The organism is Amycolatopsis sp. NPDC000009 (assembly GCF_055563465.1).
Window position 1 is genome coordinate 391289 of sequence record NZ_JBVHDI010000002.1, and the last position, 109992, is coordinate 501280.

The window sequence follows — 109992 nt, forward strand, 5'->3', positions numbered from 1 at the left end:
CTGGCGATCTGGGGCGTATCCGGAGACTAGGCCGCCAGGTCACCCGACGTGCTCGCGAGCGCTGAAGTGTCACCGAGGGTGAGGGGTGTGTGGAAATAGGGACGTTGAATGTCCCTGTTTCCACACACCCTGTCGTGACCGGACCGGTCATGCGGGACTGTGGAAATCGGGTCATCTAACGCCCCAAATCCACACAGTCGCCGTCCTGGGGGTGTTACTCGTGACCTGCTAGCGCCGGGTCGCGAGCCCGTCGAGAATCACCTCGACACCCAGCTCGAACAGCTCTTCGCCGCTCTGCGCCGCGAAAGCCGGACCCAGCCTGCCGACGTGCGGATACGCCTCAAGCCGCGCGAGGAACCCTTCGTCCGGCTTCCGCGCGGGGAGCGTTTCGACCGACGCCAGAACATGCGCCGTGAGCAGTCGCGAAATCCCCGCGGTGTCCTCTTCGGAGAAGCCCGCCTCCAGCAGGATCCGCGCGGTGGTCTCGATGTGACCGAGCCGGTGCGGTCCGGTCGGCGGCCGCTCACGCAGCAGTGCGGCCGCGTCCCGATGGCGTAGCAGCAGAGCGCGGAACTGGCGGAGCCCGCTCGCGAGCTGATCGCGCCACGGCAGTGATCGATCGATCTCGAAGGCGTCGGCACAGATCGCTTCGGCGACGAGGTCCAGTAGTTCCGCCTTGTCCCTCACGTGCCAGTACAGCGTCGGCGAGCTGACGCCGAGCTTCGCCGCCAGCCGCCGGGTGCTCAGTTCCGCGAGGCCTGCCTCGTCGAGCAGTTCGACGGCGGCCTGGGTGATCTTGGCGAGGTCGAGCGAGCCTTTGCGTGCCACCTGATGACTCTATCAGTGATAGATTTGTCTCTATCACTGATAGAGAATGGGGGAAGTGATGCGTTGGACACCGAAGATCCGCCTGATCACGGTGCTGTGCTCGATCGTTTTCGTCCTCGGGACGGCGCTGCAGAACTACGTGATCATCGATCTCGACTTGATCGAAGCGAGTATGCGGCTCAAGGGGGCGGACACCGCCGAAGCACCCACCTACTTGAGCGCGTTGCGGCTGGTGGGGAACGTCTTCATCGTTGGCAACGCCTTGGGGCTGCTGGTGTGGTTCGGGTGGCGTCGGCTGTTCTGGCCGGTGCTCGCGGTCAACGTCGCCCAAGCCTTCGGCGTGTACGTCGTGCCGTTCGAGGTGCACGGGGCGGCGATCGCCGAACACGGCTGGCCGGGCGTGCTGCCGTCGCTGGTCACCGACGGTGGCGCGGTGATCCTGTCGATCGTGCTGATCACCGCTTATGTACGGTCGCTCAGGCGGATAGGCGGCCCAGTTCGGCCTTGACGGCCTCGACGGCGGCCTTGGTCTCGGCGACCGGGTCGGCCCCGTCGCGGGCGATCCGGCCAGCCGCGTCGACGAGCGCCTTATTCGCCGCCGGTGTCCACAGTGGACCGGCGGCGCGGCCGTTCTCCTTGACCAGCTTCGCGGCGTCGGCCGCCACGGCGACCTTGTCGAGAACGCTGAGCCGTGCGGGCAGGTGGAACCCGAACCTGGTGGCGAACTCCTGCTGGAAGTCGACGCGCTCCAGCCACAGCCATTTCACGAAATCCTTGGCGGCGTTGGGGTTCAGGCTCTTGGAATGCACCATCGAGCTCAACCCGCTGACCGGGACGGACGGCGTGCCCGCCGCGTCGAAGCGAGGGAAGGGCAGAACGCCGAAGTCGTCCTTCACCGTGTCCTGGATCTTCGGCAGGTTCCACAGCCAGGTCCACTGCATGGCGGTGAGCCCGTCGATGAACGGGAGCGGATCCGCCCAGTCCGTCGAAGCGCCGAGCAGCAGCGAACCGTTGAGCTCGTGGAGTTTCGCGAACACCGTGGCGGCACGCGGATCGTCGAAGCCGGCGGTTTTCCCGTCCTTGACGTAGTCGAGCCCGGCCGACCACAGCAACGGCCCGGCGAGTGCCGCCGCGCCCGCGTCGTTCCCGGCGAACAGTCCTTTGACGCCGTCCTTGGACAGTTTCTTCGCCGCGTCGACGAGTTCGTCCAGCGTCTGCGGCGGCTGGACACCGGCCTCCTGGAGAAAACTCTTACGGTAGAAGAGGACCTGTGTGTCGAGTGCCTGCGGGATGCCGTAGATCTTGCCGTCGACCGTCTGCGCCGCCAGTACCGAGGGGTTGAAATCCCCGCGCACGGGCCCGACGAGGTCGTCCAGCGGGACGAGGAGGTTCTGCCGGACGCGGTCGACGGTGACCTGGCCTTCGAAGATGTCGGGGACCGGGCCCGCCTGCAGCGCGGCGTTCAGTTTCGGCTCGTAGTCGTCGGGATTCCACTGCACCGCGACCTTGGACTTCTGGTACGCGGCCGCGTAGCGCGTGACGGCTTCCTGGACACCGGCTTCGGGATATGGGTGGTACCACTGCGCGAGGTCGACCGGTTTCGGCTTCGGCCTGGTCACCCCGGCGGAGTAGGCCGTCGACGGAGGCGGATTTCCTCTTTGGACGGTGTTCGACCCACAGGCAGCAAGCGCGGCCGTCCCCGCCAGTGCCAGGAACGCGCGCCTGTTTGTCTTACGCACCAACAAAACCCTTCGCCGAACGCAGTGAAGGCCATCTTCAGGGACCAGCGTCCCTCAAGATGGCCTTCACGGAAGGGCAGGCGCGCGGGAGATTAACCCGTTAGAGCTGACTGATGTCGAGTTTGCCTTCGGAGTGGAACGCGCGCAGCCGCTTCTTGTCGAACTTGCCGACACTGGTCTTCGGGACTTCGTCCACAAAGGTCCAATTCTCCGGGAGCTGCCACTTCGCGACCTTGTCGGACAAGAACTCGCGCAGTTCCTCGGCCGTGGCGCTCTGGCCCTCCTTGAGCACGACGGCGACCAGCGGGCGCTCGTCCCATTTCTCGTCGGGGATGCCGACCACGGCCGCTTCGGCCACCGCGGGATGCGCCATCACCTGGTTCTCCAGATCCACCGAGGAGATCCACTCGCCGCCGGACTTGATGACGTCCTTCGCGCGGTCGGTCAGCGTCAGGTAGCCGTCCGGGCTGATCTTGCCGACGTCGCCGGTGCGCAGCCAGCCGTCGTGGAACTTCTCCGGGTCGGGCTCGTCACCGGTCGTGCCGCCGTAGTACGACGCCGCGATCCACGGGCCCTGCACCTCGAGCTCGCCGACGCTTTCGTTGTCCCACGGCAGTTCCTCGCCGTTGTCGCCGATCAGCCTCGCGCTGACGGACGCCGGGAACCGGCCCTGGGTGTAGCGGTACTCCCACGCCTTCTCGCCGGTCGCGGAGGCGGGCGGACGCGCGACGCTGCCCAGCGGCGAGGTCTCGGTCATGCCCCAGGCGTGCAGGATCGGCACGTCGTAGCGGTCCTCGAAGGCGTGCATCAGTGACGGCGGCGCCGCCGATCCGCCGACGACGACCTCGCGCAGATGCGAGATGTCCTGCGGGTTCGCGTCGAGGTGGGAGAGCAGCCCCTGCCAGATCGTCGGGACGGCACCGGCGAAGGTCGGCTTCTCCGCGGCGAGCATCTGGGCGATCGGCGCGGGCTGGAGGAAGCGGTCCGGCATCAGCAGCGAGGCGCCGACCATCATCGCCGCGTACGGCATGCCCCACGCCATCGCGTGGAACATCGGGACGATCGCGAGGGCCTTGTCGTGCTGGGCCAGCCGCATGCTGTCGGTCATCGTGACCTGCATCGAGTGCAGCCAGATCGACCGGTGGGAGTACGCGACGCCCTTCGGGTCGCCCGTGGTACCCGACGTGTAACACATCGCGGCCGCCGAGCGCTCGTCCACCTCGGGCCAGTCGAAGGTGTCCGGCTGGCCGGACAGCAGTTCGTCGTAGGAGTGCACCTGGACGCCGTCCGGCGCGGGAAGGGAGGAGGCGTCACCGTTGGCCACGATGACGTGACGCACGGTCTTCAGCTCGGGCAGCTGCTTGGCCAGCAGCGGGACCAGCGTGCCGTCGACGATGACGACCTGGTCCTCGGCGTGGTTGGCGACGAAGACGAGCTGCTCCGGGAACAGCCGGATGTTCAGCGTGTGCAGCACCGCGCCCATGGCCGGGATGGCCAGGTACGCGGCCATGTGCTCGGCGTTGTTCCACATGAAGGTGCCGACGCGCTGGTCGCCGGTGACACCGAGGCTCCGGAGGGCGTTGGCCAGGCGGGCGGCGTGCTTGCCGAGTACGCCGAAGGTCTCGCGGCGGGCTTCTGAACCGGTCCAGGTGATGACTTCGCTCTCGGAGTGCACCTTGGTGCCGTGGCGGAGCAGCCTGCCCAGTGACAGCTGTCCGTCCTGCATCGTGCTCAACATCGCGTACTCCCGTGGTGCTCGTTCTCCGGTGAACTTGGGTTGCGCCGACTCTAATCCGGGAGGGGTGAACCGGTCAGTAACCTCGCGGGCAACCGTTCGGTCACAGTGTCGCGCTAACGGGTGGCCGCCGCTTCGGGTCAAGATCATCAATAATTCGTATTTTTCGCGCCATGAAACGAAAAATGGCTGACTGTGCGAAGTGATGACATCGCTCATAAGGGTGATGAACACAGGCGAATCACGCCCCGGACGGGGTGTTTCCGCAGGCTGGGGCGGGTTGCCCACGGCGTGGTCGAGGGGTAATAAGTGCGTGTCGGTTTCACGGCCGGGGAACGGGTGGCGTTTACTGGAGCCGTGGTACAGAGACGGCTGGCCAGCGCTTGCTCTCGCAAGCATGGTTTAAAGGCCGTCGGCCGCGAAAGCGGAGACCTGAGATGAAAGGACTACTACGTTGGCTCTGCCCACGTTGACTCCGGAGCAGCGCGCCGATGCCCTCGCCAAGGCGGCTGAGGCTCGCAAAGCGCGCTCCGAGCTGCTTGCGTCGATCAAGTCCGGCAAGGAGAGCATCGACAAGGTGCTCAAGCAGGCCAAGGAGAACAAGACCATCGGCAAGACGAAGGTCACGCAGCTGCTGAAGGCCGTGCCCGGCCTGGGCGCGGTCAAGGTCGCCGCCCTGCTGGAGCAGGCCGGGATCGACCCGGACCGGCGTGCCGCCGGCCTGGGCGAGCGGCAGCGCGAGGCCCTTCTCGAGGCGCTGAAGTAACGCCGGGCGCGTCTCTCTTGGCCGGAGGCCTCGGATTTGCGGAGGCGGGCCGCCGACATGGCTGGGCGAGTGACAGCCGTTGCCACGGCCCGGCTACGGAAATCCGGCAGCGCGCTTTTGAGAGACACCGCCCAGGTCACGGGCTGTCCGGGGGAAGGTGTTGCCTGAGAGGCTGTTGCCCGGGCAACACTTTCCCCTGGTCTCAGCCGGAGCCTGGGACGCTGGTGGGGTGACGACCAGTACCGCACCGGCGACCCCGGCAGACCTGGCCGCCCGCTACGAGCGGGGCGACTTCCTCCTGGCCACGGCACGGCAAGCGCTCCTCGCGAGCGGGGCCGTGGCCACCGCGACCGACACCGAGCCGTCGCGGCTGTCCGGGATGCTCCCCGGGCTGTTCACCGACTCGGGTGCTTCGATCGCGGTCGGTGTGCTGCCCTTCGACACCAGCGAGGGCACCACGACACCGGGGCATCTGGTGCTCCCGCGCGCGGTCCACCGCGCGTCGTCCGACCACGCGGCCGTCCCGCCGCGGACCGCGCTCCCGCAGCCGGTCAAGGTCACTCCCGTGCCCGAGCCGGAGGCACATCTGGCCGCCGTCCGCGCGGCCGTCGCGGCGCTGAGCGACCGTGACCTGCGCAAGGTCGTCCTGGCCCGCGCGCTCGATCTCGACTTCGACGTGGCCGTCCCGGCCGCCGCGGTGGTCCGGAACCTGGCGAACGGCAACCCCCGGCACACCACCTACGCCGCGCAGCTGCCCGGTGGGCGCACGCTCGTCGGCGCCACCCCCGAACTCCTGCTCTCCCGCACCGGCGGCGCGGTCGTGTCCCGGCCGCATGCCGGGTCGATGCCCCGGTCGGCGGACCCGGCGATCGACAAGGCGAACGGTGAGGCGCTGCTGGCGTCCGAAAAGGACCACGTCGAACACGCCGTCGTGGTGGAGTCCGTCGTCGAGATCCTGCGGCCGTTCTGCCGCACCCTCGACGTCCGCGGCCCGGAGCTCGTCTCGACCCCGGCGATCTGGCACCTCTCGACCACCGTCAAGGGTGAGCTGATCGACGAGGACGTCACCGCGCTGGACCTCGCCGCCGCCCTGCATCCCACGCCCGCGATCTGCGGCACGCCGACCGGCGCCGCGCGGTCGCTGGTCCATGAGCTGGAGCCGTTCGACCGCGAGTACTACGCGGGCGCCGTCGGCTGGGTCGACGCGGCCGGGGACGGCGAATGGGCCGTCGGGATCCGGTGCGCGGAGATCGCCGACACCTCCATGCGGCTGTACGCCGGCGGCGGCATCGTGCCCGCCTCCGACCCCCGGACCGAACTCGACGAGACCTCGGCGAAGTTCCGCACCCTGCTCGCCGCGATGGGCCTGGAGATCTGACGCAATTCGTCCTCTGAATGCGGTCCTTGCACGCGCAACTACCGCATTCAGAGGACGAAACGCGGGGCGTCAGAGGGGTGTGAAGTCTTCGGTGACCGAGATGTCGTCCGAGGTCAGCAGCGCGACGGCGGCCCGGTAACCCTCGGCCGCCTTCAGGTCCGCGAGCCGGGTGCGGTCCGGGTCGAGGGCCTGGTGGCTCGACCGCACCAGCCGCGCCTGCTCGTCGTAGCCGGAGAACGTGATGCTCTGCAGCGGGATCTTGAGGCCCTTCCCGGTCGCCTTCATGACCGCTTCCTTGCGCGTCCAGTAGGTGAAGAACGCCGTCGTGCGCTCGTCGTCGGACAGCCCGGCGATCGCGGCCAGCTCGGCGGGGGTCAGCGCGTACTCCATGAGCGAGTCCTCGGCCCGCCTGGTGGCCGTCTCGACGTCGAGGCCGACCGCAGTCCCCCCGGTGGCCGCGACGCCGATCAGGTCGCCGGAATGCGAGATCGACAGCATCAGCGGCGCGCCGGGGACCCGGGGCCGCCCGTGCGGTTTGCCGCAGTCGTCACAGGTCGCGTCGAAGCTCACGTCCTCGACGGCCATCCCGAGCCGCTCGGCGGCGACCGTCTTCGCCAGGACCCGGCCGGTCAGGAACCGGCGTTTGTCGATGTCCTGGCGGTAGTTTCCGTACCGGCCCTGCTCCAGCTCATCGAGCAGGGCCAGGAACCGGGGTTCGGCGGGAAGGGGCTCCGACCAGCGGACCGCGCATTCGATCACGTCTCCTTTGTACCCGATCCGACACTGGCATCACTCGCGTTTTCGTCGAGCAGCGTCGCCTCGTCGAACGGCGATCGGCCGTCCAGCGTCCGGTCCAGCTGCTCCCGGTCGATCTCGTTGGTCCAGGTGCCGATCAGCACGGTCGCGACGGCGTTGCCCGCGAAGTTCGTCAGCGCGCGTGCCTCGGACATGAACCGGTCGATGCCGACGATGAACCCGACGCCGTCCACCAGCTCCGGCCGGTGCGAGGACAGCCCGCCCGCCAGCGTCGCCAGTCCCGCGCCGGTGACCCCGGCCGCGCCCTTCGACGCGATGATCATGAACACCAGCAAGGAGATCTGCTCGCCGATGGTCAGCGGTTTGTCGAGCGCGTCCGCGATGAAGATGGACGCCATCGTCAGGTAGATGGCCGTGCCGTCGAGGTTGAACGAGTACCCGGTCGGCACGGTGATGCCGACGACCGGTTTGGAGACGCCGGCGTGCTCCATCTTCGCGATCAGCCGCGGCAGCGCCGACTCCGACGACGACGTCGAAAGGATCAGCAGGAACTCGCGGCCGAGGTATTTCAGCAGCTTGAAGATGTTGACCCTGGCGAGCAGGCCGAGGATCAGCCCGAGCACCACGAACACGAACAACGCACAGGTGATGTAGAAGCCGAGCATGATCACCGCGAGGCTCTGCAGTGCCTTCCAGCCGGTCTCGCCGACGACGGCGGCGATCGCGCCGAACGCGCCGACCGGGGCCGCCCACATGATCATCGCCAGGATCCGGAACACGAGCCGCTGGATGTGTTCGATGCCGCGGCGGATCGGCTCGCCCTTCGAGCCCAGTTTCTGCAGCGCGAACCCGGCGAGCAGCGCGACCAGCAGCGTCTGCAGCACCTCGCCCTCGGTGAACGCCGAGACCAGCGTCTTCGGGATGATCCCGAGGAGGAAGTCGACGGTGCCCTCGCTCTTGGCGATCTGGTCCTGACCCTTTTCGGCGATCTCGGGGGTCAGGTGCAGCCCGGTGCCGGGCTGGAGGATGTTGCCGACGACCAGGCCGATGACCAGCGCGACCGTCGACATGATCAGGAAGTAGCCGATCGCGAGCCCGCCGACGCGGCCGACCTTCGCCGCCTTCGCCACCGAACCGACGCCGAGCGCGATCGTGCAGAAGATGATCGGCGAGATCATCATCTTGATCAGGTTCACGAACCCGGTCCCAAGCGGCTTCAGTTCCTTGCCGATGGCGGGGAACAGGATGCCGACCGCGATGCCGAGCGCCACCGCCGCGATGACGGCGATGTAGAGGTAATGGGTGCGGTCCCGCTTCGCCGCGGGTGCTTCCGTGCTCATGGGTGCCCTTCGACGAAGTGGGGACAGGTTGCGAAAACTTATGACATCTCCTCGGCGAACGACAACCGAAGCGGTACGCTGGGCTAAGCGAGCGCTTAGTCAGCGCTAGGTCACTGTCGAACAGGAGCGGGCTGACCATGGATTTCTCTCTGAGCGTCGAGGAACGCGAGGTGCGCGACTGGGTCCGCACGTTCGTCCAGCGCGACCTCATGCCGCGTGAGCAGGAGGTGCTGCGCCGCGAACGCGCCGGTCAGCCCGGCCTGACCGCCGACGAGCTGCGCGAACTCCAGCTGAAGGCCAAGGAATCCGGCTTCTGGGGTGTGCAGACGCCCGAGGAGTACGGCGGCATGGGCCTGTCCGCGGTGATGACCGCGCTGCTGGAGGCCGAACTCGGCCGCACGTTCGTGCCGTTCCGGTTCGGCGGCGCCGCGGACAACATCCTCTACTACGCCAACGACGAGCAGAAGGAGCGCTACCTGCTCCCGACGATCTCCGGCGAACGCAAGTCGTGCTTCGCGATCACCGAACCCGGCGCGGGCTCGGACGCCAAGGCCATCCGGACCTCCGCCCGCAAGGACGGCACGGACTGGGTCATCAACGGCGAGAAGACCTTCATCACCGGCGGCAACGAGGCCGACTTCGTGATGGTCTTCGCGATCACCGACCCGGAGAAGGGCGCGAACGGCGGCGTCACCTGCTTCCTCGTCGACCGGGACGCCGGCTGGAAGTCCGAATACATCGACACCATGGGCGAATGGGGCCCGGCCGCGCTGGTCTTCGAGGACGTCCGCGTGCCGGAGACGCAGATCCTCGGCGAGCTCGGCCACGGTTTCGACCTGGCCATGCAGTGGATCGGCGCCGGCCGCTACCTGCTGCCCGCCCGCGCGATCGGCTCCTGCGAGCGGCTGATCTCCATGGCCATCGAGCACGCGAACACACGGGAGACGTTCGGGCAGAAGATCGCCGAGCGCCAGGCCATCCAGTGGATGATCGCGGATTCCGGCACCGAACTGGAGGCCCTGCGCTGGCTGGTGCTGCACGCCGCCTGGCAGGTCGACCAGAAGCTGGACTCACGGCACGCGCAGTCGATGGCAAAGCTGTACGGCGGCGTGAAGGCGAACGAGATCGTCGACCGGGTCCTGCAGATCCACGGCGGGATGGGCTACACGCGGGAACTGCCGGTCGAGCGGTGGTACCGCGAACTGCGGCTGCTGCGGATCTACGAGGGCACCGACGAGATCCAGCGCCGGACCATCGCGCGCAACCTGCTCAAGGGGCACGTCAAGGTCGGCGGCACCCTGGGCTGACCCTGCCGGACATGCCGTGAAGGCCTCCTTCCCTACTCTCAAGGTAGGGAAGGAGGCCTTCACGGACTTCTCTAGTCTTCCTTCTGGTTCCGCATCGCGATCGGGACCCCGGCCAGGTCCTCCTCGTTGCAGAGAAGTTTCACGTCGTAATACGGCGAACCCTTGCGGTCGTCGTAGTCCAGATGGACGGCCAGCACATCGACCGGTTCCCCGAGCCACTCCTGAGCCTGGCGTAGCCATGTCGCGCACCGTTCGAGCGCCGTGGGCAGGTCGTCGTCCCGGAATCCCACCGGGCGGTAGGGGACGTCCTGCACCTGATCACGGGGGTTCGAAGGCACCGGCAACGCCGGCGAGAGACCCGAGTCGTCCAGTTCGAGTTGGATCGTTTGCTCAGTCACCCTTCGAGCGTCCCCCAGAGAAGCCGTCTGAGCAAGGCGTACCGGCCTAAAGGCGCCGCTAAACGGGCACTCGCCACACTCCCGAGACCACTTCACGGCAGTTTTGCAACGCCGTGACGTCCAGCCTGCCTTCACAGGCGAGCGCCCGCAGCGCCAGTTCCGCGTAATGCGCGGCCAGCTGATCCAGGGTGAGCGGCCCCGACGGCGAATACCAGCGCGCGACCCCGCTGCACATCTCCACCAGTGCGAGCCGGGTGACCGAAGGCTGGTCGGTGTGGAAGACACCCGCCGCGACACCGTCCTCGATGGCGTCCGCCCACAGCCTTTCGTAGGCGTCGCGCAGCCCCACCACCTCGGCCCTGGCGGCGGGGGTGAGCGCGTGGACCTCGTTGTCCACCACGCGGGTGTCATCCGGTTGGATGGCGTGCGCGAGCACGTGCAGCGCCACCAGGGAGCCGAGCCGCGACACGGGATCGGAGAGCCCGGCGGTCGCCCGCTCGGCCGCGTCGAGCAGGCGCCGCAGCGACTCGTTCATGATGGCGACCAGCAGATCCTCTTTGGTGCCCATGTAGTGGTACAGGCTGGCGGACGACAGTTCCGCCTCCTGCGCCAGATCCCGGATGCCGGTGCCGTGGAACCCCTTGGCGGCGAACAGTTTCACCGCCGCCTGGCGGACTCGCTCGCGGGTGTTCACGACCCGAGGTTCTTTTTCCCGCCGAGGGTCCATGTTCAGAGCCATGAGTCGGTGGTCCTGTCCCAGGAACCGGCGCGGAGGTCGCGCGCCTTCTTGAGCTCACCCTTCGCGACCCGTTCCGACGGTGTCATCGGCAGTTCCGGCACGACGACCCAGAACCGGGGAACCTTGAAGTAGGCCAGTTTCGCCGAGCAGAACTCCGCCAGTTCGGCCGGTTCGCACCGGTGGCCCTCGTTCTCGTCGAGGACGATGTACGCCTTGACCTCCTCGCCGCGGATGTCGTCCGGCACCGCGATGACAGCGGCGAGCTTCACCGCCGGATGCAGTTGCAGCGCCCGTTCGACTTCGTCCGCGGAGATGTTCTCGCCGCTGCGGCGGATCATGTCCTTCGTGCGGCCCACGTAGTACACGCGGCCTTCGCCGTCCATTGTGGCCAGGTCGCCGGTGTGGAACCAGCCGCCGTCGAACGCGCGCCTGGTCGCTTCGGGATCGTCGTGGTAGCCGTGCATCAGGCCGACCCCGCGGATCAGCAGCTCACCGGTTTCCCCGCGCGGCAGGGGTTTCCCGTCCTCGCCGGCGATCATCACCTCACGGGCCGGCGTCGGCCTGCCGAGGCAGCCGGTGCCGACGGTCTCCTCGTGGTCCGCCGGGTGCATCCGGATGTCGCCGCCGGTCTCGGTCATGCCGAAGGCCTCGTACCACGGTGTGTCCCAGCGCGCTTCGAGCGCGGCGTGCAGGTCGCGCGGGATGGCCGAAGCGCAGATCGCGCGGACCTGGTGTGCCTTGTCCAGCTCGCTTTCCGGCTGGCGCAGCAGAAGGGTGGGCATCAGGCCGAGGCAGTAGAACCAGGTGACGCCGTGTTCGCGGACCTTGTCCCAGAACGTCGACGGGTGGAAGCGGTCGAGCACCACCAGGGTCGCGCCGCCCGCGAGCCCCAGCGCGACGTTCCACTGTGGATCGATGTAGTGGAACGGTTGCGCGGTCAGGATGACGTCGTCCGCGCCGACCGACGGGTAGTCCGTGGCCAGGCCGACGGCGAGGGTCGTCCAATACCGGTTCGGCAGTACGCAACCCTTGGGCGCGCCCGTCGTTCCCGAGGTGTACTGGATGTTGACCGGGCGCTCGGCTTCGCTCGTGAAGGCCGGGGCGGCACCGGAGCCGGTGAGTTCGCCGGGCGTGAGCACGTGCTCCAGCGACGTCTCGGGCGCGATCTTGTTCAGCAGCTCCAGGAATTCCTCGGCGGCCACGGCGAACCTGGCGCCCGAATGCCGCAGGACGTGGGCGCCGTCGAACTCGCGGTACCCGGTGTTGACCGGGACGAGCACGCCGCCGATCTTGGCCAAGGCCAGCCACAGCAACGGGAACTCCGGCTGGTTGCGCAGCATCACCGCGACCCGGTCACCCGGTTCCACGCCCAGTTCCAGCAGCGCGCGGGCGAACTCGGTGCTGCGCGCGTCGACGTCGGCGAACGTGAAGTTCTCTCCGGTGGAGTCGAAGATCCACGCCGTCTTGTCCGGCCAGAGCGCGGCGGCCCTGGTGGTCAGGCCGAGGAGGGTGTCGATTCCGGCGAGCGAGGTCATGCCCGGCTCCGGAACGCCTCGGCCGAGGCGGCGACCTCGGCGGAGTGCTCGGTGATCAGCGCGTGACTGACTTCGAGTTCGAGAGCGGCGTCGAGGGAACTGTCGATACCGGAATCTAGGGCGCGTTTGGCCATCGTGGCCGCGGCCGCCGGATGCGCGGCGATCTTGGCCGCCCAGGCGAGGGCGGTGCCCATCAGGTCGTCGACGGGCAGGGCGGCGTTGACCAGGCCGAGTCCGGCCGCCTCGGCGCCGCTCACGCGTTCGCCCAGCAGCAGGAGCTCCTTGGCCTTCAGCGGGCCGACCAGCAGCGGCAGCAACCGCGACGCCGCGCCCGTGACGCTCAGGCCGAGGGAGACCTCCGGGAAGGCGAACACCGCGTCTTCGGCGGCGAGGATCAGGTCGCAGCCCATCGCGAACTCGGCGCCCGCGCCGATCGCGTAGCCGTGGACCGCGGCGATGACGGGCTGGCGCAGTCCGCGCAGACGGCGCGTCACGTCCTGTAGCCGGTCGAGCCGATGGCGTGAATCACCCGGCGGGGTGGGCTCCTTGAGGTCGTGACCGGCGCAGAACGCGCGTCCCCGCCCGGCCAGCACGACGGCGCGCGCGTCCGACCGCGCGGCCGCGTCGAGTGCCTCCAGCAGGTTGTCGACCAGTTCGGCGACCACCGCGTTGAGCCGTTCGGGGCGGTTCAGCCAGATGACCGCGATTCCGTCGTCGAGTGCGTAGTCCACGGTGCTCATGACGCCGAGCCTAGACGACCGATCGATCGATCGATAGAGTCAGATCCATGCGGGTCGACACGGTCTACGAGAACGCCCGGTTCCTCACCGGAGCGGAGGAATCCGTAGCGATTGCGGTGCTGAACGGACGAATCGTCGCGTTAGGCGACGACGCGGCCACGCTTTCCGCGAAGCAGCGCGTGGACCTCGGCGGTTCCGTGGTGGTGCCCGGCTTCCACGACGCGCACAACCACATGGCCTGGTTCGGCATGGCGCTCGACGACGTCGCCCTCTCGGATTGCCGCAGTGTCGACGAGGTGTACGACGCCGTCGCGCGGCGCGCGGCCGAAACCCCTCCGGGCGGCTGGATCGTCGGGAGCGGCTACGACCAGAACAAGCTCGCCGGCGGCCACCCGACGAGGCAGGGGCTCGATCGCGCCGCTCCCGGGCACCTCGTGCGGCTCAAGCACACTTCCGGGCATATGACCGTGGTCAACTCCGCGGTCCTGGAGCGGCTGGACCTGGCGAACGTGCCGGTGGGCGGCGACGTCGTCCGCGACGAGGACGGTTCGCCGACCGGTCTGCTGCGCGAGCAGGCCCAGCTCCTGCTGCGGCCGCTGACCTACCCGACGCCGGTGGACCGGGTCGTCCGCGGGCTGGACAGGGCGAGCGAGCGGTACCTGGCCGAGGGCATCACGAGTGTCCAGGAGGCCGGGATCGGCGGGGGCCTCGTGGGGGAGACCCCCGCCGAACTCGCCGCGTACCAGCTGGCTCGCGAGCGCGGGGTACTGCGGGTGCGGAGCACGGTGATGGTCGCCGCGAGCGTGCTGCACGAGCTGGACGCGGGCGCGGGCTTCGGGCTCGACCTCGGAATGCGCACCGGGTTCGGGGACGAATGGCTGCGGATCGGCGCGATGAAGCTGTTCGCCGACGGATCGCTGATCGGCCGCACCTGCGCGATGCACGAGCCGTTCGCGGGCGAGCCGGACAACGTCGGCTACTTCCAGGTGCCCGAGGACGAGATCGCCAGGACGATCGCCGCCGCGCACGAGGCGGGCTGGCAGATCGCGACGCACGCCATCGGCGACCGCGCGATCACGGTCGTCCTCGACGCCTACGAGGCCGCGCTCAAGGCCGGCCCTCGGCCCGATCACCGGCACCGCATCGAGCACTGCGCGGTGCTGCGCCCCGAGGAACTGAAGCGGCTGGCGTCGCTGGGGCTGATCGCCTCGCCGCAGGGCCGGTTCGTCAACGAGATCGGCGACGGCATGCGGGCCGCGCTGGGCCCCGGACGCGAGCCGTGGTGCTACCGGCTCAAGAGCCTGCTCGACGCGGGATGCGTGCTCCCGGCCAGCTCGGACCGCCCGGTCGTCGAGGGGGCGCCGCTGCTCGCGCTGGCCGACATGGTGCGCCGGAAGACCGCCTCCGGGGTCGTTCTGGGCCCCGATGAGCGGCTCACCCCCGCCGAAGCCCTGCGTGCGTACACGTACGGATCCGCGTACGCCGCTTTCGCCGAGAAGGACCTGGGCACGCTGGAGATCGGCAAGCTCGCCGACTTCGCCGTCCTCTCGGCCGACCCGACCGACGAGTCCACATTGGATTCCATCCACGTCGTCGCCACCGCCGTCGGCGGCGACATCGTCTACGAACGGAGCTGAGACCCATGCCGGTACGGGACGCGGTCGCGGACGACATCGAGGAGATCTGCGCGCTCATCGAGGAGCACGCGGTCTACGAGGACAAACACGATCTGAAACTCGACAGGCAGGAGATGGCCGGGTTCCTCTTCGGGCCCGACCCGAAGGCCTGGGTGCTGCTGGCCACCCCTCCGGGGGAACCGGGCAAGATCGCGGGCTTCGCCTTCTGCAGCTGGAACTTCTCCACCTGGGAGGCCAGGCCGGGGATCTGGCTCGACGACCTCTTCGTGCGCCCGGAACACCGCCGCTTCGGGCTCGGGCGGGAGCTGCTCGACGAGCTGAGCGCGCGGACACCCGGCCGGGTCGAATGGGACATGCAAGAGGGCAACGAGAAGGGCGAGGCGTTCTACGCCCAGCTCGGCGCCGACCCCGTCCCCGGCTGGATCCGGTACCGCTGGCGACCGCACGCTGGGTGAGCCGCAGGTGAACGGCAAGCCGTAAACTCGCACGCATGGGTGAAGGGGCAAGCCGCAGGTCGTCGTCCGTGGAGGACTACGTCCGGGTGATCTACGGGCTGGTGGAACGCGGTGAGGCCGTCACCAACACGTCGCTGGCCGGACGGCTGGAGGTCAGCCCGTCGTCGGCGTCCGGCATGGTCACCAAACTCTCCCAGCTCGGGCTGGTCGCGCACGTCCCGTACCGGGGGATCGAGCTGACCACCGAGGGCAGGCTGCTGGCCCGCTCCGTGCTCCGCCGCCACCGGCTGATCGAGACCTACCTGGTGTCCGAACTCGGCTACACCTGGGACGAGGTCCACGCCGAGGCCGACGCGCTCGAACACGCGGTGTCGGACAGGCTCGTCGAACGGATCGCCGCGAAGCTCGGCAACCCGGTGCGCGACCCGCACGGCGACCCCATCCCGGCCCCCGACGGCAGCGTCGAGGAGATGCCGATGCGCATCCTCGACGACCTCCCGCCCGGCGCGGTCGGCGAAATCGTCCGCGTCTGGGACACCGATCCGGAGCTCCTGCGCTACCTCACCGAGCACTCCATCGGCCTCGGCGAGCGGATCGAGGTGGTCGAGCGCCAGCCGTTCGGCGGCCCGATGGTGGTCAAGGTCGGCTCGCCGCCGGACGCGGCGACGCACGCCATCGGCAAGGAGATCGCGCAGGCGCTGTCGGTCGCGCTCCGCTGAACCCGTGTCCACTGTGGACGTGGATCGGCCGCGGTGGGAATTTTCCCTACGTCTCTGCATAATTACGTCACCCGCCTGCCGCGCCGATAGGTGATCGAAGACCCTTCCGATCATGTGATCCCGCGCCTAGGCTGCGCTATTCCGGGTGGCTAGCGAGCGTACGAAGGCGATGAAGATGACCGGTCAGCGGACACACACCATCGACCGGGGGGTGGCGGAAGGACGTGAACTCAGGCGGCTGCTGGAGACGGGGCCGTTCGCGGACGCCCTCAGGGCGGCGATCAGGGCGCGGGGCCTCGGACTCGATCGGATCCGGTACCGGCTCAGGGGGCGGGGGTGCTCGGTCAGTCTCGCGACGCTGAGCCACTGGCAGTCCGGCCGCTGCCGTCCGGAACGGCCGGAATCCCTGCTGGTGCTCAAGAATCTCGAGGACGTCCTCGGGGTTCCGCCGGAGTCCCTGTCGCGGCTTCTGGGACCGCCGCGAGGGCGGTCGGCCCGGTGTACGGTGCCCGGCGAGGGCATCGTGATGCCGAGAAGCCGGGACACGTAGGGAGCACGAGTGCGGGCGGTCGTCTTCGAGGAGTTCGGGGTGCTGCCCGAGGTACGCGAGGTGCCGGATCCCGTCGCGCCGCCGGGCGGGGTGGTGATCGTCGTCGAGGCGACCGGGGTGTGCCGTAGCGACTGGCACTCCTGGCAGGGGCACGACACGTCGGTGAAGCTGCCGCACGTCGCCGGGCACGAACTCGCCGGCCGGATCGCGTCGCTCGGCGAGGGCGTGCGCGGCTGGTCGGTGGGCGACCGGGTGACCGTGCCGTTCGTCTGCGCCTGCGGCACCTGCGCCCAGTGCGCGGCCGGTGACCAGCAGATCTGCGACCGCGAGTTCCAGCCGGGCGCGACCCACTGGGGCTCGTTCGCCGAGTACGTCGCCATCGAGAACGCCGAGGTCAACCTCGTGGCCCTGCCGGACTCGCTGTCGGCGGCCGAAGCGGCGGCGCTGGGCTGCCGCTTCGGGACGGCGTTCCGGGCCGTGCTGCGCCAGGGCGGGGTGCGGCCGGGGCAGCACGTCGCGGTCTACGGCTGCGGTGGTGTCGGTGTCTCGGCGATCCTGCTGGCCGTCGCGGCCGGTGCGACGGTCGTCGCCGTCGACCCGTCCCCGCGGGCCAGGGCGCTGGCTGTGCGGATGGGGGCTTCTTCGGCCGTCGATCCGTCCGCGTTCGAAGGCCATGAAGCCGTCGCGGCGCACGTCCGCGATCTGACCGGCGGCGGCGCGCACGTGTCGCTCGACTGCCTCGGCTCACCGACCACCTGCGCCGCCTCGGTCGGCAGCCTCCGGAAGCGGGGGCGACACGTCCAAGCCGGGCTGATGCCGCCCGCGCAGGGCGTGGCGCCGATCCCGATGCACCGGGTGATCGGCGGGGAGCTGGAGATCGTCGGCATCCACGGGCTGCAAGCACACGAGTACCCCGAGATGCTGCGGGTGGTGGAGACGGCCGGAATCGACCTCGAAGGCATGATCGGCAACCGGGTCGGCCTCGACGACGTCCCCGCGGTCCTCGCGGAGATGAACGACCCGGTTCCCGCGCGGGCCGGGGTGACGGTGGTCGAATTCGCACCGTGACCGGGTGAACGCACTGCGGTCAACCGGCCGATCGGAGTAGTCCGAAAGGTGGCTTCCCCCGGCGTTTTGTGGCAGCTTCGTCGGCCGTGACAGTCATGGACGCTCCGTCCCGGCCGCGGTTCGGCCGGTCCGTGCTGCTCTGGTTCGCCGCGGCGGGTGTCCTGGTACGGGGCCACCGGATCGTCGGCGCGCGTCCTGGCAGACTCGACGCGTGGACGCGCTGATCCCTCGCCCGCGGACCGAAGTCGCGCCCGGTGCGGTGCATGTTCCCGACTGGCTCGACCTCGGCGGACAACGCCGTCTGGTCGAAGCTTGCCGGGGCTGGCGTGGCTACCGGCGGACGCGGTTGCCGAACGGCGGCGTCATGTCGGTGCGGACGGTCTGCCTCGGCTGGCACTGGCACCCGTACCGGTACTCGAAGGTGACCGCGGACGGCTCCCCGGTCCTGCCGTTTCCTTCGTGGCTGGGTGACCTGGGACGGCGGGCCGTCGCCGCCGCTTACGGCTCGTCGTCGTACGAGCCGGACATCGCGCTGGTGAACTTCTACGACTCCGCCGCGAAGATGGGGCTGCATCAGGACAAGGACGAGGCTTCGCTGGAGCCCGTCGTGTCGCTGAGCCTGGGGGACGCCTGCGTCTTCCGGTTCGGGAACACGGTCGATCGTGGACGGCCGTATACGGATGTGGATCTCCGGTCGGGGGATCTGTTCGTGTTCGGCGGGGAGTCGCGGCTGGCCTTCCACGGCGTGCCCCGGATCTTGCCGGGGACGGCCGATCCGGCGCTGGGGCTGGTGGGGCGGTTGAACATCACTTTGCGGGTTTCGGGACTTGGGAGCGACACGGACAGCTCTGGCCTGGCGCGGCCACGGCCGGCGTTGGGGGGGGCGCCCGAAGAACACATCGAAGTGAGTGAAGTGGGGTTGCTAACACACCGCGCCCACCGCCCCCCCACCCGCCACCCCGCGGGGGGCGACGACCCCCCCGGGGGGGGGGGGCGCCGCCCGCGGCGGTTTATTAAAACCAAAACAAAAACATAATTCTTGTTTAATTCTGCCCCCCCCCCAACCCCCGGTCGAGCCCAGCACCCAACGGGACCCGGCGAGTACGTGAAGAACCCCTTCATGGCCTCGGGGGCAACAAACACCAGGGTCTCGTGTGGGGTTCGGGTCGTTAGAACGCACTCAAGTCAGGCGGAACCGCACCCGCTGCCCCGGCCGCACCTGCGCGGCCAGATCCAGATCCGCCTCGTCCGCCACCGCGATCACCGGGTAGCCCCCGGTCACCGGATGGTCCGCCAGGAACAGGATCGGTTGCCCCGAAGGAGGGACCTGCACCGCGCCCGGAACGGCGGCCTCGGGTGGCAGTTCGCCACCACGTGCCCGCGACAACACGGGACCGTCGAGCCGCACGCCCACCCGATCGACGTCGGCGGTGGCGACGTAACCGGAAGAGACCAAAGTGGACAGTGCGCCGGGAACGAACCACGGCACCCGGGGCCCTGGGGTGACTCGCAGAACCGGTTCGTCGGGCAAAGAAGCAAGAGGAGCGAGATCCACCCCGGGGTGGGCCAACACCTCCTGCCCCACCGGCAAGGTCATCCCGGCCGAAAGCGCGGGCGGGCCGAGTTTGCCCAGCGTGTCGGTCGCCCGCGCGCCCAGCACCGGAGGGACGTCGATGCCGCCGCGCACGGCGACGTAACAACGCAAGCCGTGGGAAGCCATCCCGAGGGCGAGTTCTTCGCCCGCCCGCACGAAAATCGGCGAGCCGGGGCCGAAAGCCCGCCCGCCGGCGATGATCGGGCAGGGCGCGCCGGTGACGGCGACGGTCGCCGGAGCGGAGAACCGCAGGACGAGGCCGCCCAGAACGGATTCCAGGGCCGAGTGGCTCTCGGGGTTCCCGACCAGCCGGTTCGCCAGCCGCAGCGAACCGCGGTCGGCGGCGCCGGACCGGCCGACGCCGATCGCGGCCAGCCCGGGCCGCCCGAGATCCTGCACGGTGGCGAAGACCCCGGGCCGGACCACTTCGATCTTCGCGGTCATGAAGTGAACCGGATCCGGGTGCCGGGTGCCAGCAGGTTCGGCGGCTCCCGCTCGACGTCCCACACCGGCAGCGAGGTCCGCCCGATCAGCTGCCAGCCGCCGGGGGAGGCGTTCGGGTACACCGCCGTGTATTCGCCCGCGATCGCGACCGAGCCGGCGGGGACCCGCGTGCGCGGGCTCGTCCGGCGCGGCAGGTGCAGCGCCGGGTCGAGTCCGGTCAGGTAGGCGAACCCGGGAGCGAAACCGCAGAACGCCGAGACGTAGGTGCCGTCCTCGTGCCGCCGGACGACCGCTTCCGCCGACATGCCGGCGGCGGCCGCGACGTCGGCGAGGTCCGGGCCGTCGTAGCGCACCGGCACGACGATCTCGGCGGCCTCGCGCGGTTTGACGTCCACCGTGGACCGGTCGAGGACGTCGCCGGCGAGCCGGTCGTGGTGGGTCCGGCCGGGATCGAACCGGATGAGCAGGGTCCGCGCGGCGGGGACCAGTTCGACGACGCCGTCCGGCGGGTCCTGCTCCAGTGACGCGTGCAGCCCGAGTACCTCCGACGGATCGTCGAAGTCGACCATGGCCGCACGCGCCCCATAGGGCAGCACTCGCATCACGCGGCCTCGATGAAGGGTCCGATGTGGACACCGGCGGCGTCGAGTCCCGCGCGGATCCGCCGCGCCAGTTCGACGGCGCCGGGGGTGTCGCCGTGCACGCACAGCGAATGCGGCTGAAGTGCCAGTTCGGTCCCGTCGGCGGCGACGACCTTGCCGGTGGTCGCCATCGTGACCGCCCGCGCGGCCACCTCTTCGGCGTCGTGGAGCACGGCGCCCGGCAGCTTCCGGGAGACAAGAAGACCTTCGGGCGTGTACGCGCGGTCCGCGAACGCCTCGGCGTACGCGGGGAACCCGGCCTTTTCGGCCTGCTTGGCCATTTCCGACCCCGGCGGGCACAGCAGCGCGAGCCCGGGGTGGAATCGCCGGATCCCTTCCACCACCGCGGCCGCCTGCTCCGGATCCACCGCGGCCGTGTTGTACAACGCCCCGTGCGGTTTGACGTACCGCACCCGCGAGCCCGCCGCGCGGGCGAACGCGTCCAGCGCGCCGATCTGGTAGAGCACGTCGTCGGCCAGATCGGCGGGGGCGACGTCCATCGCCCGCCGCCCGAAGCCGGCCAGATCGCGGTAGGCGACGTGGGCGCCGATGACGACACCGCGCTCCGCCGCGCGCTCGCAGACACGACGCATCACCGACGGGTCGCCGGCGTGGAAGCCGCAGGCGACGTTCGCGCTGGTGACGATGTCGAGCATGGCGTCGTCGTCGCCCATCTTCCAGGCGCCGAAACCTTCGCCGAGGTCACTGTTGAGATCCATCAGGCCACCCTGAACTCACTGTCGAGTTTGTCGGTCACGAACATGTAGCCCGGCGCGTGCGTGATCGCGAACGGCGGACGCGAAGCCATCAGCGCCGCCTGCGGGGTCACTCCGCACGCCCAGAACACCGGCACGTCACCGGGTTCCGCGTCGACCGGGTCACCGAAATCGGGTTTGCCGAGATCGGTGATGCCCAGCGCGGCCGGGTCGCCGATGTGCACCGGCGCACCGTGCACGGCGGGCATCCCGCGGGTGATGCGCACGGCGTCGTCGACGCGGTCTTCGGGGATCTGCCGCATCGAGACCACCATCGGCCCGTGCAGTCGCCCGGCCGGGACGCACTCGCGGTTCGTCACGTACATCGCCACGTTGCGGCCCTGGTCGACGTGCCGCAACGGGATGCCCTCCGCGGCCAGCGCCGATTCGAAGGTGAAACTGCACCCGATCGAGAACGCGACCATGTCGCTGCGCCACAGCCCGCTCGCGTCCGTGAGCTCGCCGGAGAGCGCGCCGTTCTGCCAGACGCGGTACCGCGGCAGGTCGGTGCGCAGATCCGCGCCGGGCGCCAGCCGGGTGGACGGGTCGCCGGGGTCGCTGACGTCGAGCACCGGACAGGGCTGCGGGTTCCGCTGGCAGAACAACAGGACGTCGTACGCCCAGTCCTCGGGGACGGCGATCAGATTGGTCTGGGTGAACCCGTTCGCCCAGCCGGTGGTCGGGCGGGCGGTGCCCGCGCGGAACAGGGCACGGGCCTCGCCGGGGGACAACGTCGCCGGTTCGTCGAAGGTGGTCATCGCGGTGCCTCCTCTTCCGATTGTGGTCACAGAAGTTCGCGGCCGCGAGTCTCGGGCAGCCCGAGCAGCGCCAGCACGGCGATGCCGTAGCCGACCGCGCCGAACACCATCGCCCCGCCCGCGCCGAGGAAACCGACCACGGCGGGGAACGTGGCGCCGATGGCCCGGCCGAGGTTGTAGGTGAAGCCCTGCCCGGTCCCGCGCAGTGCCGACGGGTACAGCTCGGCGAGGAAGGCGCCGAACCCGCTGAAGATCGCGGACATCGAGAACCCGAGCGGGAAGCCGAGGAACAGCACGAGCGTGTTCGCGCCCGCCGGGATCTGCGTGTAGGCGACGATGAGCCCCGCCGACAGCACCGAGAACAGCAGGAACGTCTTTTTGCGGCCCAGGAGGTCCGTCAGATAGCCGCCGGTGACGTATCCGATGAAGGCGCCGGAGATCAGGAACGCGAGATAACCGCCGGTCCCGATGACGGTGAGGCCGCGGGTGGTCTTCAGGTAGCTCGGCAGCCAGGTCGCGAGCGTGTAGTAGCCGCCCTGGACACCGGTGGCGAGGAGCGCCGCGAAGAACGTCGTGCGCAGCAGGTCCGGCTTGAAGATGCCCGCCAGCGAACCGCGTTCCTTCTTCGTGGCGCGGGCCGCTTCGGCGACCGGCGCGTCCTGGACGTTGCGGCGGACCCACAGCACGAGCAGCGCCGGGATGACGCCGGTCCAGAACATGACTCGCCACGCGATGTCCGGGCTCCAGATACTGAAGACGACGGTGTAGACGACGACCGAGAGCGCCCAGCCGACAGCCCACGCACTCTGCACGAAGGCGACCGTGCGGCCGCGATACTTCGCCTGGGAGTACTCCGCCACGAGCGCGGCGCCGGCGGCCCATTCGCCACCGAAGCCCAGGCCCTGCAGGGCGCGGAAGACCAGGAGCGTCTCGAAGTTCGGCGCGAACCCGCAGAGCACGGTGAAGATCGTGTACATCGCGATGGTGATCTGAAGCGTGCGGACCCGGCCGATGCGGTCGGCCAGGATGCCCGCGCCGATCCCGCCGATCGCCGAAACCACCAGCGTGGTGGTGCCGAGCAGGCCCGCCTCGCCGCCGGAGAGGCCGTAGTAGGCGGTGATCGCGGCCAGGCCCAGCGGCAGGGTCTGGTAGTCGAACGAATCGAGCCCGTATCCGCCGAACGCGCCGACGAAGGCCCGGCGGCCTCGCGAACCGAGCGTGCGGAACCAGGCGAAGGGGCGGGTGTCTTCGGTAGTGGCTGTCGCGTTCATCGGCACCTCCAGAGGGTGAATCTCAGGGTGGCACGGGTCACATGGGTAGCCACTGTAGGTATTGTTCAACAATTCCACAAGAGGATCCTTGGCTGAGCCTCTTGTGCCTAGGTAGGATCGGTCACGTGACGATCGCGGAGGGTGGTCCTGCTTCGGTGGAAGGACTCGAGGCGGATCGCGGCATGATCAGCCGCACCAGCACGGCCGAACGGGTCGCGAGCGTCCTCCGGACGCGTATCGCGGAAGGCTTCTTCCTGCCCGGCGTCCGGCTGTCGGAGCAGGACATCGGCTCGGCGCTCGGCGTCTCCCGCAACACGTTGCGCGAGGCGTTCCGCCTGCTCACGCACGAACGGCTGCTGACCCACGAGCTCAACCGCGGTGTCTTCGTGCGGGTGCTGCCCGTCGAGGACGTCGTCGACCTCTACAAGGTGCGCAAGGTCGTCGAGTGTTCCGCGGTACGGGCGGTGACGGAGAAGCCGCCGACGTTCGGGAAGCTCGCGCGCCTGGTCGAGGACGGCAGGCTGGCCGAGCGGAGTGAGCGCTGGCAGGACCTCGGCACCGCGAACATCCGGTTCCATTCGGCGATCGCGGAGCTGAGCGGCAGCGAACGGATCGACGAGCTGATGCGCGGCATCCTCGCCGAGCTGCGGCTGGTGTTCCACATGATGGCCGACCCGCGACGCTTCCACGAGCCGTACCTCAAGCGCAACGCGGAGATCCTCGAGCGCATCGAAGCCGGCGACGGCCTCGGCGCCGAAAAGCTCCTCGCGCAATACCTCACCGACGCCGAAAACCAGCTCGTCGAGGCCTACGCCGAGCGCACCCCCTGACGCGTTTCGTCCTCTGAACGCGGTAGTCCGTATCGCGAACTACCGCATTCAGAGGACGAAACGCGAGGGGGTTAGGGAGTGACCCACTTCTGGTTCGCGGCGCCGGTACAGGACCAGATCTGGAGGCGGGTGCCGTTGGCCGAGGAGTTTCCCGTGGCGTCCAGGCATTTACCCGAACCGGAGTTCACGAGGTCGCGGGCGGCGTTGGCCGCCCAGCGCTGATTCGGTCCGCCCGCGCAGTCCCACAGTTGCACCTGCGCGCCGTCCGCCGTGGACATCCCGGTGACGTCGAGACATTTGCCCAGCGCCCGCACCGTTCCGTCCGCCTGGAACGACCACTGCTGCGCGCCGGAGCCGTTGCAGTCGTAGAGCTGCACCGCCGTCCCGTTGGCACTGTTCGCCCCGGCGACGTCGACGCATTTACCGCCGAGCCCGGTGATCGCGCCGGTGCGGACGCCGCCGCCCGACTGCGTCCCCGACCACGTGAACGTCGCCGACGTCGACGCGGGCAGCGTGTACGCGAAGGACTGCCCGCCCCAATTGACGCGCAAGTTCTGGCTCGCGCCACTGGTGTTGTACGCGATCAGCGCCTTCGACCCGTCCGGGTTCTTCCATGCGACGTTTCGCACCGCGGAGTTGTCGTTGGACGAGATCCGGTACGCGCCCGGCTTCACGAACTTCGTCAGGTGACCCATCGTGTAGTACTCGACGGTGTAATCGACCTGGCCGTGCCGTGCGTCTCCATTGTGGACGGTGATGAGGCCAGTACACGTGCCACAGCCGCCGTTGTGCGGCCCCATGTTCTGGTCCACCGCGAGGCTCCACTTGATGAAGCTCTTGCTCCAGTTCCTGGTGTAGTCGACGATGTTCGCCATGTCCTCGGCCTGCTGATGGCTCACCCACGTCCCGCCGGAATGCTCCGTGCTGTACGCGGGCACGTCCGGGTACTGGTTGTGCACCGCGGTCTGCTGGGCGACGTCGCCGCCGTAGCCGTGCCAGGCCATCCCGCCGAAGTTCGGATCGGTGCGGATCGCCGCGTCGTCCATTGTCGGCGCGCCGAATTCCGTGTACTTGTCCCAGTTCCAGTCCAGTGCGAGGACCTTTGTGGACAGACCAGCGCCGCGAAGGGCGGGAAGCAGGTTGGTCTTCGTGAAGTACTGGAGACCGGCGCCGTTCCAGTTCATCGACGGATAGCTCGCGCAGCAGGTCGGCTCGTTCTGCACCGACACGTAATGGATCGGCACGCCCTGCGCCTGGTACGCCTGGATGTACTTGACGAAGTACTGCGCATAGACCGGGTAGTACTCGGCCTTCAGCCAGCCCAGCTTGAAGTCGCCGTTGTCCTTCATCCACGGCGGCGCGCTCCACGGCGAAGCCATCACCTTGGTCGCCGGATTGATCTCCCGGGCCTGCTTGGTCAGCGGCAGGATGCTGTCGAGATCGTGGCCGATCGAGAACTTCGCCAGGCTCGGATCGGTCTGCCCGGCGGGGAGGTCGTCGAACGAGTAGCTGAACCGCGCCAGATCCGAGGAGCCGAGCGGGTTGCGGATGAAGTTGACGCCGATCCCCGAAACGGGATCGAACAGCTTCCGCATCGTCTCGTCGCGGGTCGCCTGCGACAACGCGCCGCTGCCCTTCATCAGCCACGCCGCGGTGTCGGTGAACGACGCGCCCGCGCCCTCGAACTGCTGGTAGGTGGTGTTCTCGTCGACGGTGATGGTCTGCTGGCCGGTTCCAGTGCCCGTGCCGAAATTGACCGGTGACTGCCGCTGGAGCCCGCGCGTGACGTTCACCCCGCGCGAGTCGTTCGTGGTGGTGAGCCAGATGTTCACGGTCTCACCGGCGGCCTGTGCCGGGGTCGCGACGAGCGTGGCCGCCGCGATCACCGCGGCGCCGAGCAACGGCAGCCGCTTCACGGCGTCGTCCACTTCTGGTTCGCGCCACCGCCGCAGGTCCAGATCTGGAGTCTCGTCCCGTTCGCGGAGCTGTTCCCCGTCGCGTCCAGGCATTTGTTCGCCTGCGGGTTCACGATGTCGCGCGCGCCGCTGATCGCCCATTTCTGCGCGCCGGTTCCGTTGCAGTCCCACAGCTGCACGGCTGTGCCGTCCGCGGTCCCGCCGCCGGAGACGTCCATGCACTTGCCGAGCGCGCGGATCGTCCCGTCGCCGCCGACGGTCCAGTTCTGCGCGGCGTTGCCGTTGCAGTCGGTGATCTGGATCGGGGTGCCGTTGGCGGTGTTCGCGCCCGCGACGTCGACGCATTTCCCGCCGATCCCGGTGATCCGGCCGGTCCTCCCGGCCGTGTCGCTGGAATTCACGTGCACGTAGTCGACGACGAGACGCTGCGGGAAGACCGTGCTGGAGTTCGGGTCACCCGGCCAATAGCCGCCGACGGCGAGGTTCAGGATCAGGTAGAAGGGGTGGTCGAAGACCCAGCGATTGCCGTTGAGGTCGGCGGGAGTGCGCGTCTGGTAAAGGTTCCCGTCCACGTACCACTTGATCTGGTTCGGCGCCCAGTCGACGGCGTAGGTGTGGAAGTCGTCGGAGAAGTTCGGCCCGTGGTAGGCCGCGCCGATACCGCCCGCGCCGGAGTAGCCGGGGCCGTGGAGGGTGCCGTGCACCGTGTTCGGCTCGAAGCCGACGTTCTCCATGATGTCGATCTCGCCGCTGTTGGGCCAGCCGACGTTGCCGATGTCGGCGCCGAGCATCCAGAACGCGGGCCACATCCCCTGCCCGCGCGGCAGTTTCATGCGCGCTTCGAACCGGCCGTAGGTCTGGGTGAACTGACCCTGCGTCGACAGTCGCGCCGAGGTGTATTCGCAGCGCCCGTACCAGCAGTTGTAGTTGCCCGGGTTCTCCTTCTTCGCGGTGATGACGAGGTTGCCCTGTCCGTCGAGCGCCGCGTTGTTCGTCCCGGACGTGTACCACTGCCGCTCGTGGTTGTTGACGTTGTCGCCGGTCTCGAAATGCCACTTCGAGGTGTCGATACCCGCGCCGGCGGGCCCGTTGAAGTCGTCGGTGAAGGTCGCGGCCATGACTGCGGCCTCGGAGGCCGGGGCTTGTGCGGTGGCGGGGAGCGAGCCGAGGAGGACGCCGGCGGCGATGAGCGCCGTCCAGCGGAACCGAGCTGAGATGGACATCGTTGTCGCCTCTCTGACCGTGGGGAACCCGAGGAGAAGGCATGCGGCGGAACCACTTTGTTGCGCCTGACAACAAAGTATGCATGGTCTCTACCACTGCGACAAGATGTATTTTTCGAGCTCGAATTAAGGTCAGGCGGCCGTGCCCCGCTTCGACCCGGCCGTCCGCGGGTCCGCGCCCTGCTCCAGAAGGGCGGCGACCGGGAGGGTGGCGGCTCCTATGGCGACGGCGTCCGGGCCGAGCTGTCCGAGCTCGATCTCGGTCTGGTCGAACACGTGCGCCAGCGCGTGCTCGCCCGCCACCCGGCGGATCTCGGGCAGGTACTTCTCGCCGAGCGCCAGCCCGGCCCACCCGCCCAGCACGATCCGTTCCGGGTCGAACAGGTTGATCAGATTGCCGATCCCGGCGCCGAGATAGCCCGCGGTCTCTTCCAGCACCTTGGCCGCGGCTTTGGACTTGCCCGCCGACTCCAGCAGGGCGGCGAACTGGGTCTGCTCGTCCTCGTCCGAAGTCTTTCCGCCGCGCGCCTTCCGATAGCGGGCGAGGACGCCCTCCGCGCCGACGTAGGACTCCAGGCAGCCGCGCGATCCGCAGCGGCATTCCTGCCCGCCGTAGACGATCGTCGTGTGGCCCCATTCGCCGGCGCTGCTGGTGGAGCCCCGGTAGGTGGCGCCGTCGGCGACCACGGCCGCGCCGACGCCGGACCCGATCAGGGCGATCACCGCGTGCCGTGCGCCGCGCCCGGCGCCGAACCACATTTCGCCCTGGCCCTGGGTTTTCGCGCCGTTGTCCACGAACAGCGGCAGCTCGACGCCTTCCGCGCGCAGGAGGCCGGTGAGCGGGACCTCCTTCCAGCCGATGGTGGGCGCGTGCACGCGCAGCGCCTCACCCTGCTGGACGGTGCCGGGGACGCCGACGCCGACACCGAGCACGGTCGCTTCGTCGATACCCGATTCCGTGATCACCTCCCGGAGCCCGGAGGCCACCTGGGTGACCGCCGCGGCCGCGTCCGGCCGGGGCGAGGCGAGGGGATGCTCGACGGTGGCGAGCCGGTTCATGGTGAGGTCGAACAGCTCGACCTTCACCCCCGTCTCGCCGATGTCGACGCCCGCGACATGCCCGTACGCCGGGTCGACGCGGAGCAGGACGCGCGGCCTGCCGCCGTCGGACTCGACCAGCCCGGCCTCGGTGATGAGGCGTTCTTCGCCGAGCTCGGCGGTCACGTTGCTGACGGTCGCGGCGCTCAATCCGGTCAGACCGCTCAATTCGTGGCGGCTGAGCGGGCCGTCGAAGTAGAGTTTCGACAACAGGAGGGAACGGTTGTGCCGCCGCAGGTCACGGACGGTGGTGCGCTTGGCAGGCATGCGGATACCCATCTTGTGGCGGCGGACCTTTCCAGGATGCCCCACGACCTTATCCTCCGCCATGTATCAACTGGTGAAATAAGGCGGGAAGAGGGGCCATGACGGGGGACGACGAGCTCATCGGCACCTTGCCGCCGGACTTCCGGTGGGGTGTCGGCAGTTCGGCGTACCAGGTCGAAGGCGCGGTCGCCGAAGACGGAAGAACACCGTCCATTTGGGACACCTGGGCCCGGTCCCCGTGGTCGGTCGACAACGGGGACACCGGCGAGGTCGCCTGCGACCACTACCACCGCATGCCCGCGGACGTCGCGCTGCTCAAGGAACTCGGCGTCGACACCTACCGCTTCTCCGTTTCCTGGCCCCGCGTGCAGCCGCGTGGACGCGGCGGCGTGAACCCGGCAGGCATCGCCTTCTACGACCGGCTGGCCGACGAACTGCTCAACAACGGCATCGATCCCTGGCTGACGCTGTACCACTGGGATCTGCCGCAGCACCTCGAAGACGCGGGCGGCTGGCCCGCGCGCGACACCGCCGTCCGGTTCGCCGACTACGCGATGCTCGTGTTCGAGCGGTTGAGCGACCGGGTCCGCCACTGGACCACGCTGAGCGAACCGTGGTGCACGGCCATGCACGGTTACGTCCACGGGGTGATGGCGCCCGGCCGCCGGGACCCGGAGGCGGGGATGGCCGCGGCGCATCACCTGCTGCTCGGCCACGGCCTCGCCGTGCGGCGGATGCGGGAGCTCGCGCCGCCCGGGACCGAGTTCGGCATCACGCTCAACCTGAGCACCGCCGACCCGGCCACGCCGAGCGAGGCCGACCGGGCCGCCGCCCGCTTCGAGGACGGGCTCGGGACGAGGTTCTACCTCGACGCGCTCGTCCACGGCCGGTACCCGGAAGACGTGCTGGAGACCCTCGCGCGCCACGGCATCCGCCTGCCGTCGGAGCCCTGGGATCCGTCGATCATCGCGGCCCCGCTCGATTTCCTCGGCGTCGACTACTACTTCGGGACGCGGTACTCCGGAGTGGAGGAGAACGGGAACGCCGTGGAGCACTTCGGGATGCCCGCGTTCCGCAAGGTCCCGTTCGGGGCGCCGTCGACGGTGCTGGGCTGGGAGATCCTGCCGCACAAGCTCACCGAACTGCTCGTCCGGATCAGCCGCGACTATCCGGGGCTGCCGCTTTACGTCACCGAGAACGGCGCCGCGTTCGCCGACGTCCCCGACGAGAACGGCTTCGTCCGCGACGAAGACCGTGCCGGATACCTGTCCGCGCACATCGCCGCCACGGCCGCCGCGCGGCGGGCGGGTGCGGACGTCCGCGGCTATTTCGCCTGGTCCTTTTTGGACAGTTTCGAATGGGCGTACGGCTACGCGAAACGGCTCGGTCTCGTGCGGGTCGACCGGGAGACGCAGGCACGGACGATCAAACAGAGCGGGCTGGTGTACCGCGACATCGTCGAGCGGGTGCGCGGCGGACGGCGGTAGGGCCTGCTCCACCATCGAACCGGCGGTCCGCTCCATTCTTCCCGGTGGTCCCGCGTCCTAGGTTCGGCAGCGGAAAGTTGTTGCCGCTACCGGAAACGCGGGGGATTGTGATGACCGTCAGGCTCGAACGACGTGACCGGCCGGAGTCGGCGCCACGAAAAACGTGGTGGCGAAGGCCGTGGGTCGGCCCGATGGCGGCCGTCGTCGTGGTGTTCCTGGCCTTTTCGATGCCGCCGTATCTGTCGTTGGACCCGTCGCAGTCGAGGGTGCCGCAGCCGCCGGGGTTCACCTCGCACTACTGGTTCCTCTCGGCGCACGTGCTGTTCGGCTCGATCGCGATGGTCGGCGCGCTGTTGCAGATCTGGCCGTGGTTCCGCGCGAAGTATCCGGCGGTGCACCGGAAGATCGGCCGGGTGTACGTCTTCGCCGGGGTGCTCCCGGCCGGTCTGCTGGCGCTGACCGTCGGCGCGATGAGCCCGTTCGGCCCGGCGACGCGGGTGGCCAACGTCGTGGCCGGCGTGCTGTGGCTGGCGTGCACGTTCGCCGGCTGGCGCGCGGCGAGGCAGCGCCGGTTCGGCGATCACCGCCGCTGGATGATCCGCAGTTTCGCGCTGACCATGTCGATCATCGTCAGCCGGGTGGTCGGGCCGATCGCGCTGATCACGCTGCAACCGCAGCTGGAGACCACCTTCGGCGGCAGCGAGATCGCCTTGACCCAATCGGTCGCCGCGATCACGGCGTGGCTGAGCCCGACGCTGGTCATCCTCGCGACGCAGTGGTACCTCGACCGCCGCCCGGTCAAGAAGAAGTCAGCGATCGCGCGATGATCGTCCGCTGCACTTCGGACGCGCCTTCGTAGATCCGCGGCGCGCGGACCTCGCGGTAGAGGTGTTCGAGCAGATGCCCTCGCCGCAGCGCCCGCGCGCCGTGGATCTGCACGGCCGAGTCGACGACGTACTGCGCGGTCTCGGTGGCGAACAGTTTCGCCATCGCGGCGCGGCCCGCGAGGTTCCGCTCGCCCGCGTCGTACGCGGCCGCGGCGGCGTAGACGAGCAGGCGCGACGCCTCGGTGCGGGTCGCCATTTCGGCCAGGGTGTGCGCGACGGTCTGCTGCTTCAGCAACGGCCCGCCGAAAGCGACACGGCTCTGGGCGTGGGCGACGGCGGCGTCGAGCGCGGCCTGCGCCATCCCGACGGCGAACGCGCCGACACTCGGCCGGAACAGGTCCAGGGTCCGCATCGCCACGCCGAAGCCGCGGTCCTGTTCACCGAGCAGCTCGTCCCGTTCCACGCGGACGCCGTCGAAGACCAGGGTGCCGATGGGATGCGGGCTGACGAGGTCGAGGTGCTCGCCCGACAACCCGGCGCGGTCGGCGGGAACGACGAACGCGGACACCCCACGCGAGCCCGCTTTCGGGGTGGTGCGGGCGAAAACGCTGTAGAAATCGGCCTCGGGGGCGTTGGAGATCCACATCTTCTCGCCGGTGAGACGCCAGCCGTCGCCGTCGGGTTCGGCGGCGAGCTCCAGTGCCGCCGCGTCCGAGCCCGCGTTCGGCTCGGTGAGCGCGAAAGCGGCGACGGCGTCACCCGCGGCCACGGCGGGCACCCATTTCGAGACTTGCGAATCTTGCCCGGACTGCAACACCGGATAAGTGCCCAAACCCTGGAGCGCCAACGCCGTCTCGGCTTCGGTGCTCTGGCTGGACAGGGATTCCCGCAGGATGCAGAGATCCGTCGCGGCGGCTTCCCGGCTCGGGCTGCCGCCGTCGACGCCGGGGAAGAGCCGGGCGAGCAGGCCGAGCGCGCCCATTTCCTTGAGCAGGGGCCGGTTCACCGCGCCTTCGGTGCCGGATTCGGCCAGTGGGCGGAGCTTCTCGGCACCCAGCCGCCGGACCTCGTCGGCGAAGGCCTGCTGTTCGGGGCTCAGTGCGAAGGCGGTCATCGGTCGCTCCCAGGTCGCCAGCGGGCGTGCGCGGTGCCGGTTTCGCCGGAACGCAGCAGTTCCAGCCGTGGTTTCGGCCCGTCGGTGCGGCCGCCCTGCGGTTTCCGGCTGCCCGCCGCGAACTGCTTCGGCCACGGCATCGGATAACCCTGGTCGGCGGCGGCGTGCAGTGTCCACTGTGGATCGTAAAGGTGGGTCCTGCCGAGCGCGCACAGATCGGCGCGGCCCGCCAGGATCAGCGAGTTGACGTCGTCGTAGGAGGAGATCGCGCCGACGGCGATCACCGCGATGTCGTACTCGCGCCCGATCTCGTTGCGGATGCGGTCCGCGTACGGCGTCTGGTAACTGCGGCCGTACGCGGGCTTCTCCTCGCTGACGACCTGACCGGTCGACACGTCGATGCCGTCCACGCCGTGCTCGGCGAACGCGCGGGCGATCTCGACGGCGTCGTCGACGTCGATCCCACCGTCGTACCAGTCGGTCGCGGAGATGCGGACCGTCATCGGCCGCTCGGCGGGCCAGGCCGCGCGGACGGCGTCGAAGACTTCGAGGGGGAACCGCAGCCTGTTCTCCAGCGAGCCGCCGTACTCGTCGGTGCGCCGGTTGGTCAGCGGGGACAGGAACGACGACAGCAGGTAGCCGTGCGCGCAGTGGAGTTCGAGGAGGTCGAACCCTGCCCGCGCGGCGGCTCGGGCGGACTGGGCGAACTGGTCGCGGATCTCTTGTAGTTCAGTGATCGTGAGTTCGCGCGGGGTCTGATTCGCTTCGCTGTACGGTATCGCGGACGGGGCGCAGATCTCCCAGTTGCCTTCGGGGAGCGGCTGGTCGATGCCGTCCCACATCAGTTTCGTGGAGCCCTTGCGTCCCGAATGCCCCAGCTGGACACCGATGCGCGCGGGGGTGTGGCCGTGGACGAAGTCGGCGACCCGTTTCCACGCTTGCTCTTGTTCTTCGGTGTAGAGGCCGCCGCAGCCCGGGGTGATCCGGCCGGTCTCGGAGACGCAAACCATCTCCGTCATGACCAGCCCGGCGCCGCCGAGCGCTTTGCTTCCCAGGTGCACCAAGTGGAAATCGGTCGGGACGCCGTCTTCGGAGGAGTACATGTCCATCGGCGAGACGACGACACGGTTCGGCAGGTCGAGGCTCCCGATGCGGAACGGCTGGAACATCGGTGGCCGGACGTCGGAGTCCAAAGTGGACGCGAACCAGGTGTCCAGTTCCGCGGCGAACTCGGGATCGCGCAGCCGGAGGTTGTCGTAGGTGACGCGACGGCTGCGGGTGAGGATGTTGAACGCGAACTGCGCCGGATCCTGGTGGGTGTACTGGCCCATGTTCTCGAACCACTCCAGGCTCGCCTGTGCGGCACGCTGAGTGGAGTTGACGACCGGGCGGCGCTCGGCTTCGTAGGCTTCGAGTGCACTGTAGAGATCGGCCTGTTCGTGCAGGCAGGCGGCGAGTGCGAGCGCGTCCTCCATGGCGAGTTTCGTGCCGGAGCCGATGGAGAAATGTGCCGTGTGCGCGGCGTCACCGAGGAGGACGACGTTCTCGTGCCGCCAGCTCGCGCAGCGCACGGTGGCGAACGCGGTCCACTTCGAGTTGTTGGCGAACACCTGGTGGTCGCCGAGGACGTCCGCGCACAGGTCACGGATGACCTCGATGGACTTCTCGTCGCTCTCGCCCGGCGCCAGCGAGGTCGCGGCGATCTCACCGAACGCGCGCTCCCAGACGTCCTCGTGCAGTTCGAGGATGAACGTGCTCGCGGTGTCGCTGTACGGATAGCCGTGGATCTGCATGATCCCGTGCGGGGTTTCCAGCACGTAGAACTTGAAGGCGTCGAACACGAGATCCGTGCCGAGCCAGATGTACTTGCAGCGCCGGGTCTGGAGGCTCGGCCGGAAGCTCTCGGCGAGCGCGTTGCGGGTCGGGGAGTTGACGCCGTCCGCCGCGACGACGAGGTCGTACTCGGCGCTCGCCGCGGCCGCGCTCGGCGCCTCGGTGCGGAAACGGACGTCGACGCCGAGTTCCGCGCAGCGTTCCTGCAGGATGCCGAGCAGCCGTTTGCGGCTCATCGCGGCGAACCCGTGCCCGCCGGAGGTGTGCACCGTGCCGCGGAAGTGGACGTCGATGTCGTCCCAGCGCGCGAACTCGCGGCGCATGGCGGCGTGGATCACCGGATCGGCGTGTTCGATCCCGCCGAGCGTCTCGTCGGAGAACACCACCCCGAACCCGAAGGTGTCGTCGGGCGCGTTGCGCTCCCAGACGGTGATCTCGTGATCGGGATGGAGCTGTTTCGCCAGCGTGGCGAAGTAGAGCCCCGCCGGGCCGCCGCCTAACACCGCGATACGCACGTCGCCCAGGGTATGTCGCGGTATGTACGACCGTCAACGATACGGGATATGGTGACCCGTATGGAGCGCATCAACCCGCCCGAGCTCGGTCGCCCTTCCGGCTTCTCGCACGCGGTCGCCGCGACCGGGAGATTCGTCTTCCTCGCCGGTCAGACGGCGTTGGACGAGGAGAACCGCATCGTCGGGGACGGGGTGGTCGAGCAGTTCGAACGCGCGCTGTCCAACCTGCTCACCGCGTTGCGCGCGGCGGGCGGACAACCGTCGGACCTGTGCAGCGTGACCATCTACATCGTCGACATGGACGACTACCGCGCCCACGCGCGCGAGATCGGCGCGGTGTGGAAACGGCTGGCCGGGAGCGAGTACCCCGCGATGGCGGGGATCGGCGTCAGCCGTCTTTGGGACGTCGAGGCGCTGGTGGAGGTGCAGGGCTTCGCGGTGGTCTAGGGCAGTGTGCGTGAGACGTGCGCGGCCGCGGCTTCGCCCAGCCGCGCGTGCAGCGTGAAGAACAGGTCCGCCGCCCGGATCCCCGCCCAGCCCGATGGCAGCAGTTCGGCGGGCAGACCGGGGTCGAGGTAGGGCAGCCGCCGCCAGTCGGTCAGCACCCGGACGTAGTCGGCGAACGCTTCGGCCTCGTCCGTGGTCTTGCGCCGCTGCCACCGCCGGAGCGCGGCCGCGTGCTCGTCGAGGAAGGCGGTGTACAGCGACTCGAGCTGATCGAGGTCCCACCAGTCGCGGATCTTCTCCCGCACGTCGCCGAACGCGAGGTGCTCGGCGTGGAAGAGATCGGCGTAACCCTCGAGTTCGAGCCGCCGGAGCATGTCGGACGTCGCGTCCCGCAGATGCGCGGGCGCGATCCAGACCCCGGACGACGCCGTCCCGAAACCGAGCCGGGCGAGCTGCGTGCGAAGAACATGCCTTTTGTGCCGTTCGGCTTCCGGGACGGAGAACACCGCGAGCAGCCAGCCGTCGCCGGGGGTGGCGCGTTCGCGGCGGAAGATCCGCTCGTCGCCCTCCCGCAGGATCGCCAGCGCGGTTTCGGAAAGTTCGTAACCCGCGGCCCCGCCCCGGCGTACCGCGGAAAGGATCCCGCGCCGCTTCAGCCGGGAGATCGACGACCGGACGGCCGGTTCCTCGACGTCCACGCCTGCCAGCAGGTCGATCAGGGAGCGGACGGAGAGCCAGCCGCCCTCACCTCGTGAGTAGAGGCCGTACACGGTCACGATGAGCTGGCGCGGTTGCGCCGTCCGCCCCGCGCCGTCGACTTCGGTTGCCTCCGACACGGCCGTCACCCGGTCACCATAACAACGACGCTGTGCTCATGTTTCGGCCGTGACCGAAGCGTTCCGCACTTAGCGTCACGGTATGGACGATCCACTGATCGAAGCCCCCGTCCCGCCGGTGCCCCAGGACGTCGAACCGGGAGGCGTCCGGTGGCTCCGGGCGAACGTCGCCCGGTTCAGCCGCCCGGAGGACCACCCGCGACGGCGGGCGCTGGTGCTCGCCGAGCTCGCGCCGATGGGATCGCTGCGGGACAAGGCTTTCGCGCTCGCCAGGGAAACGCGGGACGAGCCGGTGGAGCGGACCTTGTGGACGGTGCCGGTGGCCGTGCTGGCCGCGGACCTCGGGCTGCCGGACGTTTCCCGCGACATCGTGGAGGTTTCCGGCGCTTACCATCCGCACACGGAGATCGGGGCCGGCGCCGAGGAGGCCATGCGGCGGCTGGTCGAAACCTGCGGTGACGCCGACGAGCGGACGGCCGCGCGGATCGGGCTCTTGGTGCAGGCCTGTGACGCGACGGCCAGGCTGCTCGGCAAGGCGCTGGCCGCCCGCCTGCCCGGCGAGGACGTCGAGGATCTGCTCGACCGGATCCTGCGTGAGGATCCGCCGGTCCGCGTCACCCGGCGGTGGGTCGGCGGCGAAGTGGTCGAGGTGGACCTGGCGACACGTCCGTTCGGAGCAGGACCCAAGCGGTGCCCCGGGGAAGCGCAGGCGCGGCGAGTGGCCGCGGGAATTCTCGACGCCCTCCTGTGCTAATACTTACCCCGGTCATCTGGAACTGGGGAGTCTTTCGATGCTGTATTTCAATGGTTTGTTCGGCGTTCTCACGCTCGGTCTGTGGATCTTCTGCATCGTCGACGTGATCACCACGGACGAGGGATCGTGCCGGAACATGCCCAAGGGGATGTGGCTGCTGCTGGTGCTGCTCGTCCCGCTGATCGGCTCGATCGTCTGGCTGGTCGCCGGTCGCCCGCAGCACGCCGCCCGCGCCCCGCGCGGCCGCTACGAACGGGAGACGCCGTCGTTCCCGGAGTACGACCGGCCGGGCCGCTTCGCCGCGACGAGCGCCGCGGACGACGAAGAATTCCTGCGCAAGTGCCGGGAGCGCGCCGAAGAACAGCGTCGCAAGGCCCGTGAAGGCTGAGTAGCCTCGGTATCGAGAAGATCGATACTGGAGGAAAAGTTGTCCGAAGCGCTCGACTGGAACAAGAACATCATCAAGGAGTTCCGCGAGAACGAGGGGAAGGTGGGCGGCCCGTTCGAGGGTGGCTCGCTGTTGCTCCTCACCACCACCGGGGCGAAGAGCGGCGAGCCTCGCACGTCGCCGCTCGCGTACGCGGAGGAAGACGGCAAGTACGTCGTCGCCGCGTCGTACGCCGGGTCGGACAAGAACCCGGCCTGGTACCACAACATCGTCGCGAACCCGAAGGTCACCATCGAGGTCGGCACGGAGAAGTTCGACGCGACCGCGACCGTCGTGCTCGAAGACCGCGCCGAGCGTGACCGGCTGTACGCGAAGATGGTCAGCTTGATGCCGGGCTTCGCCGACTACGAGAAGAAGACCGATCGGGTGATCCCGATCGTCACCATCTCGCGCTGACGCACCCGCATCCAGTCCTCTGGATGCGGTAGTTGCACGCGCAAGGACCGCATCCAGAGGACGAAACGCGGAAGGGTCAGCGCGCGCCGCTGGGGGCTTCGACGGCTTCCGGGCGCTTGAGTTCGGCTTCGGCCGCACGCAGTGCCTTGTTCTCCTGGCGGCGCGCGATCAGCTTCTTGCCGGTGAGGATCATCGGCTGCTCGACCCAGCGGTGGATCAGGTCCGCGATCGCGAGCCCGACCGCGAACACGGCCAGCGCGCTGATCATCCGGTGCTGGCCCAGCGGCGGGATCGCCTGCACCACCACGAAGTGCACCGGGCCCTGCAGCAGGTAGAGCGAGTACGACCGCTCACCGACGAACCGCATCACCTTCGTGGCCAGCAGCCACCGCAGCGGTCCCGGAGACACGAGCACGACCAGCAACAGCGCGGAAAGAACGCCGTAGGCGATCAGGAGCCCGAGGTTGCTGCCGGACTCCCGCCACAGGCTTTCCATGTTGACGTGCAGCACGGCGAACGCGCCGAACACCGGGATCGCCGCGAGCGGATGGGTCAGCGGTTTGACCACCGCGTAGGACCGGCGGTAGTGCATCGCGACCGCCAGCACGCAGCCGATCAGCAGGATCGCGTAGTGCACGGTCGACTCGTAGATCGGCGCGTTCGGCCCGGGGACCCAGCCGCCGGTGACTCCCACCAGCCCGGCCATCAGGGCGAACGCGGCGAAAGCCAGCGCGAGCTTGCGCCACGCCGCGGCCAGCCCGACCGCGCCCGCGACCACCAGCAGGAACGGCCAGACCAGGTAGAACTTCTCCTCGATGCCCAGCGTCCAGGAGCCGCTGAAGAAGTTGTCCTGGCCGCCCGTGGGGGAGTCGCTGCCGGGCAGGAATTCGTTGAAGAAGGTCAGGTAGTACTTCAGCGCGTGCGGGAAGTCACGGCTGTAGAACTCCCCGCGTAGCCACACGAACACGATGATCCCGCCGAGGATCGCCAGGTACGGCGGCAGGATCCGGAACACGCGCCGCAGGTAGAAGGCCGAAAGCGAGATCCGGCCGGTCCGGTCCTGTTCACGCAGCAGCAGCGTCGTGATCAGGAACCCGGACAGCACGAAGAAGATGTAGACACCGACCCAGCCGGACAGCCAGTTCCACTTCGGACCCGCGAAGTGGAAGAAGATCACGATGGTCGCCGCGATCGCCCGCAGGCCGTCGAGGGCGGGGAACCGGCGCATGGCGAGGAACTCGTCATGGTCCAAAGTGCGCACAGTGCCCCCTAATGGCGTGTCGGCCCGGAAGTATACGGGTGCCGTTCTCCGCGCCTTCGCCCCGTGCCGAGGCCTCCTACCTGCGATTTCCCAGGATCACCCAGCGTCACGCGCGGGTTCGACGTTATGCGTCAGCCGGAACCGGTTCGCCGGGTCGACGGCCGCCTTGACCGCGGCGAGCCGCCGCAGATCGGCCGGGGAGTACACCTTGGACGCTTCCTCGCCCGCGCCGCTCTCGCCGTAGACGAAGGTCAGCAGTTTGCCGGTCGACCAGGGCTTCAGCGCGTCGAACAGCTTCGCGTGCGCGCTCCGGATCTCGGCGATCGAAGCGTCGTCCACCACGGACAGCGCCCGGACGGTGAAGCTCGCTTCACGGTCCCAGCCGACGCCGGGGTGCTCGGGCGCGTCGGACAGCGCGCCGCCGAGGAGGTCCAGCAGGACGACGGTCGGCACCGGGGTGCCCGGGCCGGCGTGTTCGAGGATCGCGTCGAGCATCGTGTCGTTGAGTTCGGACACGGTGGCGTTGTCGGCGCGGTAGCCGTGCGGGAAGGGCGGCTCGTTCGCGATCTTGCCCGATTCGGTGAACGGGAGCTCGGCGAGCGTGTCACCCAGGACGGGCGCGGCGGCGCGCAGCGGGGCGACGAGGCGCTCGCCCTCGGCGGCGTCACCGAGATAGGCGACCCGGATCTGCGCGACGTGTTGCCCGCGCAGTGGTTCGGGCACCATCGGCAGATCCGGCATCGGGACCATGCCCAGCGACGACGTCATCTCGCGCGGCATCTCCGCGGCCCAGTCGCGCCAGGCGCGGAGCACCGCGGACAGCGATTCGGTGCCGAACTGCAGGCTGCCGCCGTACAGCCGGGTGACCGGGACCAGGCGGAACTCCAGCGCGGTGACGATCCCGAAGTTGTCCCGGCCGCCGCGCAGCGCCCAGAACAGGTCGCTTTCGGTGTCCGGGGTGGCGCGGCGGAGTTCACCGTCGGCGGTCACGACCTCGATCGCGGTCACCTGGTCGGCGGCCAGGCCGTACTTGCGGCCGAGCAGGCTGAACCCGCCGCCGAGGGTGTAGCCGACGACGCCGACGCCGGGGAAGGAGCCGCTCAGCGGCGCGAGCCCGTGTTCCGCGGCCGCTTCGATGACCGCACCCCAGCGCACGCCCGCTTCGACGCGTGCGACGCCGTCTTCGATCCGGATCCCGGTCATCCGGTGGGTGGTGACGAGGACGCCGCCCACGAAGGGGACGCCCACGCCGTGCCCCGTCGAGTGGACGGCGATGGGGAGGTCGTGCTCGGCGGCGTGACGGACGGCCTCGACGACGTCGGCGGCCGACGCGGCGGGCACGATGACGTCGGGACGGCGGGGCACTGCGGTCTGGAAACCGGCGAGTTCGTTGTCGTAATCCGGGTCGCCGGAGCGGAGCATCGTGGTCATGTCACCAGCGTGAGCCCGATTCGACCAGAAGTCCAAGATCTGGTTTGTCTGGCAACTAGAATCATCGGTTATGGAACTGCGTCAGCTCGAATACTTCGTCGCGGTGGCCGAGGAAGCGAACTTCACCCGCGCCGCCGAGCGGCTGCACGTCGCGCAGCCCGGCGTCAGCGCCCAGATCCGCCGCCTCGAACGCGAACTCGGGCAGCCGTTGCTCGACCGGTCGGCCAGGGCGGTCCGGCTGACCGAGGTCGGCGCCGCCGCGCTCCCGCACGCGAGGGCCGCGCTCGCCGCCGTCGCCGGGGTGCGGCAGGCGGTCGACGATCTCACCGGGCTGGTCCGCGGCCAGGTCGCGATGGGCATGGTGTCCTCGCGTGGCCCGGTCAACCTGCCGGATCTGCTCGCGCGTTTCCACGAACGGCACCCGGCGGTCGACATCACGCTCGCCGAGGCGACCTCCGACGTCCTGCTCGCGGGCGTCGCCGACGGCCGGTTCGACGTCGCGCTGATCGGGGTCTCCGGCGAACCGCCGCCGGGGATCGGCCTGGAGGTCGTCCTCGACGAGCCGCTCGTCGCCGTCTCCGGGCCGGAGGATCCGCTCGCCGGCCAGGCCACGATCACGCTGACGGAGCTGGAAAGCCGGTCTCTGGTGAGCCTGCCGAAGGGCACCGGCATGCGCGCGATCGTCGACGCGGCGTTCCTCGCCGACGGTGCCCAGCCGAGGGTGACCCTGGAGGCGGGCGATCCGAACGTCGTCGCCGAACTGGTCGGTCGCGGGCTCGGCGTCGCCGTGGTGCCGATGTCGCTGGCGACGCACTACACGGAACTGCACGCCATGGAGATCACGCGGCCCGCCGGGCTGCGGGCGAAACTGGCGCTGGCCTGGCGGACGGAGGGGCCGGTCAGCCCCGCCGCCCGCGTGTTCATCAGTCAGGCACGGGTGTTGCTCGGGTTGTGAGTTGCCACAGCGTCGTGATCTCCTGCGCGTTGGCTCGCGGATGCCTCGGCCGGATGTCCTCCCGGCTCCGGACTTCGAGGCCGGACCGCTCGAACATGTCGAGGAGTTCGTCGCGTGTGCGCAGGCCCAGCAGCTCGGCGAGGTCGGACAGGATCAGCCACGCCTCCCCGCCGGGTTCGAGGTGCCGGGGCAGCCGGTCGAGGAACGCCTTGAGCATCCGGCTTCCCGGGTCGTAGACGGCGCGTTCGAGCGGGGTGTGCGCGCGGGCGGGCAGCCACGGCGGATTGCAGACGACCAGCGGCGCGCGGCCCGGCGGGAACACGTCCGCCTCAAGGGTTTCGATCCCGCCGAGACCGAGACGCGCGAAGTTGTCCCGCGCGCAGGCGAGCGCGAGCGGCTCGTTGTCCGTCGCCACCACGCGCTCGACCCCTCGATACGCGAGGACCGCGGCGAGAACGCCGGTGCCAGTGCCGATGTCGAACGCCAATTCCTTGGCAGGCAAGGGAGTTCTCGCCACCAGGTCGACGTACTCGCCGCGGACCGGGGAGAAGACCCCGTGATGCGGATGGATTTTCGCGCCGAGCGCTGGGATTTCGACGCCCTTCACCCGCCATTCGTGGGCGCCGACGACGCCGAGCAGCTCGCGCAAGGACACCAGTGAGGCGACGTCGGAAGGTCCGAAGACCTCGGTGCAGGCCGCACGCACGTCCGGCCCGCGGCGCAGCGGCAGGACGTGGCCGGGGTCCAGCGGGATCAGGAGCCTGCCGAGGATCCGCGCCCGGCGCGCCCGATGGTTCCGCTGCTCCGGAAAGGGTTTCCCGGCCGCGGTGCCGCAGCGACGGGACATCGCGGCGAGAAGGTTCCGCGCGCCGGGGAAGTCGCCGTGCCAGGCGAGACCGGTGCCGGACACGGCGAGCCGGAACGCCTCGCCGGCGGTGACGCGATCGTCGATCGCGACGACGGTTCGGGGCATGTTCGTGCCGACGGTGGTCAGCCAGCGCCGACCACCGTCCTTTGTGGACAGGGGGTTCATGATTTCCGTTCCTGGATCCGCCCGCGGCGAAGAGACCCCGCGGGCGTGGCTCGTCGGGGGACAAGGTCGGGAACGGCGGCTAGTGGACCACCGCGGCATGAACCGGTGTCGACACGAACCCGAGCTTACCGGAACGCGGCGGCGTGTTCGGCCGCCCAGACCTCGAAGTCCAGCCCCGGCCTGCCGGTGACGTCCTGGACGGTGGAGGTGACTTCGCCCGGTTTCGTCACCAGACCGCGGAAGCCGCCCAGCATCGTGTCCACGACGAAGTCCGGCATCTTGGTGAGCAGGTCGGCTCGTGCTTCGTCGAGCGGGATCTCCTCCCAGCGCGCCGGACGTCCGGCGGCCTCGCCGATGATCCGGACCTGCTCTGCCTGTGTCATCGGGCGTGTGCCGGTGAGCACGTACTTCGCTCCAGCGTGTCCGTCACCGGTCAGCGCCTCGACGGCCACCGCGGCGATGTCCTTCTCGTGGATCAGCGGCATCGACGCCTCGCCGTACGCGCCGCGGACGACGCCGTCCGCGCGGATCGACGGCGCCCAGCCGAGGGTGTTGGTCGCGAATCCGTGCGGGCGCAGGAAAGTCCATTCCAGGCCGGCGGCTTCGATCGCCTCCTCGACGGTGCGATGCCAGGCGCCGATGGCGTTGTCCTGCTCCGCCAGTGAATCGTCGACGGCGCCCGAGGAAAGGAACACCACGCGCTTCACCCGTTCTCCGAGCAGCGACACCGTGGGCATCAGCGCCTCGGCGGGACCGCCGAGCATCAGGAACACCGTGTCGACGCCGTCGAGCGCCGGCGCGATGGTTTCCGGTTTCGACAGGTCGCCGCGGACGCCGTCCGTCGGCGGATTACGGCTCAGCGGCCGGACCGGGACCTCTCGCGCTCGCAACTGGGCGACCACTTGCGAGCCGACGTTGCCCGTGGCGCCCGCGACCAGGATCGGCTTCATGCCGCCACCGCCGAGAAGACCGGGCGGTACCGTTTGACCGACCCGCCCGACATCCCCGGGTAGGTCTGCACCTTCTTCCACGCGTCCGTCGTCCCGATTCCGTCGGCGCCGGGTGCCGCGAGCGCGGCGAGGTGGGCTTCGGCGCTGGTCCATTCGGCGTAGTTCAGCACGCGGGTCCCGTCGGTGCTCACGTGGAAGAACCCCGAGATCCCGCCTTGGGGTCGCGCGGGTTCGGATGCCAGCGCTTCGAAGACGAGGTCGATCCAGTCACGTTGCCGCCGCTCGTCGGGTCCTTCGAACTCGACCGAGACGATCACGAGGCAGCCTGGCGTTCCTTCGCCGCGGTGGCCTCGGTAGAGGTGGAACACGGGCGCGCCGTCCAGGCCCTGGATGGCGTCTTCGCTGGTCCACTGCTCGTAGGTGAAGGCGCCGTCGTGATCGATGCCCTCGTACGCGGTGAAGGAAACGAGTCCTTCGTGGCTCTTGAACGCCGCCCGTGCCGCGTCGGCGTCCGGCCATTCCCGTGCCACCACGACCGTCTCCCCGTCCGGGGTCGGCCAATGTCCCTTGTGGATGGTCATTTCGGAGGTCCCCTGTGCTGTCATGACTCCAGCATGAAACTTAAACAAGGGTTGAAGTCAAGCTAGGATCGTGACCATGTCCGAACCGCCGTCCGAACTCACCATCGGCGAGCTGTCCCGGCGCAGCGGCGTCGCCACCTCCGCCCTGCGCTTCTACGAACGCCAAGGCCTCATCAGCAGCAGGCGGACCAGCGGGAACCAGCGCCGCTACCCCCGCAGCACGCTCCGCCTGGTCGCGTTCATCCGCGCGTCGCACCACCTCGGCATCCCGCTGGAGGTGATCGGCGGAGTGCTCGATTTCCTGCCGGAGGGCGCCGCGCCGGACCAGGCGTTCTGGCAGCGGGCTTCCCAATGCTGGAGCGACGAACTGAACAAGCGCATCGAGCAGCTGGAATGCATGCGGGACCGGTTCACCGAATGCATCGGCTGCGGCTGTCTGTCCTTCGAGCAGTGCGTGCTGGTGAACCCCGGTGACGTCCTCGCCGCCAAGGGACCCGGCCCGGCACGGCTGATCACGGACTGACCGCGGCCAGCTTCCGTTCCAGCAGCCGCCGTTCGGCGCTGTTCTCCGCCCGTCGGATCGCCGCTTCGTAGGCCCGCGCCGACTCCTCCGGCCTGCCGAGGCGATGCAGCAGATCCGCGCGGATGGCGTGGTACAGGTGGTATTCGTCCAGTCCGAGGTCGTCGATCACGGCGAGGGCCGTATCGGGGCCGTCCACTTCGGCGACCGCGACGGCCCGGTTGAGCGCGACGATCGGCGTCGGATTCGCCGCCAGCAGCAGGTCGTACAGCTGGACGATCTGCGACCAGTCCGTGCTCGCCGCGTCGGCGGCGTCGCTGTGGACGGCGTTGATCGCCGCCTGGATCTGGTACGGCCCCGGCTGGTTCCGCCGCAGGCAGGCACGGACCAGCGCCTGCCCTTCGGAGATCAGCTCGCGGTCCCACCGTGAGCGGTCCTGCTCCGCCAGCAGCACGACTTCGCCGTCCGCCCCGGTGCGGGCCGCGCGGCGCGACTCGGTGAGCAGCATCAGCGCCAGCAGCCCGGTGGCCTCCGGTTCGTCGGGCATGAGCGCGGTCAGCAGCCTGCCGAGCCGGATCGCCTCCGCGCACAGGTCCTCCCGGACCAGCCGGTCGCCCGAAGTGGCCGTGTACCCCTCGTTGAACACGAGGTAGATCACGGCGAGCACCGACCTCAGCCGGTCCGGCAGATCGGCGTCGTCCGGGACGCGGTACGGGATCTTCGCGGCGCGGATCTTCCCCTTCGCCCGGACCAGCCGTTGCGCCATCGTCGTTTCGGGGACGAAGAACGCGTGCGCGATCTCGCCGGTGGTCAGCCCGCCCAGCAGTTTGAGTGTCAGCGCGACCTGCGCGGTGACGGCCAGCGCGGGGTGGCAGCAGGTGAAGATCAGCCGTAACCGGTCGTCACGCACGGGACCCTCCTCCACCGGCTCGTCGGCCGCGCTGATCAGCGCGGCCTGGGCGTGTTTGTCGTCGCGCGCGGCTTCCCGGCGCAACCGGTCGATGGCCTTGTTGCGGGCGGTCGTGATGATCCAGCCCGCGGGGCTCGGCGGTGGACCGCTGGACGGCCAGCGGTCCACCGCCTCGGCGAAAGCGTCCTGGACGGCTTCCTCGGCGATGTCGATGCTGCCGAAGACCCGGACCAGTACGGCCACGGCGCGGCCGTACTCCTCGGTGAAGACGCGTCCGATTTCCTCGGTGGTCACACGCACGAAGGACCTTCGTCGCCCTGGAACGGCCGGACCTCGACCGGGAGGTAGGTGATCTCGGTGACCCGCCGGGCCCATTCGAGCGCGGCGTCCAGATCCGGCGCTTCGAGGATGGTGAAGCCGCCGAGATGCTCCTTGCCCTCGACGTACGGGCCGTCGGTCATCGCGATCTCGCCGTTCTCCTTGGCCCGCAGCACGGTCGCGGTGGTCGGCGGGTGGAGACCGCCGGCGAAGACCCAGACCCCCGCGGCCTTCATCTCGTCGTCGAGCGCCTGGATCTTGCGCGCGATCGGCTCCAGGAACTCCGGCGGCGGGACGGGGCCGTCGGGCTGGTAGAGGCTGATCAGGTACTGGGTCATGGCGTCCTCCCGAAGTCGAAGCGGCTTGTCACCACCTACACGAAGAGCGTCCCGCCGATTCGACAGCCGGTGGGAATTATTTTTCGTGGGCACATCGTCGCAGGTCGAGCCGGGATCCCTGGGTCAGACAGGCCGCGATCCGATGGACCTGCTGGCCGTAGCTGCGGCCCTTCAGCGCCTTCACGGTCCCGTTCCGGCCGACCTCGCACGGGTTGCCTTCGGTGCAGCGCTCGCCGTCACGGTTGTGGGTGTTGTTGATGCCCATGACCGTGTTCCCGTCGCGGGAGAGCAGCACGGAACCGGAGTAGCCGGGTCCGCTCACACAGGTGTCGCTCGGCGCGTAGCGAACCGCGTCGTCCTGCTGATAGCCGGCCTCGCGCAGATGCGGCACCACGGCCTCCACCGTGCAGCTCGGCCGGCTGCTGGAGTAGGCCATGAGGAGCCGGTCTCCGGCGCGCATCGGGGTGGTGGTCAGCCGGAAGACCTTCGCACCCTCCCTGGCCAGCTGGGCGTAGGTCTTGTCCAAGCGGTACAGCGCGATGTCGGTGCCGGTCATCGTCGCGTAGACCAGCCGGGTGGCGCGGGCGCTGGTCTTCGGATAGCCCTCCCGGTCGGCGATGGTGACCGGACGCGGCAGGTCGGCTGGCCGGTCGACCAGAGCCTTCCCCGGTGCGGGCCGCCCGCTCGGCACGCAATGGCCGTTGGTCAGCGCCAGCGCCGGGTCTTCGGGACGCGCGCCGGCGGCACGCACCACCGCGCCCTTGCAGTCGCCCACCTCGGCCGTGCCCTCCACGTTCGGGACCGGGGTGTCCGGGGGCACGTGGGTGCCGGTCACGATGCCGTCGATCCAAGCGGCGTTCTTCGAGACGTCGGTGTACATGTCGGGGAAGTCGGCGCCCCTGATACCCGGGCCGATGACCGTTCCGGCCAGCGCCCAGCCGTCGCCCGAACGGATCAACGCGGGTCCGCCGGAATCCGTCGTGCCCGGACCGACGGGCGGTTCGGCACGGCCGACGCACAACGGCAGGGTGTGCCCGTCGTCATCCCAGCACCGGTCGAGCGGCACGACCTCGGTGTCCGCTTCGCGCAGCTTCCGGGGGAAGCACTTCGGGTCCTTGAAGTCACCGCAGCCGGTCGAAGCCGCGCCCCAGCCGAGGATGCGGACCGGCGTGCCGTCGGCGGGAGTGGTCTTGGCGAGCCGGACGGGTTCGGCTCGGACGGGGTTTCGCAGGTGCAGCACCGCGATGTCCTCGCCGGGCGGGTTGTACGTGACGATGCGCCGGTAGAACTTGTCGACTTCGGTGACTTCGCCGCCGGTGGTGGTGTCCAGCGAGCCGACTCGGACCTTCCAGCCGCGGGGGACGCCGACGGCCGAGCCGGTCGGGGTGTTGGCGCAGTGGGCCGCGGTGACCGCCCACTGGGGCGCGATGAGCACCGCCCCGCACCGGTGTCCGTCCGGGCGGGGCGAGTCGTATTGCAGGGAGACCATGAAGCCGTAGGGCGTGGCGGACTCCGCGCCACCGATGACGGCCGACGCTGGGGCCGCGGTGGCCGTCATCAAGGCCAGCGTGAGCGCTAGGGATCGGATTCGCATACGGGTCACGCTGGCCGGTCGGTGTCCGCGGAACTCGACGGGCACGTAACAGTTCCGTGCGCGGCCTGACTGGTACCGCCGGACCCAGGCTGGACAGACCGTGCCATCTCCTCTTGAAGCCCGGTTTTCTGGACTCGTCACCTCGTGAACGAGTCCACTTGGGAGAAACAGAAATGACGAACTCACACGCGAACAGGGTCGCCGTCGTCACCGGCGCGTCCAGCGGGATCGGCGATGCGGCCGCTCGGCGGCTCGCCGCCTCCGGCGCTTCGGTCGCGCTGATCGCCCGCCGGGCGGATCGGCTGGAGACGCTGGCCAAGGAGATCGAGCGGGACGGCGGTACCGCGCTCGTGCTCGCCGCCGACGTCGCCGACGCCGCGGCGATGCGGGCCGCGGCGGCCGAGATCGAAGCGGAACTGGGCCGCGCGGACCTCCTGTTCAACAACGCCGGCGTGATGCTGGCCGCGCCGATCGACGAACTCGCCACCGAGGACTGGCAGCGCATGATCGACGTCAACATGACAGGTCTGATGAACGCCATCGGCGCGTTCGTCCCGCACCTTGTCGCGTCGGCGGCCGAGAAGGGCGTCGCGGACCTGGTGAACACCTCGTCCATCGGCGCGCAGGCCGTCTTCCCGTCCTTCGCCGTGTACGTCGCCTCGAAGGCCTACGTGACGCACCTGTCGAAGAACCTTCGCGCCGACCTCGGGCCGAAGGGTGTTCGGGTCGCGGCGATCGAGCCGGGCCTGGTCGAGACCGAACTGCAGGGGCACGTCACCGACGCCGGCGCCTTGCAGTGGCTGGACGGCGCCCGCGAGTCGCTGACCTGGCTGAAGCCCGCGGACATCGCCGAGACCGTGGCGTTCCTGACCTCGCTCCCGGCGCGGGTGAACCTCCAGCAGCTCACCGTCATGCCCACGGCGCAGGTCTGATCACGGGAACAGGATCCTGGCGATCGCGCGGGCAGCGGTGTCCGGGTCCTCCTGAAGCTCGGCGCGCAGCGCGCCGGTGAGCCAAAGGTTCGCGAAGCCGTGCATCAACGACCACGCGGCGACCCCTGCCATCGCGTCGTCGCTGACCGACGCCGCACCGCTGGTCAGCAGGGCTCCCGCGCGGTCGCGGGCGGCGGTCAGCGCCGGGTCGTCCTCGCGGTGGAGTTCGGGGCGGAACATCACCTCGAAATGTGCGCGATGCTCGATCGCGAAGCGTACGTAAGCCACCCCGACCTCGACGAAATCCCGCTCGCCCTCGGCCGCGAGCGCGTCCGCGAGCAGGTCGAACCCCTCTGCCGCCAGCGCGGTCAGCACCCCGGCCTTGTCGCCGAAGTGGTGGACCGGCCCGGCGTGCGAGACCCCCGCGCGCCGGGCGAGGTCGCGAAGGCTGATCCCCGCGGGGCCGTGTTCGGTGATGGCCGCGACGGCGGCGTCGAGCACGGCCCGGCGGAGGTCGCCGTGGTGGTACGGACTCATGCCGATGAATCTAGTCATTGACAAGATGGCCCGCAACAGCGCATCTTGTCAGTGGCAAGATTCACTTGTTCGGAAGGCATGGTCATGGATCCCGGTCTCGCACCCGTTCTGATGCTGATCGCCGTCACGGCGACGTTGTTCCTGCTGGGCGTCTTCGGCGTCCAACGGTTCAAGCCCTGGCCCGTCGCGGTGCGCGGCGGCGTCGCGGCACTGTTCGTCACCACCGGTCTCGCGCACTTCATCGGCATGCGTGAGGAACTCGTCGCGATGGTTCCGCCCGCGTTGCCCGCGCCAGGACTGCTGGTGACCGTCACCGGTGTCCTCGAACTCGCGGGTGCCGCGGGGGTGCTGTGGTCGCGCACGGCGCCGTGGGCGTCCGCCGGGCTGACGCTGTTGTTGCTGGGAATGTTCCCGGCGAACGTGTACAAGGCGCTGCACGGGCCGGTGACTTCGACGATGGACGAACTGGTGCCGCGGAGCCTGATGCAGGTCGTCTTCCTCGCCGCGACGGTGTCACTGGTGGTGTATTACGCGCGTACTCCGGACAGACCCTTTGCCCAAAGGAGACCTTAAGTCTTTCCCAAGTTCGGGCCCCGATTCCGGGAACCGCACTACCCTCTGAGAATGAAGATCTCATTGTGGATCGGATTCTGTGGGCTGTGCATCCTCGCCGGGCACATGCTTCTCGGTGCGGTCGGTCTCGTACTGCTGATGAGCTGTCTCCCGGCGGGGCGCGAACACGAATCCGGTGACAGAAAAGGGAAAACGTCCGCGCGGCTGGCCTGACCTCAGCCCAGCGCGCTCGTGAGGGCGAGCGCGCCGAGAACCGGAACGGCGATCGCCGTGATCAGCATCGTCCGGCGGCTCGGTTTGGGACTTTCGAGTAATGCCCGGACACCGGCCGGAACCAACGCGACACAAAGTCCGACGGTGCCGACGATCGACACGAATTCGGTACCTTTCAGAACGCCGAGCGGCAGAAGTCCCATCGTCGCCAGCCCGATCGACCCGGCGACGCCCAGCACTTTCGCCCGATAAGCGGCGAAGGCGAGGACGTACCAGCCGAACATGATCGTGAACGACAGAAAACTGAACAGATGCAGGTCCTGATACGACTCGCTGACCACGCTCTCGGCGAATCCGGCGCCGCGACGTTCGGCGAGACCCATCGCCGCCTGGTCGATCCCCGCGTGGAAGGTCCGCTCGAAGAGTCCGAAGAGGACGAATATTCCGGCCCAGGCGGCCAACGCCGGTCTGGTGCGGCCGATCTTCGTGGCGAGCGCGACGATCGCGGGCCACAGCAGGACATTGCCCGCCAGGAAACACGTGTACGCGGCGGTCATCAGCGCGGGCTGTTCGCTCATCGCCCTGAGCTGGTCGGGGAAGAAGAAGTTGAAGGGTGACCGCAGCAGGGTCCCGGTGAGCAGGAGGAGCGGGCCGAGGATCATCGAGAGCGCGGCGACGCGGCGGCCGGGGAAGACGTAGTCGGTTTCCATACCCGGTGAGCCTGCCGATCGCGGTGGGGGCGCGGATCGGATCACGGTCCGGTCTTCTGGCTCAGACCGTGGGGGGAGCCGGTCTTTTGGGCGGTGCTGCGCTGGTGGAGTGTTGCCCGGTTTTCGGTGAGGCTGGTGGGTGTGGGGTTGCCGGTTTTTGGCTATGTGGCGGGTGTGTGGTGGCGGGTCCGGTGTCCGGGGAACTTGCCGTTTTTTGGCGAGGCTGGAGGGAATCGGCTGGTGTGTACGGGGGCCGTTGCTGTTTACCGGCGAGGCATCGCCGGGTTCCCGGCTCTGACTCGGCACCGGAGAAACGATCAGCGTCTAATTGAGGGGTAGGTCAAATGCCTCGCGTATGCCGATCATCCGAAGACGTCAAGATCTCTCTGGAACGGTCCCTTATGGACAGTCGGGAAGTGTCTCTCCGGTGAGACCCGCTCCTGCCGCCGACTCCGGCACGCTACGTTTGGCTTGCCGTTCTCGAGCCCGGTGTTCAGAACGGTGGTGGTTCGTCGGCGAGAGGCGCTGGCCGGGGCGGGTGGAGCGGCGGGGGTGAGCTGTCGTAGCCCTGCCCGGTGGGGGTGGTGATGGTGAGGGTGCCGCCGGGGGCGAGGTGGTACGTCCAGCCGGGTTCGTCTTTGAGACGGTGGTCGCGGCGGCAGAGATCGATCAGCTCGTCGGCGTTGGTGTGGCCGCCGTGGTGCCAGGGCAGCGAATGGTCGATGTCGCAGGTTTGCGCGGGGCGGTGGCAGCCGGGTCTTCGGCATTCCCGGTCGCGGACCCGCACGAATTCGTCGAGTCCCGCGGTCGGGCGGTAGCGGTCGCGGCCGAGGTCGAGGACCTGCCCGGAGACGGGGTCGGTGATGATGCGGCGCAGCACGGTATTGGGGCCGGTGGCGATGTGGCGGGCGAGTGCGGCGGGCACAGACCCGTGCCCGGCCAGCTCCGCCGGGTCGTTGTTGAAGCCGAGGTAGGTGAACAAATCCATGTACAGGAACACTTCGCTGCGTTCGCTGGTGCCACCTTGGCCGCTGAGGAGAAGGTCGAGGGCGACGTCCGCGCGGAGCTGATCCAGGGTGCGAGTCTCGTCCCGGGTGTTGAGGGCTCGTGCCGCGCGGTCGATGCGCTGGTAGGCGGCGGCCGCCTTCTCGACGGGGGCGTCTTCGACCTCGATGGACGCGACCCCGGTCTCGCCGTGGCGGAGGGTGAGACGGCGGCCTTCGCGATGGTGTTCGGTTCGTGCGCCGGCGCCGTCGGGGTCGACGGTGTTCGCCGCGTGGTTGGCGGCTTTGCGGATCTGGTCGGGGTTCTTGCCCGGGATCCGGTCTTCCAGCAGCGCGTCGACGGCGCGGGCGTCCTCGTCCGACAGCCAGGCGGTGGCGGTGGCGACTTTCATCGCACCGAACCCGGCCAGTTTCCCTTGATCCATCAACTCCAGAGTGCGGGGAAGGCGGGTGGTCACCGCGTCGGCGGTGGCGACCAGCGCACCCGCGTGATTGTCGGTGACAGACAACGCGAACGCGACTTCCTGGGTGACGCTTCGGGCGCCGTCACGGTGCCGGTTCAGCTGAGCGAGCGCCCGGAAACGGACCGCCTCCAAGCGTGCGATCCCGGCCGACGCGGCTTGCGCGACGGCAACGGAATCCTTGTCGTCCAAGGAATCGACTGCTGTGTTCACCGCTGCCAGTACCTCGGCGTCGATGAGATTCTCGAGTAGCGCCACAGGCGCGGAATATGTGTCCACCCCATGAACATACGACCCGTCACCGACAATTCCCGGCCTTGCAGGCGCGGTGCGCGTAGCCGATTTTCGGCAATGAGACTGAATGGGTGGCTTTACGTTGCTACAGCTTGGGTATCGCCGTTTTTCGGCAAGGGACTACCTCTTCGGTCGTTGGCAACGATCGCTCGGCGTCGTCGATTTCCGGCAACGACAAACGACAACCACGCCACTCAGTTCATATCGAGCGCGCTGGCGACACCCCCGACAGGCAACGAGAAGCCGCCGCGCAGCCAGGCTTTGGGGCCGCTCAGGCTAATGTCCGGCCGGCAGGAGATCGTGCCCGTTCCAGGTGAACCGCGCCGTGGTGACCGCGTCGTCGCCGTCGCCGCCGGTGATGAGCTGGTGGATCCCGACGCCGCGGAGTTCGGCGTAGGTGCACCATTCGTGGTCCGACGTCAGCATCAGGTCGAGGTCGAGTTCGGACAGCAGGCCGAACACCTGCCCCCGGTTGGTCGTGTCGACGCCGACGAACACCTCGTCGAGCAGGATCACCCTCGGCGCCTCGGGCGCGGCCTGGTAGTGCGCGGCGACGGCGGCGAACAGCGGCAGGTGCAGCGCGATCGCCTTCTCCCCACCGGAAAGCGCGCCGTGCAGCTTCTTGGTCAGCAGCTGCCAGCCCGCCCCGTTCGCGCGGTCCACCTTGACCACGAACCGGTGCCAGGACGTGTAGTCGAAGACCTGCGCGAGCTGCTGTTCCCAGCTGGTCGCGGTGTCGTCCGCCTTCGCCTGCTCGACGCGCTCGCGGAAGAACTTGTGCAGGGACACGCGATCTTCGGCGGTCAGCTGATCCGGATCCTTCAGCAGCAGATCCCGCGCGGTCTTGGTGCCCGGCGGCAGATCGGGGGAGACCTGCCACACCAGCCGGACGGCCACCCTCGACGCGGTCCGCACGCGTTCCAGCCGCGCGTTCATGCGAGCGACGAGGTCGTTGGCCTGCCGGATACGGGCCGCGAGATGGCGGCGGGTGTCGCCGGTCAGCGTCTTGTCGAAAAGGTCGCTCTCCCGGTCGGTGATCTCGTGCCTGCTCTGTTCCGCTTCCGCGTAAAGGATCTTCAGCAGTTCGGCCGCGCCGACCCGCAGCCCGTCGACGACGGCGGTGAAGATCTGGACGTCCTCGTCGGTCTCCAGATCGAGTTCCGCCCGCGAGCTGAGGGTGTTCCGGCAGGTGTGCACGGCTTCGGAGAGCCGGTGCAGCGCCTCTCCGAGGTTGCTCGGCGCGTGCGGCACCGACGGCCACGCCGCGGCCACCAGCCGGGCGGTTTCGAGCGCCGACCGCACGCCTTCGGACGCGGACAGGGTGGTCTGGAACTTCTGCAGGTCCTCGATCCCGCCGTCGGCGGGGAAGACGCCGGTCGCGAGCTTCCGGAACCGGAGCGCGGCCGCGTCCTGCTTCTTGGCGGCGTCCTCGCGGGCCCTCGCGTCGGTCGTGCGGCGGACGCCGAGCGCGCCGAGTGACACCGCGAGCTCTTTGGCGTCGGCGTTCGCGGCGCGGAGTTCGCCCGAAAGTTCCCGCAGTTTCGTGCGCAGCCCGTCGATTTCGGCGAGCACCTCGCGCTGGCCGCTGCCCGCGGTCCCCTCGATCGCTTCGAGCATCGCCGTGAGCTTGACGCGTTCGGCCTCCGCCTCGGAAGCCTCGTCCTCACGCCGGGCCGCGTTCGCCTCGGACCGGTTCGCCTGTTCGGTGCACAGCTCGGCCCGCTGGTTCGCGGTGAGCAGGTTCCCGTGCTCGTACAACCAGTTCTCGCCCTGGTCGGAGTAAGTGCGCAGGGCCGTGGCGAGTGCGGCCAAGGGCGCGCGCTCGGTCGGCAGCCCGCTCTCCGAAGCCTGGGCGGTCAGCTCGTGCAGTGCGGTCTTGGCCTCGATCTCCAGCGCGGAGACGGCGGTCTCCAGATGCCGGACGGCGGCGTCGGCGGCGGTCAGCTCGGCTTCGGCCGCGGTCAGTTCTCCCGTCGCGGCAAGGAGATCTTCGTGGCTGGGGCGGGCGGCGCGTTCGATCTTGATCAGCTCGCGCCTTCCGCGGAGCGCGGCCAGCTCGCCTTCCAGCTCGGCGATGGTCTTCTCGCGCAGGGAAATCTTGTCCCGCAGTTCGGCGATCCGGCGTTCCCGCGCGCGAAGACGGGCGGACGCGCCGATGTACGCCGGGGCGTCCTTCGCCCAGCTGCCCGACAGGCCGCCCATCCGCCAGCCGCCGTCCGCGCCGATCGCGGCGGGTCCGGCGGGGAGCGTGTCGTCGAAGGCGATCACTTCCAGGATCCGGCGGATCTTCGCCGGGGACAGCTCCGCGTCGAGTTCCGGAACGAGGACGTCGGCCAGTGAACGGCCGGTGGCCACCGGCAGCGTCCCGGTCTCGGCGAGCACATCGTGTCCGTCGACGACGCCGTGGGAGTTCACCCAGGCGTCCAGCAGACCGGCGCCTTCGAGCGCGGCCTCGATGCCCGCCTGTGCGCTTTCCGGGACAGAGCCTGCGAAATCGACCAGTCGCCACAGTGGTGCGCCACTCATCTCGGCGCGATCCGTCGTGCGGGTGCGCGGCGGCTCTGGCGTGAGGACGTCCTCCGTTTCGAGCACGCCCGCCTCGACGAGGAGTTCGTCGTGTTCGGCGCGCGCGGCGGTCAGCGCGGCACCGGTCGCCGCCTCCCGCCGGATGATGTCTTCGAGGACGGTCTCGGCGACGACGCCGAGCCTGCCCAGCAGCGCGACCTCCGCCTCGGCGTCCCGGACGACCGCTTCCACGTCGGGGAACCGCAGCTCGCGGCAGCCGATCGCCCATTCGGCGAGCCGCGTGCGCAGATCGCTCAGCGCGAGTTCCCGCGTCGCCGTCGTGAGGTCCACACGCTCCTGCGCGGCCGAGAAATCCGACCGCGCGCGGTCGAGATCCGCCTCGGCCTGATGACGCCGCCCGACCGCGCGATCGCGGGTGTCCAGCGCCCGGCCGAGCGTCTCGACCTGGTCGCGTTTGCCGCGCACGGCGGCCTGCAGCAACGGACGAAGCCGGGACGGCTCACCCAGTCCGGCGACGAGTTCGTCGTGCACCCCGGCCAGGTTCGCGCGGGTCGCGGCGGCGCGGACCTCGGTCTCCAGCGAACGCACGAGGTCGGCTTGCCGTTTCGCGACCTGCTTCGCCGCCTGCGAGCGCTCCTCGTCGGCGTCCGCCTCGGCGCGGAGCCGATCCGCGTCCGCCCGCAGCGCCTCGGCCTTTTCCCGCGTGGACAGGGCCCGTTGCCGCAGCTTGTCGAGCTCCTGGCCGTTGCGGTACGACTCGGATTCGGTCAGCCCGGAGAGGCGGGCTTCGGTCTCCTCGACGTCCTTTTCGAGCTTCGCCGCCCGTTCCTCGGCGGCTTCCTTCTTCGCGGCGACCTCGTCGTACTCCTCGGCCGAGCGGCGGGCGGCCGCGGCGAGTTCGTCGAGTTCGCTGGTCGCGGTGATGAGGTTCGCGGCGCCCGCGCGCAGTACACGCTGGGCGTAGGTCTTCTGCCGCGCGGCGAGCGCGCGGGTCGCGTCGACCTCGGTCTCCAGCGAGCCCAGCCGTTCGCGTTGCGCGTCGAGCCGCTCGAAACCCTCGGCGAGATCCGCGATCTCCTGCTGCCCTAACGGCGGAAGCGCGCGCGAGAGCAGATTGGACAGCAGGCTCGGGTCGAGCCGCTGCGAGAGTTTGGGCATCCGCAGCTGGAGCAGCGCGGTGATCAGCGCGTCGTACCGCTGTTCGCTCAAGGTGGGGAACAGTTTCGCCCGGAGCGCCGCGCGGTACTCCGCCGCGCCGTCGTGCACGGTCCCGTGTTCGCCGAGGGCTTCCTCCAGCGCGTTCTTGGTCAGCGGCTGGCCCGCCTCGTTGACCAGCGGCAAGCCGTCGCCCACGCGCAGGTCGGTGGTGAAGAAATCGGCGTGCACCGTACTGGTGTGCGTGCTGGCTTGAAGCCGCGCGCCACAGGTGAACCACTTCTCGCCGGCCATGCCGAATTCGAGCCACACGTACCCGACGCGGGTGGCGCCGGAAGCGCCTTCTCCCATCAGGTTCCAGTGCATGCTGCGTTCGCTGGTGCCGAAGGTCGACAGCCGGTTGGCCCGCAGGCTCGCGTCGAACAGGAACGGCAGCAACAGCTCCAGCGCCTTCGACTTCCCGCTCCCGTTGGGGCCGCGCAACAGCAGGCGCCCGTCGTGGAACTCGAAGATCTCGTCGTAGTAGCGCCAGATGTTGAGAATGCCCGCACGGGAGGGAATCCACCTCGTCACGGTCACGGCGCCTCCTCGGAGCGGTCGGTGTACCTCGCGGCCGCCGGGAGCGGCCGGACGAGTTCGGCTTCGATGCGGACCAGGCCGAAACCGGTCAGCACGGCGAGCGCGTCGACGGTCAGCCGCCGCACCCCGTCCTTGCCCCGGTAGGTCTTGGCCCAGCGAGGGAAGCGTTTCAGCAGCTTGGCGGTGGCCTTCTGCAGGTAGTCGGTGGTGCGCGGCTCGTCGAGCACGTCGAGCAGCAGGAGCGCGGCGACCTTGGCGTTGCTGCCGTCGTCCGGGAACCGCTCGTCTGTGGCCAGCCCGTCGACGTCGACGAGGAGCACGCCCTCCGCGCGCTCTTCGAGGACGAAACCGCCCTGCTCCGCGGCTCGCCGCAGCAGCTGGCGCCCGGTCGGCGTGCCGAGGTACGCGCGCTCTTCCGCGGTCAGTTCGGCGAAGTACAGCACCGGGTCGTCGACCAGACGGCGGAAGACCGTGTGCCGAAGCCATAGGTTCCGCTGTACGTCCGACGCGCTCGGCGTGTCCTCGTGACGGCCAGACGAGAGGCCGTAGCGCTGCTCGTGCGACACCGCCTCCAGCAGTTCCTCGAACCGCAGCGCGACGTCGTCGGCGGGCACGGCCAGTTGTGAAGGACCGACCGGCGCGGCGAGCAGCCGCAGCAACAGGGTCGCGTCCACCCGGAACAGCACCTTCGCCGCGGGATCGTCCACAAAGGACTCGGGATCGCCGTCGGCGGCTTCGAGCACGCCGAAGGACTCCAGCAGCTTGAGGACGTCCACGAAGGCGAGACGCTCCGCCCTGGTGCCGACGTCGAAGGTGGTGAGGAGATCGTCGGCGGCGCTCGCCTGCGTGACGCGGCCGGCGAGGAGGCCGATGGTGGTCACCGGCACGGTCAGCAGTTCGGCTGCCACCACGCACAGCAGGACGTAGCGACGGCGGTCGAACGCGGCGCGCCCGGAGCGCAGCCGCCGCGCCGGGCGCGTGGGGTCGGTGGCCGCGCGGACCTTGACCAGCCGGGCGTAGCCGAGCCGCGGTTCGACGGTGAGCGTCCAGCCGCAGTAGTAGTCGAACCACTGCCGGATGGGCTCACGGCGGCGGCGGATGAGGTCGAAGGTCCCGGGGGAGCCGCGTTCGCCGATCAGCGGGGTGGCCAGCAATGCCCGGATCCCGCGCGCGACCTCTTCGCGTTCCGCGATGACCAGTTGGTTGGTGAGGCTCACGCACCGCCTCCGGCCGTACTGATCTCGATCTCGTAGTCGGGGCCCCGGAAGACACCGCTCGTGGTGGTCAGGCGCGCGACCGCGCCGTTCTGCGGCGGCCGCAGGACGATCTCGATCTGGCCGTCCGACGTCGTGCTCCGCCGGGTGCCGTCCGCGCCGACGGCGCTGCCCAGCGCTTGCCCCAGCAGGTCGAGCAGCCGCTCGAAAACACTGTGGTCGAGCTTCTCGAACGCCGAAAGCCGCACCAGGCCGCCGGTGTCGAGCATGTTCCACGCCGCCTCGAGCTCGGCGCGTTCCTCCAGTGCTTTTTCGGCTCTCGCGGCTCTGATCGCGCTGACGTCGCGAATCCGGCCGGTCCTGGTGAACCGCTCGGTACGGCCAGCGGAGCGAAGCAGCTCCGACACCTCGACCGGCGGCGCGTCGAGCCACGACGCCGTCGTGCTGACCACTTCCGGGTCCGCGTGGGCGAGATGCGCGTGCCGAGCGGAGCTCAGCCCGAACATCGTGGACCACAGGCGATGCAGGTCCTCCTGCGCCGGAACGGCGGTGAACCACCGTGCCAGCTCGCGGAAATCGGCGACCGCGCTGCTCGCGCGCCGCCGCGATTCGGTGATCCGGTCCAGGACCTGGAGGAGCGTGATGATCGCCCGCCGCGCGAGGCGGTGGAGGTCGTCGACCCGCGGCGTCGCCCCGTCTTCGGGCAGGAACCACGCGCGAAGGCCGTCCCAGCGGGCCTTGCGGACTTCGATCCAGCGCGGATCGGGGTTCGGCAGCGACGCTCCGTTGAGCGCCCGCCGGTGCACGCGCTCGATACCGTGGTCGTCGATCTCCTTGATCCGGGTGGCGATCGTGTGCGTGTGATGTTCCAGGTCGTTCAGGAACTCCTGCAGGTAGGTGACCGTTGCCGCCTTGACCTCGTGGAACGTCGCGAGGTCCGCCTCGGCGTGCAGGAGGCGTTGGAGGTCGCCGTTGAAGCGCTTCGTGTTGTCGCGGAACGCTTCGAGGTGGCTCTCGACCTCGGCGAGTGTGCTGAACACGCGTCTGTCCGTGCCGTCTTCGAGCTGCTTCACGAGCTCGCCGAGCCGCTCGCCCAGCGCCTCGAGCGTCGCCGTCTGGAGCGCCCCGGACGCGTTGAGCACCTCGTTCGCGCGGACCACCCCCGCGTACGCCGCTTCGCCCTGCCGGCTCAGCGAGTACTGGAGATTGCGGCGCTCGTACTCCGAGGCCGTCCGGTAGTCGCCCGCGTGACTCTGGACCACGTCGAGGTGGCCCTGGTCGCGCAGCTGGTCCAGCGCTTTGACGAGGTCTTCGTCGGCCAGCGTCTCCAGCCAGCCGACCTCACGCAGCCTCGTGCGGACGTCGTCGATCCCGAGCGCCGTCTCGAGCCGCTCGTTCGCCTCGCCGAAGGCGTGCAGGATCGCCAGGGGGAGCCCGGATCTGCTGCCGTCGGTGAAACGGAACATCTCGGGCGGAACACGGATCGGATCCATGCGTCCTCCGGCGGCTGGTGCGTGGAGCTACACGTTAGGGGGTCACCCAGACGAGTCCGAACGGCCCATCTTTTTCACTCAGAGTGCTCACGTCGTGAACAGCTCGAGGCGCACCGTGGTCCCTTCGACGGTGACCTTGCGGACCACGCGGCGGCCGTCCACGAGCCGGTCGTCCTCCATGACTCCGGGCGGGAAGTTCGACGCTTCGAGCAGCTTGGGCACGTCTTCCGCCGGAAGGGTCAAGACGACCACATAGCGCGAGTCGATGCCCCGGTCGTGCTGGGTCTCCAGCACCTTGCCGCTGGCGGGCATCGAGATCCCGCCGAATCGGAAGGCGTCTTCCGGTGTCGGGCTCGGCGGGGGCGTCGCGCAGCTGACGAGGAGGAGGGAGAGGACCGCGAGCAGGGTTTTCACCTACCGTGAGACGCACGATGGACGTAAGCGTTCCGTCACACTCGGACGGGGATGACAGGGGCGGTGCGACACGTTGTACTGGGTGTCAACGACCGAAGGAGATCTACAGTGACGGAAAAGGCTGTTCTCGCGGGCGGCTGCTTCTGGGGCATGCAGGACCTGTTCCGCCGGCACCCCGGGGTCGTCTCCACCAGGGTCGGCTACACCGGCGGCGACGTGCCGAACGCGACCTACCGCAACCACGGCTCGCACGCCGAAGGCATCGAGATCGTCTTCGACCCGGCGCAACTGACGTATCGGCAGATCCTGGAGTTCTTCTTCCAGATCCACGACCCGACGACCCGCAACCGCCAGGGCAACGACATCGGCACGAGCTACCGGTCGGCGATCTTCTACACCGACGACAAGCAGAAGCAGGTCGCCGAGCAGACGATCGCGGACGTCGACGCCTCCGGCAAGTGGCCGGGCAAGGTGGTCACCGAGGTGACCCAGGCCGGTGACTTCTGGGAGGCCGAACCGGAGCACCAGGACTACCTGGAGCGCATCCCGAACGGCTACACCTGCCACTACGTGCGGCCGGAATGGCAGCTCGGCGAACGCTGATCGTCGCGCTGCACGTCTCCCCGGTGCACGCGTACGAGGGCCGTCCCTCTTCGGGGGCGCGCCCTGATCCGTCCCCGGTCTCGCGCGACCATGTCGAGGTTCGCGCGGGACTGGGGCTGGTCGGGGACCGGTACTTCAACCACCCCGCGCATCGCTCGGCCGCGGTCACGCTCTTCTCTGCGGCTGTCCCCGGCGACCCGCTTTTGGCCCGGCGGAACATCGTCCTTTCGGGCTTCGATGTGGACGCTCTACCGCGGGGTTCGGTGGTGGCTTTGGACTCGGGCGATGGTCCGGTGCGCTTCGAGGTCCACCGGCCCGCGAATCCCTGCGCTTGGATGGACGTCGTCTACCCGCCGGGCACTTTCGCTGCTCTGCGGGGCCGCGGCGGGAAGCGGTGTGTGCCGCTGGATGACGGAGTGCTGCGGCTAGGTCCCGTAGAGATCTTCGTGTGCGAGTTCGAGCGGTCTTGAACCCCTTCTGATCTGGGTCGACAGCTTGTCCGTCTCAAAGAGGTCAGGTGCGATGACGAACGGCGGGTACTCCCGCAACCCGAGTTCGCGCAGCCGGAAGCTCTCCAGTGCCGCCTGTTCATCGCTCTGGAGGATCACACTCCGGACAGCGGTGATCGGGATGGGTCCTGGAATCAATACTTCCGCTTGATCGTCCGTCGGCCACCACGCCGGGTGATGAGGTCCGCGTACACGTTGTCCGACATACTCGGCGAACATCGCCTTGAAGCCGCCGAGGCCGTCTTGAATACCGTGGCCGGAATGCCTTGCGGCGTTGTGTGGACAGAACCTGGTACCCGGTGTGACCAGCAGGACCGGATCCACTGTCAGTATTATCCACTCGGTGAACTGCTCGTCTCGCTTGCGCGCTTCCCTGAAGTACCAGGCGTTCGGGTATTCGAGGCTGAAGGAGATGTGACCGAGGTGCCCGTCCAGCCTGCGTTCATCGGTTGGGCGGTATCCATCGGCGGAATCTCGCAGATACTCGGCATCTCTCAAGGTTCCACTCGCGAGGATGTGCGCCAGGCTCACCGCCTTGGTGAAATGACACAACCTGGTGATACCTCGCTGGCTGGCTTCGTTCAGGACCTCGTTCATAAGCTCATCAATTCGTAGATGCCGGAATCGGCGACGGGAAGCACGCTTGCCAACCGGCCGTGATGGATGAGAACGACGTCGATACGAGCTCGCGTCACGGCGACGTAAAGTTCACGGGCTTGCCTCACTTTGGCTTCTTCCAGCCCGAAGGCGTCGATGGTCGCCTCCGGTGGCAGCTCGTCCTCAGCACGGAGGGGAAGTACGACGGTGTCGAACTCCAGCCCCCGCGCCTCTCTGTATGGACCGTAGTAGACGCCTGGAGACTGGTCCCATTTCGTCATGCCCTTGTGCAGCCTGATCGTCCGCTGCCGGTCCACCAGCCTGGCGATTCGCTCGGTCAGCGCGTCATCCCTGGAAAGTACTGCCACGCGCTGGTCCTTCGTCTGGGTATTCCGGTCGAAGCAGAGGTGTGTGGCGTAGCGCGCCGCCATCCTGATCAGGTCGGACTCCGACTTGGCTTCGTCCAGAACTGGAGGTTCGCCGGTACGGACGGGGGCGGCCGGCTTCACCAGCTCGATCCCGTCGCCGAATCTCGGATAATCGGATATGGCCTTCGCTAGCTGTGCGATCTGGCGCGTGTTGCGGTAGTTGCGATCGAACCGCACCAGCCTTCCACCGGTGACCTTGAGCCCGAGAGATTTCCACGACATCCGGCTGCCGTAGATCTGCTGTGCATAGTCGCCGAAGAAGGTCAGGGAGCCGTCTTCGGGTATCAACGCGGCCAGCGATCGGATCATCTCCGGGGTGAAGTCCTGCCCTTCGTCCACCACGACATGCCGATAGCCGTGTGCGGCCACCTCGCTGTTCAAGGTGTGCAAGAGTTCACTTGCCAGGCCCGACCAGTCAAGATCGAAGCCTTTCTTGGCGAGGAGCTCCTGATAACGACGGTAGACCTTGTAGACGACCAGCCGATCTGCCTGGAGGAGGTTCGATCCGCGCCCGACCCGTTCGAGCTCGCCGCTCAAGTAATCGCTGAAGTCATCGATGCCGTTGCCGTCGAGCCAATCGAACTCGTCCGCGAAGAACCGCACGGGCTTCCTGAATGCCGCAGATCGTTCGCTCGCGTCGAGTCGAACGTCCTTCAACGCGCGCGCTATCAAGTTTTCTCTGGTAGTGGAGTCACAGATCCGCGGGTTCTTCTCGAAAAACTCGCGAAGGATGCGACGTGCGAACACGTGATACTGCTCGACGGTGACACCGGATTCTTCATCCACCAGGCTTTTCAAGTACGTGACCAGGGCTCCGTTGAACGTGATGAGCAAGGTCGGTCCGCCCAGGCCAGGTACCGTTGCCAGGTAACGAGCCCGCCGAACGGCCATAACCGTCTTTCCGCTACCGGCCACTCCCAGTGCGACGCAGTGTCCTTTGCCTCGCAGATAGACGACCTCGCGCTGCTGTCCCTGTGGTTCAGGAAGCTTGTACCCCATTCGGGGAGTATCGCATGTTGATCAAGCTTCGTACGTATGTCGCGCAATTGCGGAAACAGTAGATATTAAGCTCTGATTCTTCAGAATCAGTGGGCAGTCTTACCTGTGTGGCCTATCGATCACAGGTTCCTTAGGCCGTCCTTGATGCGTTCTGTCGTCATGCCACTTCTTCGCTGATGGATGTACTGTGCCGCCGCCAGCGGCGCGAGCAGCGCGTCTGCCCTGAAATGTGCGTCTGCCTCCGGCTGGGTCTCGCTGATCAAGGCCACCAAGTGGCTATGGTGCAGCCGGTACGCACCGGTCGCGAATCGCGCCATCGGCGTCGCGGTCTCCGCGACCATCAGGAGTTCGCCATGCGTCTCGAGCCTGTCGACGTATGCCTCCAGGAATGCCTCCAGTCTCTGGGCAGCGAGTGCCCCGGGCCCCAGTGGCGGTGGCCCGCTGATGAAGGCCTCCTGGAACTCGCGCTCGTTCTCGTCGAGCAACGCCTGCGCCAATGCTCCCTTGTCCGGGAATCGCCGATACACGGTCCCGATCCCGACGCCCGCCTCTGTCGCGACCTCGTCCAACGCGAGCCCGTCGATCCCTTTGGCCGCAACGAGCTTGGCCGCCGCGCGGACGATCTTCTGCCGGTTGCGAGCCGCGTCCGCCCGCTCTGCCGGCCCGGACCCTGCGATGGGAAGCACCTGATGAGCCTAACGGGTGGACAGGTGGAACTTTCTCCAGTTAACTAAGTGGAGAGAATTCCACTTAAGGAGACCTGGATGTCCGTCGAACACTTCACGAGCGATGACGCTTCGACCTGGTTCCAGCGGCTCGACCAGCGGATCTTCCTGGCCGACGTCGTCTCGCAAGGCAGCAGCGCGGCGATGTCCGTCGGCTTCGCCCGCTACGGGAAGGGCGAGAAGAATCCTTGGAAGATGACCTACGACGAGGCACTCGTCATCACTTCCGGCACTTTCACCGTCGAGGGCCCTTCGGGCTCGGTGACGGCTCGGCCCGGCGAGGTGATTTACCTGCGGGCGGGGATTGAGCTCGTCTACGCGGCCGATGAGGACACGGAACTGGTCTATGTCACCTACCCACACTGGCTGGCCGCCACGGAGTCTTCCGTCGAAGCGCATCGGCTCGACGATTTCCACGAGGCCTAGCGGAGGTCCTCCAACAAGGCGGGGAGGACGAGTTCCTCTTCGATGCGCACGCCGCGTCGCTCCAGGGCCGGCCGTAGTTCCGGATCCCACGTCGCGTCCGCCGGTCTTCCCGTCAGTGGGCCGCCTGCCACAGCCGATGCGGAGTACGCCGAAGCGTCGAAACGCCACGGCTCCCAGGGAACCCGCTCTCGCAGGGTGTTACCGATCCGAATGCCGCCCCAATCGAAGTCGCCGTGGTACCTGAAACCGGCTCCCTCCGCCGCGAGGAGATCGAGCAGACGCCATACCGCGGCCGAGGGCTGGCCGTTCACGCAGACGAGAGGAGGGCAGCCGTGGCCCAGCTCATCGGCCGCCGACGCCAGGACGATCGGGTTCTCGCACACCGACACCATCCCGGCTCCGACGCCGAGCCGCGCGGTGGTCAGCTGGCGTAGCGTCAGGACAAACGGTTCGCCGGACTCCTTCGCCAGCGCCAGCATGCGGCCGGTCATCGTGTCCACGCCACCGGGCAAGCCGAGGCACAACACGGACGAGGACAGCTCGTCACGATGTACGCCGACCGCCGCCCAGGAAGTCCGGCGTTCACCCGCTGTGCCGTCTCCGGCCGGGGGACTGCCACGAAGGACCCTCGCCGCCGAAAGAACGACGGTCGCCAAGGGACACCCGTCGTCCAGGCCATGTGCGTCGCCAGTGGTTTCCGCCGCGAGCCTGCCAAGCGCGATGCCCTTCGAGGGCAACTCGGCGAGGACGCGGACAGCCGCGGTGACCAACGCCGAAGCACTTTCCGGATCGGCGGCCAGCCTCCGGATCAGCCCGGTGGAGTCCAACCACGCCCGCCACGTCGCCAGCAAGGGACGTTGTGCGACCAGTTCGTCCAGGGGGCTGAAAGCCGCCGACCAGGCCGCGGCCTCAGCCGCACGGGATGGCACGGCCCCGATCAGTAGCCGGGCCGCGTCGGCCAGCCCACCCGGGGCCGCACCGCTGCGACGGAGCACCGCGTCGACTTCGTCGAGTGAAACGCTCAGCGAAGTGCCGGTACCGGCACGGCGGCCGAGCAATCGCTCGATTGCCCTGCGCTGGTCGTGCGTCGCCGAGCCGAGAGTGACGACTCCGCTCAACGGCCTGTCGGCGATCATCCGACGGTGTAGGCGATCGAGCAGCCACGCGGTCTCCTCACCGCCCAAGAGCCTGCGAAGGCGATCAAGATCGGTCATCAGACAGTCGGGACGTGGGGGAGCGGCCGTTGCCGCTGGACACGCTCGCGGCCGTCCCACCGCCAAGGGGTCACCAGCACGGCGTCGATACCGTCGCGCCGGGCGAGCTGGGCGATGGCCAGACCGGGCACCTGCGGGTAGCAACCCCATTCGCGTTCGCTGGTCATCACGACGTCGAGGTCGAACGCGGCGAGCAGGCCGAGGCACTTGGCCCGCGAGTCGTCGTCGACCCCGGCGAACGCTTCGTCGAGCGCGACCAGACGCGGGGTGTGGGGATTGGCCGAAGACGAGTAGAACGAGGAGGCCGCGGCGAACAGCGGAACCGACGCGGCGAGCACCCGTTCACCGCCGGACGCCGGTCCGGTCGCCGATCGCCACTGGCCGTCCTGGTAGCGCTGGATCGCGAATTCGTGCCAGGACCGGTAGTCCAGCGCACGGGTCAACTGTTCGACCCAGCCGCCGGCCGCGTCTTCGGCGTGCTCGCGGTTGATCTGCTCCTGCAGAAACCCGCCGACGGCGGTCCGGTCTTCCGCACTCCAGGCGTCGGCGGTTTGCCGTAACAACCGGTCTCGCACCCGGGCGAGCCCGTCAGGCGCCGTTCGCGAAGTACGCCACTGCAACCGCAGACGCATTCCGGTCGATGTCGGCCGGGCCTCCAGATCGGTGTTGATGGACCGGACCTGATCCTCGGCGTTGCCGATCAATTCCTGCAGCGTGCCCGCCACTTCGTTGATGAGATGATTCTCGAGGATTTCCCGTTCTTTGGCCGAAAGCAGGTTCGCGCGCTGCTCGTTCTCCACTTCCAAAGCGGCCACCAGCGTCGGAATGTCCTGGGTGCGGCCTTGGAACAGCACATCGACGACGATGATCCCGTCCCGAACGGTCATGCCGACCGAATGGCCGTGCCTGGACAGCGCGTCGGTCAGCAGTTTGTGCTCAGCCGACACTTTCTGCTGTACCAGTTCCCAAGGCCGGTCAGCGTCGTCCACGCCGTCCAACGCGGCGTTGATGGCCCGCGCGAGGGCGACAGCCGGGTTGGGGGCCCACTCCTTGCCGGGATCGGGGAATTCCACTTCGGGGACGGCCGTCGTCAACAGTCCTGTCGTCGCGAAGACCCGCAGCTCATTGATGGCCTGGTCACGTTCGGCCACGGCGGTAGTGATCGAATCGCGCAGCGTCTCACGTCGTCCGTTGGCTGTACCCCGTTCTTCGCGCAAGCCCCGTTCGTCTTCTCGCACCTGGTTCTCACGGGCCTCGCGCTCGTCCAGTTCCCTGCCGACCACGGCGAGCTTCCGATAGAGCTCATCGACTCCCGCGCCCGCGGTCTCGACCAGTACCCGGTGACGTTCCGCCACGACCTCGGCGTCGGCGCGGGCTTCCGCGGCCGACTGCCGTGCTTCGCCGTGGTGTTCGGCGGCGGCTCGCAGTTCGTCCTCGGCCTTGGCGGATCCGGCCCGTGCCCGAGCCAGCGCTCGCGCCGCGGGCCAAAGCTCTGCCAAAGCGACCCGGTAGTCACCAACGGCCCTGCGAACCAGGGCCAGCTCATCGGGATCCGTTGGCAGACCGACATCTCCGGCGAACTCGATGACCGTTCCGCGAGCCAGCTCGGCCACGTCGGCACACTCGTCGGAAGCTGTGACGGCTTCGCCGAGGCGGCCGTCGATCCGGCGTTTCGACTTATGCTCCTCGGCGAGCATGACATGAGCTTCGCGGAGATCGTTGTCCTTCGGCTGAGCCCGTTGTTCCGCGGTGAGGGCGGCACGCTGGGTCGCCAGGCTTTCGGCGGCGTCCGCCAACTCGGCGAGGCGCCGGTCCAGTCGGGCGCTCTCGACCCGCAGCCGACGGACGCGTTCCCTGCGCGAGGCTTCGCGCGCGCCCTCACCCAGGTAACCGGCGGTGTCCTTGTGCCACGCCCCGCTCAACACGCCGACAGCGAACCTGCCGTCCACCGCGATCCAAGTGCCTGCACCGGGACCTAGGCCGATCGCGCGCAAGACCGATGCGACCACGTCGTCATCCAGGGCCGCAGCCTGGGAATCGGCCCGGTCCACCGCCGGCGCGAGCACAGCGGTGAGGCCGCCCGCCGGTGCGGCGTCGCCCGGTTTGACGACCACGTCTCCGGTCAGCGTGCTGTGCAGTTCACCGTCTGGGGTCACCCAAGCGTCGAGGATGCCAGCGGCCTCCAAAGCCGCTTCGAGGCCGGCTCGGTGCTCCGCGCCGACGCCGGGGACGAAGTCCACGACCTTCCACAGTGGAGCGCCGGGGCGCCTCGCACGTGCCTCTTCGTCACGGGTGTACGGCCTCGGCGGAGCGTCGTGACCGCCCGCCTCAAGCCGGGCGATCTCGGCGCCGATCGCTTGCCGCTCGTTTCCCGCCGCCGCTCGCTCGGCGTCGAGGGCGGCTTGCCTGCGACCGAGTTCGGAGGTCGCCCGCAGCACGGCTTCTTCCACGGCCGACGCCGCGGGGTTGGCACCGGACAGTGTCTCGGTCCACGAGTCCAGTGAGTCGAGCAGGCCGTCCATATCGGACAGGGCGAATTGCTCGGTCGCCGCCAGGTATGAGCGGTAGGAGGCGACGAGCGCCGCACCGTGTCCGGCGATGTTCTCCTCGGCCGCGGTGATCCGCTCGGCGGCGCTCTGCTGCTCGGCGGTGATCCGGTCCACGCTTTCGCGTGCCGAACGCAGCGCGGCTTCGGCCTGCGTCGCGGCGTTGAGCAACTGTTGCAGCTGCTCGACAGCCTTGGTCTGCCGTTCGATGAGGGCCTGCCCGGCTCGCTCGTCTTCGTCGGCGACGACAGCGGCATGTCCCCCTGCCACATACGCCGCCTCGGCGGCCTCGCGCGCGGTGTTCTTGGCCCGCGCCAAAACCTCCGAGTCGGCTTCGGTCGTTCGCCGTGCAGTCTCGGCCTGCTCTTCACGGCGCCGCAGGTTCTCGGCGGCCGACGTCAGGTCGCGTTCCCGCCCTACGGCGAATTTCGAGAGCTTCTCGGCCTCTTCCCCCACCCTTTTCAGGTTTTCGGCGTCCCGCATTTCCGGACTGCTCTGCAGCGCGGTACGGCGTGTCTCCAACTGGGTCTTCGCCGTCGCGAGCTCATCGAGCAGTCGCTGTGTACCTTCGAGTGCCAGCGTCGCCTTTTCGTAAGCGGTCTCGGCTTCACCCAGCTCACGGCCGAGCTGTTCGTACCTGCTGTGGGTGTGGCGGACCGGCGCCGCGCGGCGTTTGGCCGCGATCCGGGAATAACGCCGGTAATGGGTGAGGAATTGTTCCGCCGCAGTCTTGGCTTCGGCGAGGGCGCGTAATGTCTCCCGTTCTTCGTCCAGTCCACGGAACGCTTCCGCGACCGTGGCCACCAAAGCCGGGTCGAGTGGAGGGAGTGCTTCGGTGAGTGCTCGGGACAGCAGTTTCTCGTCCGGTTTCTTCGACAGCTGCGGTTGCCGTAGCTGGATCAGAAGATTGACGAGGGCTTCGTAGCGGTGCGTCCCCAGCCCGAACAGTGCCTCATCCACCGCCCGCCGGTATTCCGACGCGGTGTCGTACACCAGACCGTGCCCGTCGACCGCGTCCTTGAGCTTTTCCCTGGTCAAGGCCACCCGGGTTGGGCTCACCAGGGAAAGGTCCTGTCCGACGCGCTGGCCGGTCACGAAGAACCAGTGCCGGGCGATGCCGCGTCCGGCGACGGCCTTGAGGCCGCAGCCGATCGTGCGGTACTCGGCGCTCCCGTCCGGAAGAGCACGACCGAATTCCAGCCAGGTGTAGCCGAGTCGTTCGTTGTGTGGATGTTTCCCGCCGAGCAACAGGTTCCATTCCATGCGTTTGTTGCGGTCGCCGTCCGGCTCCACCCGATGTGCCGACAATTCGCCGTCGAGCAGGAACGGCAGGGTCAGCGCGAGCACCTTGGACTTGCCGGTTCCGTTGTTGCCGCGCAGCAACAAGCGGCCGTCGTGAAAATGGAACTCTTCGAGGTCGTAGTAGAACAGGTCGACGAGGCCGGCGCGAAGTGGTATCCAGCGGGCCCTGTCCGGAACGGGCAAAGTCATTTCCCGGTCTTCCTCTCCCGAATGGTGGGCGCGTCGAGCCGGTAACGGCCGATCGCGGGCAGCGCGCGCACCATCGGCGGATCCCCTTCGGAATCCTCGACGAGCCGCAGCGCGCGCAGCTTGTGCAACGCGATGGCGAGGAGTTCTTCGTCAGCGCCTTCTTCGGTGACTCCGCGGCGCCAGTAGGTGGCGTGCTCACGGGCGATTTTCCGGACATACGCCAGTACCCGCTCGATCGGCACCGGCCCGTTCCGGGCCGCGAGATACTCGGCGACGAGCAGGGTCGCATGCCCATCCGTGCGCTGCTCCGGCATACGAACGTCGGTCAGTTCATCGTCGGGATCGACCATCGCGATGCCCTCCGCGCGGACTTCGGCGACCAACCCGGTAGCGACCTCGATCCGGTGCGTTATCGCGTGACGTTGGCTGGTCAGGTACGCACGCTCGTCGTCGGTCAGCTCGTCGTAGTAGACGACCGGATCGTCGAGCAGGCGGCGGGTGAGCCGGTGGCGTAAGGCTCGATTGCGCAGGTCGTCGGTGTCGGCGACGGGCTCGTGGGCCAACTCTTCGAGCCTGGCTTCGAAATCGGCGGCGTTGATCGTCGAAGGGCCTCGGCCACTGGTCAAGAGCGCGGCCAGCACTCGGCGCTGTACGTCGTAGAGGACGTCCCCGTTGTCGCTCAGGTAGGAGTCTTCTTCGCCCGCGACACGCTCGAGTACACCCCAGGTGAGCAGCAATCGGACCGCGGCGACGAGATCCGAACGTTCGTCACGCCTGCTCATCGTGAACGACACGCCCGCGTCGACCAGCTCGGGTTCACCCGCGGCGGCGAGCACACCTTCGGCGAGACGGCCGAGAGTGATCTGCGCGTCGGCGCGTTCCAAGACGGCCAGCGCCAAGCAGAGCAGGACGTACCTGCGGCGGCCGAACGGCGGTTTGCCTTTACCGTCCCGCGCCGGATGGGTCTGGTCGGTCAACGTCGGCGCGGTTTTGAACAGCCGTGCGGACTCGGCACCGACCGTCAGCCGCCATCCCGTCTCAAGGGAGAGCCAATCACGCAGCTCCGCCGCGTGGCGCCTGACCAAGCGCAGAATCTCGTCGTCCGCGCCCGCTGTCAGCAACGGTTTGGCGAGCAGCGCCCGCAGGGCTTTCCGTTTCTGGGCAACGCTTTCGTCGACGGGCGCGGTCACGCGATCGCTTCCATTCGGCCGCGGCCGACCAGGTCGATGATCTCAATCAGGTGCTCCGGCCCGCTCAGCACACCGTCTTCGGTGTCGATTCGCACCGTTCCGCCGCCACGCACGAGGGCAAGCCGGATCTCCATCGTGCCGTCGCTGGTGGTGGTGCGGACTTCGTGGTCACCGGGCGCACGGGCCGAGAGCGCGTCGCCGAGAAGGCCGAGGAAGAGCCGGAACGCACGAGCGTCGAGTTCGCCGAGCGCCGACAGCCGGATCGGCCCCGGTGTCGCCAACCGCTCTCGCGCCTCGGCGACCTGCTCGGATTCGAAAGCTGCCTGCTCGGCGAGAATCCGTCGCTGTTCCGCCCGGTCCGCGACCCGGTTGGGCTGGCCGCGTCGCTCGTAGGATCCTGTTTTACGCAGTTGCGGGCTGATGTGCACCCCGGGCGCGTCCCGCCACGGTGTACTCGGAGCGGGCTGCGCTTCTTCCCACGCGGCAACGGTTTCGTGGTCGGCGGTGAGGTGCCTCGCGGAACTGAGCCCGAACGCCGTCCGCCACAGGCGGTGCGCCGCGCCATCGTCCGGGGCCTCGGCGAACCACCGCGCCAAGGTACGGAAGTCAGCCGACCGATCGGAACGTCCGGAGCGACGTTCGTTGAGCGCGGCCACCGTGTCGATGAGCTGGGTGATCGCCGTGACAGCGGCGCCGCGTAGCAGCCGAGCCTGCGACTGATGGCGGGAATCGGCCGAGACGAACCAGTCGTGCAGCCCCCGCCAGCGATTTCGCCAAGTGCCATAGCAATTCTCGATGGCGGCCGCGTTCTCGTGGTCGTCCGGCGCGACATCCGCCGCCTCGCGTTCCGCGGCCACCATGAGCAGCTGTTCCACGCCGGTTTCCTCGATCCGGCCGAGCAAGGTGGCGATCTCCGCACCCCGGTTCGCGAGGTCGGCTATGAACCGATTGACGTAGTCGATCAACCGTTGCTTGTACGCGACGAACGCCTCCACGTCACCGTCGGCGAAATCGATGACACGGCGCAGCGACGCCATGAACGCCTGCGCGTTGTCCGCCAAGCCGGTGAATCGTTCGGCGAGCGCGAGCAGGAGCAGATGAACCTTCGCCGGATCGAGTTCCCGCGCGCCGGCCAGTTCCACGAGCGCCCGCAGTTGCGCCGCGATGTCCTCCAGCGCCACCGATTGCAGCGACCCGCGGCGGCCCAGCGCCTGGTCATAAACCGCCAGTGCTTCTTCAGCAGCCTGGCCTGCCGCCGTGAGCTGGTACAGGTACCGGGCACGATGGAAGTCGGCGACACTGGTCACCCGGCTCGTGTCCGGATCGGCCCGCAAGTTGCCCCAGTCGACCAGCTTGTCCAGCGCGTCCGCGATCTGCTCGATGTCGCCCGGCCTGCCGAGGTCCGCCGTGACGTCCTCGGGGCGCATGTGCACGATGAACCGGTCTCTCGCCCGCGCAAAGGTCAGCAGGACGTCGCGATAGAGCGCCGCGTTCGGCGCACTGAGGTGCGCGAACGGTTGAGGCTCCTGGTGGACGGTCACGATCCCATTATGGGGAGGGCACCGACAGTTCCGGTCGCGCCCCTCCGGACGCCTGGTCAGCACGCTTTTGCCGCCGCCAGCGGGGTCGCTTGCCGCTCGGTCATGTCGGCCGCGGAGCTCAGCGTTGCGGCCAGTTCACGGGCTTCGGCCGGAGTCAGGTACCAGCCCTGATTGGTTTCGCCCTTGCCGCACCGGATACGTGGCTCGATTTCGCGTACACCTTGGACAAGGTGCACGGTCGCGTACTCGGGTTGGTAGGACAGGCCGTTACCCATCTTGTCGCCGTCTTCCAGCACAAGAGGGACATTGCCCGTCCACTCCGACAGGTGGTAGCGGTCTTCGTCGTCATCGCTGTGCCACCCGGAGTTACACCGCCAGAGGCATGGCTGGGTCAGCCAAAGACGGAATCCGTACAGATGCGTGCATGTTCGTCCGCACAAACGACGATGTCCGCGCCATCGAGGCGCCACTACGCGGATGGTCAGCCTCGGCACTCTCGCCGCCCTCGGTGAGGGGAAGTACCGGGCTGACGTGGTGCTGCAGGCGCCGGGCGGTGTCATCACGATGACGGATCCGGACGGGCGCCCCGCAGGTCGTTGACAGACGGGCGCGGATGTAGTGGACCCGCCTGGCTTAGGTGGCCTGCGCAGACTGATCGACCGCTCGAATCATTGCGCAGAATCCTTCGATTACGGTCAGGTCATGTTCGGGGATCATTTCGCCGGAAAAATGCATGAGCTCATTGCGAATGTTCTTGACCTTTGTCAGGAGGTCAAGGAAGGTTTGATGATCAAGCGGCCACTTCGTCAACTTGAAGTTGTCGAGTTCGGTGAATATTCTGACGTAGTTGCCAAACGTGGGATTGCCATTCGCCCACTTCGGGACGATCTTGACAAGGGTATCTTCCGGGATGCACCTTTTGGTATTGCGGCGAAGGCGGAGTTCTGTTTCCTCCAGTAGCGAGAACGGGCGGGCAAGTGTGCCGAACTGGCGCGCCAGGTCGCTGGCGGTGATGATGCCGATGAGGGTGCGACGATCGTCGCCTCGTACCAGTACGTAGCCTCGGCGATAGATTTCGTCGATCTGGTCGAACAGTTCGTCGTCATAGTCGACGACTCGAACTTTTTCGGTCGCATCGCGCAAGGTCGTGTCCGGATTGGTCAGGCGTGCTCGTCCGATCGATTCCCAGCTCACGGCCCCCTTGTAATCTCCATGTTCGTCGACGACCGCGAGCTGCGAGTAGTTCCTGGCGAGCATCAAGGTAATAGCTGCAGTGAGCGGACTGTCGGGAGATATTTTTTCGATACTGGGCTCATCCGGGAGGATGGCTTGTACTCGCCACTTCGTGGGAAGTTCGTCGAGGGCCTCAGTGTCCGCGAGGTCGGATTGCCCGCCTTGGTCCGGGGAGGCGTCGGGCTCGGCGGCCACCTGTAGCAGCTCGACGACCATGTCCATGCGTGCTGTGGTGAACGGAGGCTTCGTGGAAATCCCACGATCCGCCAGTTCTCCCTGGACGGTCTCCAGTGAGGTCGCCGTTCGACGACTGAAGCCCCATTTGGTCAGTAGCTCGCGTACCGTCAATTTGACAGGCTCGGTACCGGCTTCTACGGCTTCCCAGAGATCTGCGAGGGTCGCGTCCGGTGCGACACTCGCGGAAACGTGACGCCAGCCAGGATCAGGGCGCCGAGCGGCAACCTCGCTGATTCGCCGGACAGCCTCATGGCGACTGAGCTGGCATACGGTCAGTAATGAACCGAGGCTGCTGCGCAGATCTGGTTGGAATTCGCTTGCGTCTACGTCCGTTCGGATCCATCGCACCGGACGGATATGCCGAAAACCAGCTGCTTTGTCGTCTCGATGGCGATACGGGCCCGTGATCTCGCCGATCGCGAGTTTCTGTTTGCTCTTGACGGGCATCACTATCAGGTCGCCCTCGCTCATCTCCTGAGAGAATCGCCAGAGCTGGCCGGTCCAGTTGCCGATGACGTATCCCGAACGTTGCGGATAGAGTGCTTGAATCTGAGCCTTCAGCGCAGGGCGGGTCTCGAATTGACCGAGGTCTGGAATTCGCTCCCAGCCGACGATCGCGAGCCCGGCGTCCAGCGCTTCTTGGTCACGTTCGCCGCGCCTTCCGGCACGAACTTGCCATGCAGCAGTCACTGCTTCCCCCTCTGGAAGCCGGACAGAACAACTCAGATTAGCGGGCGTTGTCAAGCCCATTGGAGTCACGCGGGGCGTGAACCTGGCTGACGTCAACGCCACGGGCGAGGTGTCGGTCCGGCTGTGGTGAGACTCCTGAGGTCGCGGTAAAGCGAAGGGCCAATTGTGTGCCCCCGGCAGGATTCGAACCTGCGACACCCGCTTTAGGAGAGCGGTGCTCTATCCCCTGAGCTACGAGGGCATGTACTGCCAGGCGCAGCCTACCGCGTAGTTACGCGTATCGGCACAGGAGGTCGAAGTCGCCCTTGAGGTGAGCAAGCGGCCGGCCCGGTGAACACCACGAAACCCCCGAACGGCGGTTGCCCAAGAGCCCGCAAGCGGGCAACGGCCGAACCGAGACACTGGCCGCCCAGTGACACTCGACCTGCGGATCCGTCGAGGAGCAGCCACACTCTCCAGCAGGAAATCAGGGTCTGAATCGACGCCTAGATCGACACAGATGACCCGCGCGGGTCACTCGTACGTGTCTGGTTTCGAAACCCTGAACAACAGTAGGTAATCTTCGTTAACGGGACGCGAGACGCCGCTCCCCCGGCTGCCGGAGGGCTTCGTTGATCAAGCTCATGTTCGCCGACGACGAGGAACTGGTCCGTTCGGGCCTGCGTGCCATGATGTCGGGTGCTGCCGACATCGAGATCGTGGGCGAGGCGAGCGACGGGAGATCAGCGGTCGAGGTCGCCCGGAGGTACCACCCTGACGTCGCGTTGCTGGACATCAAGATGCGGGCGCCTGACGACGGTATCCGCGCGCTGCGGGCCATCCTCGCGCTGCCGGATCCGCCGACCGTGGCCATGTTGACCACGTTCGACATCGACGACTACGTCAGTCTCGCGCTCAGGCTCGGGGCCAACGGCTTCCTCCTGAAGGACATCGACCCGGCGGCGCTGCTCAGGGCGGTGCGCGACCTCGCCAGGGGCGGCGCGGTGCTGGATCCGGGGGTCGCGGCGCGCATGGTCCAGTCGCATCGGGACGAGCAGCGGGCCGCGCAGCCGGCGCGCAAGCTGCTCGCGTCGCTGTCCGAGCGGGAGCGTGAGGTCGTCGGGCTGATCGGGCAGGGGCTGTCCAACGCGGAGATCGGCGGACGCCTTCACCTGTCCGAGGCGACGGTCAAGGGCTACGTCTCGGCCGTCCTGTCCAAGATCGGCGCGGCGAACCGGGTGCAGGCCGCGCTGCTGGCCTACCGCGGTGGCCTGCTCGACCAGTAATGATCCTCACCGCGCTCGAGTTCCTCGGCTTGATCGCGTTCGCCGCTTCGGGGGCGCTCGCGGCGGTGCGGGCCAGGTTGGACGTCTTCGGGGTGGTCGTCGTCGGGTTGACGACCGCGCTCGGCGGCGGAGTGATCCGTGACGTCCTGCTCGGGATCACGCCGCCCACGACCCTGCGGACCTGGCCTTATCTCGCGGTCTGCGGCGGGACGGCGCTGGTCGTGTTCGTCTTCCATCCGCAGATCGCGAAGCTGAGGCGCGCCGTGCTGCTCGCGGACGCGCTCGGGCTCGGGGTGTTCGCGACGGCGGGGACCACCATCGCGTTGAACGCGGGCGCCACTCCCTACGCGGCGTGCCTGATCGGCATGACGACGGGTATCGGTGGCGGCGCTGTGCGTGATCTCCTGCTGCGGGAAATCCCGCTCGTGCTGCGGAAGGAGATCTATGCGGTCGCGGCGCTCGCGGGGGCGGTGCTCGTCGTGATCGGTCACGCTCTGCGACTGCCGCCGGGGCCGGTGACGGTGGTAGCAGCAGCCGCCGTGGTGGGGGTCCGGATGCTCGCTTTGTGGCGTAGATGGAACGCACCCGTTGCGAAAGGGCCCGAGACCGGCTGAAACATCTTCCGGACCGCCGGATTTCCTTTGTTTGTTCTGTGTGTGTTCTTAGGCGAGTCTCAGCACTCTGCGTAAGACTGTCGCCATGCGCATCCTCGTAGTGGACGACGACAGGGCCGTCCGTGAATCACTCAGGCGATCCCTTGAGTTCAACGGCTACCAGGTGGAGCTGGCCGGGGACGGCGCGCAGGCCCTCGAAGCGATCATCGCCAACAGACCCGACGCGATGGTCCTCGACGTGATGATGCCGCGGCTCGACGGCCTGGAGGTCGCCCGGCGGCTGCGAAGCACCGGTGACGATCTGCCCATTCTCGTCCTCACGGCGCGGGACACGGTTTCGGACCGCGTGTCCGGCCTCGACGCCGGCGCCGACGACTACCTGCCGAAGCCCTTCGCGCTCGAAGAGCTGCTCGCGCGCCTTCGTGCGCTTCTGCGCCGGGCGATCCCGGATCCGCAGGCCGGACAGAACGCCGAGGTCCTCGCGTTCGCGGACCTCACCTTGGACCCGGGGACGCGCGAGGTGCGCCGGGCGGGGCGGGAGATCAGCCTCACCAGGACCGAATTCGCCCTGCTGGAGCTGTTCCTCTCCTACCCGAAGCACGTTCTGACCCGCAGCCGGATCCTGGAGGAAGTGTGGGGATACGACTTCCCGACCTCGGGCAACGCGCTGGAGGTCTACGTCGGCTATTTGCGCCGAAAGACCGAGGCTGGGAACGAACCGAGGCTGATCCACACGGTGCGGGGAGTGGGCTACGTCCTGAGGGAAACCCCGCCGTGACCGAACCCGTCCCGGTCGTCGACGTGTCCGAAAAGGATCCGCGCGGCGACCGCTGGGGCACGCGGCGCTTCTCGCTCCGCGGCCGGGTGACGCTGCTCGCGGCCGCTTCGGTGGCGGGTGCGGTGGCGCTGGTGTCCCTCGGCGCGTATCTCGTCGTGAAGGACAACCTCTATCAGCAGGTGGACGACAACCTGCTCGCCCGTGCGCAGGCCGCGGTCGACTCCCCGCAGGTGCAGACCGAGCTGCAGCAGGTGCCCGGCGCCTTCCTCGCCAGCGCGGACCTGCAGATCGGCCAGCTGACGGTCGGGGAAAAGATCCGGCTGACCTTCCCGCAGTCCGGCAGCCGCCCGCCGTACGGCGCGGACGAGATCGCGGTCGCCACCGGCGAGTCGCCGTTCTCCCTGCGCACCGACCCGAGGACCGACAGCCGCGTCGTCGCCCTCCCGCAGGGCGACGGCCAGGCGATGGTGCTCGCCCAGTCGCTCGGGCCGACGAAGCGCACCCTGAACGAGCTTTCGGTGGTCCTGTTCCTGATCGGCGGCGCCGGGATCCTGGTCGCCGCGGCCGCGGGAACGGCCGTCGCGAGAGCGGGCCTGCGGCCGGTCGACAGGCTCACGTCGGCGGCGGAACGCGTCGCCACCACGGGTGACCTGCGGCCGATCCCGGTGAGCGGTGACGACGAACTCGCCCGCCTCACCCAGAGTTTCAACACGATGCTGGGCACGGTCGCCGAATCGCAGGAACGGCAACGGCAGCTCGTCGCCGACGCCGGCCACGAGCTCCGCACCCCGCTGACGTCGCTCCGCACCAACCTGGAGCTGCTCCTGTCCGCGAGCAGGCCGGGCGCGCGGACGCTGTCCGACGAGGACCGCAGCGACATCGAGGCCGACATCCGCGGCCAGCTCGACGAGCTGACCCAGCTGATCGGCGACCTCGTCGAGCTGGCGCGCCAGGACGAGCCGCGGATCGAGCACGAGCGGGTCGAGATGGTCGACGTCGTCGAGCGCGCGCTGGACAGGGCCCGCCGCCGCGCGGGCGAGATCGAGTTCGACGTCTCGCTCCAGCCGTGGGTGCTGACCGGCGACACCAGCGCGCTGGAACGCGCGGTGCTGAACCTCCTGGACAACGCGGTGAAGTTCTCGCCGGAAGGATCGACGGTCGGGGTACGGCTGTACCCGGTCGGCGACGGCACCGCGGTGCTCGAAGTCGAAGACTCCGGGCCGGGAATCGCCGACGAGGACCTGCCGAAGGTGTTCGACCGCTTCTACCGCTCGTCGGAGGCGCGGACGCTGCCAGGTTCCGGCCTCGGCCTCGCCATCGTCCAGCACGCGGCGCAGCGGCACGGCGGCGACGTCTACGCGGGCCGCGCGTCCACCGGTGGCGCGCTGATGACCTTGCGGCTCCCGGGAGCCCCGGCCTGACGGGTGATTACTCTGACGGGTGATGAGCACCGAGAACGCGCCTGAGCCGCCGCCCCGCCGTCTGCTGTGGACACTGCTGGTGGCCGCGGTGCTGCTGGCCGCCGACCAGCTGACCAAATGGTGGGCCGTCGACGCCCTCACCGGCCGGGCACCGATCCCGGTGATCGGCGACTTCATCCGGTTCCGGCTGCTCTACAACCCGGGCGCGGCGTTCTCCCTGGGCGCGAACTCCACCTGGATCTTCGCGATCCTGGCCGCGGCCGCGGTGGTCGCGCTGCTGTGGATCTCCCGCAAGGTCCGTTCGGCGGGCTGGGCGATCTCGCTCGGGCTGCTGCTCGGCGGCGCGACGACGCATCTGGGCGACCGGCTGTTCCGCGAGCCCGGCTTCGCGCGCGGCCACGTCGTCGACTTCATCGACTACAACGGCTGGTTCGTCGGCAACGTCGCCGACATCGCGCTGTTCTTCGGCGCTGTCACGCTTTTCGTGCTGAGCTTCCGCGGCGTTCCGATCGAGGGTGTCAAAGAGACGACGAAGGAGTAACGAGACAGAACTCGTTCCCTTCAGGATCCGCCAGCACGACCAGCCCGTCTTCGGGACGCGCGAGTACGCGCGCGCCCAAGGCGACGAGCCGCTCGACGCTGTCTCCGGTCAGGTCCAGGTGCACCCGGTTCTTGACGACCTTCGATTCCGGTACCAGGTTGAAGAAGAGCCGCGGTCCCGACGCCGCTTCGACCAGCACCGATGGATCGTCTTCGGGGCCCGAAAAACCCAGTGAACGAAGGCGATCAAGCTCTTCTTCGTCATAGGGTGCGACTTCGTAGCCGTCGAGCGCGGCCGCCCAGAAACGGGCGAGCGAAGCCGGATGCCGGCAGTCGAAGACGACGTCGCGGAGCCAGGCCATGGCCCTCATGGTGGCAGTCCGCACGGCTCGTCGCGCCATGTTTGATCGCGTAGGATTTTGTGTAGTTGATCCAGGAGGCTTTGTGCTCGCGCGGCAGCGACAGGCGATGATCCTCGAAGAGGCGCGCCGGACCGGGGCGGTCCGGGTGAGCGACCTCGTGGCGAGGCTCGGCGTTTCCGATATGACGGTGCGCCGCGACCTCGACGTGCTCGCCGGCCGTGGACTGGTCGAGAAGGTCTACGGCGGCGCCACCTCCGTCGTCGGCAAGAGCACCGACGAGCCCGGATTCGAGGCCAAGTCCGTGCGTCAGCGCGCGCAGAAGGAAGCCATCGCCGCGCTCGCCGCCGGGCTGGTCCGGCCGGGCACCGCGATCGGCATCTCCGCGGGCACCACCACGTGGACGCTGGCCAGGGCGCTCGACGGGATTCCCGGCCTGACGATCGTCACGAACTCCATCCAGGTCGCCGACGTGCTGCGCGGCGCGAACCAGCCGGATCGCACGGTGGTGCTCACCGGCGGCGTCCGCACCCCGTCGGACGCGCTGGTCGGGCCGGTCGCGGTGCAGAGCCTGCGGTCGCTGCACCTGGACGCCGTCTTCCTCGGCGTGCACGGGATGGCCGACGGGCCGGGGTTCACCACACCGAACCTCACCGAATCCGAGACCGACCGCGCGCTGGTCGAAGCGGGCCGCAAGCTGGTCGTGCTGGCCGATCACACCAAATGGGGCATCGTCGGCATCTCCACGATCGCCGGGCTCGAAGAGGCCGACGTCGTCGTCTCGGACGACGGTTTGCCCGACCAGGCAAGGGAAACGCTCACCGAGCAGGCGGGTGAGCTGATGATCGCCGAAACGGCGGAGGCGGCTGAAGAAGCGTGAAGCCCGCTGACGGGGCCATACTCATGTGCGATGCACAGCTTTGGCTCAGGAACTTCTCAGGACCATCCCGCAAGGTGAAGACATGACCGAGAACGACCCCAGCGGCCAGGACGCCGAGAAGGCGCGGCTCGCCGGCGCTCAGCCGGAGGCGGAGCAGAGCGCGAGCTGGGCTCAGCCCGCGCCGCAGCAGCCTGACGCGACCGGCCTCGGCGGCCATGCCACTCCGCACACCGGAGCGCAGCAGGCCTACCCCCAGGAACAGCAGCAGTACAACCCGTGGTCCCCGCAGGCGCAGACTCAGCACGCGCCCACCCAGGGCCACCAGATCCCGGGTCAGCAGACGCCGTTCACCCAGCCGGGTCCGTCGGTGTACGCGGTCCCGCAGCAGCGGCAGGCGCAGAAGTCCACGTCGGGCAGGCTGCTCGCCGGTGTCGCGGCGATCGCGCTGGTCGTCGGCGGTGTCGCGGGCGGCACGGTCGGCTATCTGACCGGTGACGCGTCCGGCGGCTCGGCGGTGAACGCGCTCGACGCGCCGAAGCCCGCGCAGCAGACGGGCAACCTGCCCGCCGGTTCGGTCGAATCCGTGGCACAGAAGCTGTCGCCGAGCGTGGTCGAGCTGCAGGTGTCCGGCCGGTCGGGTGCGGGCGAGGGTTCCGGCTTCGTGCTCAGCACCGACGGCTACGTGCTGACCAACAACCACGTCGTCGAGGTCGCCGCCGGCGGCGGGCAGATCCAGGCGGTGTTCCAGGACGGCAAGAAGGGCACGGCGACCGTCGTCGGCCGCGACCCCACGACGGATATCGCCGTGGTGAAGGTCAGCGGCGTCAGCGGCCTGACCCCGGTGGAGCTCGGCCGCTCCGACGATCTGCGCGTCGGGCAGCCGGTGGTCGCCATCGGCTCGCCGTTCGAGCTGACGGGCACGGTCACGTCGGGCATCGTCAGCGCGCTGAACCGGCCGGTGAGCGCCGGCGGCAACGGCGACCAGACCACGGTGATGTCGGCGGTGCAGACCGACGCGGCGATCAACCCCGGCAACTCCGGCGGCCCGCTCGCGAACATGGCAGGCCAGGTCATCGGCATCAACTCGGCGATCTACAGCCCGAAGTCCGCGCAGGGCCAGGGCGGCGAGAGCGGCGGCAACGTCGGCATCGGCTTCGCGATCCCGATCGACCAGGCACGCCGCACGGCCGACGACATCATCAACACCGGCCAGGCGACACAGACCTTCATCGGCGCGCGGGTGCAGACGGCGCCGACCGGTGGGGCGCAGCTCGGTGAGATCTCGCCGGGCAGCCCCGCGGAGAAGGCGGGCCTCAAATCCGGTGACGTCGTGACGAAGCTGGACGACCGGCCGATCCCCAACGCGGACGCGCTCGTCGCCGAAATCCGCACCAGGGCGCCGAACGACAAGGTGAAGTTCACGCTCAGCGGGGACAAGGTCATCGAAGTGACCCTCGGCGGGCAGCCCGTCACGCCGAACTAGAACGCTCGGCCGCCGTGTGCGGCCGAGACCAGCTCCGGCTCGAACCCCCAGCGGGCCGGAACCGAAGAGGCCACGCGCGACCGGCTGCCAATCCCGGTCGCGCGTGGCCCCTTTTTGGTCTCGTGAGTGGTAAGGACGGTTCTAACCGTCCTTACCACTCACGAGACGTTTCCAGAAAACGGCCACGAGCACGCCGAGCCAGACGACCGCCAGGCTGACGAACAGGCCGGTGACGGTGTCGGCGTCGTGCAGGCCCGGGTTCCGCGCGCCACCGAAGGGCCGCCACAGCAACGGGATCGCGAGCAGCGTCAACACCCCGCTGAGCACCGCGCCCGTCTTGACCGGCGCTTTCCACCGTTCCGGGAGGAACCTGCTCAGCGCGAACCCCGCGACGCCGACCAGGGGTGCGATGAGCAGATCGTGCGCCAGAGGACCGCCGGCGAGCCAGCCGAGCGTCTTGAAGACGTCCGGGCGCAAGGGGAAGGCGTACTCGGAGAACAGCACCGCGCCCCACGCGAGCGCGGCGAGTCCGGGCAGGAAAAGCAGCAGCCGTAACGTCTTCACAGCGTCTCCAAGCGGGTGACCCATTTCGTCTGCAGGACGCCCGGCCGGTTCGGGGCGATGATCCGGCACGGGAAGCCGTGGTCGGCGTCGAGCACTTCACCGTTGAGTTCCAGCGCCAGCAGGGTGAGGTCGTCCGCGGTGTGCTCGCCGGGGAGGTCGCTGATCCCGTAGAGCCCGGCCTTCTCCAGCGAGAACACGCGGACCGGAGTGCCCGGTGTGCTTCCGGCGTGCCGCAACAACTCCGGCAGGGAGACCCCGCTCCAGCGCGCGGACTCGCTCCATCCTTCGACGCACGCGATCGGCAGCTCGGCCGAAGTTCTCGAGAGGGCACGGAGTTCTTCCAGCGAATAGGTCTTCGTGCCGTTCGGGGTCACCACCGAAAGCCGCCAGCCGGGGTCGTTCGCCGCGTCCAGGACGCCCGCCGCCGCGGCGGTCCGGTTCACCGGCAGGCCTTGCGGCCCCTTGCCGCTGCGCCACGACAAGCCGGAAACGTTGCGCAGCAATGGAACCGTCGCTCCGGCGGTCGCCACGACGGCGACACCCGCGGCAAGCCAGGTCGTGCGGAGGAAGGCGCGCCGCGAGGGTTCGGGCTTCGTCGTGAGTGAGCTTCGGACGATGGGGAGCTTCACCGCGATGTGCACCAGGATCGAACCGATCGCCACCCACGCGACCGCGTAGTGCAGCTGCGGGAAGTAGAACGTCCACGGATAGTTCTGCGCGACGTTGAACAGGCCGGTGGCGAGCTCGAAGAAGGCGGCCGCGGAAAGCACCAGGATGGACAGCCGTTCCAGCGCGTGCGGCAGCGAACGGATCACCGGGCGCTCGAACAGCTTCGGGTAGACGCTCCAGAGTTTGGCCAGCAGCAAGGGAATCGACGCGATACCCGAGATCACGTGCGTCCCCTGCGTGACCCGGTACAGCCAGACCGGACGGCTCGGCCAGCCGAACCACGACGGCGGATGCTGGATGAGATGGCTGATCAGTCCGGTGACGAAGCACAGGGTGAACGTGACGGCGAGCGCGAGCCCGATCCAGGACGTCACCCGCTCCGAAGGTGTGTTCATGCTTTCTCCAGGCAGGCGAACCAGCGGTGGCCGTGGCTGGTGGACCACGCGACGCGGAACGCGGTGCGGGCGGCGAGATCCGCGATCGCTTCGACGCCGACCCACGCCCAGGTGAACCAGGCGCCGTTGTCGGGACGCAGCCGGACCCGGTCCTGGCGGAGGCCGCGGCCCGGTGGGTCGAGTTCGACGAGTACCGTCCCGCCGTCGGTGATCAGCTCCGCCATCCGCGCGAGGAGCCGGTGCGGGTCGCCGCCGATGCCGATGTTCCCGTCGGCGAGGAGGACATGCCGCCAACGCCCTTCGCCGGGGAGCCGGTCGAACACGTCCCGGTGCAGCGCGGCGGCGCCACGGGCGTGGGTGAGCCGCACGGCGGTGGCCGAGATGTCGACGCCGAGCGAGGCGACACCGCGTTCGGTAAGCGCGGCGGTGAGCCTGCCGGGCCCGCAGCCGACGTCGATGGTCGGGCCGTCGCAGGCGTCGAGGAGGACGTCGTCGCCTTCGCAGGGAATGGCCGTCCAGCGGTCGACCGGCAGGTCGACGCGTTCGCCGGTCGCCAGTTCCAGCCAGCAGCGGTGGCCGAGGAGGCCGCGGTCGAAGGCGGTCACCGGACTTCGGCCACCGCTCGGGCGAACCGGCCGTGCGGAGCCGCCGCCGCGACCAGGCGGGCGTCCGTGATGGTGTCCACATCGGACAGTGTGGGCAGAATGCCGGGCCGGAGGCCGATGCCGGTCAGCGCACGGAGGGTTTGCCGTCCGGTGTCGTCGCGTGACATCGGTACTCCGGCGAGTGCCTTGGCGTGTAACGGATCCTTGAGACCCAGCGCCCACCAGCCACCGTCCTCCGCGAGCCCGAGGGCCGAATCCTCTGGCCGGTTCGCGGCGCCGGCCAGCAGCGCCGGGGTGACCTGCGGGGTGTCCATCCCGATCTGCAGCACCGATTCTCCGGGGCGGGGTGCGTCGGCGTGGGCGTTGACCAGCCGCATGTCGAAACCTTCACCGCGTTGGGGGATCACTTCCGTTTTTCGGAGTACCGCGGCGATTTCCGTGGCGCGGACGGCCCTGTCGAGTTCGCCGGTCATGGCGACGACCACGCGTGCGTCCGGGGTCAGGAGGGCGGCTTCGAGGGTGTCGAGCAGTGAGGCGGCCGCGATCTCGGCGGCCTGCTCCGGCGTCGCGGGCGGGCACAGCCGCGTCTTCGCGAAACCGGGCACGGGGGCCTTGGCGACGATCAACAGGCAGAAGGTCATCGGCTCAGCACCCGCCCGAAATCCCGCGCGGCGCGGAGCGTTCCCCGCAACGAGCCGGAAACCTTCGACCTGGTGCCCTTGGCGCGTTCGCCGTAGGACACCTCGAACTCGGTGACCCGCCAGCCCGCACGCCTCGCTTTGATCAGCAGTTCGAGCGGGTAACCGAAGGCGCGATCGGTGACGTCGAGATCCAGCAGCGCCTGTCGCCGGACGGCCCGCAGCGGCGCGATGTCGCGGACCGGCAATCCCTTGTACCGCAAGAGCGACGAGATCACGGCGTTCCCGGCTCTCGCGTGCCATGGCCAGACACCGGGGCCGGCCGGCACTCGCCGCCCGACCGCCAGCTCGGCGCCGGCGAGGCCGCCGACCAGCATCGGCAGTTCGGCGAGGTCGAGGGAACCGTCGGCGTCGGCGAAACAGACGACGTCCGTCGTGGCCGCCTCCAGCCCCGTGTGCACGGCGGCGCCGTAGCCGCGCCGGGGTTCATGGACGACCTTCGCCCCGAGCCCCGCCGCGATTTCGGCGGAACCGTCCGTGGAACCGTTGTCGACCACGATCGCCCGATAGCGCTCGGGCAGCGCCGCCAGTACCCCGGGGAGGGCACCGGCCTCGTCGAGACAGGGGAGCACGACGTCAACCTGGTCATCGTTCACGCAACGCACGTTAAGTCCGGGGTGGACGGACCAAAACCCTTGCGCTGCTTACCGAATTCTGACGTCGGGCAAGTTCTTACCGAGTTCTGACAGACCGCGCCGTCAGGCCGCCGGGCAGCGGAAACGCGGTTATGGTGCCGGTGATGTCCACTGTCACCGCCCCTTCCCGTACCGGCCGCCGGGCCGATCTGATCGCCGTGGGGCTGGCGATGCTCGTGGTCGCCGCCGCGATCGCGGTCGGCCTCCACTACAACCGTCCCGGTTCCGGCGTGGTGATCTACGCCTTCGCGCCGCCGCTGTTCGGGTTGTGGCTGCCGCATGTGGGGCCGGGTTCGGTGGCCGCGGTCGTGCTCGCGCTCGTGGTCGTCACCAAAGGTCCCTTGCTCGCCGCCCGGCTGCGCTGGCGCCCGCTGCTCGCGCTCGGCTACGTGACCGCGCTGGCGTGGACGTTCTCGCTGGCGATGATCGACGGCTGGGCGCGCGGTTTTACCGGCAGGCTCACCACGGAACACGAGTACCTGCACGAGGTCCCGGGGATCACCGACATCCCGAAGATGCTGGCCGGGTTCTCCTCGCGCATCCTGGATTTCCAGCCGGATTCGTGGACGACGCACGTCTCCGGGCATCCGCCGGGCGCGACGCTGGTCTTCGTCTGGCTCGACCGGCTCGGTCTGCAGGGCGGCGCGTGGGCTTCGACGGTCGTCGTGCTGGTCGGCTGCCTCGCGGTGGTCGCGGTGCCGGTGACGCTCTCCGCGCTGGGCAGGCAGGACGCCGCGAGGACGGTCCTGCCCTTCGCCGTCCTGACCCCAGGGGCGATCTGGATCGGCGTCTCCGCCGACGGTCTCTTCGCAGGGGTCACGGCGACCGGGATCGCGCTGCTGGCGCTCGCCACGCGACGGCGGATCCTCGCGCTCCCCGGCGGTCTGCTGCTCGGGTTCGGTCTCTTCCTCTCCTACGGTCTCGTGCTGCTCGGCGTGATCGTGCTGGCCGTCGTCGTGCTGACCCGCGAGTGGCGGATCCTGCTCCTCGCCACGGCGGGCGTGGCCGTGGTCGTCGTGGCGTTCGCACTGGCCGGGTTCTGGTGGCTCGACGGGTATCACCTGGTGGTCGAGCGCTACTACCAGGGGATCGCGACGCTGCGCCCGTACTCCTATTGGGTGTGGGCGGATATCGCGGCGGTCCTGATCGCGCTCGGCCCGGCCGTGATCGCCGGGACGCGGCGGGCGGGCGCGGAGTTCCTCGCCGAGCCGAAACGGTCGTTCCGCGAGCCGGTCACGCTGATCGTGCCGGCCGCGGTCCTGACGATCGCCTTCGCCGACCTGTCCGGCCTGTCGAAGGCGGAGGTCGAACGCATCTGGTTACCGTTCGAGGTGTGGCTGCTGCCCGCGGTGGCGCTGCTGCCGTCGAAGGGGCGGCGGTGGTGGCTCGCCGCGTCGGCGGCCACGGCGCTGGTGGTGAACCATCTGGTGCTGACGAGCTGGTGAGGTGGGCTGCATGACAGAGCAAGGACGGGTGCTGGTCGTCGACGACGACGAGACCGTGCGGGACGTCGTCCGGCGGTACCTGGAGGTCGCGGGCTTCGAAGTCGACGTCGCCGGGGACGGCACCGAAGGGTTGCGGCTGTTCTCCGCGACCGGGCCGGATCTCGTGGTCCTCGACGTCATGATGCCCGGGCTCAACGGATTGGAGGTCTGCCGTCGCCTGCGCCAGGTGAGCCAGGTGCCGGTCGTGATGCTGACCGCGCTCGGCGAGGAGGAGAACCGGATCGCCGGGCTCCAGCTCGGGGCCGACGACTACGTCACGAAACCGTTCAGCCCCAAGGAACTCGCGTTGCGCGTGGCATCGGTGCTGCGGCGGGCGCGGATGCCGCGGCCCGAACCGGCGGCGCGCGTGATCACCGACGGCGATCTCGCGTTGCAGATGTCGGCGCGGCAGGCGGCCCTCGGTGGCGTGGAACTTCCCCTGACGAGCCGGGAATTCGATCTGCTCGCGTTCTTCCTCACCCATCCCGGAACGGCGTTCTCCCGCGCCGATCTGCTGGAGAAGGTCTGGGGCTGGGACTTCGGCGACCAGTCCACCGTGACCGTCCACGTGAGACGGTTGCGCGAGAAGATCGAGAAGAACCCCGCGAAACCCGTCCGCGTCGCCACCGTGTGGGGCGTCGGCTACCGGTACGACCCGGTGCGGCGATGATCGGCTCCGGTGAGTCGTTCGGCGAGATGCTGGCGCACGCCTGGCACATCCTGCCGTTCGCGCTGATGTTCGCGTTGCCGGTGGTGCTGCTCGGCGGGCTGGCCCTGTACCTGCTCCGGCACGGTTCGCTGGCCAGCACGATGACGATCCTCGTGCTGATCCCGGTGTTCGCGACGCTGATCGCGGTGCTCGGGATCAGCGGGTTCATGTTCACCCCCGCGCTGACCACGATGACACTGGTCTGTGTGCTGGTCGCGCTGGTGACCGTGCCGGCGGCGCTCGTGCTCGGCCGTGCGATCGCGCGCCGCAGCGTGTGGGAACGGGAGGCGCGGGAACGGGAGCGCGCGGCCGAGGCGTCGCGGCGCGAACTGGTCGCGTGGATCAGCCACGACCTGCGCAGCCCGCTGGCCGGGATCCAGGCGATGGCCGAGGCCGTCGCGGACGGCGTCGTCGCCGACCCGATCGAGGTCACCGGCTACGCGCGGCGGATCAGCGGGGAGACCACCCGGCTGTCCGGCATGGTCGGCGACCTGTTCGAACTGTCGCGGATCACCGCGGGCGCACTCCAGCTGACCATGGCCGCGGTGCCGCTGCGCGACGTCGTGAGCGACGCCGTCGCCGCGCAAGCGCCGCTCGCCGAGCAGAAACGCGTGCGGATGATCGAGTACGCGAACGTGTGGCCGGTCGTCTCCGGCAGCGACCCGGAACTGGCGCGGATCGTGCGCAACCTGGTGTCCAACGCCGTGCGGCACACGCCGCCGGACGGGACGGTCGCGGTCCAGATCGGCATCGAGGGCGGCGAGGCGCTGCTCGCGGTCTCCGACGGCTGCGGCGGGATCCCCGACGACGAGATCGGGCGGGTCTTCGACGTCGCGTTCCGCGGGACGAGGGCGCGGACGCCCGAACGAGGTGGGCTGGCGAGCGGCGGCGGGCTCGGTCTCGCGATCGCGAAAGGCCTCGTCGAAGCCCATCGCGGCCGCATCGGCGTTCGCAACGACGGCCCCGGCTGCCGGTTCGAGGTGCGGCTTCCGCTCGCCATGCGCTGACCATGTCAGCGGCGTGTCACCGCGGTGTCAGCGCGGGCCGCGATCGTTGCCGCCATGACGACTTCAGCGAAGCGATTCTTCCGGCGGGCCGGGATGACCGCGGTGGCGGCCGCACTGCTGGCCGGGGTCACGCCCGGCGTGGCCGCCGCGGACAAGGGACGGGACCGGCCGGATCTGCGGACGATGGCCGAGGAGATCGTCGCCTCCGGTTTCGCCGGAGCGCAACTGCGGGTGCACGACGCGCGGGGCGACTGGACCGGCAGCGCCGGGGTGCGCGAGCTGGGCTCGGCCGCCAAGCCGCCGGTGAACGGGCGGTTCCGGATCGGCAGCAACACCAAGACCTTCGTGTCCACCGTCGTCCTGCAGCTGGTGGGGGAGGGCAAGGTTGGCCTGGACGCGCCGGTGGCCGGGTACCTGCCCGAGTTCGGCCTCGACCGGCGGATCACGGTGCGGATGCTGCTGCAGCACACCAGCGGCCTGTTCGACTACACCGGCGCGATGCTGCCCGACGGCACGATCGTGCCGGGAATCCCCTTGACCGGTAAGGAGTTCCTGGACAACCGGTTCCACACCTACCGGCCGGAGGAACTGGTGCGGTTCGGCTTGTCCAAGCCGCCGCTGTTCGCGCCGGGCACGGACTGGACCTACACGAACATCAACTACGTCCTCGCCGGGCTGGTGATCGAGAAGGTCGCCGGCCGCCCCTACGGCGACGAGATCCAGCGGCGGATCCTGCGGCCGCTCGGACTGCGGGACACCGTGGTTCCCGGCACCTGGCCTGGCATCCCCGGGCCGCATGCCCACGGTTACTACCGCTACGAGGAGAAGCCCGGACAGTGGAAGACGGTCGACATCACGACCCAGAACCCGTCGTGGGCGTCCAGCGCCGGTGAGATGATCTCGACCACGAAGGACCTCCACACGTTCTTCTCCGCGCTGCTGGGCGGAAAACTCTTGCCCGCCCCGCTGCTCGACGAGATGCGCAAGCCGCACCCGAAGGGCGGCTACGGCCTGGGCGTGTACGTCCAGGAGGCGAGCTGCGGCACGGTCCTCAAGGGCATGGGCGGCTTCCACGGCTACGGGACGGTGATGGCCGGCACGCCCGACGGCAGCAGGACCTTCGAACTGTCCATGACCTACGGCGACTCGGACGCCGATCTGGGACAGGCCTACTACAAGGCGGATCAGCTGCTCACCGACAAGGTGCTCTGCGGCAAGTAGGTCAGAGCCGCAGGAACCCCATGTCCGGGAAGTGGGCCGGCGCGATGATCGCGCCGGTCTCTTCCGCTTCCGCGAGGAATCGCTGCCGGGTGCGGAGCGCGAGTTCCGGGTCGACGTCGCCGAGGAAGCCCACTCGCGTGTCCGTCAGCTGCGCGGGCGTGTGCAGGACGTCGCCGAGCAGCAGCAGGCGCTCGTCGTCCGCGGTGATGTCGAGGACGTAGTGGCCCGGCGTGTGACCGGGGGCGTGCCGCGCCACGATCCCGGGCGCGATCTCGACGACGTCGCCGCTGATCGCCTCGGTCAGTCCCGCGCCGCGGGCGGTCTCCATACCGACACGGCTCCATTCGCCCGTCCCGGCGGGCGCGATCAGGGCGTCCCAGTCGAGTTGGCCGAAGACGACCTGAGCGCCGGGGAAGGTCAGGTCGCCTTCGGGCGCGATCCAGCCGATGTGGTCGTTGTGCAGGTGGGTGAGGAAGACGGTGTCGATCTCGTCGATCGGGCAGCCCGCCTTGTCCAGCGCGGCCGCGAGGTCGCCGCCCGTGCCCATCGGCGGGGTGGGGTCGCCCTTGGCGGGCGTCATTCCCGGCGGGAAGGCGAATTCGCGCGGGCCGAGGCCGGTGTCGACCAGGATCGTGCGGCCGTCGCCGCGGATCAGGTACGCGCCGGTCGGGACGTGCACGGTGCCGTCCTCGTCGAAGATCTCCGGATGGGCCTCGGGGTCGAGACCCGGGAAGAACGCGAGCGGCAGCCTGATCAGACCGTCCCCGAGCGCTTCGATCTCGATGTCTCCGACGGTGATGCCCACCAAAACCCCCAAAAAAGTCGATTCCGTTGCCGTGAACGACAACCCAGCGGGGGCCGGGTCTGTTCCCGGTTTCAGAGACCGACTGGTTCCCGCAGCTCAGCGGTGGCGAACCCGGCGATCCCTTCGGCGAACCCGGTTCGCGCGGTGAAGCCGAGCAGCCGCCGGGCGCGAGCCGGGTCGGCGACGACGTGCCGGACGTCGGCGGGCCGGGCGCCTCCGGCGATCTTCGGTGACGGCCCGTCACACGCCTTCGCGAGTTCCTCGGCGAGTTCGCCGACAGAGTGGGGCTGCCCGGAACAGATGTTCAACGGGGTCAGGTCACCTTCGGGCCCGTCGGTGTGCAGCGCCAGGACGTTCGCCCTCGCCACGTCGTGGACGTGCACGAAGTCGCGCTGCTGTTTCCCGTCCTCCAGCACGATCGGCGCTTCGCCGCGTAGGAGCGAGGAACGGAACAGCGACGCGACGCCCGCATATGGGGTGTTCTGCGGCATCCGTGGCCCGTAAACGTTGTGGTAGCGCAGAGCCCAGACCGTTCCACCGGTTTGCCGGGCCCACGCCGCCGCCAGGTGTTCCTGCGCGAGCTTGGTGGCCGCGTAGGTGCTTCGCGGCTGCAGCGGCGCGTCTTCGGGGACCAGCCGCCAGTCGAGGTCTGCGCCGCAAGCCGCGCACGCGGGCTCGAAGCGTCCGGCATCCACATCGGACTGCTTCCGCGCCGACGGAGGCACGATCCCGTGGAGGGGGCATTCGTAGCGGCCTTCGCCGTAAACGACCATCGAAGAGGCGAGCACCAGCTTCCGTACCCCGGCCCGGTGCATCGCGGCGAGCAGGACGGCGGTCCCGTAGTCGTTGTTCAGCGCGTACGACGGCGCGTCGGACGGGTCGACGCCGTGCCCGACGACGGCCGCCTGATGGCAGACCGCGTCGACACCGTCCAGCAGCTCGGCGACCAGCTCCGGGTCGGTGACGTCGCCACGCAGGAACCGGTGGCGGCCGGTGTACGCCGGCGGGCGCGAGGAACCGTGCGCGGTGCTCAGGAGGTTGTCGAGGACCACGACCTCGTCACCTTGATCGGACAGCAGATCGGCGATGTGGGAGCCGATGAACCCGGCCCCGCCGGTTACCAGTGTTCGCACCGTTCCGACGCTAAGGGCGAACCCGGGCGGCGGCGCCGGATCGTGGGCTCACGTCAGGGAATCGTCACAAACTACGCGGCACCGCTCAAGCGAAGATCAGCCGAAACCGGATACGGTGTGACCATGGAACGGAGCGCACAACGGCTGGGCCGCGCACTGGTGGTCATCGTGGACGACCGGGTCGCCCACGGCGAACACGAGGACAACACGGGACCGCTGGTCACGGAGCTGCTCGAAGAGGCCGGGTTCATCGTCGACGGCGTCGTCGTGGTCGAGGCCGAGACGGCCGCGATCCGCAACGCGCTCAACACCGCGGTGATCGGCGGTGCCGATCTGGTGATCACCGTCGGCGGCACCGGGGTCTCGCCGCGCGACCGCACCCCCGACGCGACGGCCGGGGTGCTCGACCGCCCGATCCCGGGCATCGGCGAAGCTCTGCGCGCGTCCGGCCTGGCCGCCGGCGCGGTGGACGCGGGTATCTCCCGCGGGCTCGTCGGCGTGTCCGGCAGCACGCTGGTGGTCAACCTCGCGGGTTCGCGCGCGGCCGTGCGCGACGGCATGGCGACGCTCTCGTCGCTGGTGCCGTACGTGATCGACGAGCTGTCCGGGCTCGAAGAGGCCTAAGTCCTCAGGAGCCTAGTTCTTCGGGGCGGGTCCGGGTTCGGTCCCGGGCTCGCCCTTTTTGTCGTGGTGCAGCACTCCTTCCACTTTTTCGGTGACCTGGCCGATCTTGTCCTCGAACCGGCCGCCGGTGACCTTGTTCGCCCCGGCCGATGCCGCCGAGACACCTTTGGCCGCCACGTCGCCCGCCTTCTCGGCCAGCGGCCCGGCCTTCTCGCGGACTTCGCCCGCGACCTCTTCCGCTTTGTGGACGGCCTGCGCGGCCAGCCCCTTCGCTTTGTCGACGATGCTCATGCGCTGATGGTCCCACCGGCGGGCGGCCCCCGCGACCGGTGCGAAAATGGGTGTCATGCCAGGTGACGACGAGGACAAGCGCCCTTCCGCCGCGGAGAAACGGCGGGTCGACGAGATCTTCGGGGACGTCCTGCCGGACACGACCTCCGACGAGCGAGAGCCGGGGCAGCGCACCCCGGACTCCGACTCGTGGTTCCTGGAGAACCGGCCGCCTCATCACGACCGGTGATCCGGGTCAGTTCGCGCGGTTCTGCTGCGCGCGCAGCAGGTCGCGGATCTCGGTGAGCAGCTCGACGTCGGTCGGCTCCGAGGGGCCCGCCTCTTCACCACGCTTGCGCCGCTCCTGAAGGTGCTTGACCGGCAGCACGATCACGAAGTAGACGACGGCGGCCACGATCACGAAGTTGATCGCCGCGTTGATCACGCCGCCGAAGTCCATGAACGTCGAGTCGTTCGCGCTGAGGATGTTGAACCCCAGCCCCTTGGCGGCGTCCGAACCGCCGATGGCGTTGATCAGCGGTTTGATCAGGCCGTTCGTGAAGGCCGTGACGATCGCTGTGAACGCGGCGCCGATGACCACCGCGACCGCGAGGTCGACGACGTTCCCGCGCATCAGGAAGTCCTTGAAGCCCTTGATCAAGACGCTCTCCTCTTTCACCTGGGACGGTTCGCCGACCGTCCCTTCTCCATACCGGGGGGACGCAGGCGCCCGCCGCCGCAGGGCAGGCGCGAGCTAGCGGAGGGTAACCGTTATGGACCGTTCCAGCGAGGTGGCCGCGACTCGTGTCGCGATCGCGGAAGGCAGGGAAAGCAGCACCAAAGGTCCCTTGCTCCCGGCGCGGGGCGACGTCGGATCGCGGGTGCCGTGCTCGCCCACCGCCGCCACGACGGCCTCGCTGGCCAGCACGGACGCCTCGCGCCCGGCTTCGGCGGCCGCGACGACGTCGACCCGGCGGCCCGGCCTGAGCAACTCCGCGACACCCGCGTCGGCGAGCCTCACCGGGACAGTCGACCTCTCGGGATCACCCGATCCGGGGATGCCCGCGTCCAGCAAGCGGACGTCCGTCAGCGGTTCCCCCGCCCGAGCCGCACCGACGAGCATCCGTCCCTCCACAGCGGAAGGCAGGCCGGTGGCGCCCTGTGGACGGACATCGTCCGGGAGGTCGGCGAGTTCGACGTCCTCGGCGCGCAGCAGCGAGCCTGCCGGGAGGTCGCGGGCGGTGACCACGGTCGCGGTGCCGGGAGTGCCGCGTGCGGACGCGGGCAGGAACAGTGCGACCAGGCCGCCGATCAGCAGGGACAGGGCGAGCCAGCGGCGGAGCAGCCGGGCCGGCCTGCCCTGGAGTCTTCGCGGGACGGGCAGGTGATGGAGCATGGGATTCCCCCTCGTCGATCGGTGATGATCTCGACGTTAGGGGCGGGTGCGCTGCCCTGGAAAGAACGAAAACCCCCGGCTGTGGATAACCGGGGGTATGTGGACAACTCGGGACGTCAGGAAGCGGCGGCGGCCGTTTTCGTCGTACCCGTGGAGGAGGATGCCGCGCTCTTGGTCTCCGGCTTCGACTCGGTCTTCGACTCCGATTTGGTCTCGGACTTGGCCGGAGCCGAGGTGGTGCTGGCCTTCGAGTCACGCGAGTCGGTGCGGTAGAAACCGCTGCCCTTGAAGACCACGCCGACCGAGCTGAAGACCTTGCGAAGCGGGCCCGAGCACTGCGGGCACACGGTCAAGCTCGCGTCGGAGAACGACTGCACGGCCTCGAAAGCGTGGTCGCATTCCTTGCAGGCGTACTGGTAGGTGGGCACTGCTGCTCCTTCGTGCATTGGCACTCAGCCGACAAGAGTGCTAACGCCCTACGGTACCGGGGCATTCCGACGCAGGTCAAACAAGGTTTCCCAAGGTCACATGACGACCTGGTCACGCCCGGCGACGATGTCTACGATCATGGCCGTGACGTGGACCGACCGCGTGGACCGGTGGACGCGGGCACACCCGGCCGGTTCGGACCTCCTGCTCGCCCTGGCCGTCGCCGCACTGCTGGGGCCGGGTTCGCTCAACATCCTCCTGGTCGCCGACTCTCCGGACTGGGCGCTGTGGGTGGCGGGTGTCTGCGGGATCGCGGTGCACTCCACCGTCGCGTTGCGGCGGATCGCCACCGGAGCCGCGTTCCTCACCGCCACGCTCGCGATGGCGGTGCTCGTCGCGCTGCCGAACACGGTGGTCCGGGCCGAGTCACTGGGGCTGGCGAGCGCGAGCGACAGCATGGAGATCCCGCTCTTCTTCCTCCCGACGTCGGCGGTCTACCTGGTGCTCCTGTACGCCGTCGCCGCACATCGGCCGCTGCGCGAGAGCCTGCTGGCTCTCGGGATCAGCGTGCTCGGAGCGGTGCTGTGCACGGCCCGGACGGCGACGGCCTACGGCGCGCTGCCCACGGGGTGGCTCACGCTGCTGCTGGCCGTGCTCGCCCTGGTCGCGGCGGTGGCGGGCACCTGGGCCGTCGGCCGTTTCCGGTTCGACCGGCGGCGGCGCCTCGCCGGCGAGGCCGCGGAAGCCGCCGAGCGTGCCGCGGCCGAAGAACGACAGCGCATCGCCCGCGACATGCACGACATCGTCGCCCATTCCCTGGCGGTCATCGTGCGTCAGGCCGAAGGCGGTTCCGCCATCGCTTCCAAGGCGCCGGACCGCGCGGCCCAGGCGCTTTCCGTCATCGCCGGGACCGCTCGCGAGGCGCTGGCCGACATGCGGGACACGCTGCGGGTGTTGTGGGACAGCGAGTCGCGGCCCTCGCTCGCCGGGATCCCGGCCTTGGTGGACCGCGTACGCGCGACGGGCGTCGATGTCCGCCTGGCCGAGCAGGGGCGGCCCGACGCGCTGACGGCGAGCGCGGCCATGGCGGCGTACCGGCTCGTCCAGGAGGCCTTGACCAACAGCGTCAAGCACGCGGGCCCGCGCACGGGTGTCACCGTCACGATCACGCACACCCCGTACGCGTCGGTGTTCGTCGTCGAGGACGACGGAGGCGGTGCCGGCGAGCGGCCGCCGCTCCCCGGCACCGGCGCCGGACTGGGCGGCGTCCGGGAACGCGTGCGCGCCGCGGGCGGTACCTTCGAGGCCGGTCCGGTCGACGGCGGTTTCAGGGTGCGCGCGGAGTTCCGCGTCGGCGAACAGGGAGCTTCGAGATGACGATCGACGTCGCGCTGGTCGACGACCAGGAACTGGTCCGGACCGGGCTGGCCATGGTCGTCGACGCGACCGAAGACATCCGGATCGTCCTCCAGGCCGCCGACGGGGTGGAGGCGGTCGCGAAGCTCGCCGAGACACCGGTCGACGTCGTGCTGATGGACGTCCAGATGCCGCGGATGGACGGGGTCGAGGCCACCGGACTGGTCGCCGCCCGTGAGAACGCGCCCAAGGTGATCCTGCTGACGACGTTCGATCTGGACGAATACGCCATCGCCGGCCTGCGGGCCGGGGCGAGCGGGTTCCTGCTCAAGGACGCGTCGGCCGGCGAAGTGCTGCACGCCATCCGCGCCGTCCACGCCGGCGATGCCGTGATCGCGCGCTCCACGACCCGCCGCATGCTGGACCAGCTCGCGGTCGCACGCGAGACTTCTCCGCTGCTGAAGCGGCTCACCGCGCGCGAACGCGACGTTTTGCTGGAGATCGCGCAGGGCTACTCCAACGCCGAGACCGCGCAGCGGCTCTTCCTCTCCGAAACCACGGTGAAAACGCACGTCGGTCATCTCCTCGCCAAACTCGGCGTCCGTGACCGGGTGCAGGCGGTGATCTTCGCGTACGAGAACGGGCTCGTGCGGCCGAGCTGAGGCGATCTCATTATTTCGGACGAGGGGCTGAGCACCTCAGGCCGAGGAATCCCGCCGCGACGGCGAGCAACCTGATGCGCATGCGGACAATCGACAGGCCTTACGAAGCGACCACCTCCCGCGTCCGGTGGCGCGACCCGGCCACCTGGGGCGGGATCCTCGCGCTGGGCGGTGGCCTCTTCCACACCGTCGTCGCCGGCTTCATGCGCCAGGAAGTCTGGGCGCGGATCTTCGACGAAGGATTCTTCAACACGGTCACGCTGGACCCCACGCCCGACCGGCTCCCCATGGCCGAGGCGTTTTGGCTCAGCCCGGGCAGTTTCGGGGTGCCGCTGCTCCTGCTCGGCGGGCTGGTGCTCCGGCACACCCGGCGCGGCGAACGCGTGCCCGGCTGGCTGGGCTCGGGCGTCGTCGCGTGGGGGGTCCTGCTCGGACTGCTGGGCGGTTTCGACGCCGGAACGATCGCCATCCTGCTCGTCGGTGCGCTTTTTCTGGCAGGAGCCCGGCGCGGCCGTGGAATCATGAACGAATGAGCGATTTGCGGGATCTGCTGGCCGATGTCGCCGCCCGGGTCACCCGTTACCGCGAAAGCGTCGCCGACGTCCCGGTCTTCCCCGACGACACGACGGGTGTCCGGGAGAAGCTCGGTGACCTCCCCGAGAAACCCGCCGCGCCCGCCGACGTGATCCGGCGGCTGGCTGACGCCGTCGAGCCGGCGCTGGTGGCGAACACCGGCCCGAGGTATTTCGGTTTCGTCACCGGTGGTGCGCTGGACGCCGCGACCGCGGCGGACATGCTCGCGACCGGCTGGGATCAGCCCGCCTTCAACAAGATCACCTCACCCGCCGCCGCGATCGTCGAGGAGGTGGCGGGCGAATGGCTCAAGGACGTCCTCGGCCTGCCGTCCGGCGCCTCGTTCGGTTTCGTGACCGGCGGGCAGGGCGCGAACACGGTCGGCCTCGCCGCCGCCCGGCATCACGTCCTCGCGCGGGCCGGGTGGGACGTCGAACGCCGCGGGCTGCACGGGGCGCCGCCGCTGCCGGTCGTCGCCAGCGAAGAGCGGCACGCGACGATCGACCGGTCTCTCCGCTTGCTCGGCCTGGGCACCGACGCCGTCCGGCCGGTCCGCGCGGACGACCAAGGCGCCATCGACATCGCGGATCTCGAACGGACGCTCGACGGGCCCGCAATCGTTTGCCTTCAGGCGGGGAACGTGAACACCGGTGCGTTCGACGATTTCGCCGCCGCGACGGAGATCGCCCACCGCCACGGAGCATGGGTGCACGTCGACGGTGCGTTCGGGCTCTGGGCGGCCGCCGCACCCTCGCTCGAACGGCTGACCGCGGGGCTGGAAAAGGCGGACTCCTGGGCGGTCGACGGGCACAAATGGCTCAACGTTCCCTACGACTGCGGGTACGCCTTCTGCGCCCATCCCGAGTCGCACCGGGCCGCGATGGCGCTCACCGCCGCGTACCTGACCGGCCAGGGAGAAGGCGGGGTGAGGGCGCCGAGCGACTTCGTGCCGGAATCCTCCCGCCGGGCGCGGGGGTTCGCGACGTGGGCGGCGCTCAGCGAACTCGGTCGCGAGGGGATCGCCGAGATGATCGAGCGATGCTGCGCGCTGGCCAGGAGGTTCGCCGAGAAACTCGACGCGTGCGAAGGCGTCACCGTCGTGAACGACGTGGTGCTGAACCAGGTGCTCGTCGGTTTCGGCGACGATACGGACCGGGTCGTCGAGGCCCTTCAACGTTCCGGCGAGTGCTGGATGGGCGCGACCACCTGGCACGGCATGCGCCTGATGCGCGTCTCCGTGTCCAACTGGAGCACGACCGAAGCGGACGTCGATCGCAGTGTCGAAGCCATCCGGAGAGCGATCAGGAATCGAGAAGCGTCGTGAACCGGTCTCACCTAGCGTGACCGTCATGGACATCGCCATTCACGGGAGCTTCCTCCCGCAGACCGACCCCGACGCCGCCCTGGCCTTCTACCGCGACCTCCTCGGCTTCGAGGTGCGCAACGACGTCGGCTACGACGGCATGCGCTGGATCACCGTCGGCCCGCCGGGGCAGCCGGTGTCGATCGTGCTGCACCCGCCGGCCGTCGACCCCGGCATCACCGACGACGAACGCCGCGTCATCGGCGAGATGATGGCCAAGGGCACCTACGCGGGCATCCTGTTCTCCTCCGACGATCTCGACGGTCTCTTCAAGCACCTGCAGGAGTCGGGCGCCGAGGTCATCCAGGAGCCCACCGATCAGCCGTACGGCCTGCGCGACGGCGCCGTCCGCGACCCGTCGGGGAACCTGATCCGTATCCAGCAGCGCGCCTGAGAGCTACCGGGTGCGGGCGCGGACGTGGACCCGTTCGCCCTGTTCGCCGAACAGACTGAGCACTTCGACGCGCCCGCGGCCGGTGGAGCCGAACCAATGCGGCGTCCGGCAGTCGAACTCGGCGGCCTCGCCCGCGCCGAGTACGACGTCCTGGTCGCCGAGCACGAGCCGGAGCCTGCCCCGCAGCACGTAAAGCCACTCGCGTCCGCCGTGTGTTCGCGGGTGGGGTTCGTCGTCGCTCGCCGGGATCGTCATCTTGTAGGCGCGGGGCCCGTCCTCGTGCCGGGTGAGCGGGATGAGTACCCGGCCGTCCGCGGGTGGTTCGAGAACTCTCGGTGACGAGACGATCTCGTCGACGCGCAGGCCCAGCGCGGCGATGACCGGCAGCAGCAATTCGAGGCTCGGTTTGCGCTGCCCGGATTCGAGGCGGGACAGGGTGCTGGTGGAGATGCCGGTGGCGCGGCTCAGTTCCACCAGCGTGGTGCCCTTCTTCTCCCGGGCGCGGCGCAGCCGGGGCGCGATCAGTTCGATCGCCGCGGTGACGGTGGGTTGGCTCTCCATGCCGCCAGCACAGCAGGTCGTCCCGGTTCCGGCAAAGTTCTTTGCCGAAACAGCCAAAAGCTCCGGAAGCTGGCGGCATGATCGAGACGAAACGCCTTCCCGCCGGGGTCTATCTCCTGTCCTTCAGCCTGTTCGCGATGGGGAGTGCCGAGTTCCTGATGGCCGGGGTCCTGCCCTCGGCCGCCGCCGATCTCGGCGTCTCCCTGTCGTCCGCGGGCGCGCTCATCACCGCGTTCGCCCTCGGTGTCGTCATCGGCGGCCCGCCGTTCGCCGTGCTGAGCCTGAAGTGGCCGCGGCGGACGGCCCTGATGGCGACACAGGCCGTCTTCGCCGTCGCCATCGCGGTCGGCCTGCTCTCCGGCGACTACTGGATCCTGCTGGTCACCAGGTTCATCGCCGGTCTCGCCTACGCCGGTTTCTTCGCCGTGGCCGCCGTGACCGCGATCAGCTTGGTGACGCCCGACCGCAACGCCCGCGCTTCGGGTGTCGTCGTCGCCGGGCTCAGCGTCGCCATGGTGGCCGGGGGACCGGTGGGCACGCTGCTGAGCAACCTCACCGACTGGACCGGCGGCTTTTGGGGCGTCGTCGCGCTCACCGTTCTGGGTGTGGTCGCCTGTGCCGTCGGCCTGCCGGTCACCACGTCCGCGGCCCCGAGCCTGTCGGGTGAGCTGCGCGCCATGCGGACGCCGCGACTCTGGGGCGTCTTCGCGGTCACCATCCTGAGCACGGCGGCGTACATGGTGTCCTTCAACTACCTGGCGGCGATGCTCGCGGACGTCCTGCCCGCGGTCTGGATCCCCGCGGTCCTCGCGCTGTTCGGGATCGGCGCCTTCGCCGGTCTGTCGCTCGGCGGCCGCATCTCGGATCGGCGGCCGCACCACGCGCTGCTGGGCGGCGGCGCCGGCATCGCGGTCTTTTCGGTGCTGCTCGCGCTTTTCGCCACTTCCGCCGTGGTGGTCGTGCCGACGGTGTTCCTGCTGGGTGTCGCGGCCTTCGTGCTCAATCCGGCGCTCTACGGGCGGGTCTTCACGATCGCCGCTTCCGCCCCGACGCTCGCCGGCGCGACCACGGTCTCGGCCTTCCAGCTGGGGATCAGCCTCACCCCGGCCTTCGCCGCCGGGGCGCTGAACCTGGGGGCTTCGCTGACCGCCATCCCGTGGATCGGCGCGGCGCTGGCGCTGGCCACGATCCCGCTGGTGCTCCTCGACCGTTCGCGTGATCGCATGCTCACTTGCTAGCATGCGAGCATGGCTGAGGTCACCAAGCGGCAATTCAACGTCTACCTGCCGAACGACCTCATCAAGCGGGTGAAGCACGCCTCCGTCGACGCCGACGAGTCGCTCTCGTCGTTCGTCGAACGGGTGCTGGAGGAGTACCTGCTGCGGACCAGTGAGGAACGTGAGCGATGAAGGTCATGCCGATCCGCTACAGCGCGGACGTCGAAGCGATGACGCGGTTCTACGAGGCGCTCGGTCTCGGCGCCGGGCCGGTGTCGCGCCCCGGCGGATGGATCGAGATGCCCGCCGCGGGCGGGATGCTGGCCATCCACCGGTCCTCCGGCGACGACGTCGGCCGCTGTGAGCTGGCGTTCGAGGCCGAAGAACCGTTGGAGGACGTCGCGGAACGCCTGCGAGCGGCCGGGTTCGAGCCGGGGCCGCCGATGGACGAAGGCTTCGGTCACTCGATGCGCGTCCAGGACCCGGACGGGGTGTGGGTGCAGCTCAACTTGTACGACCGCGACCTCTACACGTGACCGAGACCCGGCGCGCGGGGCCGCTGTTCCTCGCGGCCGGCATCGTCGCGCTGGAGTTCGCGGCGGCCGTCACCGGTTTCGTCGCTTCCAGCCTGCTGCCGATCGTCGCCGCCGATCTCGACGCGAGGAACGACCTCGGGCTCCTGATCGCCGGCTCGACCCTGGGGTTGTTCGTCGCGCTTCCCTTGGCGAGCCGGGTTCTCGGCAGGCTGGGCCCGCGCGGCACGCTCGCCGCCGGGATGGCCGCGTATCTCGGCGGGTTGCTCCTGGCCGCGACGGCACGGACGGCGTGGATGTTCGCGCTCGGTCAGTTCGCCGCCGGGCTCGCCAGTGGCCTGCTGGCGATTTTCGGGATCAGCTCGGCGATCCGTCATCTCGACGACCGGCTGCGGATCCGCGTGGTCGTGGCGTCCTCGGCGATGTGGATCGTGCCCGCACTGGTCGGCCCGGCCGCGACGCTGGGCCTGGAACACCTCGTCGGCTGGCGGTGGACCCTGCTGCTCCCGGTGCCGTTCGTCCTTTTCGGACGGTTGCTGGTCGTGCGCGCCGCCCGCGGCGAGCCGTCCACAGAGGACGGACAGCGACCGCTCGCGAAGACGCTGACGGTACCGCTGGGAGCGGCACTCGTCGTGTTCAGCGCGGGTCACTGGCCGCTCGCGCTCGCCGGGGCGGCGATCACCGTCGCCGGGACGATCGCGATCCTGCCGCCGGGCACCGCGCGGCTCCGGCCGGGGACCCCCGCCGCGCTCGGCGCGATGGTGCTGTTCGCCATCGGGTATTTCGGCGCGGACAGTCTCATCACCGTGCTCCTGACGAGCGGGTTCCAGGTGAGCCTCGGGCAGGCGGCGATCGTGTTGAGCGCCGCCCCGCTCTGCTGGGCGGTGACGAGCCTGGTGGCCGCCAAGTTCACTTCGGCCCGCTTTCCCGTCGTCGGCCTGGGCATGACCGCTCTCGGCACCGCCGTCCTCGTCATCGGCGGTTCGTTCGCCACGGCGCTCGCCGCCTGGGCCGTCGCCGGGATCGGCGTCGGACTCGCCTACCCGGGCCTGTACATCAGAGCCACGACCACCGGTTCGAGTGGCCTCACCGCCGCTGAACTGGCGACCGCCGTCATCACCGCGGAATGCGTCGGGCAGCTGCTTGGCCGGGCCGTGGGTGGCGCTTTGAGCTCCTCCGGCACCGGTTTACTCGCCTCGTACGCGCTTTTCGCGGTCGTACTGGCGGCCGCCGCCTACGCCGCGTCGCGCCGGGAATGAATCAGCTGGCCCGAAGATGGCGCCACGGCTCGACCATCGGCCGCCTGCCCATCAGCGTGCCCAACGCGTCCAGCGCCTGCGAGAGTTCCTGCAGATCCTCGGTCACCAGCGCCTGCGGCCCGTCGCAGAGCGCCTCCTCCGGATGCGGGTGCACGTCCACGAGCACGCCGTCGGCGCCCACCGCGATCGCGGCCCGGCTCAGCGGCAGCACGAGATCGCGGCGGCCCCCGGAATGCGACGGGTCGATCATCACCGGCAGATGCGAAAGATGCTGGACCACCGGCACCGCCGAGACGTCGAGCGTGTTGCGGGTCGAGGTCTCGAAGGTCCGGATCCCGCGCTCGCACAACACGATGTCGAGACAGCCGCGCTGCGCGATGTACTCGGCCGCCATCAGCCATTCCTCGATGGTGGAGTTCATCCCGCGTTTGAGCAGCACCGGTTTCCCGGCGCGGCCAGCCGCCTGCAGCAGTCCGAAGTTCTGCATGTTCCGGGTGCCGATCTGCAGCATGTCGGCGTACTCGGCGACCATGTCGACGTCGTGCGGTGCCACCACCTCGGTGACCACCGGGAGCCCGGTCTCGCCCCGGACGTCGGCCAGGATCCGGAGCCCGCGTTCACCGAGCCCTTGGAAGGCGTACGGCGAAGTCCTGGGTTTGAAGGCGCCACCGCGCAGGAGGGTGGCGCCCGCTCTCTTGGCCATCAGCGCGGCTTCGAGGGTCTGCTCCGGCGTCTCCACCGCGCACGGCCCGGCGACCAGGGTCGTGGTGTCCGGCCCGATCGACACCCCGCCGACGACGACCGTCGACCGGCCTTCCGGCCGGTGTTCGCGGCTGACGAGCTTGTACTTCGCGGAAATCCGGGTCACCCGTGCGACGCCGGGGCGCCCGCTGAGATTCAGGGTTTCGAACAGGTCGACATCACCGATCAGCCCGATGATCGTCCTGCTCACCCCACGGCTGACGAAGGCGCTTCCACCGACGGATTCCACCTGGTCGACGATCGCCCACACCTCTTCGTCGGTGGCGTTCGGCGTCATCACGATGACCATATCCACGATCTCCTCTTTGTCGGCGGGCGAACCTGAAGTCCCTCCCGGCCGACTCATGGTCTCCGTGCCGCCGGGCACCCCACGTCCTCAAACCTGCCGCAATCGGAGAGACGTCATGGCCGCGCCCGGCTGGGATCGTCGGAACAGGTTCACGCGAGGACCGGTGTCCTCCCGCTACCAGCTCACCCGGTTCCACGGCTAGGAGGAAATGGTGTCGAACACCGAGAACCCGACTCGCGAACAGCTCGTCCAGCGGGCCACCGATCTGGTTCCGACGCTGCGGAAGCACGCGGCCTGGACGGAGGAGAACCGGCGGCTGCACGACGAGTCGATCGAGGCGATCACCGAAGCCGGTCTCTTCCGGTTGCGGGTTCCCAAACGGTACGGCGGTTTCGAAGCGGACACCCGCACCCTCGTCGAGGTCGCCGCGGAACTGGGCCGCGCCGACGCGTCCCCGGCCTGGACGACCGCGGTCAGCTGGATCACCAGCTGGATGACCGGTCTCTTCCCGGATTCGGTCCAGGACGAGGTCTTCTCCCGCTCCGACATCCGGGTGTGCGGGACGCTCAGCCCGACGGCGATCGCCGGGCCCGCCGATGGCGGCATCGTCGTCAACGGCAAGTGGGGCTTCATCAGCGGCGCGCGGCACGCCCACTGGCAGGTCGTCATCGCGGTCCTCGTCGAGGAAGGCGCGGAGCCGTACCCGGTCATGGGCGTCGTCCCCATGTCGGATCTCCTGATCGTCGACGACTGGACGACCAGTGGCCTGCGCGGCACCGGCAGCGTCAGCACGGTCGCCAAGGACCTGTTCATCCCGAGCGAGCGGATCATCAGCCTGCCGGCGGTCCTGCAGGGCCAGTACTCCTCGACGGCCAACGCCGGGCTGGAGATCTTCCGCGCGCCCCTGCTCCCGGTCGCCGCGGCGTCGTCGGTCGGCAGCGTCGTCGGCCTCGGCCGGGCCGCGAAGGAGCAGTTCCTCAAGCGCCTGCCGAACCGCAAGATCACTTACACCGCCTACGAAAGCCAGCGCGAAGCGCCGCTGACGCACCACCAGGTCGCCGACGCGACGCTGAAGCTTGACGAGGCCGAGTTCCACGCCACCCGGCTGACCTCGCTCGTCGACGGGAAGGCGGCCGACGGCACGCCGTGGAAGCTCGAGGAACGCGTCCAGGCGCGCGCCGACATGGGCGCGACGGTGAAGCTGAGCAAGGAAGCCATCGACATCTTCGCCAACGCCAGCGGCGGTTCGTCGATCTTCTCCGACGTCCCGATCCAGCGGATCGTCCGCGACATCCAGGCGGTCAACCTGCACGCGCTCATGCACCCCGACACCAACAACGAGCTGTACGGGCGCGTGCTGTGCGGGCTCGAGCCGAACACCCTCTACATCTGACGACCTTCAGGAAGGAAAGTCATGACGACCACCGAAACCGCCAAGGTCACCGACGCGGACAAGGCGGCCATCGCGGCCCTCACCCAGAAGGTCATCGCCGCTTGGGCCTACCACGACGCGGACGCGTTCGCCGACGTCTTCACCGAGGACGGCACGATGATCCTCGCCGGTAGCTTCGCCAACGGGCGCGAGGAGATCCGGGCGTTCCTCAAGGATGCCTACGCCACCAACTACAAGGGCACGCAGGTGACCGGCAAGCCCGTCAGCCTGCGCTTCCTGTCCGCGGACTCCGCGGTGCTGCTGACCCAGGGCGGCGTGCTGTACAAGGGCGAGTCCGAGGTCGCCGACCACAACGCGATCCGCGCCTCGTGGACCGTCGCCCGCCAGGACGGCGAGTGGCGGCTCGCCGCGTACCAGAACACCCCGCGCGACAAGTGACGTCCGCCCGAAGAGGCCTGTCCTTCCGGGACAGGCCTCTTCGGCGTTTCAGTCGATGAGGACGTTCTTGTAGAACAGGTTCGCGTAGCGATTGATGTTCCCCATGCTGCTGCGTGACCCGAAACCCATGTACAGCCGGGTTTCCCCGGCCAGGCTCCGGTAGATCCCGAGTCCCTCCGGCTCGCGGAACACCAGCGATTTCCCCGCCCTGGTCAGCGCGCGGCTCTTCACCGTGCCGGTGTTCATGTCGATGCAGGTGACGTAGGAGTTGATGTCGGCCGGATCCGCGTGCCCCGTACCGTCCAATGTGTACAGATACTGACCGTAGATGGTGTATCCCTGGAAGGTCACCGGCACGGTGGACAACGCGGGCTGCGCGAAATGCACCAGCGGGGAGCTGAAGTTGCCGGCCGCGGCGGAGGCGAGCGGATAGACGCTGTAAAACATCTTCCCGCCTTCGTTGCGGCGCACCGCGATCCGCTTGTTGATCGGGTCGGTGGCGCAGGTGATCGTCTTGCTGCCGGTGAGGAACTTCTTGACCGACGGCGTGCCCCCGTTGACGAACTTGAACCTGGCCAGCGCCGTCCCGCGACCGGCGCTCGTCGGTCCGTCCGAATCGCATTCCATCCAGATGTAGGAGTCGGTGCCCACCGGTTCGACGCCGATCGAAACGCCGTGCCCGGCGTTGTTGAGATGCATCGATCCCTGGATCTCGCCGGAGAAGTTGACCTGGGTGACGCACAGGTCGTCGCCGGTCCCGCCGTTGCGGGCGTTCACGATGAAGATGCGCACGTTCTGGTTGTCGAAGGCGAAACCCTGCATCACGTGATGCGACTCGTGCAGGATCTTGCTGCGGAACTCGTCATAGGACGGCTTGGTGAGGTCGAACCGCTTGGACGCCGGCATGGCGGCCGAAGCCGGCGTGGCGAACACCGCGCCCGTGCCGAGCAGTGCCGTCGTCGCGGCGAGACCACCGCCGGCGCGCAGCAGCGAACGTCGGGAGAACGGGGATCGGGCGGGATCCGGGGGCACCTGCTCGGACATGCGCGCTCGCCTTCGTCGGGTTTCAGTCCGATCGAAGGTCGTTCACGCGCGTACAAGATTCGTACAACCAGGCTGTACGAATAGCGAAAGGCCCTTCCCGATTCCCTGGGAAGGGCCTTTGACCTGCTGTGGAGCTGAGGGGAATCGAACCCCTGACCTTCTCGATGCGAACGAGACGCGCTACCAACTGCGCTACAGCCCCTGGTAAAGCTTGCCCTCATTTGAGGCTCCATGAGCTTAGCAGTGGCTCATGGAGCCCCGAACGAGGGGGGTCACTCTCCGGAGGCCCGCCGGAAAGGCCTGGTCCCGGGCTCGTCGAGCTCGTGGAAGGCCGGGTCCTCGTCGTCGAGGTCGACGACGACGGCCTGGCGCCGGAGGCGGGACATCGGGGACGGTTTGCGCTCCACGACGGCCGGGCGTTCGGTGGCGACGACCTCGATGTCCTCACGGGACTCGTGAGAATCGTGGTCTTCGTCGTCGACCGCCGGGCGGCGCGGGGCGCGGGTGCTGTTGAAGCGGGCGAGGCGGCGCTGCCGGATCTCGTTTTCGATGCGGACCTGGCGGCGCAGGTACACGAGGTAGCCGATGAGGACGGCGTCGACGACACCGTTGGCCCACCAGACCGTCGGGGTCAGGAAGCCGGCGACGACCGCGGTGGTGACCACCAGCACCAGGAGGGCGATGACGATCCGCTGCCGGAACGCGTACTTGGCGCGCGCGGCGATGTCCGCCGCCTCCGGGTCGAATCCGCCCCGGCCGGGCCGGTAGCCGGCGCCTTGGCGCTCTCTTTCGGGCCGGGCCGTGCGCGAGGGCTGGGGAAGCGGCTCGGCCTCCGGTGCCTCGTCTTCGAGGTCGGCGTCGAGCTCCGCCTCGAGTTCGGCCAGGTCGTCTTCTACCGATGGTTCCGTGTTCTCCGCCATCGCGAACTCCTCCGGTCCCTCGTGGCGTGTGCTCCCGCTCCGCACGACTCGCGCCGCCAAGGCCGAGTCCGTCGTCCGTGCGACCTGCTGGCGCTTGCGGGCGACCATGGGCACGAGAACGACGAGCCATGCCGCTGCGAGCGCGACGATGATCACCGAACTGGGCATCTCCCGTCACCTCCCCCGATCCACTGCTGTAGTCACGCTAGCCACAACAGTCACACACGCCGCGCAGACTCGCCGGTTTCGATCACGGAAAATGCATCACCAAATTAGGTGAATCTCACAGCTTGTGGTAACGCGGTCACCGGAACGCCCCGGTGACGGGGTCAAACGCGCTCCGCGAGGCCCTTCGCGACGAGCCGCGAGACCAGTCCGTCACCGGTCTCCTCCTTGGTGACGGCGTAGCAGAAATGGTCCCGCCAGCCGCCCGCGACATCGAGGTATCGCTCGAAAAGTCCCTCTTGCCGGTAGCCCGCTTTGGCGAGAACCCGCAGGCTGGGGGTGTTTTCGGGACGGACGGTCGCTTCGAGCCGGTGCAGTCCGCCGAAGTCGAAGACGTGGTCGGTGACAAGGGCGACGGCGCCGGTCGCGACGCCGCCGCGGACGATGTCCGACGACACCCAGTAGCCGATCCAGGCCGACCGGAGCGACGCCCGGATGACGTTACCCACAGTGATCTGCCCGGCGAAGCGTCCATCCACCGTGATGGTGAACGGGAGGCATTGCCCGCGCCTGGCGAGGCCGCGCAGCGCCAGCCATTGGGACGGCCACGACCAATACGCGTTGCGCTCCGGCCACGGTCCGATGCCCGTCGGTTCCCACATTTCGAGGTGTTCGCGGTCCCGCAGCCGGACGCGGCTCCAGTCGCCGGCGTCCCGCAGCCGGACCGGCCGGACGGCGAGGATCCCGGCGGGCACCCGGAGCGGGCCCAGCTTCGCGGGCCAGCCGGGATGCCTGCTCTCGATCGGATACGCGACGCCGGAAATCGGTGCGCCCATTACGCCCGCTGGGCCAGGAAGGTCACCTTGACCTGCTCGCCCGCGGCGACCTCGGTGAGGTCTTCGTCGATGTTGATCAGACAGTTCGCCTCGGCCAGTGACGCGAGCAGATGCGCGCCGGAGGTGCCGAGCGGCTGCACCAGGTACTCACCGTTGCCCTCGTCACGCAGCAGCTGGCCGCGCAGGAAACCCTTGCGTCCCTTGGTCGAGGTGATCGGGGAGAGCAGCCGCGCGCCGACGATGCGGCGGTGCGGGTTGCGGGTGCCGCGCGCGGCGCGGATCAGCGGGCGGACCAGGACCTCGAACACGACCAGCGCGCTCATCGGGTTGCCGGGGATGAGGAACGTCGGCACCGAATCGGGTCCGAGCCTGCCGAAGCCCTGCACGGAACCGGGGTGCATGGCGACGCGTGTCATGTCGATGTGGCCGAGGTCCGACAGCGCCGCGTGCACCTCGTCGCCCGCGCTTCCGCCGGCGCCGCCCGCGACGACGACGATCTCCGACATCAGCAGGCGGCCTTCGACGACCTCCCGCAGCCGTTTCGGATCGCCGGGGACGATGCCGACGCGGCTCACCTCGGCGCCCGCGTCCCGTGCGGCCGCGGACAGCGCGTAGGAGTTGACGTCGTAGACCTGTCCGACCGACGGGGTGCGGTCGATGTCGACCAGCTCGTCGCCGACGGAAACGATCGAAACCCGGGGCCGTGGGTAGACGAGGACCTTCGCCCTGCCGACCGCGGCGAGCAGGCCGACCTGGGCCGAACCGATGGTGTCGCCCTTGCGCACGGCGACGTCACCGATCTGGACGTCCTCGCCGGTCCGGCGCACGTAGCCCGCCGACGGCACGGACTTGTGGACGGTGACCTTGGCCTGGTGGCCGTCGGTGTAGGCGGTCGGGACGACGGCGTCGGCGAGCGTGGGCAGCGGCGCGCCGGTGTCGACCCGCACGGCCTGGCCGGGCTGCAAGCGCCGCGGCTGGCGGGAACCGGCGGCGATCTCGCCGACCACCGGCAGCTGCACGGGCTCCTGGCCCGCGGAGCGGACGTCGACGCTTCGTACCGCGTAGCCGTCGACGGCGGCCTGGTCGAAACCGGGCAGCGCGTGTTCGGCGACGACCTCTTCGGCGCACAGGAGGCCTTGGGCCTCGGAGATGGCGACCCGGACCGGGCGCGGGCGCACCGCGGCGTCCAGGGTGAGCGCGATCTGATCCTCGACGGAACGGAACTGTCCCGCGTCTTCGGTCTCGGCCGCTTCGGCGATGGGCTCCGTCATGACTGGGGGATCTCGATCCGTTCGTTCGACCAGGCACGCGATGAAGGCCCGTCGGTGAACTGAAGTTCACCACCGTTACCAGGAGTGATGCGGTCCGAAGCCGCGGAAATCGCCCGATCGGGCAAGCTCCTCGTGGTCCGTGCCGCCGGGGTGGTCGCTGCGCCTGTCATAGGCGTGAAGCCTAACCTGACCACGTGGGCAAGCCCGGCAATGAACACCTGAGCAAAGCGGAGTGGCGTTCCCGGATAACCGCCGAACGACGTTCGCAGGTGTCGGAAGTGCGGTCGCGGGAAGCGGTGGCGCTCGCCGCCGCGGCCGCCCGGCTGCCGGGCGAGGTCGTGTGCGCCTACGTGCCCTTCGGTACCGAACCGGGTTCGACGGCGCTGCTTGATCAACTTCTCGACCAGGGGAAACGCGTGCTGCTGCCGATCGTCCCCGACACGCCGGGGCCGCTGGAGTGGGCCGCGTTCGAGGGGCCGTCGAGTCTCGCGCCCGGCAGGCTTCGGGGACTGCTCGAACCGACCGGGCGCCGCCTCGGCCCCGACACGCTGGGAACGGCCGACCTGGTGCTGATCCCCGCGCTCGCCGTCGACGACGAAGGGGTCCGGCTCGGCCGGGGCGCCGGGTACTACGACCGGTCGCTCGCCTTCGCCGCACCGGACGCCGCGCTGATCGCCGTCGTCCGGGACGCCGAACTCGTGCGCGCGTTACCCGCGGAACCGCATGACGTCCGCATGACCGGGGTACTGACCCCGGAGCACGGCCTGGCTCCGCGACCGGTAATAGACTGACGCTTGTTCGCGGAGCTGAGACGTAGCCGGGAAAGTGACGCCGAGCGTGAACCCGCCCCGGCCGCAGGCCCCGCTATCGCGGTGGCAGGGCGCCCTGCTCGTCACCGAGACAGGTATGACGAGGCCGCGTCCTGCCGACGTCGATCGCGGTCGCGGGTTCACCAACGACACTGACGCCCCGACGCAGTGGTTCAGAAAGGGCACAATGAGCTCTGACGCGCACCTGTCCGATCAGTTCGCCGAAACGCTGTCGAAAATGCGTTCCGCGGGAGCCCACGCCATGGAGCTGGCGGCCCTGCGACGGCGTCTCGAGCAGTTGTCCGAACCCGGCGCCGGCCAATTGCCGGGAAACGAACTCGAACCGCTCGAGGACATCAGCAGGCTCGTCGAACTACCCGAGCCGGACGCCGAAGAAGCGCGCCGGGTGCTGGACCGCACCGCCGTGCTGAAGCTCAACGGCGGGCTGGGCACGAGCATGGGGCTCACCGGGCCGAAGTCGCTTTTGGAGATCAAGCCGGGCAAGACGTTCCTCGACGTCATCGCCATGCAGGTCCTTTCGACCCGCGAGAAGTACAACGCGCGGCTCCCGCTGATCCTGATGAATTCGGCGGG

General features: G+C 68.9%; 114 protein-coding genes, 2 tRNA genes and 1 pseudogene (2 of these 117 only partly in view). 53 read left to right on the top strand and 64 right to left on the bottom strand.

Features of this window, described 5'->3' with window-relative positions; all coding sequences use genetic code 11:
• Nucleotides 1–30: the 3' end of a hypothetical protein gene (locus ACZ3HL_RS07945; RefSeq protein WP_465411209.1), read on the top strand. Its footprint begins 420 nt before the window's first position; the window shows 30 of its 450 coding nt (coding positions 421–450); its start codon lies beyond the left edge, outside the window; it ends in the stop codon at nt 28–30.
• Nucleotides 31–228: 198 nt separating this feature from the next.
• Here ACZ3HL_RS07945 and ACZ3HL_RS07950 read toward each other — a convergent pair whose 3' ends face one another.
• On the bottom strand, nt 229–828 hold the full coding sequence (locus ACZ3HL_RS07950) for a TetR/AcrR family transcriptional regulator C-terminal domain-containing protein (RefSeq protein ID WP_465410886.1): 600 nt from the start codon (nt 826–828) through the stop codon (nt 229–231).
• A 58-nt stretch (nt 829–886) separates the two neighbouring features.
• Here ACZ3HL_RS07950 and ACZ3HL_RS07955 point away from each other — a divergent pair, with 58 nt between their 5' ends.
• On the top strand, nt 887–1336 hold the full coding sequence (locus tag ACZ3HL_RS07955; protein WP_465410887.1) for a hypothetical protein: 450 nt from the start codon (nt 887–889) through the stop codon (nt 1334–1336).
• Here the strand turns inward: ACZ3HL_RS07955 and ACZ3HL_RS07960 are convergent.
• Together ACZ3HL_RS07960 and ACZ3HL_RS07965 are read right to left on the bottom strand one after the other, a co-directional pair.
• Nucleotides 1305–2567: an ABC transporter substrate-binding protein gene (locus tag ACZ3HL_RS07960; protein WP_465529576.1), complete on the bottom strand. Its 1263-nt coding sequence runs from the start codon at nt 2565–2567 to the stop codon at nt 1305–1307. The genes ACZ3HL_RS07955 and ACZ3HL_RS07960 overlap by 32 nt on opposite strands.
• 100 nt (nt 2568–2667) lie before the next feature.
• Nucleotides 2668–4305: a long-chain fatty acid--CoA ligase gene (locus tag ACZ3HL_RS07965; RefSeq protein ID WP_465410889.1), complete on the bottom strand. Its 1638-nt coding sequence runs from the start codon at nt 4303–4305 to the stop codon at nt 2668–2670.
• Nucleotides 4306–4756: 451 nt separating this feature from the next.
• On the opposite strand from ACZ3HL_RS07965, the gene mihF reads away from it, so the two are divergent.
• Together mihF and ACZ3HL_RS07975 are read left to right on the top strand one after the other, a co-directional pair.
• On the top strand, nt 4757–5068 hold the full coding sequence (gene mihF / locus ACZ3HL_RS07970) for an integration host factor, actinobacterial type (protein WP_005155963.1): 312 nt from the start codon (nt 4757–4759) through the stop codon (nt 5066–5068).
• A gap of 229 nt (nt 5069–5297) precedes the next feature.
• On the top strand, nt 5298–6446 hold the full coding sequence (locus ACZ3HL_RS07975; protein WP_465529578.1) for an isochorismate synthase: 1149 nt from the start codon (nt 5298–5300) through the stop codon (nt 6444–6446).
• A gap of 69 nt (nt 6447–6515) precedes the next feature.
• Here the strand turns inward: ACZ3HL_RS07975 and ACZ3HL_RS07980 are convergent, their stop codons facing one another.
• Together ACZ3HL_RS07980 and ACZ3HL_RS07985 are read right to left on the bottom strand one after the other, a co-directional pair.
• Complete coding sequence (locus ACZ3HL_RS07980) at nt 6516–7205, bottom strand: 4'-phosphopantetheinyl transferase family protein (protein WP_465529580.1); 690 nt, start codon at nt 7203–7205, stop codon at nt 6516–6518.
• Nucleotides 7202–8542, bottom strand: coding sequence for a cation:dicarboxylate symporter family transporter (locus ACZ3HL_RS07985; protein ID WP_465529582.1), 1341 nt, complete (start codon nt 8540–8542; stop codon nt 7202–7204). The genes ACZ3HL_RS07980 and ACZ3HL_RS07985 overlap by 4 nt, the downstream gene beginning before the upstream one ends.
• A 137-nt stretch (nt 8543–8679) precedes the next feature.
• Between ACZ3HL_RS07985 and ACZ3HL_RS07990 the strand changes: the two genes are divergently transcribed.
• Nucleotides 8680–9849 (top strand): acyl-CoA dehydrogenase family protein, encoded by a 1170-nt coding sequence (locus tag ACZ3HL_RS07990; RefSeq protein ID WP_037347957.1) that lies wholly within the window; start codon nt 8680–8682, stop codon nt 9847–9849.
• Between the two features lie 71 nt (nt 9850–9920).
• Here ACZ3HL_RS07990 and ACZ3HL_RS07995 read toward each other — a convergent pair whose 3' ends face one another.
• From ACZ3HL_RS07995 to ACZ3HL_RS08010, 4 genes are read right to left on the bottom strand one after another with little or no spacing between them, the layout of a single operon-like run.
• Nucleotides 9921–10247 carry a hypothetical protein gene (locus ACZ3HL_RS07995; protein ID WP_005155958.1) on the bottom strand — a complete coding sequence of 109 codons (327 nt, stop codon included), beginning with the start codon at nt 10245–10247 and terminating at the stop codon, nt 9921–9923.
• A gap of 58 nt (nt 10248–10305) precedes the next feature.
• A complete protein-coding gene (locus tag ACZ3HL_RS08000; RefSeq protein ID WP_465529584.1) occupies nt 10306–10941 on the bottom strand; it encodes a TetR/AcrR family transcriptional regulator in 636 nt (211 codons plus the stop codon).
• A 35-nt stretch (nt 10942–10976) separates the two neighbouring features.
• Entirely contained in the window at nt 10977–12521 is a 1545-nt protein-coding gene (locus tag ACZ3HL_RS08005; RefSeq protein ID WP_465529586.1) for an ATP-dependent acyl-CoA ligase, read from the bottom strand.
• Complete coding sequence (locus ACZ3HL_RS08010) at nt 12518–13261, bottom strand: enoyl-CoA hydratase/isomerase family protein (protein ID WP_465529588.1); 744 nt, start codon at nt 13259–13261, stop codon at nt 12518–12520. Before ACZ3HL_RS08010 ends, ACZ3HL_RS08005 begins: the two co-directional genes overlap by 4 nt.
• 47 nt (nt 13262–13308) lie before the next feature.
• Between ACZ3HL_RS08010 and ACZ3HL_RS08015 the strand changes: the two genes are divergently transcribed.
• From ACZ3HL_RS08015 to ACZ3HL_RS08045, 7 genes and pseudogenes are all read left to right on the top strand, one after another.
• The gene (locus ACZ3HL_RS08015) at nt 13309–14898 is read left to right on the top strand and encodes an amidohydrolase (RefSeq protein ID WP_465410896.1); all 1590 of its coding nucleotides are present in this window, start codon (nt 13309–13311) and stop codon (nt 14896–14898) included.
• 5 nt (nt 14899–14903) lie between these two features.
• Nucleotides 14904–15353, top strand: a complete 450-nt coding sequence (locus ACZ3HL_RS08020; protein WP_465410897.1) for a GNAT family N-acetyltransferase — start codon at nt 14904–14906, stop codon at nt 15351–15353.
• A 35-nt stretch (nt 15354–15388) separates the two neighbouring features.
• Nucleotides 15389–16072 carry a metal-dependent transcriptional regulator gene (locus tag ACZ3HL_RS08025; protein WP_125684091.1) on the top strand — a complete coding sequence of 228 codons (684 nt, stop codon included), beginning with the start codon at nt 15389–15391 and terminating at the stop codon, nt 16070–16072.
• A 169-nt stretch (nt 16073–16241) separates the two neighbouring features.
• Nucleotides 16242–16622, top strand: a complete 381-nt coding sequence (locus ACZ3HL_RS08030) for a transcriptional regulator (RefSeq protein WP_465530007.1) — start codon at nt 16242–16244, stop codon at nt 16620–16622.
• A 9-nt stretch (nt 16623–16631) separates the two neighbouring features.
• Nucleotides 16632–17690, top strand: coding sequence for an alcohol dehydrogenase catalytic domain-containing protein (locus ACZ3HL_RS08035; protein ID WP_465529590.1), 1059 nt, complete (start codon nt 16632–16634; stop codon nt 17688–17690).
• A gap of 86 nt (nt 17691–17776) precedes the next feature.
• Nucleotides 17777–17914 (top strand): hypothetical protein, encoded by a 138-nt coding sequence (locus tag ACZ3HL_RS08040; RefSeq protein ID WP_465530048.1) that lies wholly within the window; start codon nt 17777–17779, stop codon nt 17912–17914.
• A pseudogene (locus ACZ3HL_RS08045) lies at nt 17902–18519 on the top strand (alpha-ketoglutarate-dependent dioxygenase AlkB family protein); the annotation flags it as partial. The gene ACZ3HL_RS08040 and the pseudogene ACZ3HL_RS08045, both read left to right, overlap by 13 nt.
• A gap of 351 nt (nt 18520–18870) precedes the next feature.
• On the opposite strand, the gene ACZ3HL_RS08050 reads toward ACZ3HL_RS08045, so the two are convergent.
• The 5 genes from ACZ3HL_RS08050 to ACZ3HL_RS08070 are packed head-to-tail and all read right to left on the bottom strand — an operon-like array spanning nt 18871 to nt 23153.
• The gene (locus ACZ3HL_RS08050; RefSeq protein WP_465529592.1) at nt 18871–19728 is read right to left on the bottom strand and encodes a 5-oxoprolinase subunit C family protein; all 858 of its coding nucleotides are present in this window, start codon (nt 19726–19728) and stop codon (nt 18871–18873) included.
• Entirely contained in the window at nt 19725–20330 is a 606-nt protein-coding gene (locus ACZ3HL_RS08055; protein WP_465529594.1) for a 5-oxoprolinase subunit B family protein, read from the bottom strand. Before ACZ3HL_RS08055 ends, ACZ3HL_RS08050 begins: the two co-directional genes overlap by 4 nt.
• The gene (locus ACZ3HL_RS08060) at nt 20330–21088 is read right to left on the bottom strand and encodes a LamB/YcsF family protein (protein ID WP_465529596.1); all 759 of its coding nucleotides are present in this window, start codon (nt 21086–21088) and stop codon (nt 20330–20332) included. The genes ACZ3HL_RS08055 and ACZ3HL_RS08060 overlap by 1 nt, the downstream gene beginning before the upstream one ends.
• Nucleotides 21088–21882 carry a putative hydro-lyase gene (locus tag ACZ3HL_RS08065; protein WP_034305879.1) on the bottom strand — a complete coding sequence of 265 codons (795 nt, stop codon included), beginning with the start codon at nt 21880–21882 and terminating at the stop codon, nt 21088–21090. Before ACZ3HL_RS08065 ends, ACZ3HL_RS08060 begins: the two co-directional genes overlap by 1 nt.
• 26 nt (nt 21883–21908) lie before the next feature.
• Nucleotides 21909–23153: an MFS transporter gene (locus ACZ3HL_RS08070; protein WP_465430328.1), complete on the bottom strand. Its 1245-nt coding sequence runs from the start codon at nt 23151–23153 to the stop codon at nt 21909–21911.
• A 182-nt stretch (nt 23154–23335) separates the two neighbouring features.
• On the opposite strand from ACZ3HL_RS08070, the gene ACZ3HL_RS08075 reads away from it, so the two are divergent.
• Complete coding sequence (locus ACZ3HL_RS08075; RefSeq protein WP_465411211.1) at nt 23336–23983, top strand: GntR family transcriptional regulator; 648 nt, start codon at nt 23336–23338, stop codon at nt 23981–23983.
• Nucleotides 23984–24054: 71 nt separating this feature from the next.
• On the opposite strand, the gene ACZ3HL_RS08080 is transcribed toward ACZ3HL_RS08075, so the two are convergent.
• The 3 genes from ACZ3HL_RS08080 to ACZ3HL_RS08090 form a co-directional block, all read right to left on the bottom strand.
• On the bottom strand, nt 24055–25992 hold the full coding sequence (locus tag ACZ3HL_RS08080; protein WP_465529598.1) for a ricin-type beta-trefoil lectin domain protein: 1938 nt from the start codon (nt 25990–25992) through the stop codon (nt 24055–24057).
• On the bottom strand, nt 25896–27122 hold the full coding sequence (locus ACZ3HL_RS08085; RefSeq protein ID WP_465529600.1) for a family 16 glycosylhydrolase: 1227 nt from the start codon (nt 27120–27122) through the stop codon (nt 25896–25898). Before ACZ3HL_RS08085 ends, ACZ3HL_RS08080 begins: the two co-directional genes overlap by 97 nt.
• A gap of 132 nt (nt 27123–27254) precedes the next feature.
• Nucleotides 27255–28499 (bottom strand): ROK family protein, encoded by a 1245-nt coding sequence (locus tag ACZ3HL_RS08090; RefSeq protein ID WP_465530009.1) that lies wholly within the window; start codon nt 28497–28499, stop codon nt 27255–27257.
• 86 nt (nt 28500–28585) lie between these two features.
• Between ACZ3HL_RS08090 and ACZ3HL_RS08095 the strand changes: the two genes are divergently transcribed.
• Entirely contained in the window at nt 28586–29974 is a 1389-nt protein-coding gene (locus ACZ3HL_RS08095) for a GH1 family beta-glucosidase (RefSeq protein ID WP_465529602.1), read from the top strand.
• 191 nt (nt 29975–30165) lie between these two features.
• Nucleotides 30166–30801, top strand: coding sequence for a DUF2306 domain-containing protein (locus ACZ3HL_RS08100; RefSeq protein WP_465530011.1), 636 nt, complete (start codon nt 30166–30168; stop codon nt 30799–30801).
• Here the strand turns inward: ACZ3HL_RS08100 and ACZ3HL_RS08105 are convergent.
• On the bottom strand, nt 30773–31915 hold the full coding sequence (locus ACZ3HL_RS08105; protein ID WP_465529604.1) for an acyl-CoA dehydrogenase family protein: 1143 nt from the start codon (nt 31913–31915) through the stop codon (nt 30773–30775). The genes ACZ3HL_RS08100 and ACZ3HL_RS08105 overlap by 29 nt on opposite strands.
• Nucleotides 31912–34263, bottom strand: a complete 2352-nt coding sequence (locus tag ACZ3HL_RS08110; RefSeq protein WP_465529606.1) for a bifunctional salicylyl-CoA 5-hydroxylase/oxidoreductase — start codon at nt 34261–34263, stop codon at nt 31912–31914. The genes ACZ3HL_RS08105 and ACZ3HL_RS08110 overlap by 4 nt, the downstream gene beginning before the upstream one ends.
• Nucleotides 34264–34311: 48 nt before the next feature.
• Here ACZ3HL_RS08110 and ACZ3HL_RS08115 point away from each other — a divergent pair, with 48 nt between their 5' ends.
• Entirely contained in the window at nt 34312–34710 is a 399-nt protein-coding gene (locus ACZ3HL_RS08115; RefSeq protein WP_465410910.1) for a RidA family protein, read from the top strand.
• Here the strand turns inward: ACZ3HL_RS08115 and ACZ3HL_RS08120 are convergent.
• Complete coding sequence (locus tag ACZ3HL_RS08120) at nt 34707–35555, bottom strand: PaaX family transcriptional regulator (RefSeq protein WP_465529608.1); 849 nt, start codon at nt 35553–35555, stop codon at nt 34707–34709. The genes ACZ3HL_RS08115 and ACZ3HL_RS08120 overlap by 4 nt on opposite strands.
• A 73-nt stretch (nt 35556–35628) precedes the next feature.
• Between ACZ3HL_RS08120 and ACZ3HL_RS08125 the strand changes: the two genes are divergently transcribed.
• The 3 genes from ACZ3HL_RS08125 to ACZ3HL_RS08135 are packed head-to-tail and all read left to right on the top strand — an operon-like array spanning nt 35629 to nt 37144.
• Nucleotides 35629–36300: a cytochrome P450 family protein gene (locus ACZ3HL_RS08125; RefSeq protein WP_465529610.1), complete on the top strand. Its 672-nt coding sequence runs from the start codon at nt 35629–35631 to the stop codon at nt 36298–36300.
• A 37-nt stretch (nt 36301–36337) separates the two neighbouring features.
• Nucleotides 36338–36688: a PLDc N-terminal domain-containing protein gene (locus ACZ3HL_RS08130; protein ID WP_465529611.1), complete on the top strand. Its 351-nt coding sequence runs from the start codon at nt 36338–36340 to the stop codon at nt 36686–36688.
• Between the two features lie 39 nt (nt 36689–36727).
• Nucleotides 36728–37144, top strand: coding sequence for a nitroreductase family deazaflavin-dependent oxidoreductase (locus tag ACZ3HL_RS08135; RefSeq protein WP_465410914.1), 417 nt, complete (start codon nt 36728–36730; stop codon nt 37142–37144).
• Between the two features lie 76 nt (nt 37145–37220).
• Here ACZ3HL_RS08135 and ACZ3HL_RS08140 read toward each other — a convergent pair whose 3' ends face one another.
• On the bottom strand, nt 37221–38405 hold the full coding sequence (locus tag ACZ3HL_RS08140) for an acyltransferase family protein (protein ID WP_465410915.1): 1185 nt from the start codon (nt 38403–38405) through the stop codon (nt 37221–37223).
• A 96-nt stretch (nt 38406–38501) separates the two neighbouring features.
• On the bottom strand, nt 38502–39836 hold the full coding sequence (locus ACZ3HL_RS08145; protein WP_465529613.1) for an FAD-binding oxidoreductase: 1335 nt from the start codon (nt 39834–39836) through the stop codon (nt 38502–38504).
• A 70-nt stretch (nt 39837–39906) separates the two neighbouring features.
• On the opposite strand from ACZ3HL_RS08145, the gene ACZ3HL_RS08150 reads away from it, so the two are divergent.
• Nucleotides 39907–40791, top strand: a complete 885-nt coding sequence (locus ACZ3HL_RS08150) for a LysR family transcriptional regulator (RefSeq protein WP_465410917.1) — start codon at nt 39907–39909, stop codon at nt 40789–40791.
• Here the strand turns inward: ACZ3HL_RS08150 and ACZ3HL_RS08155 are convergent.
• The 3 genes from ACZ3HL_RS08155 to ACZ3HL_RS08165 form a co-directional block, all read right to left on the bottom strand.
• On the bottom strand, nt 40760–41824 hold the full coding sequence (locus ACZ3HL_RS08155) for a methyltransferase (RefSeq protein ID WP_465529615.1): 1065 nt from the start codon (nt 41822–41824) through the stop codon (nt 40760–40762). The genes ACZ3HL_RS08150 and ACZ3HL_RS08155 overlap by 32 nt on opposite strands.
• Nucleotides 41825–41949: 125 nt before the next feature.
• Entirely contained in the window at nt 41950–42774 is an 825-nt protein-coding gene (locus tag ACZ3HL_RS08160) for an NAD(P)H-binding protein (protein WP_465529617.1), read from the bottom strand.
• The gene (locus ACZ3HL_RS08165) at nt 42771–43379 is read right to left on the bottom strand and encodes a hypothetical protein (RefSeq protein WP_465410920.1); all 609 of its coding nucleotides are present in this window, start codon (nt 43377–43379) and stop codon (nt 42771–42773) included. Before ACZ3HL_RS08165 ends, ACZ3HL_RS08160 begins: the two co-directional genes overlap by 4 nt.
• A 52-nt stretch (nt 43380–43431) precedes the next feature.
• Here ACZ3HL_RS08165 and soxR point away from each other — a divergent pair, with 52 nt between their 5' ends.
• Nucleotides 43432–43878: a redox-sensitive transcriptional activator SoxR gene (soxR, locus tag ACZ3HL_RS08170; RefSeq protein ID WP_465410921.1), complete on the top strand. Its 447-nt coding sequence runs from the start codon at nt 43432–43434 to the stop codon at nt 43876–43878.
• On the opposite strand, the gene ACZ3HL_RS08175 is transcribed toward soxR, so the two are convergent.
• The 3 genes from ACZ3HL_RS08175 to ACZ3HL_RS08185 all read right to left on the bottom strand — a co-directional run bounded on the left by ACZ3HL_RS08175 (nt 43868) and on the right by ACZ3HL_RS08185 (nt 47035).
• Complete coding sequence (locus ACZ3HL_RS08175; protein WP_465529619.1) at nt 43868–45085, bottom strand: RNA polymerase sigma factor; 1218 nt, start codon at nt 45083–45085, stop codon at nt 43868–43870. The two genes, soxR and ACZ3HL_RS08175, sit on opposite strands and share 11 nt — an antisense overlap.
• On the bottom strand, nt 45076–45441 hold the full coding sequence (locus tag ACZ3HL_RS08180; protein ID WP_465410923.1) for a YciI family protein: 366 nt from the start codon (nt 45439–45441) through the stop codon (nt 45076–45078). Before ACZ3HL_RS08180 ends, ACZ3HL_RS08175 begins: the two co-directional genes overlap by 10 nt.
• Before the next feature lie 76 nt (nt 45442–45517).
• Nucleotides 45518–47035 (bottom strand): trypsin-like serine protease, encoded by a 1518-nt coding sequence (locus ACZ3HL_RS08185; protein WP_465529621.1) that lies wholly within the window; start codon nt 47033–47035, stop codon nt 45518–45520.
• Nucleotides 47036–47208: 173 nt separating this feature from the next.
• Here ACZ3HL_RS08185 and ACZ3HL_RS08190 point away from each other — a divergent pair, with 173 nt between their 5' ends.
• On the top strand, nt 47209–47967 hold the full coding sequence (locus ACZ3HL_RS08190) for an SDR family oxidoreductase (RefSeq protein ID WP_465529623.1): 759 nt from the start codon (nt 47209–47211) through the stop codon (nt 47965–47967).
• On the opposite strand, the gene ACZ3HL_RS08195 is transcribed toward ACZ3HL_RS08190, so the two are convergent.
• A complete protein-coding gene (locus ACZ3HL_RS08195) occupies nt 47968–48504 on the bottom strand; it encodes a TetR/AcrR family transcriptional regulator (RefSeq protein WP_465410926.1) in 537 nt (178 codons plus the stop codon).
• 78 nt (nt 48505–48582) lie between these two features.
• Between ACZ3HL_RS08195 and ACZ3HL_RS08200 the strand changes: the two genes are divergently transcribed.
• On the top strand, nt 48583–49077 hold the full coding sequence (locus tag ACZ3HL_RS08200; RefSeq protein ID WP_465410927.1) for a DoxX family protein: 495 nt from the start codon (nt 48583–48585) through the stop codon (nt 49075–49077).
• A gap of 51 nt (nt 49078–49128) precedes the next feature.
• On the top strand, nt 49129–49290 hold the full coding sequence (locus ACZ3HL_RS08205) for a hypothetical protein (RefSeq protein WP_158005348.1): 162 nt from the start codon (nt 49129–49131) through the stop codon (nt 49288–49290).
• Nucleotides 49291–49292: 2 nt separating this feature from the next.
• On the opposite strand, the gene ACZ3HL_RS08210 is transcribed toward ACZ3HL_RS08205, so the two are convergent.
• From ACZ3HL_RS08210 to ACZ3HL_RS08235, 6 genes are all read right to left on the bottom strand, one after another.
• Entirely contained in the window at nt 49293–50000 is a 708-nt protein-coding gene (locus tag ACZ3HL_RS08210) for a hypothetical protein (protein WP_465529625.1), read from the bottom strand.
• Nucleotides 50001–50493: 493 nt separating this feature from the next.
• Entirely contained in the window at nt 50494–51723 is a 1230-nt protein-coding gene (locus ACZ3HL_RS08215; protein ID WP_465530013.1) for an HNH endonuclease signature motif containing protein, read from the bottom strand.
• A 312-nt stretch (nt 51724–52035) separates the two neighbouring features.
• The gene (locus ACZ3HL_RS08220; protein ID WP_465529627.1) at nt 52036–56019 is read right to left on the bottom strand and encodes a TIGR02680 family protein; all 3984 of its coding nucleotides are present in this window, start codon (nt 56017–56019) and stop codon (nt 52036–52038) included.
• Nucleotides 56016–57236, bottom strand: coding sequence for a TIGR02678 family protein (locus ACZ3HL_RS08225; RefSeq protein ID WP_465529629.1), 1221 nt, complete (start codon nt 57234–57236; stop codon nt 56016–56018). Before ACZ3HL_RS08225 ends, ACZ3HL_RS08220 begins: the two co-directional genes overlap by 4 nt.
• Complete coding sequence (locus ACZ3HL_RS08230; protein WP_465529631.1) at nt 57233–58726, bottom strand: TIGR02677 family protein; 1494 nt, start codon at nt 58724–58726, stop codon at nt 57233–57235. The genes ACZ3HL_RS08225 and ACZ3HL_RS08230 overlap by 4 nt, the downstream gene beginning before the upstream one ends.
• A gap of 87 nt (nt 58727–58813) precedes the next feature.
• Nucleotides 58814–59140, bottom strand: a complete 327-nt coding sequence (locus tag ACZ3HL_RS08235) for a hypothetical protein (protein ID WP_465529633.1) — start codon at nt 59138–59140, stop codon at nt 58814–58816.
• A 108-nt stretch (nt 59141–59248) separates the two neighbouring features.
• Between ACZ3HL_RS08235 and msrA the strand changes: the two genes are divergently transcribed.
• Nucleotides 59249–59743, top strand: a complete 495-nt coding sequence (msrA, locus tag ACZ3HL_RS08240; protein WP_063273222.1) for a peptide-methionine (S)-S-oxide reductase MsrA — start codon at nt 59249–59251, stop codon at nt 59741–59743.
• Entirely contained in the window at nt 59722–60213 is a 492-nt protein-coding gene (locus ACZ3HL_RS08245) for a molybdenum cofactor biosysynthesis protein (RefSeq protein WP_465529635.1), read from the top strand. Before msrA ends, ACZ3HL_RS08245 begins: the two co-directional genes overlap by 22 nt.
• Here ACZ3HL_RS08245 and ACZ3HL_RS08250 read toward each other — a convergent pair.
• The 3 genes from ACZ3HL_RS08250 to ACZ3HL_RS08260 all read right to left on the bottom strand — a co-directional run bounded on the left by ACZ3HL_RS08250 (nt 60169) and on the right by ACZ3HL_RS08260 (nt 62962).
• The gene (locus tag ACZ3HL_RS08250) at nt 60169–60849 is read right to left on the bottom strand and encodes a DarT ssDNA thymidine ADP-ribosyltransferase family protein (RefSeq protein ID WP_465529637.1); all 681 of its coding nucleotides are present in this window, start codon (nt 60847–60849) and stop codon (nt 60169–60171) included. The genes ACZ3HL_RS08245 and ACZ3HL_RS08250 overlap by 45 nt on opposite strands.
• Nucleotides 60846–62276: a UvrD-helicase domain-containing protein gene (locus ACZ3HL_RS08255; protein ID WP_465529639.1), complete on the bottom strand. Its 1431-nt coding sequence runs from the start codon at nt 62274–62276 to the stop codon at nt 60846–60848. Before ACZ3HL_RS08255 ends, ACZ3HL_RS08250 begins: the two co-directional genes overlap by 4 nt.
• Before the next feature lie 119 nt (nt 62277–62395).
• Nucleotides 62396–62962 carry a TetR/AcrR family transcriptional regulator gene (locus ACZ3HL_RS08260; protein ID WP_465529641.1) on the bottom strand — a complete coding sequence of 189 codons (567 nt, stop codon included), beginning with the start codon at nt 62960–62962 and terminating at the stop codon, nt 62396–62398.
• A gap of 78 nt (nt 62963–63040) precedes the next feature.
• Between ACZ3HL_RS08260 and ACZ3HL_RS08265 the strand changes: the two genes are divergently transcribed.
• Nucleotides 63041–63427: a cupin gene (locus ACZ3HL_RS08265; RefSeq protein ID WP_465529643.1), complete on the top strand. Its 387-nt coding sequence runs from the start codon at nt 63041–63043 to the stop codon at nt 63425–63427.
• On the opposite strand, the gene ACZ3HL_RS08270 is transcribed toward ACZ3HL_RS08265, so the two are convergent.
• From ACZ3HL_RS08270 to ACZ3HL_RS08300, 7 genes are all read right to left on the bottom strand, one after another.
• Nucleotides 63424–64641 carry a TIGR02679 family protein gene (locus ACZ3HL_RS08270; RefSeq protein WP_465529645.1) on the bottom strand — a complete coding sequence of 406 codons (1218 nt, stop codon included), beginning with the start codon at nt 64639–64641 and terminating at the stop codon, nt 63424–63426. The genes ACZ3HL_RS08265 and ACZ3HL_RS08270 overlap by 4 nt on opposite strands.
• The gene (locus ACZ3HL_RS08275; protein ID WP_465529647.1) at nt 64641–68678 is read right to left on the bottom strand and encodes a TIGR02680 family protein; all 4038 of its coding nucleotides are present in this window, start codon (nt 68676–68678) and stop codon (nt 64641–64643) included. The genes ACZ3HL_RS08270 and ACZ3HL_RS08275 overlap by 1 nt, the downstream gene beginning before the upstream one ends.
• A complete protein-coding gene (locus ACZ3HL_RS08280) occupies nt 68675–69868 on the bottom strand; it encodes a TIGR02678 family protein (RefSeq protein ID WP_465529649.1) in 1194 nt (397 codons plus the stop codon). Before ACZ3HL_RS08280 ends, ACZ3HL_RS08275 begins: the two co-directional genes overlap by 4 nt.
• Complete coding sequence (locus ACZ3HL_RS08285; RefSeq protein WP_465529651.1) at nt 69865–71409, bottom strand: TIGR02677 family protein; 1545 nt, start codon at nt 71407–71409, stop codon at nt 69865–69867. Before ACZ3HL_RS08285 ends, ACZ3HL_RS08280 begins: the two co-directional genes overlap by 4 nt.
• Nucleotides 71410–71465: 56 nt before the next feature.
• Entirely contained in the window at nt 71466–71969 is a 504-nt protein-coding gene (locus ACZ3HL_RS08290; RefSeq protein ID WP_465530015.1) for a DUF6907 domain-containing protein, read from the bottom strand.
• A 73-nt stretch (nt 71970–72042) separates the two neighbouring features.
• Nucleotides 72043–73569 (bottom strand): CBS domain-containing protein, encoded by a 1527-nt coding sequence (locus tag ACZ3HL_RS08295; RefSeq protein WP_465529653.1) that lies wholly within the window; start codon nt 73567–73569, stop codon nt 72043–72045.
• Nucleotides 73570–73737: 168 nt separating this feature from the next.
• Nucleotides 73738–73810, bottom strand: a tRNA-Arg gene (locus tag ACZ3HL_RS08300).
• A gap of 370 nt (nt 73811–74180) precedes the next feature.
• On the opposite strand from ACZ3HL_RS08300, the gene ACZ3HL_RS08305 reads away from it, so the two are divergent.
• The 5 genes from ACZ3HL_RS08305 to lspA all read left to right on the top strand — a co-directional run bounded on the left by ACZ3HL_RS08305 (nt 74181) and on the right by lspA (nt 78188).
• A complete protein-coding gene (locus tag ACZ3HL_RS08305; RefSeq protein WP_005155565.1) occupies nt 74181–74834 on the top strand; it encodes a response regulator in 654 nt (217 codons plus the stop codon).
• Nucleotides 74834–75448, top strand: a complete 615-nt coding sequence (locus tag ACZ3HL_RS08310) for a trimeric intracellular cation channel family protein (RefSeq protein WP_192743658.1) — start codon at nt 74834–74836, stop codon at nt 75446–75448. The genes ACZ3HL_RS08305 and ACZ3HL_RS08310 overlap by 1 nt, the downstream gene beginning before the upstream one ends.
• An 85-nt stretch (nt 75449–75533) precedes the next feature.
• Nucleotides 75534–76226, top strand: a complete 693-nt coding sequence (locus tag ACZ3HL_RS08315; protein WP_465410949.1) for a response regulator transcription factor — start codon at nt 75534–75536, stop codon at nt 76224–76226.
• A complete protein-coding gene (locus ACZ3HL_RS08320; RefSeq protein ID WP_465529655.1) occupies nt 76223–77647 on the top strand; it encodes a HAMP domain-containing sensor histidine kinase in 1425 nt (474 codons plus the stop codon). Before ACZ3HL_RS08315 ends, ACZ3HL_RS08320 begins: the two co-directional genes overlap by 4 nt.
• A 22-nt stretch (nt 77648–77669) precedes the next feature.
• The gene (gene lspA / locus ACZ3HL_RS08325; RefSeq protein WP_465529657.1) at nt 77670–78188 is read left to right on the top strand and encodes a signal peptidase II; all 519 of its coding nucleotides are present in this window, start codon (nt 77670–77672) and stop codon (nt 78186–78188) included.
• Here the strand turns inward: lspA and ACZ3HL_RS08330 are convergent.
• The gene (locus tag ACZ3HL_RS08330) at nt 78166–78549 is read right to left on the bottom strand and encodes a VOC family protein (RefSeq protein ID WP_465529659.1); all 384 of its coding nucleotides are present in this window, start codon (nt 78547–78549) and stop codon (nt 78166–78168) included. The two genes, lspA and ACZ3HL_RS08330, sit on opposite strands and share 23 nt — an antisense overlap.
• A gap of 82 nt (nt 78550–78631) precedes the next feature.
• On the opposite strand from ACZ3HL_RS08330, the gene ACZ3HL_RS08335 reads away from it, so the two are divergent.
• On the top strand, nt 78632–79426 hold the full coding sequence (locus ACZ3HL_RS08335; RefSeq protein ID WP_465529661.1) for a DeoR/GlpR family DNA-binding transcription regulator: 795 nt from the start codon (nt 78632–78634) through the stop codon (nt 79424–79426).
• 82 nt (nt 79427–79508) lie between these two features.
• The gene (locus ACZ3HL_RS08340) at nt 79509–80909 is read left to right on the top strand and encodes a S1C family serine protease (protein WP_465529663.1); all 1401 of its coding nucleotides are present in this window, start codon (nt 79509–79511) and stop codon (nt 80907–80909) included.
• A 141-nt stretch (nt 80910–81050) separates the two neighbouring features.
• Here the strand turns inward: ACZ3HL_RS08340 and ACZ3HL_RS08345 are convergent, their stop codons facing one another.
• From ACZ3HL_RS08345 to ACZ3HL_RS08365, 5 genes are read right to left on the bottom strand one after another with little or no spacing between them, the layout of a single operon-like run.
• Entirely contained in the window at nt 81051–81473 is a 423-nt protein-coding gene (locus ACZ3HL_RS08345; protein WP_465529665.1) for a hypothetical protein, read from the bottom strand.
• The gene (locus tag ACZ3HL_RS08350) at nt 81470–82537 is read right to left on the bottom strand and encodes a molybdopterin-dependent oxidoreductase (RefSeq protein WP_465529667.1); all 1068 of its coding nucleotides are present in this window, start codon (nt 82535–82537) and stop codon (nt 81470–81472) included. Before ACZ3HL_RS08350 ends, ACZ3HL_RS08345 begins: the two co-directional genes overlap by 4 nt.
• Nucleotides 82534–83142, bottom strand: coding sequence for a methyltransferase domain-containing protein (locus tag ACZ3HL_RS08355; RefSeq protein WP_465529669.1), 609 nt, complete (start codon nt 83140–83142; stop codon nt 82534–82536). Before ACZ3HL_RS08355 ends, ACZ3HL_RS08350 begins: the two co-directional genes overlap by 4 nt.
• The gene (locus ACZ3HL_RS08360) at nt 83139–83783 is read right to left on the bottom strand and encodes a TIGR04282 family arsenosugar biosynthesis glycosyltransferase (protein ID WP_465529671.1); all 645 of its coding nucleotides are present in this window, start codon (nt 83781–83783) and stop codon (nt 83139–83141) included. The genes ACZ3HL_RS08355 and ACZ3HL_RS08360 overlap by 4 nt, the downstream gene beginning before the upstream one ends.
• The gene (locus ACZ3HL_RS08365; protein WP_465529673.1) at nt 83780–84436 is read right to left on the bottom strand and encodes a glycosyltransferase family 2 protein; all 657 of its coding nucleotides are present in this window, start codon (nt 84434–84436) and stop codon (nt 83780–83782) included. The genes ACZ3HL_RS08360 and ACZ3HL_RS08365 overlap by 4 nt, the downstream gene beginning before the upstream one ends.
• A gap of 131 nt (nt 84437–84567) precedes the next feature.
• On the opposite strand from ACZ3HL_RS08365, the gene ACZ3HL_RS08370 reads away from it, so the two are divergent.
• From ACZ3HL_RS08370 to ACZ3HL_RS08385, 4 genes are read left to right on the top strand one after another with little or no spacing between them, the layout of a single operon-like run.
• The gene (locus ACZ3HL_RS08370; RefSeq protein WP_465529675.1) at nt 84568–85920 is read left to right on the top strand and encodes a hypothetical protein; all 1353 of its coding nucleotides are present in this window, start codon (nt 84568–84570) and stop codon (nt 85918–85920) included.
• 10 nt (nt 85921–85930) lie between these two features.
• Nucleotides 85931–86629 carry a response regulator transcription factor gene (locus tag ACZ3HL_RS08375; RefSeq protein ID WP_465410961.1) on the top strand — a complete coding sequence of 233 codons (699 nt, stop codon included), beginning with the start codon at nt 85931–85933 and terminating at the stop codon, nt 86627–86629.
• Entirely contained in the window at nt 86626–87675 is a 1050-nt protein-coding gene (locus ACZ3HL_RS08380) for a sensor histidine kinase (protein WP_465529677.1), read from the top strand. The genes ACZ3HL_RS08375 and ACZ3HL_RS08380 overlap by 4 nt, the downstream gene beginning before the upstream one ends.
• Before the next feature lie 54 nt (nt 87676–87729).
• The gene (locus ACZ3HL_RS08385) at nt 87730–88896 is read left to right on the top strand and encodes a serine hydrolase domain-containing protein (protein WP_465529679.1); all 1167 of its coding nucleotides are present in this window, start codon (nt 87730–87732) and stop codon (nt 88894–88896) included.
• 1 nt (nt 88897) lies between these two features.
• Here the strand turns inward: ACZ3HL_RS08385 and ACZ3HL_RS08390 are convergent, their stop codons facing one another.
• Nucleotides 88898–89701, bottom strand: coding sequence for an MBL fold metallo-hydrolase (locus tag ACZ3HL_RS08390; protein ID WP_465529681.1), 804 nt, complete (start codon nt 89699–89701; stop codon nt 88898–88900).
• Nucleotides 89702–89772: 71 nt separating this feature from the next.
• Complete coding sequence (locus tag ACZ3HL_RS08395; RefSeq protein WP_465529683.1) at nt 89773–90834, bottom strand: NAD-dependent epimerase/dehydratase family protein; 1062 nt, start codon at nt 90832–90834, stop codon at nt 89773–89775.
• A gap of 123 nt (nt 90835–90957) precedes the next feature.
• On the opposite strand from ACZ3HL_RS08395, the gene ACZ3HL_RS08400 reads away from it, so the two are divergent.
• A complete protein-coding gene (locus ACZ3HL_RS08400; protein WP_005155592.1) occupies nt 90958–91458 on the top strand; it encodes a MogA/MoaB family molybdenum cofactor biosynthesis protein in 501 nt (166 codons plus the stop codon).
• A gap of 12 nt (nt 91459–91470) precedes the next feature.
• On the opposite strand, the gene ACZ3HL_RS08405 is transcribed toward ACZ3HL_RS08400, so the two are convergent.
• Entirely contained in the window at nt 91471–91749 is a 279-nt protein-coding gene (locus tag ACZ3HL_RS08405; RefSeq protein ID WP_465410966.1) for an Rv0909 family putative TA system antitoxin, read from the bottom strand.
• Nucleotides 91750–91804: 55 nt separating this feature from the next.
• Between ACZ3HL_RS08405 and ACZ3HL_RS08410 the strand changes: the two genes are divergently transcribed.
• The gene (locus ACZ3HL_RS08410) at nt 91805–91978 is read left to right on the top strand and encodes a hypothetical protein (RefSeq protein ID WP_465410967.1); all 174 of its coding nucleotides are present in this window, start codon (nt 91805–91807) and stop codon (nt 91976–91978) included.
• A 6-nt stretch (nt 91979–91984) separates the two neighbouring features.
• On the opposite strand, the gene mscL is transcribed toward ACZ3HL_RS08410, so the two are convergent.
• The 3 genes from mscL to ACZ3HL_RS08425 all read right to left on the bottom strand — a co-directional run bounded on the left by mscL (nt 91985) and on the right by ACZ3HL_RS08425 (nt 93552).
• A complete protein-coding gene (gene mscL, locus ACZ3HL_RS08415) occupies nt 91985–92389 on the bottom strand; it encodes a large-conductance mechanosensitive channel protein MscL (protein ID WP_465410968.1) in 405 nt (134 codons plus the stop codon).
• Nucleotides 92390–92482: 93 nt separating this feature from the next.
• Complete coding sequence (locus tag ACZ3HL_RS08420; RefSeq protein ID WP_465410969.1) at nt 92483–93124, bottom strand: SAF domain-containing protein; 642 nt, start codon at nt 93122–93124, stop codon at nt 92483–92485.
• Nucleotides 93125–93240: 116 nt separating this feature from the next.
• A complete protein-coding gene (locus tag ACZ3HL_RS08425; protein ID WP_465410970.1) occupies nt 93241–93552 on the bottom strand; it encodes an FmdB family zinc ribbon protein in 312 nt (103 codons plus the stop codon).
• Nucleotides 93553–93697: 145 nt separating this feature from the next.
• Between ACZ3HL_RS08425 and ACZ3HL_RS08430 the strand changes: the two genes are divergently transcribed.
• From ACZ3HL_RS08430 to ACZ3HL_RS08450, 5 genes are all read left to right on the top strand, one after another.
• Nucleotides 93698–94930, top strand: a complete 1233-nt coding sequence (locus ACZ3HL_RS08430; protein WP_465529685.1) for a sensor histidine kinase — start codon at nt 93698–93700, stop codon at nt 94928–94930.
• The gene (locus tag ACZ3HL_RS08435; RefSeq protein ID WP_465410972.1) at nt 94927–95571 is read left to right on the top strand and encodes a response regulator; all 645 of its coding nucleotides are present in this window, start codon (nt 94927–94929) and stop codon (nt 95569–95571) included. The genes ACZ3HL_RS08430 and ACZ3HL_RS08435 overlap by 4 nt, the downstream gene beginning before the upstream one ends.
• 80 nt (nt 95572–95651) lie before the next feature.
• Nucleotides 95652–96104, top strand: coding sequence for a DUF6463 family protein (locus tag ACZ3HL_RS08440; protein ID WP_465410973.1), 453 nt, complete (start codon nt 95652–95654; stop codon nt 96102–96104).
• Entirely contained in the window at nt 96101–97468 is a 1368-nt protein-coding gene (locus ACZ3HL_RS08445) for a pyridoxal phosphate-dependent decarboxylase family protein (RefSeq protein ID WP_465529687.1), read from the top strand. The genes ACZ3HL_RS08440 and ACZ3HL_RS08445 overlap by 4 nt, the downstream gene beginning before the upstream one ends.
• 25 nt (nt 97469–97493) lie before the next feature.
• Nucleotides 97494–97901: a VOC family protein gene (locus tag ACZ3HL_RS08450; RefSeq protein WP_465410975.1), complete on the top strand. Its 408-nt coding sequence runs from the start codon at nt 97494–97496 to the stop codon at nt 97899–97901.
• A 3-nt stretch (nt 97902–97904) separates the two neighbouring features.
• On the opposite strand, the gene ACZ3HL_RS08455 is transcribed toward ACZ3HL_RS08450, so the two are convergent.
• On the bottom strand, nt 97905–98462 hold the full coding sequence (locus tag ACZ3HL_RS08455) for a helix-turn-helix domain-containing protein (RefSeq protein WP_465410976.1): 558 nt from the start codon (nt 98460–98462) through the stop codon (nt 97905–97907).
• A gap of 77 nt (nt 98463–98539) precedes the next feature.
• On the opposite strand from ACZ3HL_RS08455, the gene ACZ3HL_RS08460 reads away from it, so the two are divergent.
• Genes ACZ3HL_RS08460 through ACZ3HL_RS08475 form a run of 4 tightly spaced genes read left to right on the top strand, consistent with a single transcriptional unit; the run spans nt 98540 to nt 101471 of the window.
• Nucleotides 98540–99700 carry an MFS transporter gene (locus tag ACZ3HL_RS08460; protein WP_465529689.1) on the top strand — a complete coding sequence of 387 codons (1161 nt, stop codon included), beginning with the start codon at nt 98540–98542 and terminating at the stop codon, nt 99698–99700.
• Nucleotides 99701–99709: 9 nt separating this feature from the next.
• The gene (locus ACZ3HL_RS08465) at nt 99710–99871 is read left to right on the top strand and encodes a hypothetical protein (protein ID WP_034305716.1); all 162 of its coding nucleotides are present in this window, start codon (nt 99710–99712) and stop codon (nt 99869–99871) included.
• Nucleotides 99868–100215: a VOC family protein gene (locus ACZ3HL_RS08470; RefSeq protein WP_465529691.1), complete on the top strand. Its 348-nt coding sequence runs from the start codon at nt 99868–99870 to the stop codon at nt 100213–100215. The genes ACZ3HL_RS08465 and ACZ3HL_RS08470 overlap by 4 nt, the downstream gene beginning before the upstream one ends.
• The gene (locus tag ACZ3HL_RS08475; RefSeq protein ID WP_465529693.1) at nt 100212–101471 is read left to right on the top strand and encodes an MFS transporter; all 1260 of its coding nucleotides are present in this window, start codon (nt 100212–100214) and stop codon (nt 101469–101471) included. Before ACZ3HL_RS08470 ends, ACZ3HL_RS08475 begins: the two co-directional genes overlap by 4 nt.
• Before the next feature lies 1 nt (nt 101472).
• On the opposite strand, the gene aroF is transcribed toward ACZ3HL_RS08475, so the two are convergent.
• Nucleotides 101473–102522 carry a 3-deoxy-7-phosphoheptulonate synthase gene (aroF, locus tag ACZ3HL_RS08480; protein ID WP_465411214.1) on the bottom strand — a complete coding sequence of 350 codons (1050 nt, stop codon included), beginning with the start codon at nt 102520–102522 and terminating at the stop codon, nt 101473–101475.
• A 211-nt stretch (nt 102523–102733) separates the two neighbouring features.
• On the opposite strand from aroF, the gene ACZ3HL_RS08485 reads away from it, so the two are divergent.
• Nucleotides 102734–103915, top strand: coding sequence for an acyl-CoA dehydrogenase family protein (locus ACZ3HL_RS08485; protein ID WP_465530017.1), 1182 nt, complete (start codon nt 102734–102736; stop codon nt 103913–103915).
• Nucleotides 103916–103936: 21 nt separating this feature from the next.
• Entirely contained in the window at nt 103937–104353 is a 417-nt protein-coding gene (locus ACZ3HL_RS08490) for an SgcJ/EcaC family oxidoreductase (RefSeq protein ID WP_126736860.1), read from the top strand.
• Between the two features lie 48 nt (nt 104354–104401).
• On the opposite strand, the gene ACZ3HL_RS08495 is transcribed toward ACZ3HL_RS08490, so the two are convergent.
• The 5 genes from ACZ3HL_RS08495 to glp form a co-directional block, all read right to left on the bottom strand.
• Complete coding sequence (locus tag ACZ3HL_RS08495; RefSeq protein ID WP_465529695.1) at nt 104402–105397, bottom strand: phage baseplate protein; 996 nt, start codon at nt 105395–105397, stop codon at nt 104402–104404.
• Between the two features lie 129 nt (nt 105398–105526).
• Nucleotides 105527–105599, bottom strand: a tRNA-Ala gene (locus tag ACZ3HL_RS08500).
• 70 nt (nt 105600–105669) lie between these two features.
• Nucleotides 105670–106485 (bottom strand): divisome protein SepX/GlpR, encoded by an 816-nt coding sequence (sepX, locus tag ACZ3HL_RS08505; protein ID WP_465410981.1) that lies wholly within the window; start codon nt 106483–106485, stop codon nt 105670–105672.
• A 161-nt stretch (nt 106486–106646) separates the two neighbouring features.
• Complete coding sequence (locus ACZ3HL_RS08510) at nt 106647–107318, bottom strand: GNAT family N-acetyltransferase (RefSeq protein ID WP_465410982.1); 672 nt, start codon at nt 107316–107318, stop codon at nt 106647–106649.
• Nucleotides 107318–108589: a molybdotransferase-like divisome protein Glp gene (glp, locus tag ACZ3HL_RS08515; RefSeq protein WP_465529697.1), complete on the bottom strand. Its 1272-nt coding sequence runs from the start codon at nt 108587–108589 to the stop codon at nt 107318–107320. Before glp ends, ACZ3HL_RS08510 begins: the two co-directional genes overlap by 1 nt.
• Nucleotides 108590–108807: 218 nt before the next feature.
• On the opposite strand from glp, the gene ACZ3HL_RS08520 reads away from it, so the two are divergent.
• Together ACZ3HL_RS08520 and ACZ3HL_RS08525 are read left to right on the top strand one after the other, a co-directional pair.
• Nucleotides 108808–109380, top strand: coding sequence for a 5-formyltetrahydrofolate cyclo-ligase (locus ACZ3HL_RS08520; protein WP_465411216.1), 573 nt, complete (start codon nt 108808–108810; stop codon nt 109378–109380).
• Between the two features lie 205 nt (nt 109381–109585).
• A protein-coding gene (locus ACZ3HL_RS08525) for a UTP--glucose-1-phosphate uridylyltransferase (protein WP_465529699.1) crosses the window boundary here: on the top strand, nt 109586–109992 show its 5' portion. 967 nt of this gene lie beyond the right edge of the window; the window shows 407 of its 1374 coding nt (coding positions 1–407); its start codon is at nt 109586–109588; its stop codon lies beyond the right edge, outside the window.

Coding starts and splice junctions, on each gene's coding strand:
- ACZ3HL_RS08420 (WP_465410969.1), bottom strand. CDS start 93,124: ATGCTCCATCACCTGCCCGTCCCGCGAAGACTCCAGGGCAGGCCGGCC.
- ACZ3HL_RS08060 (WP_465529596.1), bottom strand. CDS start 21,088: ATGGATCTCAACAGTGACCTCGGCGAAGGTTTCGGCGCCTGGAAGATG.
- ACZ3HL_RS08350 (WP_465529667.1), bottom strand. CDS start 82,537: ATGAACACACCTTCGGAGCGGGTGACGTCCTGGATCGGGCTCGCGCTC.
- ACZ3HL_RS08115 (WP_465410910.1), top strand. CDS start 34,312: ATGGTGACCCGTATGGAGCGCATCAACCCGCCCGAGCTCGGTCGCCCT.
- ACZ3HL_RS08435 (WP_465410972.1), top strand. CDS start 94,927: ATGACGATCGACGTCGCGCTGGTCGACGACCAGGAACTGGTCCGGACC.
- ACZ3HL_RS08450 (WP_465410975.1), top strand. CDS start 97,494: ATGGACATCGCCATTCACGGGAGCTTCCTCCCGCAGACCGACCCCGAC.
- ACZ3HL_RS08165 (WP_465410920.1), bottom strand. CDS start 43,379: ATGACAGCACAGGGGACCTCCGAAATGACCATCCACAAGGGACATTGG.
- ACZ3HL_RS08085 (WP_465529600.1), bottom strand. CDS start 27,122: ATGTCCATCTCAGCTCGGTTCCGCTGGACGGCGCTCATCGCCGCCGGC.
- ACZ3HL_RS08030 (WP_465530007.1), top strand. CDS start 16,242: ATGAAGATGACCGGTCAGCGGACACACACCATCGACCGGGGGGTGGCG.
- ACZ3HL_RS08180 (WP_465410923.1), bottom strand. CDS start 45,441: ATGACCCAGTACCTGATCAGCCTCTACCAGCCCGACGGCCCCGTCCCG.
- ACZ3HL_RS08340 (WP_465529663.1), top strand. CDS start 79,509: ATGACCGAGAACGACCCCAGCGGCCAGGACGCCGAGAAGGCGCGGCTC.
- ACZ3HL_RS08495 (WP_465529695.1), bottom strand. CDS start 105,397: ATGTCCGAGCAGGTGCCCCCGGATCCCGCCCGATCCCCGTTCTCCCGA.
- ACZ3HL_RS08445 (WP_465529687.1), top strand. CDS start 96,101: ATGAGCGATTTGCGGGATCTGCTGGCCGATGTCGCCGCCCGGGTCACC.
- ACZ3HL_RS08385 (WP_465529679.1), top strand. CDS start 87,730: ATGACGACTTCAGCGAAGCGATTCTTCCGGCGGGCCGGGATGACCGCG.
- ACZ3HL_RS08460 (WP_465529689.1), top strand. CDS start 98,540: ATGATCGAGACGAAACGCCTTCCCGCCGGGGTCTATCTCCTGTCCTTC.
- ACZ3HL_RS08255 (WP_465529639.1), bottom strand. CDS start 62,276: ATGGGGTACAAGCTTCCTGAACCACAGGGACAGCAGCGCGAGGTCGTC.
- ACZ3HL_RS08470 (WP_465529691.1), top strand. CDS start 99,868: ATGAAGGTCATGCCGATCCGCTACAGCGCGGACGTCGAAGCGATGACG.
- ACZ3HL_RS07955 (WP_465410887.1), top strand. CDS start 887: ATGCGTTGGACACCGAAGATCCGCCTGATCACGGTGCTGTGCTCGATC.
- ACZ3HL_RS08095 (WP_465529602.1), top strand. CDS start 28,586: ATGACGGGGGACGACGAGCTCATCGGCACCTTGCCGCCGGACTTCCGG.
- ACZ3HL_RS08250 (WP_465529637.1), bottom strand. CDS start 60,849: ATGAACGAGGTCCTGAACGAAGCCAGCCAGCGAGGTATCACCAGGTTG.
- ACZ3HL_RS08100 (WP_465530011.1), top strand. CDS start 30,166: ATGGCGGCCGTCGTCGTGGTGTTCCTGGCCTTTTCGATGCCGCCGTAT.
- ACZ3HL_RS08155 (WP_465529615.1), bottom strand. CDS start 41,824: ATGAACCCCCTGTCCACAAAGGACGGTGGTCGGCGCTGGCTGACCACC.
- ACZ3HL_RS08410 (WP_465410967.1), top strand. CDS start 91,805: ATGCCAGGTGACGACGAGGACAAGCGCCCTTCCGCCGCGGAGAAACGG.
- ACZ3HL_RS08230 (WP_465529631.1), bottom strand. CDS start 58,726: ATGGATCCGATCCGTGTTCCGCCCGAGATGTTCCGTTTCACCGACGGC.
- ACZ3HL_RS08245 (WP_465529635.1), top strand. CDS start 59,722: ATGGCAGCTCGGCGAACGCTGATCGTCGCGCTGCACGTCTCCCCGGTG.
- ACZ3HL_RS08125 (WP_465529610.1), top strand. CDS start 35,629: ATGGACGATCCACTGATCGAAGCCCCCGTCCCGCCGGTGCCCCAGGAC.
- ACZ3HL_RS08465 (WP_034305716.1), top strand. CDS start 99,710: ATGGCTGAGGTCACCAAGCGGCAATTCAACGTCTACCTGCCGAACGAC.
- aroF (WP_465411214.1), bottom strand. CDS start 102,522: ATGGTCATCGTGATGACGCCGAACGCCACCGACGAAGAGGTGTGGGCG.
- ACZ3HL_RS08200 (WP_465410927.1), top strand. CDS start 48,583: ATGGTCATGGATCCCGGTCTCGCACCCGTTCTGATGCTGATCGCCGTC.
- ACZ3HL_RS08005 (WP_465529586.1), bottom strand. CDS start 12,521: ATGACCTCGCTCGCCGGAATCGACACCCTCCTCGGCCTGACCACCAGG.
- ACZ3HL_RS08440 (WP_465410973.1), top strand. CDS start 95,652: ATGCGGACAATCGACAGGCCTTACGAAGCGACCACCTCCCGCGTCCGG.
- ACZ3HL_RS08130 (WP_465529611.1), top strand. CDS start 36,338: ATGCTGTATTTCAATGGTTTGTTCGGCGTTCTCACGCTCGGTCTGTGG.
- ACZ3HL_RS08290 (WP_465530015.1), bottom strand. CDS start 71,969: ATGACACCGCCCGGCGCCTGCAGCACCACGTCAGCCCGGTACTTCCCC.
- ACZ3HL_RS08020 (WP_465410897.1), top strand. CDS start 14,904: ATGCCGGTACGGGACGCGGTCGCGGACGACATCGAGGAGATCTGCGCG.
- ACZ3HL_RS08315 (WP_465410949.1), top strand. CDS start 75,534: ATGCGCATCCTCGTAGTGGACGACGACAGGGCCGTCCGTGAATCACTC.
- ACZ3HL_RS08015 (WP_465410896.1), top strand. CDS start 13,309: ATGCGGGTCGACACGGTCTACGAGAACGCCCGGTTCCTCACCGGAGCG.
- lspA (WP_465529657.1), top strand. CDS start 77,670: ATGAGCACCGAGAACGCGCCTGAGCCGCCGCCCCGCCGTCTGCTGTGG.
- ACZ3HL_RS08310 (WP_192743658.1), top strand. CDS start 74,834: ATGATCCTCACCGCGCTCGAGTTCCTCGGCTTGATCGCGTTCGCCGCT.
- ACZ3HL_RS08400 (WP_005155592.1), top strand. CDS start 90,958: ATGGAACGGAGCGCACAACGGCTGGGCCGCGCACTGGTGGTCATCGTG.
- ACZ3HL_RS08195 (WP_465410926.1), bottom strand. CDS start 48,504: ATGAGTCCGTACCACCACGGCGACCTCCGCCGGGCCGTGCTCGACGCC.
- ACZ3HL_RS08490 (WP_126736860.1), top strand. CDS start 103,937: ATGACGACCACCGAAACCGCCAAGGTCACCGACGCGGACAAGGCGGCC.
- ACZ3HL_RS08160 (WP_465529617.1), bottom strand. CDS start 42,774: ATGAAGCCGATCCTGGTCGCGGGCGCCACGGGCAACGTCGGCTCGCAA.
- ACZ3HL_RS08055 (WP_465529594.1), bottom strand. CDS start 20,330: ATGCGAGTGCTGCCCTATGGGGCGCGTGCGGCCATGGTCGACTTCGAC.
- ACZ3HL_RS08275 (WP_465529647.1), bottom strand. CDS start 68,678: ATGACTTTGCCCGTTCCGGACAGGGCCCGCTGGATACCACTTCGCGCC.
- ACZ3HL_RS08375 (WP_465410961.1), top strand. CDS start 85,931: ATGACAGAGCAAGGACGGGTGCTGGTCGTCGACGACGACGAGACCGTG.
- ACZ3HL_RS08405 (WP_465410966.1), bottom strand. CDS start 91,749: ATGAGCATCGTCGACAAAGCGAAGGGGCTGGCCGCGCAGGCCGTCCAC.
- ACZ3HL_RS08050 (WP_465529592.1), bottom strand. CDS start 19,728: ATGACCGCGAAGATCGAAGTGGTCCGGCCCGGGGTCTTCGCCACCGTG.
- ACZ3HL_RS08190 (WP_465529623.1), top strand. CDS start 47,209: ATGACGAACTCACACGCGAACAGGGTCGCCGTCGTCACCGGCGCGTCC.
- glp (WP_465529697.1), bottom strand. CDS start 108,589: ATGACGGAGCCCATCGCCGAAGCGGCCGAGACCGAAGACGCGGGACAG.
- ACZ3HL_RS08265 (WP_465529643.1), top strand. CDS start 63,041: ATGTCCGTCGAACACTTCACGAGCGATGACGCTTCGACCTGGTTCCAG.
- sepX (WP_465410981.1), bottom strand. CDS start 106,485: ATGCCCAGTTCGGTGATCATCGTCGCGCTCGCAGCGGCATGGCTCGTC.
- ACZ3HL_RS08080 (WP_465529598.1), bottom strand. CDS start 25,992: ATGCCTGGACGCGACGGGGAACAGCTCCGCGAACGGGACGAGACTCCA.
- ACZ3HL_RS07985 (WP_465529582.1), bottom strand. CDS start 8,542: ATGAGCACGGAAGCACCCGCGGCGAAGCGGGACCGCACCCATTACCTC.
- soxR (WP_465410921.1), top strand. CDS start 43,432: ATGTCCGAACCGCCGTCCGAACTCACCATCGGCGAGCTGTCCCGGCGC.
- ACZ3HL_RS07965 (WP_465410889.1), bottom strand. CDS start 4,305: ATGTTGAGCACGATGCAGGACGGACAGCTGTCACTGGGCAGGCTGCTC.
- ACZ3HL_RS08025 (WP_125684091.1), top strand. CDS start 15,389: ATGGGTGAAGGGGCAAGCCGCAGGTCGTCGTCCGTGGAGGACTACGTC.
- ACZ3HL_RS08360 (WP_465529671.1), bottom strand. CDS start 83,783: ATGACCTTCTGCCTGTTGATCGTCGCCAAGGCCCCCGTGCCCGGTTTC.
- ACZ3HL_RS08455 (WP_465410976.1), bottom strand. CDS start 98,462: ATGGAGAGCCAACCCACCGTCACCGCGGCGATCGAACTGATCGCGCCC.
- ACZ3HL_RS08010 (WP_465529588.1), bottom strand. CDS start 13,261: ATGAGCACCGTGGACTACGCACTCGACGACGGAATCGCGGTCATCTGG.
- ACZ3HL_RS08090 (WP_465530009.1), bottom strand. CDS start 28,499: ATGGGTATCCGCATGCCTGCCAAGCGCACCACCGTCCGTGACCTGCGG.
- ACZ3HL_RS08370 (WP_465529675.1), top strand. CDS start 84,568: ATGGTGCCGGTGATGTCCACTGTCACCGCCCCTTCCCGTACCGGCCGC.
- ACZ3HL_RS08210 (WP_465529625.1), bottom strand. CDS start 50,000: ATGGAAACCGACTACGTCTTCCCCGGCCGCCGCGTCGCCGCGCTCTCG.
- ACZ3HL_RS07990 (WP_037347957.1), top strand. CDS start 8,680: ATGGATTTCTCTCTGAGCGTCGAGGAACGCGAGGTGCGCGACTGGGTC.
- ACZ3HL_RS08270 (WP_465529645.1), bottom strand. CDS start 64,641: ATGACCGATCTTGATCGCCTTCGCAGGCTCTTGGGCGGTGAGGAGACC.
- ACZ3HL_RS08150 (WP_465410917.1), top strand. CDS start 39,907: ATGGAACTGCGTCAGCTCGAATACTTCGTCGCGGTGGCCGAGGAAGCG.
- ACZ3HL_RS08510 (WP_465410982.1), bottom strand. CDS start 107,318: ATGGGCGCACCGATTTCCGGCGTCGCGTATCCGATCGAGAGCAGGCAT.
- ACZ3HL_RS08205 (WP_158005348.1), top strand. CDS start 49,129: ATGAAGATCTCATTGTGGATCGGATTCTGTGGGCTGTGCATCCTCGCC.
- ACZ3HL_RS08185 (WP_465529621.1), bottom strand. CDS start 47,035: ATGCGAATCCGATCCCTAGCGCTCACGCTGGCCTTGATGACGGCCACC.
- ACZ3HL_RS08145 (WP_465529613.1), bottom strand. CDS start 39,836: ATGACCACGATGCTCCGCTCCGGCGACCCGGATTACGACAACGAACTC.
- ACZ3HL_RS08065 (WP_034305879.1), bottom strand. CDS start 21,882: ATGACCACCTTCGACGAACCGGCGACGTTGTCCCCCGGCGAGGCCCGT.
- ACZ3HL_RS08380 (WP_465529677.1), top strand. CDS start 86,626: ATGATCGGCTCCGGTGAGTCGTTCGGCGAGATGCTGGCGCACGCCTGG.
- ACZ3HL_RS08070 (WP_465430328.1), bottom strand. CDS start 23,153: ATGAACGCGACAGCCACTACCGAAGACACCCGCCCCTTCGCCTGGTTC.
- ACZ3HL_RS08075 (WP_465411211.1), top strand. CDS start 23,336: ATGATCAGCCGCACCAGCACGGCCGAACGGGTCGCGAGCGTCCTCCGG.
- ACZ3HL_RS08105 (WP_465529604.1), bottom strand. CDS start 31,915: ATGACCGCCTTCGCACTGAGCCCCGAACAGCAGGCCTTCGCCGACGAG.
- ACZ3HL_RS08330 (WP_465529659.1), bottom strand. CDS start 78,549: ATGGCCTGGCTCCGCGACGTCGTCTTCGACTGCCGGCATCCGGCTTCG.